This is a genomic window from Paenibacillus sp. 2TAB23, assembly GCF_052115165.1.
Taxonomy (GTDB): domain Bacteria; phylum Bacillota; class Bacilli; order Paenibacillales; family Paenibacillaceae; genus Pristimantibacillus.
In genome coordinates this window covers 1-115343 of sequence record NZ_JBFRGD010000025.1, presented here as the reverse complement: position 1 = coordinate 115343, position 115343 = coordinate 1, and the positions used below count along the sequence as shown (strand labels likewise).

Here is a 115343-nt window from a genome sequence, read left to right as displayed (position 1 = left end):
TACAAAAAAACACAGGCAGCGCTGCCTGTGTTAAAGAAGAGGAGATCAGGATGATCCGCAAGAAAGGAAAGGAATTCCTTGCGCTAATGGATCGGTGGTCCTCCTTGGGCATAGAACGCGAGGCTATCATGAAGGAAGAGGTCTTCCCCCCCCCGTACAATAACCGTTGTCGATTTATTCTATACACGTATGAAGCTTCCGTTCTAAAGGCAAATACGCAAGTGGGCTCATGCTAATCCCGTCGGCGTACTTGTTCCATCTATGGGTTACCTTCAAAATGGCAGACCTATCCTGAGTCCTCTGCACACAGGCAGAGCTTTGGCGCTATTCAATTAGCAGCTGCGCAAAGACCTAACTCGGATAAAGTCTATCACATGTAACCCTCCGTTCATCTAAAGTAGCACCAGTGTAGCACATCATGGAAGCCGCGGCAAGCTACAAGCTCACCGGCTTCTACGTTTGGCTCCAATCCTGTCGCAATGTGAAGAGCTCTTTCAGCGCTTCCGTAGAAAGTTCTGTTATCCATCCCTCAGAGCTTGAGATTACGTTCTCGCTAAGCTGCTGCTTGTTCTCCAGCATCTCATCGATCCTCTCCTCCAGCGTTCCAAGCGATATGAACTTATGAACCTGCACGTCGCGGGTTTGCCCCATCCGATAAGCGCGGTCGGTCGCTTGGTTCTCGACGGCAGGATTCCACCATCTGTCGAAATGGAACACATGGTTCGCCGCTGTCAGATTCAAGCCGACTCCTCCCGCTTTGATGGACAGAATGAATACACTTGGCTGCTCGTCCGGCGGGAGAGATGTCGATTGAAATTTATCGATCATGCGGTCACGAGCGAGCTTCGAGGTGCTGCCGTTCAAATACAGGACAGGCTCTTGCAGCTCCTGCTGCAGCACCGATTGAAGCAGCTGGCCCATACCGATATATTGCGTGAAAATCAGGCAGCGTTCTCCTTCATCACGCAGCTCTCTCACCATTGCGAGCAATCTTTCCAGCTTAGCAGAGCGGCTCACCAGTCCTTCGGTATCCAGTTCTTCGTCTCCAGCATCGGTAAGACCCGGAACGGGCTCCTTCGTCAATAGCACCGGATGATCGCATATTTGCTTAAGCTGCATAATCGCGGATAAGATTGCTCCTTTGCGTTCAATGCCTTCAAGCTTCTGCATACGGTCCATCAGCTGATTAACAGCTTGGTTATACAGCGCCCCTTGCTCGGCTGTTAGATGGATGTAGGTTTTCATTTCGTTTTTGTCCGGCAAATCAAGCTGGATGGACGGGTCTTTCTTCTTGCGGCGGAGCATGAACGGCTTCACGAGCTTCTGAAGGTCAGCCGTGCGCTCCTTGTCATGCTCCTTCTCAATGGGATTGCCGAATCGCTGCTGAAAGCCGTGCGCGGTCCCTAAAAATCCAGGATTCATGAAATCATAAATCGACCAAAGCTCTGACAATCTATTCTCGATCGGCGTTCCGGTCAACGCAATGCGATGCTTCGACGTAAAGCTGCGAACGGCAGCAGACTGTTTGGTTTGCGCATTTTTAATATTCTGGGCCTCATCCAAACAGATTGCTGACCACGTGGGGCGCTGCAGCAGCTCTTGGTCAAGGGTTGCTGTCGCGAATGAGGTCAGGATGACGTCGGCTTGCTGGATCTCCGCAAGGAAGGCCTCATCTGCAAGACGCTTGCTGCCATAGTGAAGCATGACTTTAAGCGTTGGGGCGAAGCGGCTGATCTCCTTCTGCCAGTTGCCAAGGACTGATGTCGGGCAAACAATGAGGGCAGGAGTGCCTGCCTCGGTGCTCGCGCTGCTCTCCTTTAGGCCCAGCAGATAGGCGATAAGCTGGACGGTCTTGCCGAGGCCCATATCATCGGCTAGGCATGCGCCAAGACCGAATCGCCGCAAGAAGGACAACCAAGCGAATCCTTCCTGCTGATAGGTGCGAAGCTCAGCCTTTAGGCCTGCAGGTACGGGAAGCAGCGGCCATTCCGAACGCTGGCTGAGCTGGCTGACGAGCTTCATCAGATGCTCGTTCAGCTCGACCTCCAGCTGGATGCGCTGTTCTTGCGCAGCTTCCTGCTCCATTTGCTCCTCCTCCGCACGGTTGTTTTCACCTAGCAGATGGAGCTGAAGCACGTCCTGGAAGGATAATCCCTGTGAGCGGTCAATGCCTGACATCGCTTTGCGGATTTGTGAGAGCAGGCTTGGGTCCAGTGCAATCCATTGTCCACGGAATCGCACCAACCGCTCATTGCGGTCAACCAGCTCATTGAATTCGGACTCGGATAGGCTTGTCTCGCCGATGGCGATGCGCCAGTCAAAGTCAATCAACGTATCCAGTCCGAACAATGACTCGCCGTTGCTCTCTGAGGGCGTGCTGACCTTGGCACGCAGCTTTGGTTTTTTGCGGCTGGCCGTCTCCCACCATGCGGGGAGCAGCACCTGCCAGCCTGCAGCCAGCAGCCGCGGGCTGTCTATGGCAAGAAATTGCCATGCTGCGTCATTCCCTAAATCTGCATGCAGTACATCCTCGCGCGGTCCGGCAAACCGAGTGGCGGATAAGCAGGCCCGCAGCCGGTCAAGCCAGCCGGCTGAACGTTCACGGACTGCGGCAGTCCAAGTCGATGGCCAAGCACCGGAGGCTTCGCCGGAATCCGAGAGTCGGACAGGTACAAGCACCGCTGGATCCAGCTTGTCCTGCAGCACCAGCTTGAGCTGCCACGAATCTTCGATATGCTGCGGCTCAGCAAGCTGAAGCAGCGGGCGGAAGAGCGCTTGATCGGCTTTCCAGCCGGATGCGATGAGCCAAGTCTGTGCGTCTAGTCCGGCAACTGCGGCATGATCCTTGGCAAAGAGCAGCGGGAATTCTCTCCGTAAATCGGCTGATTCGGATTCGGTGCCGTACCAGGCTTCAAATACAGCTGCAGAGAAGGCGGCCTGCAAGCCGTCAAGAAAATCGGCTTCATCGTCGAAAGGTGCAAGCTCAGCCAGTATTTGCCGCTGCGCCGCAGAGTTATCCCATGTCCACTGCAGCTTGCCTGTGCGAAAGGCTGTGAAGCTTGGTATATAGCGGTGCGCTTTGATTTCTTCTGCCAGCAAAGGAGTGAGCTTGACCAGTGCTTCAGCATGCTCTCCCCAATTCCATGCGATATGGGCAAGTGTATGGTTGTCGGAAAAAAACGGGATGACCTGCTCCGCGGGTAGGAGTACAAGCTCCAGATCCTGTACCTGCTGGACCTGAAGCTCCGTTCCATAGAAGGAGGCGCTGTGCCATGCGAACAGGCGATGCTTCAGGCTAACGCCGCTCAAGAACTCTCCCGTTTCATCGACCCCATAGAGAAGGGCATCGCCATGGCTTGATAAATTAACCTGTACCGACAAGAATTTGATATAGGTGCTCATGTAATCAGCTTTCCTTTCCGAAGCTCCTCTTGCAGGGCGCGAAGCCTGCTGTGCCGAGATGCGAAGGCATCGATAAAGGCTTCCCATCGCTGCTCTTCCTTCAATTTTTTGTACAGCTTGGCCAGTCGCTTCAGCAGCTTGACGGCAGCTTTGTAGCCGCCTCTGTTTTTAAGCAGTACATTGCTTTCTACCGCCTGATGATAGAAGGGCAGCAGCAGCTCTGGCGAATTTTTCTCGATAGGCGCGAAGACGCTCACCCGATATTCGAACGGATCTGTTCCCAGGCTGATCTGGTAATCGATCCACAGCTTCCACTTGCCATGAACGAGCAGTTTTTTCTCGTATAGGGATGGCGAAAGCTGGAAAAGCGGTTCCCACATATGCTGCTCGGCGCTTGAATGCTGAGGGATGAGTTGATCCCAATATTGATAGAAAATGTCCAAGCTATTCATCCGCTTACCCGTCATTAACGGTGTAGATCTCAGAAGCCATTCCGAAAGACGCGGCCATTCCTTCTCTTCGGATATTGCTTCCAGCACTCGGAACAAATCATCCGGACGCAGCTTTAGGCTGCTATTTATTTCGGTGAAAAGCTCTAGCGCTTCCTGGTCGCGATACAGAAAACTGAGCATCCACGCTTGTGCTGTCAGCCAGGGATAGCGGGATAGGTCGAAGCCGAGTTTGTCCTTGGCGGTTTGCAGCAGCTGCAGCTCCTGTGCATACAACGTTGCGCCGTGTTGACCCGGCTGCGTCCAGTTACGCCATAAGCCGAAGTAAATAGCGGAGAAATATGCTTTTTCCCCTGCTTCTTGCAGCATGAGTCCGCGTATGATGGAAACGGACTCCGCGAACAGCTGCGGGCAATACGCCTCCACGGAGGCTGCTCGCTGCTGCCTCAAGCTGCTTGCGATCAGCTCCTGAACCTCGGTAATGGCGGTATGGGTATGAAACCCGATGAATGACCCGTGCCTCGACGCTTGATCGGGAGTGACATTAACGAGCAGCATTAGAATATGAAGATGAGCATGCAGGTCGAATACATGCTCTTCTTGCGGCGTCAGTTCAGGCTTAACCCGCACAATCGCCGATAAGGCGGATTTTACGAAATCTAGGTTCTTGATATGTTCGGAAAAAACGGCCGTGCAGGAGCGGAATACGGTATGCCACTCGGATATATTCATCGTATGGATAGCTTTCATAAGGAGGTCTCCTGTAACCATTTTTTCTTTTTGAGAATCAGCTTATTATATCATTTATTGGGGGCTGCTCAGCAGGTTTCTTCGTTCTTTATAAGGGCTGAATTTCTATTATTTCATGTCCCTTGCGTTCCTTTTTATGTTATATTATGGAGAAAGAGAGTACGGAAGAAAAGAATATTGCTGATAGAGATGAACTAATCGGTGGAGGCCATTAGGATGGGTTATTTAAAGGATCTGTTGTTGAATATTTTCATCATTTGCTCTCCGCTTGTACTCTACCCATATATCTATAAAGTAAGAAATAACACAATGCTGTTTCGGTTGTTTTTGTTCATACTCTTCGCAATTGCCATCATAACGACGATGTCGTTCCCCATTAATTTGAATGGCTTGCTGTACGATTTCCGTTCCATTCCTTTGGCAATCGGCTCTTTGTTTGGAGGCATACAGGTTTCTATTCTTTTATACATAACGCTGCTCTTGTACCGTTATTTTATCGGGAGCCCGAACGACTGGATATATGTATTGTCTCTGGTACCAAGCTTTATTGTGTTCCTCTTTATCTATAAACGATACAGCGCTCTGACGCTAACCGGTAAAATTTCGTTTGCCGTCATATATTGTACTCTCATTAAGCTTATTGCCTTCACCATATACCTTTCTATAGTGGGTCAGCTGGAGCTGCTGCTTAACAATCCGTGGGAAACGCTGGAAACGTATGTCATACAGGGAATTATTGCCGGCATATGCGTCTACGCCATTGAATTTCTGCATACATTTTTTCAGATGCAAGAGGAGATAATAAGAAGTGAGAAGATGAAGATCGTTGGAGACATGGCGGCTTCGGTCGCACATGAAATTAGAAATCCGCTCACTACGATAAAAGGGTTTATTCAGCTGTTCGCAACGGCAGACCTTGATAAAGAAAAGAAGCTGCTCTATCAGAAAATCTGCTTTGAGGAATTGGGGCGTGCAGAAGTCATCATTGCGGATTATCTATCGCTTGCCAAGCCCGATCCCGAGGTTATCGAAGCGATTGATATTCATCATGAAATGCATCATTTGTCTAATGTGCTGATGACATATGCGAACTATAACAATATTCAAATTCAAGTGTCGACCGAGGAGGAGCAAGCTTTTTTCATCCAGGGTGATCGCTATAAGCTGAGGCAGGCATTAATCAATCTCGGCAAAAATGCGATTGAAGCCATGCCGGGCGGAGGCCTGCTGGAGTTGAGGACGGTGATTCGCGATCAGCATGCATGGGTCATATTAAGCGATACTGGCAGCGGTATGTCATCGGAGCAGGTGAAGCGCCTCGGTACCCCATATTATTCGACAAAGGAAAAAGGAACGGGGCTCGGGATCATGGTTTCCTTCGGCATTATCAAAAAAATGAACGGGAAGATATCGATTAAAAGTGAACCGGGCGCAGGAACTGAATTTAATCTTATTTTCCCCAAGGCAAACTAGTATTTGTTATTATTTGATTACATTTCTACAAATTTTGTATCAAGGTAAGATTATGCGGCTGTTCGTGTTATAATTAAGAGGTGCAGTCAATAAAGATCATTGACTATGATAAAGGAGTCGGAAATATGCAGGTAGTATTTGAAGACTGGGATCAAAAGGTGAAGAAAACGTTTAATGCAACGAGCAAGCAGGAGGTATTAACGGTTACCGAGGCTGGCGATCTACTAGGCATGACGAAAGACCAAATGAAGGTTTACGTGCTAAAGCATAACCTGACCAAGGTTGCGATTAACCGCAGCGTCCACAGATATCTATTACTGAAAAGCGAAATAGATGAGATCTTAGGCAAAGCTTAACCTTTACGATGAACCACAGTCTCCTCACGGGGCTGTGGTTTTTTGTTGTCTATTTTCGGTCTTTTTGTCATGTCTGCTTGTTCTTGCTCCTTTCTTTTACATAATTTCAGATAGTTATGCGGAAAATAAATCAGGTAAATAAATGAATGTAGAAACGGAGCTGTTCAAAATGACGACGGTAGGCGTTTTAGCAGCTTTACTTTTAGCATCGTTATTAATTGCTCTCTTGGATATGGGTGTATACAAAGAAAGCTTTGGTGCAGCACTAGGCAAACAAGGCCTCAATTATAATGGTTTTCAAACTTACCTCTTGCTTGCAGCAGCGTTAGGTTTATCCTTATTCCGTGATTGGAGAAGCACTAGACGCGCAAGAAGGCATAAACGGCAGCGCTCAGCAAGGAAAGAAACACGCGGAAATCGGACGAAGCCATGACGAACAAGATGAGCACATTCCAAATGTATAGCTTGATGCTGGCTTTGCTGCTAGGCACTTCTATTATTTTCGGTACGCCGAAGCTGGTACCGGATGTGTGGCTGGTCCCTCTCTTTACCATTCTCCCTGCGGCCCTTTTGTTTCTTTGCTATACCGCCTTGGTTTCCTCTGAATCAAGAAAAGGCTTCTATGCTGTCTTGATTAAGGCATGGGGGAGCGTGATCGGCAAAGTGCTCGTACTCGGTTATGCCGTCTATTTTCTTTATATTGCGGCCCGTAACGTACGGGATATGCTGGAGCTGGTGATGACGACTCTGCTACGCATAACCCCGCTTGAGATCGTTGTCGTGTTGTTTGTGCTTATCGTTGCTTATGCGGCGTATGGCGGAGCTCGGGCATTAGGCAAATTATCGGAGGCTATCATTGGGCTGATTTTCTTGTTTTTTATTTGCATAGCCATCATGCTGCTGATGAGCGGATCACTCGAGCCGCAAAGGATGCTTCCCTTTTTGTCCAAGGGCGCCGCGCCTCTTCTACAGACGAGCTTTTCAAGCTCCTTGTGGGTTCCATATGGAGAATTAATCGTTTTTTTAGTGATGTTTCCGCAGATGGGGAATAAGGCTATGTTTCGAAAAGCTGGAATGGCGGCGATCGTGTCGGCAGGCGTTATTCTCGCTTTCTCCGATTTGCTCCAGATCTGGTCGATGGGCATGGAATATGAGAAATATTCTACCTTTCCCTTATTGGATGCGGCTAGGCTCATTAACATTTCGGATTTCATCAATCGAATGGATGCACTTGTTGCTTTGATCATTATTTTTGGCGTTTTTCTCAAATGCGCCATTTTTTTATACGCGGGAGCGAAAGGAATCTCAGTCATTTTCGGCAAGCCGAGTAAAACCTACATCTATCCCCTTGCATTGATGATTGGAGCGCTTTCGCTGCTAGTCTCACACAATTTTGCTGAACACACGGAAGAAGGACTTCAGCTTGTTATTCGGTACCTGCATATTCCGTTTCAGCTGGTTATCCCCCTTCTGACAGGGATATGGATTTGGATTCTTTCTAAGCGAAAGAGAGGCGGCAGCGAATGAACGAACGAGATCATACTTTGCAAAATGATTCGAATAGCTCGCCGATACAATCACTGGAGCATATTCGCGCCTATTTGAAGCGTGTATTCGGTAATACGGATGATCTTGCGATCGTTGCGGTTCGCGTTGGCGAGCAAAAAGGATTGCTCTGCTACTTAGAAACGATGACGAACGTGACTTTTATGATGGACAATATCGTTCGGCCGCTTTCCCATGTCGGTATGAATCAGCCCTTTAGCTGTGTTGACGCATTGCTGGAGCACATGAACGAGAACTATTATGGCGGTTTATCCGGTACATATATTCATGATTTAAAAAAGTTTACGCAAAAACTGGCTGTTGGCCATGCGGGGCTTGCATTAGAAGGAGCAACCTTCACGCTTATGCTCGATGTGAAGCAGCTGGATACGAGAGCGGTAGCGGAGCCGACTACACAGACGGTTGTAAGAGGCCCCAAGGACGGCTTTACGGAATCGGTGGATACGAATATGAGCTTAATTCGCAGACGTCTGATTAATGAGCAGCTGCGCTTTGAGAAATATACCTTGGGCGAGCAATCACAAACCTCCGTTTACTTAGCCTATATAGAAGGGAGGCTGGATGTAGAGCTGCTGCGAAGGATCAGAGCCAGATTGCAAACGAACCGCGTGTCCAGCGTGCTTGATTCCGGAAGCATAGAAGAGCTTCTTAGGCCGAAAAGGTTTTCTTTGTTCCCAACGGTATATAGCAGTGAGCGGCCGGATGCGGTATGCGCCTCTATTTTGGAGGCGAAGGCTGCCATTATCGTTAACGGCAGTCCGTTTGTCCTCGTCGTTCCCGCTGTTATGAACGATTTTTTCAAATCGCCTGAAGATCACTATCAGTGGTTTGCGTTCGGCACCTTTACTCGGCTGCTGCGCTACCTTGCATTCTTCTTTTCTCTGTTCGTCCCTTGTCTCTACATTGCAGTAACGACCTTTCACGCTGAATTGGTTCCTACGGTGCTGCTCACAAGTATTTTGGCACAACGGGAAGGGGTTCCCTTTCCTGCAGTTATTGAAATTCTCTTAATGGAAATTACATTCGAAATATTACGCGAGGCAGGCACCAGGATGCCTCGGGTTGTAGGTCCCGCAATTTCCATTGTCGGCGCGCTCGTACTCGGAGAAGCAGCCGTACAAGCGGGCATTGTCTCCAATATTAACGTAATCGTAGTCTCGTTAACGGCTATTTCTGGCTTCGTTGCTCCGATATTCACTTTTGGCGCCAACATTCGTCTGTTTCGATTCGGTTTTATTTTTCTGGCAGCGGCGCTTGGTTTTTACGGCGTCATTCTTGGCTCGGCATTTTTGCTCATCCATTTGGTCAGACTGCATTCTTTCGGAGTTTCCTACCTTTCTCCGTTTGTTCCCTTTCGTTTGCGTGAGCAAAAGGATGCGATTCTCGTCTTTCAAACACCTTTGTCGAATGATGAAGGGGGCGGCGGCGGAAGCCATGAATAAAAGGAATAGATTGTTGCTTAGCATATGGATCACCGCACTTTCATTGCTCTTATCCGGTTGTTGGGACAACGTGGAGTTGAACAAAACATCTCTAATTACAGGTGCGGCATTGGAGCCGGGGAGCGATGGCAAGCTTCGTCTAACCATCGAGACGATGATCGCCGACCAACTGGAAGGAAATAAGGATACGGTGCCTGCTGTTATACAATCAATTGAGGGGAATACATTGGCAGAATTGATTACGCGCTTCAATGAAAGCATAGATCGGACGCTGCTCATCTCACATATTGGTGTATTTATCGTTGATGAACGATTGGCTAGACATGGCCTTGCGGATTTATTAGATCCGCTGCAGCGGACAAGGTACATACGAGAGGATGTTCTCGTCTTAATCTCGAAGGATGTTCCTGCTGCTCAGCTTCTAAAGGTGCTTTATCCACGTGGGACGCTGACCTCGTCTAAAATTACCGCACAAGTAAAAAGCTACCGTTTGTCATGGGGAGGAATACCAGAGTCTCGCTTGTTCGATATCTCGGAGGCTCTTCTTACCGAAGGCAGGGAGCTTGCACTCGGCGCAATCTCGCTTAAGGGAACCTTCAAGGAGGCGAATACACTGCAGAGCATCAAGTCGGTTACGCCGAAGGCGTCAATTGTAATTGCCGGAGCGGGCGTTTTCTCAGAAGATAAGCTGCTCGGTTTTCTTTCTTTGGAAGAAAGCAGAATGCTTGCGCTGGCAAGGAATCAGGTTAAAGGGACAATGGTTAGTATTCCTTCATATGACAACACCGCGATTCGACTCTATCATATTAAAACAGCTCTTCAAGCGGAGATGGAGAATGGAGAGTTGGTTCTTCGTTTGAATCTGGAAGGGGACGGTATAGTTGCAAGCGTAGATGAATCCATTCGGTTAACATCGATTGCTGGCTACGAGCAGCTGGAGAAGCTCAGCGCTAAGTATTTGGAGCAGCAAATGGGCGCAACGATTAAAAGCGTGCAGAAAAGGTTTGGGGTAGATGTTTTTGGATTTGGCGAGCAAATGTATCGGAAGCAATATGCACAGTTTATGCCGATCTCAGGGAGCTGGAATGAACGATTTGCGAGAACGCCTGTTACTGTAAAAGCCAAAATTAAACTTTATCGCTCCGAATTGAAAACAAATCATATCCGCAATGAGGGAATCGGACCTTAACTGGATCGGTTTATACCTGCCATGTGGTGATAGGGTCGTTATATGGAGGATATGGAAGGATGTTTCCGAACGGGCAGGGGTGGTCTTCGCTCAGTCGGCCTTAGACGAAATTACTGGAAATAGCGCGGCCTGCTGCTGTTTTTCAACGGGATTAGTATTCGTTATACTTGAATGGACCGATTGGAAAACATAAGCTGGAGGGTGAATTTCATTGACTTATATGGACATGTTAGGACGTCGGAGTATTATTTTGAAGCGCAATATCGGTAACTTAATCGTCAAGGACAACAAGCAAGGGCTAAGCACGCAGGAGAGCAATTTCTATCAGAGCATGCTGAAAGAATGGCATCAGAATGAGAGCGAATTGAATGCTGCGAGGAAACATCCCTAATGAATAGTGGAGAATGTCTCATAGGCAGGCGTTCAGAACAGTCGCAGAACAGACTGTTTTGAACGCCTGTTTTAACGATTAAACCGAAAGAAGCTGTTCTAGCAGGCACAGAGCCTAATTGGGGCGGGTTCCTAGTGTACTACCACTATTGCGGCGCAATCAAACAAAATTTTTATTATCAGGTATAATAGAGGAGTGATTAATGTAGAGCGCAATAAATTAACGGAGGTTCTTTGTTATGCTAGCGGTGGAAAGAGCGGCGTACCTTACGATTGATGAAGGGCCAGCCGAGGATTTTATGCAGAAGGTTGATTATTTAAATGCCAGAGGCGTGCGCGCCATTTGGTTTTGTTTGGGTGAAGCACTGGAACGATTCTCAGAAGCAGCAGTGCATGCGATTCGGTCAGGTCATATTATTGGGAATCGAAGCTATGATCACGCGGATTTCTCCTCTATTAGCTGGGATGACGCTAGAGGTCAGGTGGCGCGCACGGATCAGGTAATCAATGGGCTTTACGCCAAAGCGAAGGCCATCAGGCCTGCAAAAGTTTTTCGGTTTCCTTATTCCGAGGACGAATCGAGGCTTGAGCATTTCGCCGGTATCCAACGGATGCTTGAGCAGATGGGTTACGAGCAGCCATCCTTTGATCATATACAATACGAAGAGCAGGACGAAGCGAGCATGAAGCGGGGATTACATGTGTCATGTACGCTCGATACATTCGATTTAGGGGCAGAATCCCATTCGTTAACTGAAGGAAGGATTGGCAATGAAATCATTCTTATCCATGATTGGATTGCATTCGAGCCATTCAAGTCCCTGCTTGACCGCCTCTTGACGAAGGGCATGATCTTCACGGTACCAAAAGAATGGAGCCAGACCAGCACGGTGGTTTAAACAAATAGTAGTCCCAATTCAATCAGGCACAGCCAATCGCAATGGTTTATCATACCATCGCAATCGGCCGTGCCTGTTGCTATTTATCTTGCCAAGCCAAGAGATCATTGCTAGCCATCCGTTGCCCAAATAATGCTGATCTCAATACACGAAGCTATTGCTCAAGCATTTCATTGAGTATGGTTATGTCGTATGGTTACGTTAAGCACATATGAAGCCGGACTGAGCGTTTACTGAATGTATGCCAGCTGAGGGGGAACGGGCCGCACGGGTACATGTAGCGAGGTTGTTTTTGCTTGGCAATTGATTGTACAATGGGTGGAAGAAGTTGTATCCAAACGCCTCATAACTTTGCGTATACGAAGGGAATAGTGCCCATGAACGAAAGAATGCAGCGGCTGGAGAGCAGACTAGCCAACCAACACCACAAGGATTTGTTTCTTCAAAGCGTACATACACTCAAAGCGATTGACGATCTAGCCGATCATCATCGGAAATTCCAGTCGATACAGGCGATTAGCGGAGTCAAGATCGTTGGCGCGGAAGAGGCGCTATTCTATGACACGCTGGCGCAGGTGAAGGAAGAAATCGTAGCGACACTGGAGAAAACGCTTTATGATCTTGAACACAAAGGCGATAAAAACTATGATAAGAACTTTAAAGACGGCGTAGAGTAGCTTGTGCTGACTCGTGGCCGTGTAGGGAAAGAGCTGAACGGAAGTCAACCTTCCGTTCAGCTCTTTTTGAAAATATAAGAATATATATGTTTCAGTTTCGCGTCATAAAGTATTCTTCTATTTCTATGAGAAACGGATATCCTGCTCTTGCAGAGGACGGCGAAGCCGTTTTTTCTTGAGGCGGGGAATTGCAGTTTATATATTTCATAATCGTTGAGTGTTATAATCACAGAGGAAAATAAGCTAATTGTCGATGGATGTATCTTTTACAAGGATAAAAAAATAATGGAAACTCGAAACCGTTGTTTAATATAGATAGTGAAGAAAACTTGAATGAGGCGGCTTTGGAGCAGATTATAACCAGCCGCTGAAACAAAGTAAGCGCTTTATTCGTTAATGTAAACAAAACAGTTTCGGAGAGGAGTTAATTCGAATGCGCTGGATTCCTGCGGTAAGAAGCGCCGGGTGGTGGCTGCTGGCTGGTGCGTCCTCGTTGCTGCTCAGTATTTTGTTATGGGTTATTCGTTTTCTCGTTTTAGGTCAGCCATTCACGGGCATGCATGCTTTTCGTTTTATGATACTCGCCGTCGTATTGTCTTTTTTATTTAGCTTTACGGGCTGGCTGGGTGCAAAAAAACTATGGCTATTTTCTAATCTAGGCACATTAATCGGGCTCGTATTAATGGCTTTTTATTCGCGCAATACGACAGGCTGGGAGGATTTGGTCAGCTTTCTCGTCTTTTTAGAAGCGGTGGCTGCAGGCTTCATACTAGGCTTGGTGGTCGAAGGTGTCTTTCTCGCGATAAGGCTTTCGAAGAAATAAAGGCAACAATATCTTCATTCTGCTGGCCGAGCCTGAATCAAATCTGGCTAATGGTGGTAAGGTAACAGTAAAAAGTTGCCGCAGGAGGAGATTATGGAATCTAAAGTGGAGCGTTTAGGGTTATTGGCTTTAATCAAGAAAGGCAACAAGTCTTCTGCGATCGCAATGATAGGGAATGCTATAATCGCTGCGATTAAAGCATTTGCAGCAGCATTTAGCGGCAGCGGGGCCATGTTCGCCTCCGCCATGCATTCCTTAGCGGATGCCATTAATCAGGGCTTCGTCTTTGTGGGAAGCATTCTGTCCGAGAAGCGGCCGACGCCACGATTTCCAACGGGCTTTGGCCGCGTTATTAATTTGTTTTGCATGGTTGCCGTAATTGTCGTTACCATAATGGCGTATGAAACCATTCATGAGGGCTGGCATTTATTCAACCATCCAGCCGAGAGTGAAGGCATTTGGCTTAATATCGGCGTATTAATTATTAATTTGATTGTAGACGGGTTCATCCTTATCAAAGCGATGAAGGAGATTTTGCATGAAGCGAAGGTTGAGGCACACGGCTTCCAAATTGCTCCGGCTGCTTTCAAAAATGTAGGCCGTTCAGCACCGGCAACGAGATTGGTCTTTTATGAGGATATCGTTGCCGTTACCGGCGCGCTGCTGGCAATGATTGCTGTTATCGTTGTCTACTTCACAACCTTCGACCGGATGGATGGTCTAGTTACGATACTCATTGGCTTGCTGATGTTTGGGGTAGCCTTCCGCGTAGGTTATGACAATATGATTGGTCTAATCGGAGTGTCGGCACCCAAAGAGGTCGCGGACAAAGTATCGCAGATCATTTTCTCGGAGCCGTTGGTCACCGATATTTATCAAATGCGCATCCTGCAGGAGGGCCGGTACTATCATGTGGAAGCATTAATGGAGCTGAAGGCGGGATTATCGCTTGCAGATGCCGATGATATCAAGTTCAAGGTTCGCGACAAGCTTCTCTTGGATACCGATATTACGGACGCGACGCTTGGTATTATTGAGGATGACGGCGTGAAAAGCTGGTTGCCAATCGATAAACGATAGCGCAGCAGGACGAGGACGCAAGGGCTGTCTCAAAGGGATTAAATCCCGGAGAGACGGCTTTTTTAATTGGTGAAGAGGGGGACGCCTCATGAAGTGAGAGGCTGGTTGGTTAAGTAGTACAGATAGGTCCAGACGCTCAAAGCAAGCCAATGTTGCACGTATGAGGAATTGGAGTGCTCGAGTTGGAATATTAATGACCAATGTGTATGAAACAACATCATATATTTTTTTAGTTGACAGTTAACGTTGACGTTAACTGTCATTGAGCGTATGCTAATGGTATAGGATAACGGAGGTGCGGAGCAGTGCAGCTATTGAAAATCGAAGAAGTGGCAAAACGTACCGGCTTGACCAAGCGAGCGATAAGGTACTATGAGGATTTCGGCTTAATTTCTCCCCCGGAAAGAACGCAAGGCGGCATCCGTCTATACTCCGAGGACGATATTGAGAAGATTAACAAAATTATGCTGGCCAAAGAGGTGCTCGGTTTTTCCCTTGCCGAGCTTCAGCAATACATGACATTTCAAGCGATTATTGAGCAGCAGAAAACTGAGTACCGTACGACAGAGGACATGGAGGCGCGCAGACGCAAGCTTATGGAGATAGCGAGCATTTTGCAAAAAGAAAAGGCCATGATCGATACTAAAATCGCACGGATGGAGCAGTTTAAAGAAGAGCTGATCGAATACGAGAGCCGGGTAGCGAAGGCGCTCAATCCATTAAACGGTTAGGAGCATGAACGTGGATACCTCACAGAAAGCAGTATCGTCATTTTGGACCGTAATGATTGCCGTGTTTTTCGGAAACTTTATGGCCTCTTTGAGTACAACTACGATAAATGTGGCATTGCCTATATTCATGGACGATTTTCAAGCAAGCCTTAATACGGTGCAATGGATGTTGTCAGGCTTTATGATGGCGACGGGCATTATTGCGCCGATTATCGGTTTCATGGGAGACAAATGGAGCTATAAAAGGCTTTATGTGTTTGCACTGGCAGGCTTTACGCTGGCTTCGGTATTATGCACCTTTGCATGGAGCATCGAATCGCTTATCGTGTTTCGGATTCTTCAAGGTTTTTTTAGCGGTATTATTATGCCCACGACGATGACGATCATTTATCAGACGATTGAAAAGTCGAAGCAGGCCGTTGCCGTCAGCTTCTGGAGTGTATCGGCGATGCTGGCGCCTGCGCTGGGACCGACAGTTGGAGGATGGCTTGCGGAGAGCTATGGCTGGAAATCGTTGTTTCTGCTGAATGTGCCGATTGGCATAATAGCGGTTATCGCAGCAGCCAAATACATCCCTCATTATCGATTAAGCAGCGGAATTAAGCTTGATTGGATCGGATTCGGGGCTGTTCTGATCGGCACAAGCGCGCTGCTCGTCGCCTTCAGCGAGGCCCATAGCTGGGGCTGGGCAGGCTGGCAGACGCTGGGGATGATTGCCGCGGGCATCGTTGTCCTTACCTATTTCGTGAAAAGGACGCTGCGAGTCGAGAACCCGTTGCTCAATTTGCGCGTATTGAAAATCCCCCGTTTCACGTATGGCCTTATCGTGAATTGCTGCATAACGATTTCCTTATATGCGGGAACTTTATTGGTACCGATTTTCATGCAAAATATTAAAGGGGAATCCAGCTTTGCAACGGGCCTGGTTATGCTGCCAGGTACGCTCGCGATGGTGCTGGTTTCACTGGCAGTAGGCAGGCTGTATGGGAAAATTGGACCCTCCAGGCTAATCTTTATCGGACTCCTGCTCATGGGCATCGCGACATGGGAGCTTAGTCGTGCCGGCATGGCCACAAGCGCTTTATTCGTTACGATATGGGTGGCGATTCGTTATATGGGCATAGGCTTCAGCAATATGCCGGTCACGAACGCTGCTATGTCCGCAGTGCCAATCGTAAACTCAGGTCATGCGTCAGCAGTCATGAACTGGATTAGGCAGGGCACCTCGGCGCTGTCGATCAGTTTGTTCAGCTCTATTCTGTCGGCGCAGACGATTGTACATCTGGCAGGCGGGAATGTGTCCCCGAAGGCTGCTCTCTCGTTCAGTGTACAGGATGTGTTCCACGTAGGGACCATCATCATTATTGTCTCCTTGCCGCTCACGTTATTGCTGCGCAAGCCAAAGAAACTGGCTGCTGTACAATAAGAAAGAGCGCCTTCAAAAGGCGCTCTTTCTTATTCCTGCAGGTATTAGAAAACATGGGCGCCTTCAAGCGCGACCTTAATCTTCCCATCCAGCTCCAGCACCTTTACCTTCACTTTGCGTCCGGGCTGATACTGCGGAATATTGACCATATAAATAACGGTTTTAATGATGGTACGATGCGGCTCGGCATGTTCTCTCGGAATCGTTAAACCGATAAATACCTCGGGATGACCGTTAATCTCCGTGTTGGTTTGCCGTATGGAGCTTACAGTCGCATCAAAAGCCATACCATTCTTCAAGATATGTTTGATTTCCCGATTTGCTTGGAACGATTGCCGAATGACCATGAAGGCGAGTAAGAGAAGCGGTAATGAAATAAGAATGACGACAACGATGATGATGCTCTCGCCTGTACTCATGATTCACCAACTTTCATGGAACATAATGGGAAGCAAGGAATGCTATGCGTTTACATTTTGTTCATTCTATGGAAAGCATAGCACAGCCGCCTCATTATGAAAATATTTCCAAGGTCTTAGTTGGGAATAGGTACTTTAGCTACTGTTTAAGTCAAATTAAAGGAAAGGCGTTCTTTTGACAAAGCTTTGGGCCAAATGGTCCGCATGCATATCCTTGTCGTTTTTCTTATAGTTTTCAAGCACGTCAATAAGATAATCATCATTCGGATTATTGGATCGGAATATAAACTGCTCATGGTTTTCAATATGTACATCATGGCCGCACTGTTTTAGACAAGCCTCATAATCCTGCGCGGTTGGCTGCGTATTTTCTTCCAGATAGATGAGGCCGGTCAGCAATTTGGTTTCCTTTCCATGCATCACTTTAAAATAGACAGTATGTTCTTTTTTCATACCCGTACCCTCCTACGCTTCCTATTAAAGTCTCGTTATAATTATTATATGCTCCAAAAGTCATGTGGAAACATCCATATTGTGAAAGGTTCATGAATGTCCGTCTTTTTGCCTGACTGAAAAGTCCTTTGACATCATTGTTTATCACGAATTAACTCAAACAAAAAAGCGATAGGAGGGTTATTCCAGATTATTGCACCTTTAATAGAATTCTGCCTCGTCCGTGTCTCGATTCGCTCTTCTCATGAGCCTGAGCAGCCTCGCTTAATGAATAAAAGGTTTTGGTTGGAGGGTTGTTAGAGAAGTACCGATGCTCAAGCCTGATTATGCTAAAAAGCCGCAGCGTCTTTAAACGCTGCGGCTTGAATCTATTTGCGTGGTTTCAAATGAGCTTTAGAAATGCACGGCGTATGGTTTTAAGTCATATGTGGCGGGTACTAAACCTGCGTAACCTTGATCAGGTTGGTTGCGCCAGCTTGGCCGATCGGCACGCCTGCAGACAGGACGATAATATCGCCAGTGTCGATAAGCCCAGTTAGCTTCGCATTGCGCGTTGCGGATTCGAACATTTCGTCCGTCGTTGTAACAGGATCGCCCTTCACGGGAATAACACCGGACAGCAGGCAAATTTTCGGCAGTACATGGTCATGCTGCGTAATCGCGATGATCGGGGCGCTCGGGCGGTATTTGGACACCATACGCGCGGTAAAGCCGCTTTCCGTCGAGGTGAGTATGGCTCTGGCATTCAGCTCAAGCGAGGAACTGACGACGCCTTGACTGATAACCTCTGTAATGTTGGTGCTTTGCTGTGCTCTTCTTTTATCGAACTGCTCTTTGTAATCGATCATGGATTCCGCTTTTTTCGCGATGGAAGCCATTGTACGAACGGAAGGAATCGGATATTTCCCGGCAGCCGTCTCGCCCGAAAGCATGACGACGTCTGCGCCTTGAATGACCGCGTTCGCTACGTCACTGACCTCGGCTCTTGTTGGGCGAGGGTTTACCTGCATGGACTCGAGCATATGGGTAGCAACGATTACGGGCTTGCCGACCAGGTTGCATTTGTTGATCATTTCGCGCTGCATCATCGGCACGTCTTCAATCGGCACTTCCACGCCAAGGTCGCCGCGGGCAACCATAATGCCGTCAGACGCTTCGATGATTGCATCTAGGTTAAGCATGCCCTCTTCGTTCTCGATTTTGGAGATGATTTGGACATGGCTCGCATTAGCTTCTTCGAGAATATTGCGGATCTCCAGAATGTCCTCTGCTTTGCGCACGAAGGAGGCGGCAATGATCTCGACATTATGCTTGATGCCAAAATGGATATGCACGACATCGCGCTCCGTTACGCCTGGCAAAGTCGTTTTGATGCCTGGCAGGTTAACGCCTTTGCGCGGTTTCAGCGTGCCGCCGCTGATAATGCGGCAGCGAATCTCTGTGCCTTCTACGGAAAGCACTGTGAGATCGACAAGTCCGTCGTCAATCAGGATGCGGTCTCCTGGCTTCACGACTAATGGCAGCTCATTATAGTTAACAGGCAGGCGCGTCGCGTCGCCAAGAACATCTTCTGTCGTTAAGGCCAGCTCTTCGCCGATTACAAGCTCGCAGGAAGCTTCCTTCAGCTTGCCGATGCGCACTTCAGGTCCTTTAATATCCATCATAATAGGCACGAAAGTGTTAAGCTCGCGCGCTGCTTGCCGTATATTGTTCATTCGCATGACATGGTCTTCTAATTCGCCGTGAGCCATATTCAGTCTACCAACGGTCATTCCTGCTTGGATCATTTCTTTAATTGTGGAAACGGAATCGCAAGCGGGACCCATTGTACAAATAATTTTTGTTTTTAGCATGTTGTAGGCCTCCTCGTTTTTTTCATTGTAACGCGGAGGCTCGAAAGCATATAAGAACTATAGTACAATGAATGTACAATAGTATTGTGGTGAGGAGCGGTAAGAATGCTGGCAATTTCGGATGTCCATCAGGACAACGGCGCAGATTGGTACGAGGAGGGGGAGGGGCGCAAGCTATCCTTTCACCTGCTGCTGGTCACCTATGGCAAATGTGTATATTGGGTGAACGAGGAGAAGGCCATTCTGGAGAAGGGCGACCTGCTTCTGATTCCTGGTCCTATTTCCTACTATGGCAAAAGCATCCCAACGCTCGTGCACACCAAGTACGTGATCAACTTCCGCAGAACCGCATCGGAATGCGCCTTGCCGATTCTTCAGCTTCAGGAGCCGCTGCGGGTACGGCTGGGCTGCTTTGAGGTTGTGCAAGAACGGCTTCGCACGATATTGACGCAATATAAGGAGAGACCGTCCTATTTTGAATTAATGGCGCAGTCCCTTCTGATGGAGGCTCTGATCTATATTAATCAGGAGCGGGACCGGGGGATAATCCCATCGGAGAAGCATCGCCGAGTAGACAGCATGAAGCAGTACATATCTACTCACTATCGAGAGCGGGTGACAAAGGATGAATTAGGTGATGTGATTAACACAACGCCTAATTACGCCGCAACTTTATTCAAAACGGTCACGAGCCAGACGATTAGTGAATATGTTCATAATCAGCGGATAAAAACTGCGATTTATATGCTGACGGAATCACAGCTGATGATCAGCGAAATCGCCGATTATTTGGGCTATAATGACGTGTCCTATTTCTATCGTATTTTCAAGCGCAGCACGGGCCGTTCACCCTCCGATTTCCTGCATGAGCGCTCTTCAACCGTGTAAAGCGGGGAATCGCCAGGGTTGACATCTTCAGAAGTTAGGATTACAATTTACCCAGAAATAGGCTATGACCAAAGACATGATTACCTTTACGGGCTGTCCAGAGAAAGAGGCGATTGCTGAGAGCCTCTACAGCTGACGAATGCGTAGTTACCCCTTTGCAGCCGTGTTATGGAACCCGTCGCTTGTTCGGGCGGTTGTAAATAACACCGTGTCATCCCCGTTAAAGGATGCTCAATAAGGATCTTGCTTTTGCTGATGAGTGGCACAGCCATGAGAATATAGCGGCAGATCGAATGAGGGTGGAACCACGAGCTGAACGCACTCGTCCCTTTCTGGGAGAGATGTGTTTTTTTGCGTTCCACTCATTCGATCGGAGGCTGCATAATGAATATTGAGATTACATTACCGGATGGAACAGTTAAGGAGTATCAGAGTGGCACGACACTAGCGCAAATCGCGGAATCGATCAGCATGGGGCTCGCTAAAAATGCTGTCGCAGGGAAAGTAGACGGCAAGCTGGTCGATCTGAAACGAGAGGTCATCGAGAATAGCCATGTAGAAATCGTGACACTGGACAGCCCAGAAGGACTAGAAGTATATCGTCATAGCACGGCTCACGTCATGGCGCAGGCGCTCAAACGAATCTACGGGGAGCAGGCTGTGAAGCTGGGCATCGGTCCGGTTATCGAAGATGGCTTCTATTACGACATTGACATTGAGAAGCCGCTATCGAGCGAGGACCTCTCGRCAATTGAAGCCGAAATGGGCCGAATTATACAAGAGAATCTGCCAATCCTGCGCAGCGAAGTCAGCCGTGAGAATGCATCGGCGTTATTCGCCCGGCAGGAGGAGCCGCTTAAGCTCGAGCTGATCCGCGATTTGCCGGAGGATGCGGTCATTACCCTATATGAGCAAGGCGAGTTTGTTGATTTATGTCGCGGCCCGCATTTGCCGTCAACAGGGCGTATCAAGGCGTTCAAGCTGCAAAATGTTGCCGGTGCCTACTGGCGCGGCAATTCGGACAACAAGATGCTGCAGCGTATATACGGCACATCATTTCCGAAGAAAGCACAGCTTGAAGAACATTTGGAGCTGCTGGAGGAAGCGAAGAAGCGCGATCACCGCAAGCTCGGCAAGGAGCTGGAGCTGTTTATGTTCTCCGAGGAAGCACCGGGCATGCCGTTTTACTTGCCGAATGGCATGACCATCCGTACGGAGCTTGAGAACTTGATTCGCGGCCTGCAGCGGCAGCGCGATTATGAGGAAGTGCGTACGCCATTTATGATGAACAGGCGGATGTGGGAGCAGTCCGGTCACTGGGACCACTACAAGGACAACATGTATTTCACGGATGTAGACGACACGCCGTATGCGCTTAAGCCGATGAACTGTCCGGGTCATATGCTTATATTCAAAAACAACCTGCACTCCTACAGGGAGCTGCCGATCCGGATGGCGGAATTCGGCCAGGTGCACCGGCACGAGTATTCGGGAGCCTTGAATGGCATGATGCGCGTCCGCACGTTTTGCCAGGATGATGCGCATATCTTCGTCCGGCCTGACCAAATCGAAGAAGAGATTAACAAGGCGATCGCGCTGATCGACCATGTGTACAATGTGTTTGGTTTTGAATTCAAAATCGAGCTGTCAACAAGGCCAGAGGATTCCATGGGCTCCGAGGAGCTGTGGGATCAGGCCGAGCAATCGCTGCGGAGCGTGCTGGACAACCGAAATATTACGTATCGTGTGAATGAGGGCGACGGGGCGTTCTATGGTCCCAAAATCGATTTCCATATACTCGACGCGCTCAAGCGCAGCTGGCAGTGCGGCACGATTCAGCTCGACTTCCAAATGCCGGAGAAATTTGACCTCTCCTACATTGGCGAGGACAACCAGAAGCACCGTCCGGTCGTTATCCACCGCGCGGTGTACGGTTCGATTGACCGTTTTATTGGAATATTAACCGAGCATTTCTCAGGCGCGTTCCCGCTTTGGCTGGCTCCCGTTCAAGTGAAGCTGCTGCCCGTATCGGAGAAATATATTGACTATGCCCTGCAAGTGAAACAAGTATTGGCCGAAGCCGGCATAAGGACGCAGGTGGATTCGCGCAATGAAAAGCTAGGCTATAAGATCCGCGAGGCGGGGCTCGAGAAGGTTCCTTATATGCTGGTTGTAGGGGAAAATGAGAAAAACACTGGGAAAGCTGCTGTGAGGAAACGGGGCAAGGGTGACGCGGGCATACTGCCTGTTGACGATTTTGTGAAGCAAATGGTACAGGAAATAGCCGCAAAGTCTTGATATTTGACCAAAAGCAAAACCGCCGTAGCAAAATGGCGGTTTTGCAAGTATCACTAAATGAAGAAGTATTGTTATTTGCTGACCTGCCTCGTTTTGTTCATAACGATCGTGGTAACGATATAATTGAAATAAGTTATTAAGGGTATAGCCACGATTAGGAAATATCTATCATGAATATCTACCGTAATTTTGTTTGGAATATCAGTTGAATTATAATTCATATCGGCACATAGTCAGTTGTTTCAAAAAGCCAAAAAGGTCGTGTCCTACACGACTTTTTGGCTTTTTTGATTTAGAAACGTAGGAAGTAAACAGAACTCTAATTAGCAATTGAATTAAATATAGCATAGTCTCGTCTTACCTTAGATTGTCCTGCAAGTTTAAAATCTTTATTCGTAGTGTCATAGCTAGATATTAGTTCTGGGAAAACATAGCTGGTCTTGAGGGTAAAGGAAACATTCGAGGGATAGAAGAGATGGTGCAAGCAACTTTTTCCAGAAATTAACGTTATTATTATTAACGACCAAAGGAGGTATTTAATTGTTTGAAACCCTAGCATGGATTGTATTAGGTTTTATTTGAAAAAATTAGATATAAAAAACATCATCATTCAACTAGCGGGCACAATAGAATAACAACACTTGCTATTCCATTACAAAGGCATTTAACTTCCTCTAAATATACTTACAAACCTGAATTCCATAAAATTGAAACCCCATTTGTTTTGCATTTTTTCGGTTATGCAAAAGTAGGGGTAAAACAGCAGTACACTCCAGGAGACTTTGGCTTTGAAGAACCTGTTTCCCTGATGATAAAATTGAAGAAAGGCGAATGGTATGCAACCAATGTACACATTGAACCTTAATAGAGGGCTACGGACGAGACGAACGCCTATAGAGTGAAGAGCGAAAAAACGTTAAGGAGTGAACAAATGTGAGGATGAATTATAAAGGCCTCAAAATATTGATTAGTGTTGTTTTTATCATGTGTGTAGGAGTGGGAGGTGCAATGGTATTCCAAAGCACAGATGCTAAAAATGCGACTAATCAAAGCTATATAAATTTTCAGATCAATTCTGAAAATGAACATGGACAGACATACGGTTCTGCGGAAGAAGCCATTCCCGATGAACTGCTACCTGACTTGATTCATGTAGGAAGTGTGGATGGCATTGCAGGATATGTGTTGAAAAAAGATTATCTAACAGAACTTGGCCATGATGTCCCGCTATATGATGTCGGTGGGAAAACCATAATTGGTTCTTATCATATTAGCGGCGCTAAGAATATAGATTTCTATCCTAAAAACAAAAACGGACAGGCATACGGTTCTGACGCAGATGCTACTTCTTCAGATACGAGACCTGAATTAATTAGTGCTATGGGTGTGGATGGCATAGAAGGATATGTGCTGAAAAAAGACTTAGATGGTGAGCTACCAAAATCACCCGAGGAAGCCATTGCGATACAGAACAGTAGATCACCAGGTGGTCGTGATATTCCGCTATATGATGTTGATGGTGAAACCATAATTGGCGTGTTTCACATTGGAGAAAAGTAACAAAAAATATGTTCAAGTGTTACACAAACAGGAAACGGTAGTTCAATAAAAGCTTGGAAGCAGCCGACCAACAATGATCGGCTGCTTCATTCCGCAAACGGACAGGACAGAGTACTTGAATAGATTGAATGATTTGGTTAATAAATTTAAAGGTAATAATTTATAATTACTTATATATTGGGGAATGAAATAATGCAAATACGTGAAATTGAAGAAAAGGACAATCAAACAATAGAGCGAATTATTAAACGCTCATTGGAATCATTTAGCCTAAACATTCCGGGAACTGCATATTTTGACCCTCAACTGAGCAGTCTGGCACAATATTACAAGGAACAATCAAATTCAAAGTATTGGGTTGCGGTGAATGAACAAAATGAAGTGGTAGGCGGTGTGGGGATTGCACCATTTGGGCAGGAACAGGGAATTTGCGAGTTGCAAAAGCTATACATTACACCTGAAGCTCAAGGTAGGGGTCTGTCGAAAGATCTTATGAAAGTAGCACTCGACTTCTCCAAGGAACACTATACACACTGCTACTTAGAGACATTGAAGAAACTTCAAACAGCAAATCTTCTTTACATCAAATTAGGTTTCCAACAACTTGAAAGACCACTAGATGGTTCAGAGCATAATGCTACGGATGCTTGGTTTATAAAAGATTTATCGTTGAGCGCAAACAACATTCACGAAACCCAGCCCGAAAAGGATCAAGTATACAATAATGATAATTATGTCGATGAGAACCTTCGCTCTATTCAAAGTATTGAGGGTGGAGGACCGATGAGAAAAATAAATTTAAACACAATGCCGCGTCCACTGAAGGTCTTCGGTTACTTTCTCTACTCAATTTTAGTGTTAATGGGTGCGATAGCAGTCTTAATCAGTTTTATTCGTTAATAGTTGACTAATTTCATCACCGGTGTTAGTGGGTTCGCCACTCAACTAAGGGGGAACGTTAATTCAACGCATCATGGAGCAGTTGCATCGGCAGCTGCTCCATTTTTTCATATGCTAACGGGCAGAGTGGCATAATAACCAAAATATATCATTTAATCAAGGCCCGCAAATTTTTCCTTCTATGCGCCGATTTTGATTTGAATGACAGATATCAGAGTATACGAGGAGTAAAAAAATGCCGGTGACCTTAAGTAGATGACCGGCGTTTCCGTATTAGTGTTTCGGCATTTTGCTCTCGTCCATGTACAGCAGGTTCCAGCGGTGACCGTCTAGATCGGCAAATCCTGCGCCGTACATCCAGCCGTCCGTTTCACTCGGCTTGCCAAAGATGCTTCCTCCGGCAAGCTCTACTTTTTGAATAAAGGCATCTACTTCTTCTCTGCTGTCTGCGCCAATGGAAAATATGACTTCAGCGCTATGGGCAGTATCTGCGATTTTTGAACCTGTGAATTTCTCAAACGACGCATCCGGGAAAAGTAGAATCGTTGTTTGGCCTATGGCAAGTTTGGCTCTCTCATTACCAACGCTCACCGCATGGAATCCAATCTCATTGAAAAAGGCAGTTGACCTCGCAACATCTTTGACCGGCAGGTTAATCCAAATCTCCTGTGACATGGCAGTAGCCTCCTGGAATATATTTTTAACTACTCCTACTATACTCTACTTCTCAGCAGAAGCGAATCATATAACAAAATCCACAAGTTAGGACATTCCTGTCATTTAACCCGCGGTTTCCTTAGTAAGCTCCAGCATCCTCTCGTGTTCCTGAAGATTGAGGGATCAAGATGAGGTAATGCGTTTTTTTTCATTAGACTGGGAACTTCGTCTATGAATCTCGTTAACTGCCTATCACATCTAAGTTGCAATAACATATGATAAGGCATCTGTATCGGGAGGTGTAGTTATTGGTTCTCGAGGCTATTCGTCGCGAAGAAAAATTACAAATTATGAGTTCCAAACCATTTTGTAGCGATTTGGAAATAAAAGTAGCAGCCCCACGGGGGAGACGCGGATTTGCAGGAGCAATTGGGCAGCAGGGACCGCAAGGACCACAAGGGCCACCGGGACTTACGCGACCCGGACTGCTGACTTACTATGATTTTGTTCAAATTCCCAATCCGATGACAGCAGGCGGCCCTTCCATTGTTGTACTTTCATCGCCAGTCGCGCCAGCGACAACAGGGCCTGAGGTACAAGTTAGCAATCGATTTTTGGAGCTTCGTGGTATAGAAGCGAGTAGCAGAATTGCTTTAGCAGCAACCGTTGTATGGAGTTTTTCTTTCATTACGCTCCCCGCACCAGAAGTGGCCATTGGAACGCAAAGAATACAGTTTAGTTTATTTCGCGATGCGCCATTGACGGGTCAGCGCATATGCCAAGTCTTAAATGCAGGGAGCGTCACTCAAATCAACGATGAAGGCGATGCGACAACGCTCGTCACGGGGACATTCACTGCTTCATTCACATGCACAGATTCGGGATTAACGGGCAGCACGGTAAACTATTATCTAACGGCTGCTGCAGGTCCATCTACCGGGTTTAGTTTTGATCTGAATGATGGTGGTCCAACGGCTATCAACGATTTTATGAATATCAATATCAGTGAAATTCATTTTAGCGGGAAGGTTATCGGACCTAACGCTGTCTAATTATTCTGGAGGTGTAGATCGTGCATTGTGCTCCAAGGCATAAGAGAAGAAGGGTGCTAACCAAAAAATGCGGCACACGTAAAGTCAAAGTCAATGTCCGCCGAGGACCAAGAGGACTCACTGGCCCCGTTGGCCCGAGCGGCCCTGCTGGACCGGTAGGTCCCCAAGGTGTTCCAGGTCCAGCAGGGAGCGGACTGCTTACCTCCTACGGCTATATCGAAATTCCGAATCTCATGGTAGCAGGCGGACCGGTTATCATTTCGGTCGGCCTGCCGGTAGCTCCTGCTACCATTGGGCCTGAAGTACAGGTGTCGGGCGAGTTCTTAACAGTGAGCAGGGTTAATGGAGGTAGCCGCATCGCGCTTAACGCGACCATCGGATGGAGTTATATGTTTGAAAGTGGACCTGCTCCCCAATTAGCGGTTGCTAGCCAAGTGATGCGCTTCAGCATTTATCGTGATGCGGCAATTACAGGTACGTTAGTCGGTACAATCGTAGACGGCGGTACCGTAACGGAAATTAATTTGGTGGGTACGGGTACTACCCAGATACAAGGCTTTTTCACATCAACCTTTAACGTCACCGATACGGGAGCGGCAGGGCCGACAGCGAACTACTTCTTGACTGCTGCAGCTGGACCTGCATCAGGCTTTGGGGTTGGCTTTGATGCTCCGCCTGAACCGATTACGAATTTTACTAATCCGGTCATCACCGAGCTACATCTTAGCGGAGAGGTAATTAACCCGAACCCATAACTTAATCAACAAATGTGATAGATAGCAAACTCTTTTCCAATCTCCAGTCCCCCAATTGGACCGATTGGCTGAAGGGAATGAAAGGAGTCACATTAAAGTAACCGGATTGAACTAATGGGTAACGGTAGTTGAATAATACATGGATGAGCAGGCGCTATCGGTGCCTGCTCATTTTGTTAAGCTATACGGGCAGGATCGTTTAAGAGCAAGAGACCTCCTCTATTTTCAAAAAAAGGGAAAGGTAGAATAAAATCAATCGGTTTCGCTTGAAGATGAATGGATTCTTCCTGTGTATTTTCCAAATGGAAATTTGTTTTTTTAAATGCTGGCAAGTGGTGTAGAACAACTTTCCGTCCTTTTATGAGTCTAATATGATAATCCAAATTTACTATAAAAAGGAGTATGTAGGATGATAAAGAAAAAACAAATTCATAGGTTATTACTCTTAATTGTTGTTCTAATGCTAAACCTATTACAAGTAAATACCGTTTTCGGTCAGAAAAATATAGCTGTTAGAGGTATTCCGCTTACCGATATTATTGATATTGATTCCTTTGAGGGACGAAACATGGCATTACAAAATGATGGAACGATTTGGACGTGGTCAGGCAATGAACACGCTAAACGTGGTCCTAAAATTCCAGGAGCTATCTCAGTAGAAGTTGGCAATCTTGCTTTGAAATCGGACGGCACGGTGTGGACTTGGGGTTCCAATACATATGGACTTATTGGAAACGGCAGTGTGGCTGAGAAAACATACGAGCCAACTCAAGTAATTGGCTTGAATAAGGTGACTGCTATAGCAAGCGGAGGTCATTATCACGTAGCACTTACGAAAGAGAGGGTCGCTTGGGTATGGGGAGATGTGTGCATGTCCGCAATGACGCGGTCAGATTTCACTTTCGATGAATCCTATTGCAGCACGATGCCAGATCATTCAGACATGGATCAAGCCTATTCACCTGGTAAAGCCAATGTTTCCGATGTTACTTCAATTGCAGCCTCAACTAACAACGTCTCCTTTGTCAAAGGAGATGGCCGCGTTGAAAGGTGGGGGTATTGGAATCACATTCGAATGGGCAAAGATACAACGACTGCAATAAAGGATGTGATAACCGTTTCAGAAATGAGCAATGATTATAACGGCGCCATGTTTATGCTCAAAAAAGGCGGATTTCTAAACTACGATAACAGAGAAGCTACATCAATAAAAGGTGGATTTATTAAAATATCAGCGGCACGTCACAGCTCTAATTATAATTTGGCCTTACATCCAAATGGTACGGTATGGAACTTTGAAGAAAACGGTTCGCTTAAACAGCTCAAAGGATTAACTGCTATTTTAGATATCGAATCCAGGCTTATGAATAGCGGTATCGCGTTAGACAAGAAAGGAACGGTAAGGTCATGGGGATCAAGTAACATAGAACTTATTCAAACTAAAGAACCGAAACCAATTACAGACATTAAGCCCTCAACTGTAATGAAAGGCTATACGATTCAATTCAATGACTCCAAGCTCCCCCTTAGCTCTGACCCCTTCATTATAAATGGGACGACCTTTGTGCCGCTTCGCGATATATTTGAAGCCATGGGCGCAAAAGTCTCGTATGATGCTGGGAAGATTACGATAAGCAAAGACCAAACCAAGCTTCTATTAGAGGTCTATAAACATGAAGCCGTAATCAATGGCAAGAAGAAGCAGCTGCCAGAACCACCGCGATATGATGGAGGCAGAACTTTTGTACCGCTTCGCTTTATAACAGAAGCACTTGGCGCTAGCGTAAATTGGAATCTTGCAAACGACACGATTATTATAAAAACGCCACCTATCAAAGGATAATTTTTTGAGTTTATTGCAGCTACGACAGCTGCTTACTATCATCGTTCCGATTCACGGGCAGATCCAAAATAAGTCGGAGATAGGTTATTCCTGGTGTATTTTTACGATGCGAACTTTGCTATTATTGGATATCACATCACCCCAATTATCTACCTAATGATCTCGATTTACTTTACCGATGATATGTCTTCGGCAATATTATGATAAGATAATTTCAATTCAATCGTTCATGTGTTTTGACCAAGGAGGGACTCGATGGATCAGGACTTTGGAAATCAATTAACGCATGAATTTAAAGAGAATCAATTAGTGTTAATTGCGATTGGAAATGAAACTCGACAAGCCATTCTCATTACTTTGGCACAGGGGTCTGGAATGCGTGTGGGAGAAATTAGTATGAATACACATTTATCTAGACCTGCACTTTCACATCATTTAAAAATACTAAAAGACGCTGGAATTGTAAGTGTCCATAAAGAGGGAACCAAAAACTTTTATCGTATAGATGCCAAAAACAAATTGCAATCCTTACGAGATCTAGTTGACGGTGTAATAAAACTATGTGAATAAATCGCGATACAACAATTATAGTCCATACCAAAGGGGGGGCGGATCGATGAGCTTATCAGTTGAAGCGATAAATGGAGTGGAAATTCCTCAGCTTGGATTTGGGGTCTATAATGTCAAACAAGGTAAAGATGGAGTTTTTGAGAAGACCATTAGCGAAGCCATTAAAACAGGTTACCGACATTTCGATACGGCACGAATATACGGTAATGAAGAAGCATTGGGGCGAGAAATACAAAACAGTGGCATTGCCCGAGAGGATTTTTTTTTAACGTCAAAAGTATGGACAACCGATCTAGGTTATGCACAAACGCAACGGGCTTTTGAGAAAAGCTGTAAAAAACTAAATACAAATTACCTTGACATGTATCTCATTCATTTCGCTGGTCCCCATTACGTAGAGGCTTGGAAGGCAATGGAGAAACTTTATACTGAGGGGAAAGTCCGAGTCATTGGAGTAGCCAACTTCGAGATTGAGCACCTTGAACATCTTATGAAGCATGCTAAGATTGCTCCGATGGTCAATCAAATTGAGACCCATCCAGAGTTTCAACAACATCGATTGCGAGAGTACATGTTACATCATCAGATTTTGCATGAGGCTTGGGGGCCGTTGGGCCAAGGAAATAAGTCTTTGTTTGAGAATGAGGTACTCAAATCTATTGCTCGCCATCATCAGAAAACGGTTGGACAAGTCATTTTGCGATGGCATTTAAATAGAGATACTATCGTTATACCAAAATCCTCAAATCCCAAAAGGATAAAGGAAAACATCGACATACTCGACTTCCATTTAAGCGATGAAGAAATGGATCGCATTGGGGAGATGGATACGGGGAAACGATATTCTGTAAACCCGAAGGGGTACAATGTAAACCCAATTGTAGTAAGCTTGATGAAACTATTTTTGAAGTAACGTCATAAGAATATGGATAAAGTACGAACGAAGAGAGGAGTATGACCATTACTAGTGAAGAAACCCGAGCAATCATCAATAATTATGTTGAGTCCTAGCGTTTACCAATAAACCCCGACTTTTCAACAGGGAACGATAGCTCAATAACAGAAATTCGAATACCCCCCCACTTTTATGAACATGACTACATACAAATCCTTTTTAGAAACATAGAAAAGGCCCTTCAAACCATTTGCTTTTTTATGATTGAAGTAAAGATCATAAAGGGGAAATGGAAAATTAGGGCTTTTATGTTCGTTTAGTTTCTTCTATAAGTTTATTACTTATGAAATTCTGCCACATCAAATTTCTTTTGCTGCTACTGTAAAAGTCCGGTGTACATATAACGTGTTCACGTTCTGCATTTGTCGTTCTCTGTTGGAAGGTTTCAAATACAGCCTGTAGTCTTATCCCAGAAAAGTCCATATCTCTAGTCGGTCTGATCTAGAAACAAAACCAGGTTCGCCTCCTAATCAGGAGGCGACTTCTTTCAATTAAGCTGTCGAGCATTCACCTAAGAATATAGAACAGCCCGAAAAACGGGGCTGCCTCATGTCACCTATTTATAGATGCGAACCGCCACTAGCGTCGATTACCTGCCCCGTAATCCATCCGCCCTCTGGAGATGCGAGGAATACCGCGATATCCGCAATATCCTTAGGTTCGCCCCACCTTCCGAAAATCGAGAAGTTAGCGCCAAACTGACGGCTACCGGGATCCTGAAGCATACCCGCGTTCATATCCGTAGCCACGAATCCCGGGGCAATCGCATTGATCGTAATTCCACGCGGGCCGAGTTGGTTGGCCAACGAAAGAGTCAGTCCATTGATAGCTGCTTTCGACATACTGTACGCTGGTATTGAAGGTAGGGAAATACGTGTAACTGCCGATGAAATTTGAATGATGCGCCCATCATTACGAAGATGCGGCAGCACTTGCTGAATCATGAAGAACGGCGCCTTCACATTCAGCGATATTAGCGAATCAAAGTCTTCTTCTTTCGTATCTTCGATGGCAGTAGCAAGACTCGTCCCAGCATTGTTGACGAGAATATCGATTCCTGTCGTACCAAAGCGTGTGGTGAGTTCTTGTTCTACAGTGGCATAAAAAGTCTGGATCCCATTAAGCGTACCGAGGTCGGATCCGACGGCAAAGGCAGATCCTCCGCTGCGGTTAATGTCCTCAACTACTTCTTCTGCAGAGCCTCGGCTGGCTAAATAGTGCACAACGACGGTCGCTCCTTCGCGGCCAAGCCTCTGTGCGATACCCCGACCGATGCCTCGGCTGCCCCCAGTCACGATCGCTACTTTGTTGAACAGCTTCCCCATGTTCTCCAACTCCTGACGATTAATTTTTTTCATTTCAGTTATACCACACCCGGACTTTCGCGATGTTGCGCTCTTATTCTCACTCCCGACAGATTGTAAAAGAAAAAGAGTACTAGAATAGAATTGTTGATTTGATACGGTTTCTGGACTAAGAACGATAAAGGAGCAGCCGCAGCTGCTCCTTTTACTTACGCATAAAATGTCCTATTAGCGTTAAGCTAACTGGCAGGTTAGTTGAATAATCAAACGAAAAATATTGATGGTAATTTCCCTGTTTCATTTGCTATAATTCCATAAAATGGTCATTGGAATGGAGTTGGTTTTAATGAATATTATGTTTGTATGTACCGATAATTTTACTCGAAGCGTAATAGCTGAATTTTGTATGAAGGATTTTCTCCGTAGTATTAATAAGACTTCATTTAAGGTTGCTTCGGCTGGGATAAGAGCAAATAGTGATATTAGCAAGTATTCCAATATTCACTTTAATATAATGAATGAATTGAATATAGACACCACTGACTTCAAAAGAACGCTTTTTGATGAAAATCACTTTAAAGAGTACGATATAATTATTGCAATGAGTGAACTTCATAGAGATTATATTAAAGAGCAGTACAATCGTGAAATCCCATTATTCAATGAAGTATATAACGGTCAGAAAACAGCAGTGAATATAGGTGGTCCCGATAGTGAAGATTTTGTAGAACAAATGAAAAAATTGGTTCATTTCTTTTATGAAGCAGCGCCCCGTATCATACATAATCTAGAACAAAAGGCTGCCTTTTAGTGAGTAGTTTCTATTTCATCAAAAATGACATGATTAAGCTGGCCAAGTTAATGAGTACATTACGCTAACTTGGAACTATAGCTCAATAAACACAAGAGGCTGCTGGTCAAACGATCGGCTGCCTTTATTAGTTAGTGGTACAATCGAGACAAGGATGATTTCATAAATGATTGAGGTGTTGAAAATAGACAAGACCAAGGTAATGGCGTATTTCAGTCTCTTAGGAGAGAAATTTCAAGTAAATGAAGTTACTGAATTGCTCAGCATAGAACCAACAGAATCGTATAATAAAGGTGATGTTATTGTTAGACAGAAGAATGACAAAATAATTAATACCACAGTACATTACAGAAAAGAAACAGCCTGGGTACTAAGTTCAGGGTATCAAGAATCCTATGATGTTACTGAACAATTGGCTCATGTTTTGGAACCATTGAAAAATAAAACAGCGATAATAAATCAGTTAAGAAAGACGTATAGATTGGATTGCCTTTTCTCAATCGTAATAATAATGGAAAATGGTCGAACGCCAGCTTTACACCTCGATAATAAACAGATTGAATTCGCAAAAAGCGTAGAAGCGGAGTTTGATATTGATTTATATGCAAACCCATATAAAAGCGATTTTGACATGTAAAAAGCGAAAGACTGTTGAGCTAACTGGAAACTATAGCTTAATGAAAAGGCAACCGTCCGTCTGTCGCTTTAATTGAGAAACGGGGAAATTAAGCATGGACAAGAAAAAACAGGCTCTGGAGAAAGCGGAAATTGTGTATGAAACAAGCGAGGTCATAACGGCGAAAGTTTACAAGGTCAGCTCGGAGCAGAAAGAGGAACTTGATCGTCTGTCTGCTGATAGGATCGAAAAGTTACGCGAGGGGGCAGTACCGAAGATCCGCGAACGGTACGAGCAACTAGTCAAGCTACAGCTGCAACACCCGAAGGCCAACGAAGGTGTGAATCCTCCGGAGGATTAAGCTATCGGGAAACTATAGCTTAATAAACAACTAAGACGCCGATGTGGCACTGATCGGCAGCAGCGTTATGTTAACAGGCGGGATAATTAGAACATAACCAATATCAGAAGGTGATAAATAGGTGAACATAAATATAGAGTTTCTAACCCAAGTAATTAATAATTGGGACCCTGTTGGTCTTTTAGCAGGAGGTGCTCCAGAAAACGAATATAGCGTTGAAGTAATAGAAATCGCTCAGAAATCCTCGTCGTGTAAGTCTGAAACAGATTTAGCGATACTTATTTACGGAGTGTTCAACGATAAATTGGAGGTAAAATTAAATCAACTTGATTGCTTAAAGCAGGCATTTAAAATTATTGAATACGGAAGATAACAGCAACAAGTGATGATTAAACTAACTGGGAACTATAGCTTCATAATCACCAGGACGAGGCTGCCGGCATAAATTGGCAGCCTCGTTGAGCTAACTGGCAGGATAGCGTGGTGCTCTGGTCAAATTGTTTACCATAGATAAGCCATAAAGTTTTCAAATTGTGAGGGATAGCATGAAAAGGAAAACTAAAGAGGCATTTTACAATAACGCGTTAGATTGTACTGATTTATTGTCAATAGGTATGGAGTATTTTGGGTTTAATGACCGCGCTCGAAAAACGATGGATAGCTTTTTTGATTATGAATACCAACAATGTGAAATTGAACAGAGAATCAAGAAGAAACTTGCAAGCGCATATATGGCCTTCTTAGGAAAGACCAATTTCAGAGATAGATCGGATATAAACAACAAAGTTCTATTCGATAAGTTATCAGGAGAATTGGCAGAAATCAAAGAAGAATTGGGATTCAGCTAACTCTACGAGCACGATTGAGTACCAAAATAAATTATTGTACATAAAAACCAAGGAGAAATACTTAATATGAATGATTCTTTTGAACTGGAAATCATACCAGGGATAAGGGTAGGTAAGTATCATTTAAGATGGAATATTGATGAGTTAATCAGTAAAATAGATTTTGAATATGAAATAGTTCAACATAATAAATATGAGATGACTGTTATCGAGAGTAATGATTTTTGGTTTACCTTGAATAAAACGAAGGGTTTGTACAATATTTATGCCAAAGGGAACTATAAAGGAATGTATAATAATCTTGTAGGTATAGGGTCAGTTTTAAATCAAATTAGTGGATTGAAATATGAGATAGATGAGGAGTTCTTATACGATACTATGTGGTGGCGGTTTAAACCAACCAATGTGAAAGGTATTCATTTTGTACCTGATAATGAATGGGATGATAGTTCATCTATACATTCAATTCACGTATTTTTTTGATAATAGCAAACTAACCAATGATCAAGTTATTAAGCTAACTATCATAATCACCAGGACGAGTCTGCCGGCATTGAACGGTAGATTCGTTGAGCTAACTGGCAGGAAAGTTAAAGAATGACTTCTATTATAGATAGGATGATTATTATTGATTACTACAAAAACAAAGTAAAATGGTGTGTAATTTGTGACCAGGGCTGGGTTGAAATTTTAAAAGAAGCTAGCTCAAACAAGCTAATTCTATGTTGTAGTGAATGTGAATCAACTTGGGAACATCCTAATTATGTTCATAATGCTGAAAAAGCATCTTCAAGAGATGAACTACTGATTAAACCTAATAATGACGAAATCAAGCACTGGGAGAAATATATAAACGAACGTTAATGGAACCGATGATCATATAACAGGTAGTTCAACTAACGGGTAGCGATAGCACCATGCACAACTGCCGGACCACCGGCAGCCATTATTGAAATAACTGTCAGGTGACAGCGGTGAGGCCGCTTTATCCGACGCCATATTTGGCGAGATACTGCGGATACGAGTGAAGATGAACGGACTTAGCCTTACGCTGGGCCTCTGCCCGATGCTCTGGTATCTGCTCCGCCTCAACATAATCGGCCAGCACGTCGATGACGTCATCGAGCAGCTTTGCCCGAAAATATAGTTCCAACCGCTCGACGGCCGCAGCCCCTGCTCCTGCCAGAACCTTCTCCCTCCATATCGGCCATGTCGGATCATGCGTTAGTGGCCAAAGCAGTACCGAGTAGTCCATCGCCGCATCGCCCTGGCCGGAAAGATCGTCCCAGTCGATGATCCGGAACCCGTTCCTGCCGCACGTCAGTACGTTGTTGCCATTCAGGTCGTTATGAACAACATCGCCCGCTGGGAGTAGAAATGCAGGTGTCTGCCGGACTGTATCCCTCAGCCTCCTGATCTCTTCCCCGAACCACGAAATCGTCTCGTCCGACACGAAATCCCTGAGCAGCTCTCGCGACCCGCGGATTCCATCGAGATCATCAGTAAACCGGGCAATGTACTCGTCCTCAAATGCATTCGCATAAGTGCGTATCTCCTCCTTAGGCAGCATACTGCGAAGACGATCGTCGCGATGGAGCTTCGCGGCGGTCTCCATGACACCCGTCAGCGCGGCTTCGGGATTCCGCACTTCCGCAAGCGTGGTCGCATCCTCGATATATTCGAAAACAAGGCCGTACGGATACCCCGGCACGATTTCGTGGTCAATTGCATGGACCAGCCTAGGCGCGGCGTAGTGCTCGGCAAGATAATCGCTGACGACCGCCCACTGTCGCAGCCGCGCGGCTTTGCTAGGTGGAGCCAGCTTGACGTGAAGGCGTGTGCGGCCGTCCGTCAAACAGATAGACAAGTTGCCAAAGCCTCCGGGGTTATATATATGACGCTCGGATCTTATTCGGGCCTATGCCAATCACATCGGCGTTTGCGGACGCCCACTCCTCAATCATTCGTTCTGCTTGTCGTACTTCCATATCTACACCCTGCCTTCTCGCCATATTCCGGTCTATACCGGATATATTAGCATGAAACCGATCATTGATGCAGGTAAAGGACGGTTATAAATCGAAATTGGTTATCCAAAGGAGATCTTATGTTAAGAGGATATGTTGTTAGTTGACTAACACATGAACGAGCAGGCGCTGCAAAGGCCTGTTCTTTTTATTATGCTAACGGAGAGATTGAAACATTAATCAATTTTTTTTGATAAAGCAATTGACTAGAGGGGAGAATGGTGATAAATTCAATTCAACTAATAAATCAAAAAAAATTGATTAATAAAAGAAGGTTATGATCCCTATGAACGAGGTTTCGCTCAAAGATTACGAATCAAAATTTAAAGCGCTTGCCGATGAAAAACGGCTTCAAATCATGTATGAGCTTACCCAACGCGGAAATACTTGCGTTTGCGATCTCACTGATATTTTCGAGATGTCTCAATCCAAGCTATCATATCACCTGAAGATTTTGCTTGATGCCGGGTTTATTACGAAGGAGACGCGCGGTACTTGGAGTTATTACGAAATTAATCAAGAACAGGTTAGCCATATCCTTTCTGAGGAGCTGTGCTGCATTTTCAAACCAACTCGAACGGGTAGTGACTGCTGCGGAGCGACAATTGAAAAAGAAACTAATTGCTGAGTTTATAGGAACGTATTTTTTAGTGTTTGCCGGTCCTGGGGCAATGGTGATTGAGGAGATCACTAAAAGTATTACACATGTAGGAATTGCCCTGACATTCGGGCTTGTTGTTACAGTTCTGATCTATACATTCGGTCATATATCAGGTGCCCATTTTAATCCTGCGGTAACGATTGGATTTTGGGTACGGGGAGATATTTCACTTCGAGACAGTTTGTATTACATGTCGATTCAGTTTGTTGCGGCCATCGCTGCTGCATGCACTCTTTTTCTTTTGTTTGGAAATGTCGCGAGTTTAGGCGCAACACTACCTCGTTCATCTGAGAGCCAATCGTTTGTTTTGGAGTTTATTTTGACGTTTTTGTTGATGATCGTCATCTTGGGGTCAGCTGTACACGGTAAAGCGGTTAAAAGCTTTGCTGGCATATCGATTGGAGCTACTGTCGGGCTGATGGCGATGTTCGCAGGTCCGATCAGTGGAGCATCTATGAATCCCGCACGTTCACTAGGACCAGCATTGGTTTCAGGTGATATGCAACACCTGTGGTTGTACTTAGTGGCTACTGTTCTGGGAGCAATTGCTGCTTCAATGGTTTATAAAACATTACATGAATAAGGAGCTGAATGAATTGGAGAAGAAACTAGTTTATTTTCTTTGCACAGGTAATTCCTGCAGAAGCCAAATAGCAGACGGGTTTTTGAGAGCGCTGGGAAGTGAAAGCTACGAAGTCAAAAGCGCCGGTCTTGAAGCACATGGGTTAAATCCTCGGGCAGTCCGAGTCATGGATGAAGCCGGTGTGGACATCTCTGAGCATTCTTCGGACGTGATTGACCCCAAGATCCTAAATCAAGCAGATTACATCATCACACTATGCGGTCACGCAAACGATCATTGCCCGGTCGTTCACAACGATAAAGCTGAAAAATGGCATTGGAGCTTTGAGGACCCTGCGAAAGCGACTGGTACGGAAGAAGAAATCATGGCAGAGTTCCGCGAAGTGCGTGAATCCATTAAAAATCGTATTGAACGATTTGTGAAAGAAGGTAAATGAGCATGATGAAACGGATGCACGTAGCGGTAAACTGCAGCGACCTTCAGAAATCGCTCGACTTTTACAAAGCCTTTTTTGGTGCTGAGCCGACGAAGGTGAAAGAAAATTACGCGAAGTTTGAGCTAGATAATCCGGCACTCCATTTTTCATTAAATGTCCGTCCTTTTGAAAAAAACGGCGTACTCAACCATCTGGGTTTTCAAGTCAATAATACCGAAGATGTTCTGGCTATTGGTGATCGCCTTCAAAAGTCCGGGCTGCTTCTTATCGATGAAATGAACACGACCTGTTGCTACGCGGTGCAAGATAAGGTTTGGGTACATGACCCGGATGGAAATGCATGGGAAATTTTTTCCGCAAAAGAGGATTCAGAATTTGAAAGCGCTGGGGAACCGCGTGACGTTTCGCTCTGCTGCGCTCCTCCCTCCGGCCCGCAAGCTATTGCATTCGGATCATTCAAAAAAGGTGGACTTTAAACTAACAGTCACTATTAATAATCATTTGAGCGAGGCTGCCGTTATGAAATGGCAGCCTCGTTGAGGTAACTGGCAGGAATGTGGAACAATGGACCCTAGTCCTTTATGAGCTGTGCAAGCATTAGGAAATCATTGAGCTTAAGAAGATGAGGAAGTCCGAACGGGAAGCAAGGGAATACTGTTTTGGCTCATGTGCAGCTGGCATAGGAGGTCAGCTGGAATCTTCTAGCATAGAAAAATTGCTTTGTAATAAATAACACTAAGTATTATTTGGTGATACTACGCGATTAAAAGGTTATACTTGTGTTCAAATAGGCTATCGACTGCCTGCATGTAATCGCAAACCCGTTCAATTGGCTCTAACCTTAGATTTCTCGATGCTGCTTCCTATTTTCGGCTTGCGAAGCAGCAAGGCCAGCGGCAGAGCAGACAGAATAATGATGGCGGAGAATAAGAAAGCGTCGTTAATGCTTAGCGTATAAGCCGAGGGATAGACCGCATCGTTTTTCCCAAGCTGCTCTTGATGAACAGCTAGCCTTGCATAAAATAACGACGTAAACAAACCCAGCGCCATCGCGCTGAATATTTGCCGTAGCCAGTTGATGAGCGCTGAGGCGTGGCCGGACAACTCCTTGGGAATGGCCATCATGCCGGCATTGGTCACAGGCGTCAGTGCTAGGCCGGTTCCCGTATTGCGGATCGCGATAATAATCATAATAGCCAGCAGACTGGTGCTGACCTGCATCCTGCTGAACAAGAAGGTGGTAACGATTAGGATGGAGGTGCCGATAATGGCGAGCACTGCCGGTCCGAATTTATGATAATACCGGCCGGAGAAGAAGGTTGCGCAAGTTAAACAAGCGGCTCCCGGCAGAAATAACAGCCCGATATGAAAAGAGCTGAGCCCGTGAATTTCCGACAAATACAGCGGCACAAAATAAATGCCTGAGTAGAGCGCAACAGATAGGATTAGGGAAACAACCAAGCTGATCGTAAACGTACGGTTGCGGAATAAACGAAGCTGCAGCAATGGCGTCTTTGCTCTTAGCTGATGGATAACAAACCAAACCGCGCTGCCAGCCCCGACGGTCAAGCACACCCAAAAAGCAGCGGATTGCCAGCCCCAGGCATATATATTTCCAAAAAGAAGCAGCAGCGACAGGCTGCCCGAGGCTGCAAGCACAAGTCCGAGACGATCCAGCTTGGTTTCCTTGTTAACGGAATTGGTAGGGAGAATTCGGCTGCCGATCACGAGCGCAACTATGCCGACAGGCACCGTTACGAGAAAGATATAATGCCAGTCGTAGCCTTGCAGCCAGCCGCTGACCGATGGGGCAAGCGCTGTTCCGAGTATAGTGGAGAACGACCAGACACTAACCGCAAGGGGCTGCTTGTCGGCTGGAACGGTCCGGTAGATCAACGCCAGCGAGACCGGCTGAATGAGTCCGCAGAATACACCCTGCAAAATGCGAAAGGCGATAAGCGCGTAAATATTCCAAGAGAAAGCGCAGAGCACCGAGGTAACCGTAATGCCCGCTAGGCAAAATAAAAAAACTTGTTTGCCCCCGAAACGATCTCCCGCATAGCCGCTGGCTGGAGCAATGACTCCGCAGGCGAGCGAAAATCCGGTGATAATCCACTGCACCTTTCCTAAATCCGTATCGAAAATGCCGATAAAGCCCGGCAGCGAAACATTCAATGAAACGACATGGTACATGCCAACGAACGATCCGAAGAAGAGTGTCGCTAAGGCAGGCCAGAACGATGGTTTGGCAATAATCGGTTTACTTAGCTTTTCGGTTAGTCCTGCTGACAACCGCTCACCTCCTATTTTTCACATTCGGATGGGTTCTAGAATAAGATATACCTATAAATCCATCATAGCACATCGGAATAATAAATTATTATTGAAATGTTGTATAAAGCGATAGAACGATTTGTGGTTACACTTGACTTGGACACGATAAAAAAGCGGAGTTATCCTTTACTCAGACGGCGGCAGGCGCAAGCACAAAGCAGGACTGCTTCATATAATGCAGGGTATAGACCCATTAAGGAAATGCGTCAAAAAATCGCATATCGTGGGAGGGACTGCAGATGGCTAGGTTTCAACATATCCACGAGCTTATTGGCAATACGCCTCTGGTCGAGCTTCAAGGTTATGCGCTGCCGGATGGAGTGAGGCTGTATGCAAAGCTGGAATATAAAAACCCGGGAGGCAGTATCAAAGACCGACTCGGCGTCGAGCTGCTGAATCATGCGTTTGCCAGCGGGCAGCTGGCGCCTGGCGGTACGGTTATCGAAGCAACGGCAGGCAACACAGGGATAGGGCTTGCTTTGGCGGCAATCGGGCGAGGAGTTTCGATGCTGTTCGTTGTACCGGAGAAATTCAGCATGGAGAAGCAGCAGCTTATGAAGGCGCTTGGAGCGACCATAGTGAATACGCCGTCTGAGCTTGGAATAGTCGGCGCGGTGGAGAAGGCGGAAGAGCTGCTCAAAGCCATTCCAGGCTCTTACTCGCCAAGGCAGTTCTCCAATGCGGCTAATCCAGAAACGTATTATAAAACGCTGGGTCCCGAGCTTTGGAATGAATTGCATGGCGAAATCGATACATTTGTCGCTGGTGCGGGCACCGGAGGCACCTTTATGGGAACGGCGCGTTATTTGAAGGAGCGCAACCCGAATATAAAGACCGTGATTGTCGAGCCGGAAGGCTCCATTCTGGGCGGAGGCCCGCTTGGCCCGCATCGGACCGAAGGTATCGGCGTAGAGAAGCTCGCCCCGTTTATGGACATCTCTTATTTCGATGCTATTTATACGGTAACGGATGAGCATGCTTTTGCAAGGGTGAAGGGGCTGGCACGGCTAGAGGGGATGCTGGTTGGAAGCTCTTCGGGGGCGGCACTGCATGCGGCACTTCTTGAAGCGGCGGCGGCAAAGCCGAACAGCCGAATCGTTACGGTATTCCCAGACGGCAGCGAGCGGTATTTGAGCAAACAGATATATGGCGGGGGTGCTTAGGCTGAAGCGGAAAACAAAGCTTATCCATGGCGGAAGCCCGTTTGATCCTCATACGGGAGCAGTAAGCGTTCCGATTTATCAAGTTAGCACGTATAAACAGGATGATATTGGCGTGCATAAAGGATATGAATATTCACGTACGGGCAATCCAACGCGCCATGCCCTCGAGCAGTATATTGCTGATTTGGAGGAAGGCGCAAGAGGGTTTGCGTTCAGCTCGGGAATGGCTGCGATCCATGCCGTATTTTCCTTGCTGAAAGCAGGAGATCATATCATTCTAACAGACGATGTATATGGGGGAACGTATCGCATCGCGACAAAGGTACTGAATCGGCTAGGGATCGACACTACCTTTGCGGATACGACAAGCTTGGAGGAAGTTGCAAAAGCGCTTCAGCCCAATACGAAAGCTCTATTCGTCGAAACGCCTACAAATCCACTGCTTAAAGTGTCCGATATTGCAGCGCTAGCAGAATGGTGTAAAGCCGAGGAGCTGCTCTTCATTGTCGATAATACGTTCAGCACCCCCTATTGGCAGAATCCGCTGGCGTTAGGAGCGGATATTGTACTGCATTCGGCAACGAAGTACATCGGCGGGCACAGCGATGTAGTCGCAGGGCTGGCTGTCGTGAAGAACGACAAGCTGGGCGAGGAGCTGCATTTTGTGCAAAATGCAACGGGCGGCGTGCTTGGACCGCAGGACGCATGGCTGCTCATGCGAGGCTTGAAGACACTCGGCCTGCGGATGGAGGCCCATGAGGAAAACGCTCATGCTATTGTCGAATATTTGTCGGAACGGGATACGATTGAAAGCATTCATTATCCGGGATTGCGGAGCCATCCGCAGCATGAGCTTGCTAAACGTCAAGCGCGCGGCTTCGGCGGCATTGTCTCCTTTGATGTAGGCAGCGGTGAGAAGGCAGCGGATATGATCCGAAGGCTGAAATACTTTACGCTAGCTGAAAGCTTGGGAGCTGTGGAGAGTCTCATATCCGTGCCGGCAAAAATGACACATGCTTCCATACCCAGGGAGAGGCGGTCATTGCTTGGCATTACCGATGGCTTGGTCCGTATTTCTGTCGGTATTGAAGACCACGAGGATCTGATCGCGGATTTGGAGCAGGCTTTGGCGGAATAATCGGTTTGAGTGGATTTGGTAATATTAAGATAAGTTGAAGCTACCAATCGTATTGCAACTTAAACCATCTTGGGCTCGTTAGGAGTGTACATGCAACAATACTTCTAACAACAAAGGATGGTAGACATATGAAACTCAAGAAGCTATTGAACAAAAATATAATGGTGGCCTCTTTGACGACAGCGGTGCTTCTCAGCGCTGTAGCACCGGGAGCTGTTTCTTACGGGGCAGCAGGAGCTGCAAATACCCCTCTTCAATTCCAAATCGGCAGCAAAAAGGCAACGGACTACCGCGGGGAGTACACGTTGGCTGTAGCTCCTTACATCTTGAATGGCGTAACGATGGTACCAGTACGAGCTTTGGCTGAAGGCCTTCAAGCCTCCATTCATTTGGATTCGGCAACTAAACAAATCACTTTAGCGAAGGATGGCTTAACGGTAACGGTAACGCTGAATAGCGATGCGGTCATTGGCACTTATATTAAAAACGTGAAGCTGCCGGCTAAAGTAACCGCGGTGAAGGGCACAACCTTTGTTCCTGCCAAAAGCGTGGCACAGCTCCTTGGAGCCGCAACCCTTTGGAACGCAAAAGAGAAAAAGATCACGCTGCAGGCGGGAGAGAGCGCGCAATCGTTCCCATTTAACTTTGATCAAGGAGAGGATGGCTGGAAGGGGGATTTCGCAGATCTTCCAGTAGACTACGATCCGGCAATCTACGAGCTGAAATATGCAAGAGAGCTGCTTCCTACCGCTGGGAACAAGACAAACTACGGACTGAAGCTGAACGGTATGAACCGCAGCGATGATTTGTTTATGTATGTGACGAAGAAGTTGGAAGGCTTAAAACCGAATACGACGTATGAGGCCTCATTATCGTTCAAGCTTTATACCGACCAATCAGGCGGCATGATGGGAGTTGGGGGCGCTCCAGGTGAAGCGGTCAGAATCAAAGCCGGTTTTGTAAGCAAGGAGCCTGCCAGATTGCAAGTGGATGAGGGCGGTCATCTGTATTATAAAGTGAATGTCGACAAGGGCAATCAAAGTACAGAAGGCACAGACATGAAAATCGTTGGAAATATGGTACAGCCAAACAGTGATCTGACGGGCTTTCAGCCAGTTGCAATGGAATATTCGGCAGTGCTCAAAACCAATGAAAAAGGCGAGCTATATGTTATAGTAGGAAGCGACTCTGGCTATGAGGGATTAACGACCTTATATCTGGATGACATGAACGTAAAGCTGCTGCCTAAGAAATAAATAGGAGTCGGAGAGCTGCCAGCATAAACGCAGTGAAAGACATCACACATATGAGAGGCTGTTCTTCAAGGTTATCGACCTTGAAGAGCAGTCTTATTTATTTTTTTGATAATATAAGCGATTTTTAATAAAAATGGGAAGGATTGTGATCCTCGCAGCTAGAATAAAGGATAATGTCCAACAATATGGAAACAAGCCATCCCGGAAAGGTTAATTGGTAAAACAACATGATAAAAAACGATATGATAACAGAAGCACATAAACAATGTCGGTTGCGAGGCCTGAATCCGGATGAGCTGCCTATATATACTGAATGGCTTTCAAGCGAGGCGCTGGAAAGCCAGCAAAGCCACTACAAAGAGATTATTGAAGTCATAAGCGTGTTTGTAGACAAATTTCTGTCCTCTGTCGCGGAGGATCCTTTCTTTGCTGCGATTACCGATCATCAAGGACATATTCTTGAGTTCAGGGGCAATCCCGCAATTATAAGCACAGCCCGCCAATTGGGCATAACCGAAGGAGTACGCTTCTGCGAGGAGCTTGGGCCAAATGCGATCGATATGGCTCTGCGCACTAACGGTCCGATTGAGCTTAAGGGACAGGATCATTACCACCATGTTCTGCACCAGCTCGCATGCTATACGGCACCTTTCCATTTGGAAAGTAGTGGGCAGCTGCTGGGGTCGCTCTCGATTATGACAGACACCAGCTCCGCGCACCCGCATTTGTTAGCCTTATTATGCACCATAGTTGATTCTATCGAGCGTGAGCTTCTGCTCCGCAAGCATAATACGCAGCTGCAAATTCTGAATCAAGTGCTGCTGGAAACGAACTACTACGGTGTCATTATTACGGATGCTTTGGGCACCATACTAGAAATAAACGATTACAGTTCCGTCATATTAAGTAAAGTGAGCAATGGCAAGCGTAGATGCATAGGGGAGAAAGCTTTTGATTTGAAAATTATTGGACCTTATTTTGAACGGTTTATCCTGCATGGCGAGACCTGCGTCGGCATCGAGGTATCGGTCAAAATAGAGGATGAGCACCATTACTATATGCTCGATGTTGTACCGATCTATGACAAAGGGAATGAGCTTATACGGGTAGTCGGAAGCTTGCGGGATATTACCGAGATGAAGGTGGCCGAAGAGCTGCTGCGAAACAGCGAGAAGCTTGGGTTTGCAGGCCAGCTTGCCGTAAGCATCGCGCATGAAATTCGCAATCCGATGACAACGGTAAAGGGAATGCTGCAGCTATCGAGCAAAACAACGAATCCCCACTATTACAACGTGATGATGTCCGAGCTGGATCGCATGAATGCGATTGTGGGCGAGTTTTTAATTTTGGGGAGGCCGCAGGCTCTCCAATATAAAGAAGAGCAGTGTGCCGATATTTTGCAGGAGGTTTTATCCGTATTTGAAATGCAATTCGAGATGAATGGCATTATTATTCGGACTGAATATAAAGAAATGGCGATCATTCGCTGCGACCGGGATCAGATCAAGCAGGTGTTTTTGAACATTTTGAAAAACGCCATGGAAGCTTTGCCTTTCGGAGGAGAGGTAAGCATTCAATTGGATATGGTCGATTCTTATCAAAGAGTCTTGTTCAAGGATAACGGCGTAGGCATGACGGATGAGGTCAAGCGTCGCATTGGACAGCCTTTCCATACGACTCGCCGCGACGGGAACGGGCTTGGGATGATGATCGTAGACAAAATTATCTCCTCGCATGATGGTCGGCTGGTCGTTTCCAGCGAGCTTGGGACAGGCACCACCGTTGAGGTTTGGCTGCCCGAAACGAGTGAATGATTCTAATCGAAGAAATAAAAACAATGTCCGAAAAGCTTACCGAGTTCGCGAATAAATGATAACGAAATACACGTAATGTTAAAGAGCCATAAGTTCCAGTCAACCGGTCCTTATGGCTCTTTATCGATCATTTTACTTCTACAACAATGGTATCCAATAATCGCCCGCGTACATAAGGCAGCAATCGCCAAGTCCCCTTCTCCGGCAATTTCATAGATGAAACGGTGTGTCGGTCAGCTCCGTTTAGCTTGCCGCCCAAGGCATTGGATGAGAGCAGCGGATTGGTGGAGAATACGTCGATGATATGATCAGAGCCTTCTTTCACGGCTTTGACGTCGAATGGACCGTTTAACTGCTCGTCGCTTCCCCAGAAATGCCACATGTACTTTTGCTGTTTACCTGCGACAAACCCGGCATCTATGAAGCCGACCTGATCGCTAATGCCACGCATCAAATAGGAGCCGGATCGGAACTCGGGACTAACTTCCCACGAAGGGTCGAGCAAGGAAAGCACCACATTGCCATACTTTTGATCATCTAGCAGTACCTCCAATGTCCACACCCCTCCGAGCGGCAGCGCAAAACGCGCGGTCAGACGCTCAAGGGTCTCATAACCGCTGCTTGGTCCAGCAATCTCACCGAGTGAAATGGTTTCCTGCTGACCCGATCTCATATGCTGCGCTTGAATCGTCATGGTTTTCCCCTTATAGGTATCTATAGACTCTTCGAAGTGAAAGATATAGCCTGCCATTACTCCAGCCCTGACATCAGCTTCTGGATAAACGGTAAACAATAAACGATCCTGTTTATAATAAGCTGTTCGTTCCATACCTGCCACATTCGGCTTGTTGCCAATATAAGGAGTACGGAAAGGCAAAACCCCATTCAGTTGCTGGGACAAACCGATCAGAAGCATTATGAATGCCAAAGGTACAATAATGATTGCGATACGGGGAAATTTGAACGTACGACGGGTGACTTTTGCGCGCTTGAGCACCTGCTGCTTCAGCTCCGCTGAGAAATGGCTGCTGCGGAAAGGCGAGTTCTCCATTTGCTTTGCCCAGGTCGGCCTTTCTTCACTCATAACCTAACGCCTCCTCATCATTACGGGTTAGCAGCTTGCTCATTATTTTCTTTGCCCGATGCGCTCTTGATTTAACGGTACCTTCCGAAATACGGATTAATTGTGCTATTTCTTTCACTTTAAGGCCATAATGGTAGTCAAGCACCAGTACTTCCCTGTATTTGCGAGGCAGCCGCATAACTGTATCCCATAGGTCACGGTTATCTAGACGGTCAAATACGATTTGCTCTGCCGCTGGCGAGACGCCTCTAACCAATCGATCGGTAAGGGTTACTTTGCGGATAAAGGCATTTTGCAAATAATGCAGCGCTTTATTCCGCGTTATGGTTAGCAGCCAGCTTTTTATCGTACACTCGCCGCGAAAGCCATACAACCCGTTGAATGCCGCCAAAAATACTTCTTGCGAGATATCGTCTGCGGCGTCGGATTTATGGGTTAAAAAGTAGGCGAAGCTCCATACGTCATGACCGAACGCTTCCATTAAATCACGCAGCACGGCAGCCCTGTCATAGCCTGGCGCCAAATATTTCAAGTAATCCATTCCGTCCTCCAATGCGTTCACCTCTGTCAATTAGACCGCATCGGAGAAAAAAGGTTCCCGTTTCAGCACATTATTTTTTTAACGATAGAAGTTGGGCATCCACCTTTGCGATGATTACCATCGTTTGCTGCTCATACGAATAGTTTTTTTGCTTTTGTTCATTGATTTGTTTGATAAAGGCTAGCATTCGGGCAAGGGAATTCGACGAACCCGCTGCATCGCCCTTTTTGACGACTTGATTCAGAAGGGATGTCTCGGTGGAAAATTGTTTTTTAACGGTGCTGATGGTGCTCTTTGCCGCTTTTATTTTCACTTTAAGAGGATCGATGCCGCTAAGCTGATTCCGCAGCTTTTTTATCGTATCGGCAGTGTGCGACTTGGCTGATTTAAGCGCGGCCTCCTTGCTGCGGATATCCAGCTTCGCGAGCTGCACGGCCGCCCTGGTCGTCTCAACCTGCGGCTTCAATATGCTTACAGCAAGCTTGTCTTTGAATGACTTCGCAATACTGAGCTGTTGGTTCAATGAATCATAAAGCTGGAACAAAGGTACATATTTCTTCTTTGCCTGCGCCACGGCGGATTCAAGCTTCAGCAGCTTGTCCGCGTCGATTTCCTTAATGCCTTTACGCGTTGCGAGTACGGCTTCCTCGTTCTGGTAATGAAGCTTATCAATGCGGGTATCCCAGTCGATCAGCAGCTTCTGCGTACTTTGCAGCTCCGAGTATTGAGCGGACAGCTTGGCCGCGGTCGACTTATCCGCTGCACCCCTCATTTTGTCGAATGCAGTCTTGGCGGTGACACTGAACTCGAAAGACGCGGCGGAAATGGCGCTTGGGCTTGCGAGCAGGAGCATGACAGCAAGCCAGAATACGGTAAGCCTTGGAACGGTTCTCATGAATAATGAAGCCTCCTTTGATTGTGGCGAACAACGCAAAAAAAGCACCTGCAAGATAGGCGTTATACGCCATCTCTTACGGGTGCTTCCATCGTAAGCCGTTCTTATTGTGATGATTCCATTAATATACAGGAAACCTCCAATCGCAGTCAAGCACCGAATGGCCTATAAGATCAGCGGTATTTCCGATCACGGGTGCTCATTCTTAATCAATGAGACGGTAATGATTTCTTTTCGGAGCCTGATTCTTTATACTATTAGAAAAGGACAGGCGGCAGATGTCTGCAGCAAGGGACAGGAGAGAAATAATAATGGCTTATAAAATTGTGTTTTTTGACATTGACGGCACGTTAATCAACGAACAGAAGGAAATACCGGCAGATACCATTAGGGCGATTGCGGAGCTCAAGGAAAGCGGGGTAGAGCCGATTATTGCGACCGGTCGTGCGCCTTATTTCATTAAACCGCTTGCGGAGCAGCTTGGCATTGAGTCCTTCGTTTGTTTGAATGGCGGCTATGTCGTCTACAAAGGCGTGCCTCTCTACAAACGCGAAATCGAGAAACATCGTTTGGAGGCGCTCGTTAAGGTTGCAGCCGAGCATAATCACGGACTTGTCTTCGAAGGCGAGCATAACTTCTTTGCTGATAAAGAGGATCATCCTTTTATTATCGATTCGGTTAATTCCTTGAAGGTTGATCTTCCAGGCTACAACCCGGAATTCTGGAAAACAGACGGCATTTACCAAGTGTTCCTTCACTGCGAGATTCATGAGGAGCATCTTTATGACGGCTTGCATTCGGAGCTGAAGCTGATTCGTTGGCATCCGCAGGCCATTGACGTGCTTCCGGCTGGAGGATCGAAAGCGCAGGGCATTGAAGCGCTGCTGGACAAGCTCGGTTTAACGGCGGCCGATGCAGTTGCTTTTGGCGACGGTCTTAATGATAAAGAAATGCTCGAGACGGTGGGCTTCGGCGTTGCCATGGGTAATTCTCATCCTGAGCTGCTTCCTTATGCGGATTACGTAACGACGCATGTCGATGAACAGGGCATTCGCAACGGCTTGGTGAAAGCAGGCCTTTTAGAGCGTTAAGCTGTGATTTGGTTTGTGTGTATTTGTGCAAAAACAAAATGTCAAAAGAAGCTGATATCGCATGCTGCGGTATCGGCTTTTTTGAAAACCGGCTGGCTAATGAACGCTCTTTGGTCATGAATAGCTGGAACATTGATGGCGATTGAGTCGTAGAAACATACGGATGATTCGATCACGAGAGGCGGTCAGCAACAGATGGAGAACCGAAATTATGTGCTGCGGGCAGCGATAAAGGAAGCTGGATATGAAGAAGATAAGCCGACAATCCGCCAGATTGTCCTTGAGGTTGCACCGGGAGAGCTGGTTGGGCTCATCGGGCCAAACGGAGCGGGGAAGAGTACAACAATCAAAACGATACTTGGCTTAATGACTTATGTGAATGGAGAGATTATGCTCGGAGGTAAAAACAAACGGTACGCTTATGTGCCGGAGCAGCCGGTCTTTTATGAATACATGACTTTGTGGGAGCATCTGCATTTGGCTGCATCGGCATTCGGAATCGAAGAGCGGCAATTTGCCGCCAAAGCAGAGGAGCTTCTGGAACGTTTTAGATTGACGGAGGAGAAGCATCATTATCCATCGCATTTCTCCAAGGGCATGCAGCAAAAGCTCATGCTGATTATCGCTTTTCTGCTTGAGCCGGATGTATATATCGTGGACGAGCCTTTTGTCGGGCTGGATCCGCGTGCAACGACGGATTTCCTAAAGCTTCTTGAAGGTGAACGGGAGCGAGGAGCGGGTGTTCTCATGTCCACGCACGTTCTGGATACCGCTGAGCGTATCTGTACCGGTTTTGTGCTGATTAACAATGGCTCGGTCGTGGCGCGGGGCTCCTTGGATGATGTGAGAAACGATGCGGGCTGTGCGAAGGAAGCGACGTTGTTCGAGTGCTTTCACGCATTGACATAGAGGGAGGCATGGCATGATAACACCTCGCCAATTATTCTGGATAAGGCTGAAACGCAACCAGAGGGACCAGCTTCGCGCTTGGAATAGTGTACTGGATTGGACGGTATGGCTGTACTTGCTTCTGCCCGGCCTATTTATTGGGGGCGGTCTATATCGAGAAGTATTAATGGACATGCCGGAGTGGGCGATGAAGCTGCCTTGGTCGACGTTGTATCCGATCGTATTGTTAATTGTTCTGTTCATGGGGCAGATCCGCATATTCGTCGAGGAGGCGGACCGATTATTTCTGCTGCAGCGGCCGGAGTGGCTGCAAAGCATCAAGCGCTGCGGAATCGGTTTTACGCTGATTAAAAAATTGATCGTGGTGGCTCTGCCATATTTGCTGCTGCTGCCGTTTCTAAGGCAAGCAGAGTCGATGTCCTGGTTACAGGTGGTGCTTGCCTATGGCTTCACGATCGTAATGGGCATGGTGCTTGCTCTTGGCATTCAACTGGCGAACGGCAAGCTGAAGGGTCGGCGCAAGTGGGCATTTGAAATAGTAGGGTTTCTCTTGTTTGGTGCGCTATATTTGACGCCAATGATGAGATGGGAGCGGAACGAAAGCCTCTTAGGTCTTTCTCTTGCAGCGGCAGCGATTTTGATGCTTGTTCTCTTATGGGCCGGATTGAAAACGCCTATACAGTTCGAAGCAGAGGTGAAAACGGAGAATGCGGCGCGTCTGCGAAGCACGGAGCTGCTCATGAGCCAGGTTATTGAGTCAAAGCCGGTTGTCCGTCTGAAACGGCCTTATCTGTTTCGCGCCTCGCAGCGCTTATTCCGCAAGTCGGACGCATCAACGATGCTGGCAGAGCTGAGGATCAAAGCCTTCCTGCGCGGCATGACGCATATTCGCGTATGGCTTGGCTTTATGTCGGCTGCAACCTACGCCGTATCGCTTGTTCCCGGCCCGGTTGCTTTGTTTCTCGTCGCGGCTTTAACGGCAATCGGCATGTCTTGGCTGCACATGCAATGGAGGCAATGGTTCGCAGAAGCCTTTATTGCCCAATTTCCGTGGTCGAAGACAGACGCTCGCAAGGCCGCCATACTATCCCGGTTTTGGCTGCTGCTGCCGCTGATGCTCGTCTGGTCGGCTATTGCCGGTTATAAGCTTGCGGGAATCATTGGCATTCTTGCTGCCATATTGTTATGCGCAGCCCTATGGTCTACCATAAGCCTATATGACCATAACAAGGCGAAGATGAATTCCGCTGCATAGCTTACCCTGCAAAAGCGTGCACAAATAGTCGGGACCCGCTGCATGCATTCAGCTATCTTTAGGGAGAGAGGAGGTTATACTCGTGGATTTGCTACATCAAATAAACGACGCGCTGAACTACATGGAGGAGCATCTAACGGACGAGATCGATTTCAAGGAAGCGGCTAGGCATGCGCTTTGCTCCGAATACCATTTCAAGCGCATGTTCTCGTTTCTTGCCGGAGTTTCGCCCTCGGAATATGTGCGCCGCAGACGCCTAACGCTTGCGGCCTTTGATCTCATTCAAAGCAAAGAGAAAATTATCGATGTTGCCGTTAAATACGGCTACGGCTCGCCGGATTCCTTTGCACGGGCGTTCCAGGCTATGCATGGCGCAGCGCCATCGGAAGCGAGAAGCGACAGCCATTTATTGAAAGCCTATCCGCGGATAACCTTCCATTTATCCATTAAAGGAGGCATTCCATTGAACTATCGGATTGTAGAGAAAGAGGCATTCCGCATTGTCGGTTTGAAGAAGCGGGTTGCCATTGTTTTTGAAGGCGTGAATCCTGAGATTGCTGCCATGTGGCAAAGCTTAGACGCAGAGACAATCGGTGTGTGGAAGAACCTGTCTAATGTCGAGCCGCAGGGACTCATTAGCGCTTCCATCCATTTCTCTGAGGGACGCATGGAGGAGAAGGGCGAGCTGGATCATTATATCGGTGCCGCAACGACTGCGGCAGCGACGGAGGCGGGGGCGTTTTCGGTACTTGAGGTTCCTGCAACAACCTGGGCCGTATTCGAAGCGGTTGGTCCGTTTCCGGAGACGCTGCAGAACGTATGGGGGCGGATTTATTCGGAATGGTTCCTGAATGCAAGCTATGAGCAAGCGGAAGGACCGGAAATATTGTGGAATGAGAGCAAGGATACATCTTCGCCCGCTTTTAGAAGCGAAATATGGATACCTGTCGCCAAAAAAACGTAATCCGAAGCTTTCCTTGGATTCATACTTTGCTCGTTGGGTAAGAAGGAGTAGACCCGCAGTTTGACCGGAAGAGGGTTCATGACTATTCTCAGGAGGTGCAAGCAGGCATGAGTTCGGATAAGGATATGTATGGAGCGGTAGAAGAGGAAATATGGGCACAAAAACAAGGAAACAGCTATGTATTGACCACGACGAAGGGTACAATCGGTGAAATTACGTTCACGATGGTTGATGTGGACACTTGGGTAATTGATCATACGCATGTGGATGGCGAATACCGCGGCAGAGATCTAGGGAAGCAGCTTCTTGATTTCGTAGTCGAGGAGGCTAGGGAGAAGGGGCGTAAAATAATTCCTTCTTGCTCTTATGCGCTTGCGCAATTCAAGAGACATCCCGCTTACGCAGATGTGTGGGAGAGAACAAATACGGAGTACTCGGATCCGTATAGCTCAAGCGGCGCTGGTACGGCTGGTGGGAATATTCGAAAATAATAGCTTTCAACCAAGGAAAAGAGCTGCGGACGAATCGTTCACGGCTCTTTTCCTTGCTCGAATACCGGATCTATTTCGTTGCAGTCAAGCGGGATTGTTCGTTCAATTTCATCAAATCTGAGAATTTGCCGAAACCTGAACCTTTGTTTTCTTTTTTGATTTGTGGCAGTTGCGGAACCATGGTATAGGCCTCCTTTACTAGTTTCATAGATTTACGATATCATATGGAATAAAGTGGCGTAAATTGTCATTTTTTGATTGGTTTAATAAGCGAAGCAGCTGTGTAAAGTCGGTCGAGAATATATTCTCTAACCCGTAATTTCCTTCAGATTGTCCGATAACGGAAGCGAATTTGCCATAAAGCTTATTCAGGTACGCGTCGCTTTCGAGTGCCCGGAACTCGAATTGTTTCACGTTGGGATTGTCTATTTGAATATAATTCGCCATCAGCCGGAAACCGCGGAAAAATAACCGGCCGCCGCGATAGGAAGCATTCATGATAGCAGAATCTATAAAAACAATTTCGCCCTGAGGGTTTGTCTCGTAATGTCGGTCCACGTATTTGAAGAACATCCAGCCCACGGTATGGCCCTGTCCGTTCTTAATGAGCATAATCCTCGATTGGTGCAAGGATTGCAGAATATGGAGCAGCGTATCGGCGAGCGTGAACTGCCTATTGAATTCATTGCGGTTCTTAATGAAGTAACGAACAAATTCGGCTCGATCGGCATCGTTTTGACAGACATGGAATTGCGCGGACATCTTCTGTGCAACCTCCTTTACTTGCGTTCCTGCAGCGTTTTTCTTACACGGTCGTTAATTTCCGGATGTTTCGACAGCACGTAATGAAGCCCTTTCCGCTGCAGCGTCAGAAACACGCAGGGGGTTAAGGCTGTTATGTCGGCTGTCCGCGGCACGTTGTTAAGCAGGGCGATTTCGCCGAAATGATCGCCGTCCTCCAGGATCGCCAAATGCTGTTTGCCGCCTTCGACATCCGTGTTTTTGCGCGATACCTCGACACGGCCCCGTGCAATCAAGTAAAACTTTTCGCCTTGCTCGCCGGCTTGAATAACCTGCTGCTTTGCAGCAAAGCTCTCCGTATTGAAGAGACTGCGTATTTCCTTCAAAATCTCCGTATCCACGCCGTGAAAGAAAGGCAGCTTCGCAAGTCTTTCCTCATCGATATCAGCTTCCTGCCCATTGCTTGAAACCTGCATGCCGTTCTGCTTGTCCCAAAGTTCCTTATAATAGCCGCCTTCTGCCAGCAAATCCTGATGCGTGCCGCTGCCTACTAGCTCGCCCTTATCGAATACATAAATCTGGTTAGCGTGAGTTATGGAAGCAAGGCGGTGGGTAACTGTAATGACTGTTCGGTTTTGTGAGAGCTCCTTAAAGGTTCGGTTAATGGAAGCCTCGGATATCGGATCCAGCGCGGAAGTGGCTTCGTCCAGCAGCAAGATTTGCGGATTTTTCAATATGGCGCGGGCAATGGCGAGCCTTTGCCGCTGACCTCCGGAGAAATTAGAGCCTTCATCCTGCACCATGGTGTCATAGCCGCCGGAGAGGGTCATAATGTACACGTGAATCTCCGCTTTTTTAGCTGCTTCGATAACCTCTTCCTTAGTAGCGCTCGGCTTGCTGATGCGAATATTGTCTAGAATTGTTCCGCGGAACAGGAAGTTCTCCTGGAATACGGAGCCGATCTGCTCCCGATAGGAACCGAGGTTTATATCATGCATCGGAATTCCGTTAATTTCGATGTGGCCTGCGCTTGGCTGATAGAATCCCAGTACCAATTGAACAAGCGTGCTTTTGCCTGAGCCGCTTGACCCTACGAAAGCGGCAGTCGTGCCTGCGGCGATGCGCAGATCGATCCGTTTGAGCGCCTCCTGCTCCTTGTTATACCGGAATGAAACATCTGAGAACCGAATGCCTCGTTTTGAATCATTGCCAGCTGGTAAAGAAAGACCGCCTGACGCTTCTTTGGGGGCATGAAGAAGGCTGTTCATTCGGTCTATGCTCACGGATGCATCCGTGAATACCGGGATGATAAAGGTTAAGTTGAATACTGAATTGCCCATAGACGTATACATGGTGAAAAAAGCCACCAAGGCACCTAGCGTAATATGACCGCGAAGCGCCAGATAGGAGCCGAAACCGATAATGGATAAATTAACAAGAAGCAGACTAATCATAGGCAGGCGTTCCAATTGCGAGCTGATTACGTTTTTTCGATAATGGATCAAAAACATGGCTTGCAGACGTTGGGCGAACCTGTTCGTCATCGCCTGCTGTAGATTAAACCCTTTAATGACCTTCTGCGCTTTAATGTTTTCTTGAATATCGCCGATCAACAGATCCAGCTGTTCCTTATGGCTAATGTTGATGGCTTGGGCACGGCGGCCTAGCAGGTAAGGGCCCACAAATATAATAGCGGCTCCCATGACGATGACCAGCGCCATGCTCCATTGCAAATAAAATAAAACAATTGTGCTGATAGATACGACCGTAATGGACTGCATGCCAATGGTCATTATGGCGTTCATAGCCCTTTCAATCGAAGGCAAATCAACGGTGAAATAAGAAAGCAGCTCGCTTGAGCGTTTTTTCTCGAAGAATCCCATATTAACCTGCTGCATATGCTCGAATAGACGTTTCCGCAGATCCTGCTGGATATGAGCGCTCAGCCTGGCGAGAATACGGTCGCTGACCACGCCTGCGCTTAAGCAAAGGACGCCGCTGACGGCAAGCGCCGTTAGAATGAGCGTAAAGGCATTCATGTCCTTTGGTAGAATGGCCCGATCAATAAGCAGTTGGAAGCTTAACGGGGCAAGCGATATAAATGCGAGGTCGAGCAGCAGCAGAGTGAAAAACAATGCGGCTAGCGATCGGTAAGCACGCATGCAGCTTGCCATGTATTTCAAAACGGTAAGCATCATGTTAAGGTCTGCTCCTTCTGCGCTTAATAATATAGTTCATGAGGATACTTCATTACAGCGGCATGCCAAAGGGCATAATCCATCCGATATTCCTCGATATCGCCGTACTCTGTCGCGTTTGATTGGCTTTTGACGGCCCATTTGGCACACAGCTTTTGAAGCGCGGACTGGGCTGGAATCCAGAAGCGCAGCTCTGTGACAGGCTCGTTTATCTGTGCCAGGTGTTGGCCTAGAAACTGCATGGATCGAAGGAAAGTTCTTCCGCTGCGGCTGCTTTTTTTGAGAAATAGCACCTGAATCTGTATGATGTTTCGATCCTCGTAGTCATGCTCGCCAGTGCCGTGAATAAAACCGATTGCACCCGCAGGCTCATCCTGAGCATTCCAAATGATGATGCTGTCCTTACCCATCAGAATAGGACTGGTAATATAGCTGAGAGAGGTCTGAAAGGAATAAGGGAGGTTTAAGTGCTCATACTGCTCAAGTAAAAAGCTAATATAGGTTTCCTGATAGTTAACCGTGGAACATACCGAGAAATAGTAGCTCATCATTAGGATTACCTTTCATTGGGGATGTGGACAAATTATAACACGGTCAGACAAACAACAGAAGATGAATCGCGGATTCGACGAAGCATCTCCGTCACGACTCACAAAAAACATTTTTACACGTACAATAACCCAGGTACATGATGAGTGAGAGGGAGGAGCATGAGGATGATACTTATTGCGGGCAATCAAATGTTCTCTATGAATCCGCTGACGTTAACGGAGCTGGAGCGTAAAATATTGCAAGATAAGCGGCAAAGTCAAGTCGTATATCACTACCCTTCAGTAGATGCGCTGGAGTTCGAGCTGAAGACGCGGACGCATATCGTAGAGGCAGCCAAAGCGCTCTATGCCAGTGGCGTGAGCTTCGCAACCTTTGCCGGTTCGAAGTGCAATGAGCAGTACTGGACGCGTACGGAAAACGGAGGCTTTCAATTGAAAGGAGGCGTTCTGCCGTCCGTAGGCATTAACGATATATTCGAAAACGGGCATTTATACGGGTTTGAATGCGCGGGTGCAATCATCATTATTTTGTATAAAGCGGTGCTTGATACGGTTGGCGATGCCGTGTTTAATGCTTACTTTAAAAACCTGTTTCTAAGGGACTGGCAGTATGACCGCGATTTAAGCTTGATAACAGCCTATAACAAAAACGAAGCATATCCCGGCGATGTGCTTTATTTCAAAAACCCGGAGCATGATCCGGAGACGCCTGAGTGGCAGGGGGAAAACGTCGTCATGTTGGACGAAAATCTCTATTTCGGACATGGAATTGGCATTGAAACAGGCCAGGACATTATTCAAGCGCTGAATCGCATGCGAAAAGAAAACAGTACAATCTCTGCTTATTTGCAGGATTTGGTCGTGTACCCCGATTTTGAGTATTTGCGAGGCCTATCTGTTCGGGATGCCTGGTGGGATGAGGACGGTCAACACGAGTATACGGGAATTGCAGGCAGAATCGGACTAGGCACCATTAGATACTAATAACTGCGCCAAGCATGCTAATAGGGTGGAAGCGTCTTTTCCTGATATTGTTAGGGGAAGGCGCTTTTTTGTGGAAAATAACCGAATGTTGTGTAATGTTATTTGACACATAATGAGGTAATATGAGAAAAAGAGAAGAAAACTGTCGAATATTGCGGAATGTATATGTTAGGTTTTAGGCGAGAAAAAGATAAATGACATACTTTTAATCAAAGGAGAGGTTGTTATGACCGTTGTGCGGGGCTCGGATATTCCGAGAGAAAAGCTTGCTTTGGCCAAGCATTATCCGATTCAGGTAGTGGATACGATAGGTGTCACTGCGTATTATCAGAAGCTTCACTGGCATGATGTGCTCGAGATCAATTGGATCAAATCCGGCACGGGCTATTACATCATTAACGGCCAAACGTTCGAATTTCAAGAAGGGGACATTCTCCTCATTAATTCGAATGATCTCCACTGCGCATATGAGACGAAGGATCTTGTCATGCAGGTTATTTCCTTCGATGCCAATTGGTTCATGAATGCACTCCGCTATGACCAAGAAATTTTGTGCCCCTTCAAGGATATGGGTGTCCACTTCACCAATTTGCTCGACCGAAATGAGCCTCATATTGATGAGCTTAGAGGACTGCTTAAGGAGCTGCAAGATGAGCATCTCAAGCGTGAAGCCTCGTACGGAACAATTGTATTCGCCAATATGCTCCGTTTCCTGGCTTGCGTGAATCGTTACTTTCGCAGGGAAGGAGTAGGCAAGGAGAAGGACAGCATAGGTGCAAGGCAGCTGGAGAAAATGCGCAAGGTGATCTACGATATGGAGCAGAATTTCGCCCATCCATGGACGCTGGAGGAGCTGGCGGGACTCGTCTATTTAAGTCCTTCAAGGTTCAGTGATCTCTTCCGACGGGCTGTGGGCACGCCGCCTCTGCTTTATTTGATCCATATCCGTCTAGAGCACGCAGTCACGCTGCTTGAGACAAGCGACATGAAAATTACGGACATTGCCATGGAATGTGGTTTTCGCAGCTTGTCTAACTTCAATCGATTATTCAAAAAGCATATCGGTTCCTCTCCCAAAATCTCAAGAAGCATTACAGGATGAAAACAGTAAGATAGTGCCAGTTATCAATCGTTTAAGAGGAGAATGCGGGCAGTCTGCAGGCTAAAATGAAGATATAGTAAAAACATGACGCGATAAGTTAATGAATCTAACACAAAAAGGAGGGGTACCATGCTTGAGACTGAAATTAGAAAGCCGCAGCATGTGTTCAAGCAGCCAGGGCTCGCGAAACGATTCATTAAGCAATGGGATATTCAACTCATGGTCATACCCGCGCTGCTCTTCATTTTTGTATTCAGCTATATTCCGATGTACGGCGTACTGATGGCCTTTCAAGATTACAGCATTTTCAAAGGCTTCCTGAACAGCCCTTGGGTGGGCTTCAAGCATTTCGAAATGTTCTTCAATGCTCCTGAGTTCTGGACGGTTATGCGGAATACCTTGATCATTAGCCTGCTCAAGCTTGGCATAGGTTTCCCGGCGCCGATCCTGCTCGCGCTTATGCTGAACGAGGTTCATAACCGTACCTTTAAACGCATCGTTCAGACCATCAGCTATTTGCCTCACTTCCTATCCTGGGTTATCGTATCCGGCTTCGTCGTATCGATGCTCTCGACGGACAACGGCAGCTTGAATATTCTGCTGGAGTCTCTGCATCTCATTAAAGAGCCTATTAACTTCCTATCCTTGCCTGAATATTTCTGGGCCATTCTCGTCACAACTGGCGTCTGGAAAGAAATCGGATTTGCTTCCATCGTGTATTTGGCTGCCATAGCCGGCATTAATCCGCATTTGTACGAAGCGGCCTCGATTGACGGAGCAAGCAGGGTGAGGCAGATTTTCTCGATTACAGTTCCGTCCATTCTGCCTGTCGTCGTCGTGTTCTCCATCCTAGCGATCGGCAATCTGCTTAATGCCGGCTTCGAGGACATCTTGCTCCTTGCGGGAAATCCCGTGCTGCGTGACGTGAGCGATGTTATCGATACATATGTGTACCGGGTAGGCATCCAGAATTCCCGATTCTCATATGCGACAGCTGCCGGCTTGTTCAAAGCCGTAATCAGCGTAGGCTTGCTGGCAGGCGCGAACTATATGGCTCGCAGGTCGGGCAACAGCTTGTGGTAAAGAGAGAAAGGGAGGCGCAGCAATGAAATTATCCTTTGGCGATAAAACCTTTGTAACGGTCAACTATTTTTTATTGTTTATACTCGGCTTTACTGCCTTCTATCCCTTCTGGAACGCTGCGGTTATTTCGTTTAACGCGGGAACGGATACGATGCTTGGCGGCATTACCTTCTGGCCGCGGGTGTTCTCCTTGGACAATTACGAGGTGGTTTTTAAGGATAAACGTCTGGTTAATGGTTTCATTATCTCAGTGCTTCGCACGATTATCGGAACGGTTTTGTCCATTGCGGCCACGGCGATCTTCGCATACGGCATGACAAAGAGAAATTTGATCGGCAAAAAGTTCTATATGGTCTTTTGCATATTGACGATGTATTTCAGCGGTGGATTAATCCCGAGCTATTTGCTCATTCGTGAGCTTGATCTGATGAATTCGTTCTGGGTTATGGTTATCCCCGGGATCATCAGCGTGTGGAACATGATTATATTCAGAACCTTCTTTATGGGCATTCCCGGCGGTCTTGAGGAATCGGCTCAGATTGACGGCTCCAGCAATTGGGGCATCCTGTTCCGAATCATTTTTCCGCTATCGGGGCCTGTTATTGCAACRCTTTCCTTATTCACGGCGGTGTACCACTGGAATGACTGGTTCTCGCCGAGCCTGTATATTTCCAACATTGATTTGCTTCCCATTCAGACTAAGCTCCAACAAATATTGAACTCTAATATTATGCTCGAGCAGATGTCTCAGATGGATTCGGCAGCGCAGGGACGAATGAGCTCGATGCGTGCTGTTACGACGAAGTCTCTCTCAATGGCTACGATGATGGTAGCGACTGTCCCTATCCTATGCGTGTATCCTTTTGTGCAAAAGTATTTCGTAAAAGGCGTTCTTATCGGTTCCTTGAAGGAATAACCACGGGTTCAAGGCGTTAGCTTTAACCATAGATAAATAGGCGGAAGGGAGTTTGAGCGATGACTAAATTCAGTAAAGCGTTTCAAGCGGCATTGTCAACCACAGTTGTCTTGGGTCTGGTATTAACGGGGTGCGCAAGCAATAAGGAGGCAAATTCGGAAACAGGGGAGGGAGCAAGCAATGCCCCGGAGTCTACGACAGCCGCATATGTTTTGGGTGAGCAGCCGCTCGAATTCTCTTTTTACGGACATTATGACTGGTACACGATGCCGCCTTGGGGCGAAGATCTTGCAACCAAGTGGATTCAAGACAATAAAAAAGTAAACGTGGTTCCGGTCAGCTCCGGCGGTGCCGCGAAGCAGAAGTTGAACACGATGATCGTCTCGCAGGAGCTGCCGGACGTGATCTGGATGGAGCGCGACGCGGATGTAGAGAAGCTTCGCTCTGAAGGATTGCTTGTTCCGTTTGATGACTACTTGGATAAATACCCGAATTTGAAAAAATGGGCAGGAGAAGCGACACTTGACATGCTGCGCTCACCTGACGGCAAGCTGTACCAATTCCCGAACTGGTACACCACGCAGCCGAACGGCAACGCTGGATACCTGGTAAACAAGAAGATTTACGAGGAGCTTGGCTCTCCTAGCCTCGAAACAACGGATGACCTGTATGCCTATTTGACACAGGTTAAGGAGAAATACCCGGATGTTGTGCCTCTTGAAGTCGGACAAAGCGCATCAGGTATTGATATATTGGTGTCGGCGTTCGGCGAGAACCGTCCTTATACGTATAATGCGATGAAGGCCGTACCAAACGGCGATACGCTGGGTTCGATCTTCACGGATCCCGTTTACCGCGAATCCATTCAATATGCGAGCAAGCTGTACCGCGAGAAGCTAATCTCGCAGGATTCATTCACGCAAAAGCTGGAGCAGGTTGAGCAGAAGGTCGTAACGGGCAAAATTGCGGTGTACGCTGCATCCAGCCCAACGGAGTTCGGTGCGAAGGGGAATGCGCTTCTTAAAGCAGCAGATCCAAGCGCAGGCTACATCATGGTATGGCCGGTTCATAAAGCGGGTCTCGACAAAAACAAAATTTTCCCAGGCGATTACAAGCAGCTTGGTTGGAACGTGAGCGTGATTACGAAAGCGGCCAAAGATCCAGAAGCAATCTTTGCATTCTTGGATTGGTTCACAGGCCCGGAAGGCCAACGTACCATTATGTGGGGTCCTGAAGGTCTATATTGGGACGGAGCGGATGCGGACGAAGCGCCGTTGTTCACTGAGAAATTCACAACGGACATTGAAGAGCGCGAAGCGCTTATGGCAGCTACAGTCAACTTCCAATGGAATGGGAATACCGTTTATGTAGATAATTCCAAAATGAAGTTCGAATCTACGCTTCCTGCGGAGAAGCGCAGCTGGGAAACGTACTGGCAATCGGAAATTACGTGGAAAACGCAGTACAACACGACGGAATTCGTTAACCTGGATCCGGCGGGAGATACCGATGAAGGCATCGTAGCCCAAAGCGTGCATGATATTTACGAGAAAGCGAGAGCCAAAGCCATTATGAACGCAGCCTCGGATGAAGAAGTAGCGAGCATATTGGACAAGGCTGAAGCGGATGCGCAAAAAGCGGGCTATGAGCGCCTTTTGAAATACAAAACCGAGAAGTGGCAAGAGAATGTAAGCAAGCTGAAATAAACAAATGAGCAGTCAGCGCTACGCGCTAAATGCAATCTGCTGCAACGGTTTGGAGGCTGTGCGCTTTGCGGGAACTGCTCCCGCGGAGCGGGCTCCCTGCAAGGGGAGTGTGCGCAGCCATCTAAACCAAGCATTCACATGGGAGCGATTATATTTGACATATTATTTGGGTGTTGATGGCGGAGGAAGCAAGACGATTGCTGTCGTAACGGATCAGTCCGGGCGCGTCATCGGCCTTGGCGAGAGCGGCTGCGGCAATCATCAATTAGGCGTGGAGCTGGCAAAAGGCAATATTGAAGCTGCCGTGATGCAAGCGTTGCGGCAAGCAGCAGTTGTAAAAGCGGATATTGCATATGCGGTATTTGGACTAGCGGGGGCGGATCGCGAGGCGGATTTTATAATTTTACGGCCGATGATTGCCCAGCTGGACTTTGTGCATTATGACATTGTATGCGATACGGTTATCGGTTTGCGGGCTGGAACGAAGCAGCCTGATGGCGTTGTCGTCATTTGCGGAAGCGGTACGAACAGCTACGGCATCAACAAGCATGGCGATCACGTTCAGTGCGGCGGATTTGGTTATGCCTATGGTGATTTTGGCGGGGGCAGCAATCTCGCGGTAGAGGTATTTCGCTCGGTTATTCGGGCATGGGAAGGCCGGGAGCAGGCGACGCTGCTTACGGGTTTAACGCTTCGCATGCTGAATTATGCATCGGTAGAGCTTATGTTCCATGATTTCCTAGATGAAGGCAGACACATCCCTCATATGCTTGCAAAGCTGTTATTCGAAGCGGCTGAGCAAGGCGATTCGGTTGCCGGCGGGATTTTGCAGCGGCAGGGCGAGGAGCTTGGCTTGGCAGCCAGTGCCGTTATTCGAAAGCTAAGCATGCAGGATGACGTATTTGATCTTGTGATGGTCGGAAGTGTGCTCACTCGGGGCGACAGCCGCTATACGGCTCCATTTATTGAGCGTAGCGTAAAGAAGGCAGCTCCGAATTGCCGATTGTCCGTATTGACGATGGAACCTGTAGCGGGTGCGATATTATTAGCAATGGAAAAAACGGCTCTTACAATTGAAGAGTCTGTATACGCAAGCTTGTACAAGTATCTGGCTGTGAAGGAGGCTCCTGTAGAATGGGTGCTGGACTAAAAGTAGTTGTGATTGGCGGCGGGTCATCCTATACGCCGGAATTAATTGAAGGCTTTATTTTGAACTATGAAACCTTTCCGGTTACGGAGATTGTGCTGGTTGATATTGAAGCGGGCCGCAATAAGCTGGCGATTGTTGGGCAGCTGGCCATTCGAATGATCGAAAAATCAGGCTTGCCAATAAAACTGAATCTGACGCTGGATCGGCGATCGGTGCTCGCAGGCGCTGATTTCGTCACGACGCAAATGCGGGTCGGCAGGCTGGAGGCGCGCGGCTGGGACGAGTCGATTCCGCTTAAGTACAAGATGATCGGACAAGAGACGACTGGTGCCGGAGGCATGATGAAGGCATTGCGCACGATTCCCGTCCTGCTTGAGATTTGCAAGGATATGGAGGAGCTTTGCCCGGATGCGTGGCTGCTTAATTTCACGAATCCAGCGGGAATGGTTACGGAAGCGATTCACAAATACTCGAAAATTAAATCCGTTGGTTTATGCAACTCTCCTATCGCGGCCTATAAATGGCTGAAAAATGTGTATCAAGTGCCGATCGAAAATATTTATTGCGAGTTTGCGGGGCTTAACCACCTGCATTGGATCAGTACGATCACGGTGAACGGAGAATCCAAGCTGGAGGAGCTGCTGAACAACGAGGACGGCTATTCGGCCAAAAACGTACCGCAATACGCATGGAATGGCAGCTTGCTTCGTTCGCTGGGAGCGATTCCTTCGTATTACCTCAAATATTTCTACTTAAAGCGCGAAATATTGGCCGAGCAGCAGGCTGCGGCTGCCAAAGGGGAGACGCGCGCGGAGACTGTCCAGCGGCTTGAGGACGAGCTGTTTGACATATACAAGGACCCGAATTTATCGGAAAAGCCAAAGCAGCTTGAACAACGCGGCGGGGCTTATTATTCTGAAGCGGCGGTTAAGCTGATGAACTCGCTGTACAATGACAGCCGCGATATTCAAACGTTGAACGTTCCGAACCAAGGCGTGCTGGATTTCCTACCGGATGACGCATGCATTGAGGTGAATTGCATCGTGACCAAGGAAGGACCGATTCCGCAAAAGGTAGCAATCGTGCCTGCCGCAGCCAAAGGGCTTATCCATGCGGTCAAGGTGTATGAGCAGCTTGCTATTGAGGCAGCTGTTACGGGCAATAGGGACACTGCGCTGCTGGCGCTTGCGCATCATCCGCTTGTGGACTCGACAAATGACGCCCAGCTTATGCTTGATGAGATGCTGGAGCGAAACAAAGCCTATTTACCGCGGTTTTTCGCCGAATAAAAGAATGACACATAATAAGGATGCTCGCTGCCAATCGGCTGCGGCATCCTTTTGCATGCTTATCCGGCAAGTCGCATTTCACTATGAAAACTGCTACTGTAGAGTGAACGAGGATGAGTGAACGACTCGGAGAGAAGCTCTTTGAATAGACGGATGGAGGAATGCGCATGTCTGGTTTCAAAGCGTTAGTGCTCGATCAAATAGATGGCAAAGTTGCTGCTGGTATCAAGCGATTGGAGGTTAAGGACCTGCCGGAAGGCGAGCTGCTTATACAAGTAGCGTATTCAAGCGTGAACTACAAGGATGCGCTGGCGTATATGGCAGGCGGAGGCGTTGTGAAGAGCTATCCCTTCGTACCGGGCATTGACCTTGCGGGCACGATTGTCGCAAGCGAAGACGACGAATTCCGGCCTGGCGAACAGATTATTGTAACGGGTTATGGTCTAGGAGTCAGCCATTATGGCGGGTACAGCGAGTATGCAAGGGTGCCTGCTGAGTGGGCGGTAAAGCTGCCTGGAAATCTGTCCATGAAAGAAGCGATGATACTGGGGACGGCGGGCTTTACGGCAGGCTTGTCGGTATACGAATTGCAGCAGAACGGCATTCGCCCAGAGGATGGCCCTATTCTTGTAACGGGAGCGACGGGCGGAGTTGGAAGCGTCGCTGCCGCCATTGCGGCCAAGCTCGGATACGAGGTAGCGGCGAGTACGGGGAAAGCGGATAAGGGCGGCTATCTGCAGGAGCTAGGCGTGAAGCATATTCTTACGCGCGAGGAGCTTGGAGCAGGCGCGAAGCGGGCGCTGGACAAGCAGCGATGGGCGGGAGCGATTGATTGTGTCGGCGGAGAGACGCTGGCAGTGCTTCTGTCGCAAATGAAATACGGCGGCGTTGTCGCGGCGAGCGGCTTGACCGGAGGCTCCGGGCTGCCTGCAACGGTATTCCCGTTCATTATTAGGGCGGTGAGGTTGATCGGAATTGATTCGGTTATGACGGCCATGGATAAGAGGCGCAAGGTTTGGGAGCTGCTGGCGGGCGAATATAAGCCAAGCGTGCTCGGAGAGCTATTCACGGAAATCGGGCTGGAGCAGGTAAACGCTCATGTCGATGCCCTGCTGGCTGGAAAGTCCAGCGGCAGGGTTATTATTAAGCTGTAGCAAATAGACTTCGAGCGATACGGATCTGTGGCATCCGAGGCTGCGTTCACTTTGCGAAGGACCGTGCGAAGGCACTCGGTGTCCAGGTAGCGTTAGCCTCGTTTCACGCGTCGTGCGCGAAATTGCTTGTACTGGAAGTAAATCGTGCAGCCGATGCAATAGCCGAGAATGGCTGCAAGAGCCGCAGCGCCCATCATCCCGGCAAAAATATAGCCGGCTGCAGACCAGCCGAATGCAAAGCTAAGCAGCGACAAGGTGAGAAAGCCTACGCCGAGTGAGTTGTTGAAGCGCTGCAGCTCGGCTGCTTCTGTCTGCGCTGCAGGTAAGAAGCGAGTGAGGAAAGGACGGGCTGCTAGAATGAATGCATTTGCTTTCGGGCCTGCAAGGAGGCCGATGATTTGGATAATAAACAAGACCGCTATGAGCCAAGGCAGCTGCAGTCCAATTGCTATAAGCAGAAAGATAACAATGCCCGTCTGATTGCTGCGGACGTAAGGAATCGGAATTTCTTTCATCTAAATACCAACTTTCCATATTGGATTTATTTAATTTCATAGTAGTGAATGGCTGAACATTTAGCAACAGGTATTTCAAGATATATGATAAAAATTATTTTTAGATAACTTTCGACAACTATCCCTTATTTTCACTATTCCTATATAATAGACCTATGAAACTAAAGAACTAGTTTAGCTGATGTGAGGTAGATTAATAGGTGAATCTTACAGGCATTGACATGTTTAAAGGATTATCGAATATGGAGCTGGCGAAGCTTCTCGGCATGATGGAGAAACGGGAAATTGCCGCCGGCACGAGGCTGTTCCGCCAAGGCGACCTTGGCGATTGCATGTATATTGTAGAAAGCGGATCGATTGAGCTTTTCTCGCATGCAGACGGGCAGGTGAGGAGATCCCTTGCTTTACTTGGAGCCGGCGAGGTCGTCGGAGAGATGGCCCTGCTTACTGGTGAAGCGAGATCTGCTGAATCTATAACTGCGGAGCAATCTGTGCTTTATGTCATTGACGGCCTCACGTTTGAGCGACTTGTTGCGGAGAATACCGTTTTTTCCGCCTACTTTATTAAACTGCTCTCACGGCGATTAATTTCGACAAACGGCAGGCTGCATGCCGCCAAAAAGACCGAAACCGAACGCGTTCTCCATGAGCTTAGCCAAATGCGCGAACAGACTTCCCGGTTTCTGCTGTGGTGCGCTCACGTTCCGCTTGTTAGCAAAGGGCTTGCCGAGCATACCTTCCATTTTTCAATAGACAACGAACTTTTGCACAATCCCTTCCTAAAGAAATGCTTTCAAGACCATCCAAGAACATCAGAATGGCTTACTCTAACAAACGGACTTAAGCCCGTGTTGAATGATATAAGCAAGGAACGCTACGGTTATGAGGAAATGGCTTCTTGGGTTGATAAAGCTGTGAATTGGTACGTGGCGCAGAATGACTGGGCCGCCTTTATTATTGTGCAGGGAGACAAGGGGAATTGGCCTGCAGCGCTAGATACATATGCGCGAGTAGCTGGCGATGTGACCGACCAGCAACGAACGGATCTCTTTCGTACCATTAACCGCTGCCCGAGGGATTTATTAGCCGTAAATTATCCTGTTCTCCGGCATTTTCTGCCCTATTGCGAAAGTAACGCTCCTGAAACGGGCTTGTCCGTTGTAGAGGCGGCATTAGGTCATGGGCATGCCTTCCAGCCGCAAGAGCTTTTATTTCTGTATGAGCGCGGAACTGAGCTTTGCAGGGCTGCGGGCAGAAATAATCRGGCGCTGGAGTATTTGCAGCTTGCTGACACGCTAGCGGGCACGCTGTCGTCAAAGGGCGGAGCGCTGAACACGGATCGGGCATATGGGCTTGCTAAGCAAAAGCTGGCGAGAAGGCGCAGCGACCTGCTTGTTCAGGGCGCTGGAAGGCTGCTCAAGGGCAATCGTGCCGCAGAGGCGGCAGCCGTAATCCTATCGATTCTATGTATGGTTTTATCTTTTATCCTTGAGCCGTTTGGTGGATTATCCGAAGCGGGTATGCGTTTTATTGGCATTGCATTAGCGGCAGTCGTGATGTGGATCGTGCCGGTCTTGCCTGATTATGTCGTGGCGCTCGGCATGATTATGTTATGGGTGCTGGGCGGGGTAGCCTCTCCTGAGATTGCATTGTCAGGCTTTGGCTCAAGCTCGTGGCTGTTCATGATCTTCATCATGGCAATCAGTGCGGTTATTACAAAGTCGGGCATATCCTACCGCTTCGCGCTGCATGCGCTCAAACGATTTCCGGCTAGCTATCGCGGCCAGCTCTGGGGCATCGTTGCCGGAGGCGTACTGCTGAACCCAATGCTTCCTTCCTCTTCGGCCAAAGCTTCGATCGGCGTACCGATGGCGCAGACGCTTGCGGAATCGCTTGGCTATGGCGAGAAAAGCAAAGGAGCCGCTGGGCTTGGGCTCGTTGCCATGATCTTCTTCGGTTTCACTGCTCCCTTTGTCCTGACAGGCTCTTATACGAATGTAATGGCTTTTGGCCTTGCTTCGACGGATAAAGGGGTATCCTGGCTGCAATGGCTGCTCTATGCTTTGCCTGCCTTTATCGTGTTTGGCGTCTTTATGCTTGTCATCCTTCACTTTATGTTCCGCAAGCTGGAGCCTGCCAAGCTAGTCACGGGCGAGGTGTTGGATGAACAGCTGCGCTTGCTGGGACCTCTTACAAAGGATGAACGGGTGTCCATGTGGACGGTTATAGGCTGTATTGGGCTAATGGTTCTGCAGCCGATTCATGGGATGGACAGCACGTGGATTATGCTGATTGGCTTCGCGGTGCTAGTTACAAGCGGCGTGTTGGATAAGCAAACGATAGCGACAGGCATCGATTGGACGTTCCTGCTCTTCCTCGGCGCGGCATTCAGCTTTGCGGGAGTAGCTGGGCAGCTTGGCGTTGCTGAGCTGCTGTCGGAATTCCTTGGCGCGCATATGTCCGTTTTTACGGCTAGTCCCGCCTTGTTTATTATAGCCGTTATTTTGGTTTCCTTTGCCATAACGTTTGTTATTCGCGACGATCCGGCAGTTATTCTATTGGTAACGGCGCTCGTCCCCTTGGGCGAAATGGTTGGCATCCATCCTTGGGTGCTTGTATTTGTTATTCTGCTCGCAACCGATCCGTTTTTCTTTGCTTATCAATCACCGACGTATCTGACGGCTTATTATAGTACGGAGGGAAAAGCGTTTTCGCACCGGCAAGCGCAGAGGGTTGCTTTATGGTATGGGCTGGCTGTGCTGCTGGCTGCGGCTCTGAGCGTGCCTTACTGGGAGTGGCTTGATCTTATTTCGTAACAGCGAGGGGGGGTATGATGAAAATAAAGCTGATCCATATCATTGCGGTCTTGACCGCTTTATCCATGTTCCTGATGTACCGGGGCTCTCTGGACACCATGGACTATTTCTTTCAAGACCGCTTTATGCAGAAGGAAGGCGATATTGATACGCGCATCGCGATTATCGCAATCGATGACGAGAGCGTAACGGAGTATGGCAGCTGGCCGTGGAACCGGAATGTTCATGCGCAGCTTATTGAAACGCTCGATGCGGGTGACCCTGCGGTTATCGCGTTCGACGTCACGTTCCCGGCGCCTTCGGCAGACGATCCTTCGTCAGATGATGCGTTAATTAGCGCGACTAAAAATGCGGGCAATGTGGTCATGCCTGTGTACGGTACATTTGCATCCTCTGCCAAAGAGGGGGATATCGAGGCGCTTGAAATGTCCGAGCCCTTCCCAGAGCTTAAGACGGCTGCAGCAGCAGTCGGGCATATCAATACGATACCGGATCGAGACCACGTCGTACGCAATTCCTTATATAGCTTCATGGATGAAGGGGAGCGGGTAGAGAGTTTTTCTTGGGTTATCTACCGTATGTTTAAGGAACGGCTCGGAGAAACGGTGAATGCGGATATGCTTCCGCTTGACGCATTTGGCCAATTCCCTATTTCATACACGGGCCGCCCAGGACAATATGAGGCCATTCCTTATTCGGCGGTGCTGAACGGCGATGTTCCTGCTGAATATTTCAAGGATAGAATCGTGTTGATTGGCCCTTATGCCACGGGATTCAAGGATGATTATCTTACACCGCTGCAAGTGAAAAGCCTCATGTACGGGGTGGAAATCCACGCCAATATTATTCAAGCGCTGTTGGATGAGAATCTGAAGCAGAAGCTGGATTGGAAGTGGAACGAGCTCGTTCTACTGCTTGCGGCAGCGCTAGCGTTCTTCCTGTTCCGGAAATGGAATATGGCTATTTCTTTCTCGGCGGTTGCTGTCATCATTGCGGTATTCGTGCTTGGGGGCCGATATTTATATGAAAAAGGACTTATTATTTCGGTCGGTTACGTCGTTCCGCTGCTTGTCATTAGCTGCATAATCGTCGTTGGCTTTCATTATGTGGAAGAGCTGTTCGAGCGACGCCGTGTGACCGATATATTCGGTAGGTATGTTGCGCCGGAGGTTGTGAACCAAATTCTGAAAAACGGCGAGGATGGCCTTAAGCTAGGCGGTACGCGCAGGGAGCTAACCGTGCTGTTTGTTGATATCCGCGGCTTCACCCCGCTCTCGGAGAAGGCGGAGCCGGAGGAAATCGTAGAAATATTAAATGAGTACCTCGATCTTGCGGCTAACTGCATCTTTAAATTCGACGGCACGCTGGATAAGTTTATAGGAGACGCGGCCATGGCTATTTTTAACGCTCCGCTGCTTCTAGAGGATCATCCGATGCGTGCGGTCGAAGCGGCATGGGCGATGAAGGAAGGCTCGGCTGCGCTGGAGCGCAAGCTGATTGAACGCTTCGGCTTTGGCGTGAAGTTTGGTCTTGGTATCCATACCGGACCGGCTGTCTTTGGCAATATCGGCTCGAAGAGCAGGATGGACTATACGGCGATAGGCGACACGGTCAATACGGCGGCGAGGCTGGAGAGCAACGCGAAGCCCGGCCAAATTATTGTGAGCGATGCCGTATACCAAAGGGTGAAGGGACGAATTCATGCGGCCCCGCTTGGCGAGATCAAGGTAAAGGGCAAGGAGCAGGGCATTACAATCTATGAGCTGGAGGGAATACAATGAGGACATTAAAGCTGCTGTTTATTTCGCTGCTGGTGCTGGCTATCGTTATGCCAACGACGGTCATGGCGAAGGATACGGACAAGGCAGGTAAGATTACTGCGACTGCGGGCAAAGCGGAAGTGAAAAAGGGCGGCGGCTCGAAGAAGTTTAATGCGTTCAAAGGCATGGCTTTAACGCAAGGCGATACGATTCTAACGGGCAGTGACGGTAAAGTTACGCTGGATCTGGACAGCGACAAGCAGGTTACGATTGGTTCCGGCACGACGCTTGTGATCAGTGAGCTGGTCAAAAGCGCGAAGGCGCTGGGCGGTAAGACGAGCTTGAGCCTATTGAAGGGCAAAGTGCTTATTACGATCAAGAAAAAGCTGGAAGGGGATTCGCGTTTCGAGATTGAGACGCCTACCGCTATCATGGGCGTAATGGGGACGCAATTTACAGTGCAATATGAAGAAGGCGAAAGCTACGTCGGTGTTTTTGAAGGATCGGTAAAAACGAAGCACGGCGAACAGCTCGAGGAAGAGACGATCGTTAACCCGAACGAACAGCTTGGGCTGGATGTGAATGGCGGCGATAAAGAAAAGCTGAATTATCGCGATCTTCCTTTAGTTGGCCTGGAGCATTACCTTGCCCTGCTGGAGAAGGATGCGAAGGCGGATAAAGCGCTAATTGAACAGGTTAAACAGCTGATTGCGGTTAAAAAGCAAGAGGAAGCGGCTGCTGCCTTGAAGGATAACGGAAGTACGTCGAGCGATACCAAAATCGTTTATGAGGATGGTTCGGGCCAAATTGGCGGGGGAGGCGGCGTAGTGGTGCCGACACAGGCACCGACAGCTGCGCCAACGCCAACGGCGACACCAGTGCCAACGGCGACACCTACAGCAACGCCGGTAGCGACGGAGACGCCTGCTCCTACAGAAGAGCCAGTACCCCCGTTGCTAGATCTGGATGCACTCTATAGAGGGGTTCAATCCTATATTTTTAGTGACAAAACATTCTATTTGCCTTTTACAGCCTCGGTTGCTTACAACGGTCCTAACAGCTCGTTTCCTGAGGACGGATCAAAGATTGTGAAGCTAGAAGTATTTAATGATGAAATGGAGCGTTTCGAAGAAAGAGCAATCGTTGATAAGGTTACTGTTAGCTCGGATTCTTCGAAGCAGCTGCTCGTGCAGCTATCGGAGCCGATTGAATATGGATCGAAAATTAGATTTACAATTCTAGCTGGCCAACTGAAGAATGCGGAAACAAATGATATTCAAGGAGAAGATCTAGTTACGAGCAATATCGAGTCCGGCCAGGATATCGAATTTATATTCAAACAGGAACTTTATGATAGGGAGTATAAGCATGAGGATGCTTCGGATGACGGAGTAGGGGTGGTAGCTGTAGAACTGTATTCGCTCGGATATCAAATTCCGTACGATTCCGAAGTTGGAGCTGATATTCGAATAAATAAAGTGTGCCCGGAGACAGGGGAGTACCCGAGCCCAGGGCGATATTACGAAGAAGGCTGCGGCTCTGAGTTTGAATATGATCTAAAGCAATATGTGTTGAACACTTCTATGGTTGGGCCAAACCGAATGGCCATTGCTCTCCATATAACGAATTTCCAATTGCTTGAGCCGGCATTATATGAGGTGATTATTAATCTTCAAGATGATAGAGGCCAACCGCATTATGTAAGGCAAGCTATAAACATCGTCGCTAAAAAGCCTCCTGTACCGATTGGGGATATGGCCTACACGCCAGATAGCAGCACATTGATTTTACCCTTTACGTCGAACATTGCATCAGCTGATGGGATGCCGATTAACCCATCCGACGTTAGCGTAATTGTAATGCCAGATTTGCCAGGGTTCCTGCCAGCGTTGATTGAGGGAAGCGAAGGTCCAATAGAGAATTCAGCCATTGAGCTTGACATTGAGAGCGTGTTTGTTGACCCGAACGAAGCGAAGCAGCTTATTGTGAAATTTGTGAATGAAATGGAATATGGCACAGTCTTATTGGTAACGATTGCTGCTGACTCTCTAATGAATGCCGAGACACTTGACGTGCAGAAGGAATTTAGGTCGGTTTTAATAACCCATAAAGCAGCATTGTTAACGCGAGAGGTCGAATTCGTCCATGAAGATCCGAATCAGTTGGATAAAGAGGTCTTGATTAATACCTATGGGTTTGAAATAGGGCAGCCGGTACTGAATAGGCTATCCGAAGAAGGCGAATTTGAGCCGCCGTATGAATTGGACGGCGTCTATGCGATATCTGGAGAAGGGGATATAAAAACATTAAAATTATTAGCTGAATATTTTAACGCATCGTATGTTGAACCGGGGTGGTATGAGCTTGCTATACCAATTATGGATAGCGAGTGGGGGCAGACATGGCTAAACTTGAGCATTCATGTAAAGATACCTCTAGTATAACGATTGACTAAAGGAAGGGAGCGACACGATGAAAACGAAATTTCGTATATTAGCAGCAGGGACGGCGCTTGCGACAGCATTGGTCCTGCTTAATGGAAGTGCTTATGCGGCGACCGCTGCGGAGCCGGCCTTAATAACCGAGCGGACGAGTGCTGTGATGATCGTTCAAACCATCGGGAAAATCAGTCAGCCTTGGGGGCTGGCCGAGGCAGAAGGCGGCGGGTTGATCGTCGTGAGTGCAGGAAGCAACCAAGTCAGCATGTGGCAGAATAACAAGCTGACGGCGGTTACGACACAGACGGCAAGCGGCTATTTGGATGGAACAACGGTTAATTCTACTTTCAATCACCCATCGTACTCCGCGGTGAGCAGCAAAGGCGTAATCTATGTGAGTGATACAGATAACCATGTAGTGCGCAGAGTGGTGAAGGAAAGAGTGTATACGGCTGCCGGTAACGGCAAGTCCGGCTATAAGGACGGCAAATTCGGTGATGCGCAGTTCAATGCTCCGGCGGGCATTGCGATAGATGCTAAGGATAATGTTTATGTAGCGGATACGCTTAACAACGTCATTCGTATGATCTCCCCAGAAGGCGTTACGACGACTTTCGCCGGAGTGGCTGGCGAAGCGGGCGGTTACAAGGATGGCGGCGCAGCTGAAGCCAAATTCAACGAGCCGATGGGTCTTGCTTTCGATGAGAAAGGCGGCTTATACGTTGCGGACAGCGGCAATCATTTGATTCGTTATATTCGGGATGGAAAAGTAACGACGGTTGCGGGCAAATCGACGGCGATCGATGCAAGCACTGGTTATATGGCAGGCGGCTACGTGAATGGAACAAGCGCTGATGCGCGTTTCGACCGTCCTAGAGGACTTGCTTATGCGGATGGAGTTCTATACGTCGCGGACAGTCTTAATAACCGCATTCGGGCCGTACAGGCGGGGAAAGTGATTTCTATTGCAGGCCAAAGCGCGCCTGGCGACGTCGTTGGGAGCGCAGACGCAGCGCGGTTCAATCAGCCTTCCTCGCTGCTTTATTCAGCGGGCAAGCTGTACATTGCCGACACGCTGAACGACAGCGTGAAGCAGCTTGAGGTTGACTCGAAGACACTTAAACCCATTATTACTAAACAAGAGCTGGTGGAGGGAGCTGAGCTGCTCCCTGCTGGCAAGGATGTGCAGGTGTGGTTGGAAGGCAAACAGGTCAAGTTTGCGAACGCCCAAAAGCCGTTTAAGAAAGGCGATAAAACATATTTGCCTGTTAGAGCGGTATTCGCGTCTTGGGGCGCGGAGGTTAAATGGAACGCAGCTGCGCAGGAAGTGCAGCTAGCGAAGCAATCATGGAAGCTGACGCTCAAGGTGAATGCCAAACGCACTGTTATTTTGGAAAAGGGCGCATTATATGTCGAGGCAGACTATTTGGCGGATGCTGCTACCTTTCTGCTAGCGCATGATGCGGAATTTAATGCTATCATTATGGCTAGTGGGCAATAAACCGCCTAACTCCCTTTAGCTGGAATGGAGGCAGTGCCATGACTTCAGGAAGCCATTCGCAAAACAATGTAGACCGATTCTCGGGATTCGAAAATGATTATGATCAGCATCGGCCGAAAGCGCCGCAAGCCGTCATTGATATTTTGACGAGCTATCTCGGCCGCAGGCCTAATTTGGTGGCTGATGTCGGCTGCGGAACGGGCCTGTCATCCTACGTGTGGCAAGGCCATGCCGATCGGATTATCGGCTTTGAGCCGAATGACGATATGAGAGGCAAAGCGATTTCGAGGCTGCCTGAGCAAGGCGGCGAAGCGTCCATATCGTTCGTCAAAGGTTATTCGGACAAGCTTGCTTTGGATGCGGAGAGTGTTGATGTGCTGACCTGCTCGCAATCCTTCCACTGGATGGAGCCGGTTAGCACGCTGCGGGAATTCGCCCGTGTGCTTAGGCCGGAAGGGGTATTCGCAGCTTACGATTGCGACTGGCCGCCAACGCTGCACTGGGCAGTCGAAGCGGAATATAAAAAGCTTATTGACCGATCAGAGGAGATTATCAATAAGCATGTGCCGGAGAAGGATCGGGCGAGCAAGCGCGATAAGGAAAAACATTTGACGCATATCCACAACAGCGGCTTGTTCCGCTTCTCGAAGGAAATCGTCTTCCATAACTTAGAGACCTGCGACGCCAAGAGGTATGTTGGTCTAGCCGTTAGCCAAGGCGGCATTCAGACTGTGTTTAAGCTGGGCTCGACGGAGCTGGATGAGCAGCTGCGGCAATTCCGGAGCAGCGTTGAGCATTGTTTTGCAGGAAGAAGCTTGGAAGTTAGGTTTAGCTATAGGATGCGCTTAGGCGTGAAATAACAAGGCGGAATAAAAATGTTGTCCGAATGGGTGGAAAGACCCTTCAGACAGCATTTTTTGTTGCTTGGAAATGACTGCCTATCGTATTTCCATGTATAATGGCAGGATGAACGGAGAGGTACATATTCGCTGGATGAACAGCTTCCTGATATTCCGGATCCCCCGCCCTGTCGTACAGGAGCGCGCGTAATCATAATATTGCGACAATGCAAAGAAGCAAGCTGTTAATGCCATAGGGGCACAAGCGGCTTGCTTTTTGCATTTCTAAAATGGGGGGGAGGGGGACTATGGCTTTGTGAATATTCCGCTTTTCAACATAAACAGTCTATCGTTAGTAGTGTCGTTCATGGCTAACCTCCGGGCTTCAGTGAGTGTTAACATATTCATGCCAGCGCGCTTATTGTTTAATAAACAGATAAACGGCGTAGCCGATCGCCGCCGCTATCAGTCCGACTGCTGCCGTACAAGATAAAAGTCGAAAAAAAACTTCCCACTTATCTTTTTGGATGCCTCGAATGTCCGGTTCCTCGTTCCCCTGCGTCTCTTTTGGCCCAAAATGATCCTGACGGGGCTTAATGATGGATCACCCGCTTTCTTTATTACTTTTCTGCAAGCTGCTTATATACGACTAGAATGGTGCTTCTTTGGTAGGTATTGCCTGATGTAGCGGTTTTGATCATGGAGCCGTAACAAATATTAATGACTTGATCATCGTTTAGCTCCGCTAGAAACTCGTTAGCTCTCTTCTCGGCAAACACCGTATCCGTATCAATAAATTCTTTCACTTGAATCATGTTGACTTCTCCCCTCCTTCGTTTCCAAATAGACAGATAGGCACCCCGCCGAAGTAGCGGAATGCCTGCTCACGTCCACCATAGCATTGGGGAATGAGGGTGTCAACCGGATCGGGGAGATTGCTATGGGGGATGAAATGGACGCTAATTATGTAAGTGGTATTCAGTGATACATATTTGCGTCATGTTCATGTTATATATATCGTTTTGGAATGTACTGGATTTTATATTTTGAAAATAGTTTGCTTATTATTTACTAAAATTACTTTAGAATATAAAAGGCGAGGCTATCTCGTCTCATGGAAAAGAAAAATATGAAATAACAGGGAAATAGAGCTGAATGTATTCACTGATTTGTCGGTGTATTACCAATAATAATACAGTTTTAGCGAGATGGAATGAATGAATTTTTTTACTAAATTCAGGGAGAGAAACTAACAAATGTATCGTCTAATATAGTGAGAAAATCAGTAAAAATAGAGGTAAAATGAAGTTAAAAGCAGATGTATGCGATTTTTTGGACTATTTTAGACTTGTTAGAATACCTAACGTAAAATAGACTAATTAAGTAGAACAGAGAGAAATATATAACATTGGAGGAGAATAACATGACACAAATTGTTAAGAGTGAGTTAGCTAAAAAGGTGCTCGTCCCATTGCTGGTGCTTTCGCTGTTAGCGGCGATGGTAGGCGTGCTGGCCAAAAACAATTTTGTCCGAGCGGAAGAAGCGCCAGGACTACCAACCTTTGATATTCCGGCTCTTTCATCTGAACATCAAGCATCAAGCTTGCCTAATGTTATTGTAGTAGCAACAGGAGGTACGCTTGCTGGTAAAGCGAGAAACGAGGACAAAACCAATTTCCAAAACTATGCTGCGGGCACGTTCAAGATGGCTGACCTGGTTGCCCAGCTTCCGAAACATAAAACGGCAGATGTATCCACCTTCCAGTTCGGCAATAAAGGATCAGGCGGATACACGATCAAAGAGCTTTACGATCTATCGCTAGCGGTAGATGCGGCGCTCGAAATTTACGATAGCGCAGTTGTAACGACAGGTACGGATACTATGGAAGAAATTGCTTACTTCCTAGACCTAACGGTACGCAGCGAGAAGCCAGTCGTTGTGACAGGTGCCATGAGACCTTGGGATGTTATTGGAACAGACGGTCCTGCCAATCTATATCAAGCGATTAAAGTGGCAGGCAGCGACAAAACAAAATGGTTCGGTACCGTTGTAATGCTGAATGATGTCATTTACGCGGCGCGTGAGGTTACAAAAACGAATGCACACCGCAATGATACGTTTGACGCTCCGATGTTCGGCGCGCTTGGTTATGTAGATGATCCGGCGGTTCGCATTTACCGTGCTCCTGCAAGAGCGGCGAAAGCAGGCAAATCAACATGGGCATCACCGTTTGATCTAAGAACGATTTCGAAAGACAGCCTGCCTATCGTAGAGATCGTATACAGCTACCAAGAAGCTGGCGGCGGTGCGATTCGCGGACTTGTAGCAGATGGGGCAAAAGGCATTGTAACAGCAGGTACGGGTGCTGGCGGCATTTCTTCGCAGCTAAGCACAGCGCGTTCAGCGGCAATTAAAGACAGTGGTGTCGTGTTTGTATCGACGACGAGAACGGGTTCGGGTTCCATCTATGACAGCGGCAGCGGCAATGTAATTGGCGGAGACAACCTTAATGCGGCACATGCCCGCATGATGCTGTTGCTTTCACTCGCGTTCACGAATGACGTTAGCACAATCAGAAACTGGTTTACGACATTCGGTACGCAGGATGTGGAAATTTCCGTTGATGAGAATACGGTATTGAGCACTTCCGTGGAAGAGCCGATCGTAACGGAACCTACTCCTGAGGTTGTGCTTCCAACGGCTACTGCTTCTCCGACAACGGAGCCGACAACAGCGCCAACAGCAGATTCGACAATTGAACCAACCACTGAGCCTGCAACAGAGCCGACGACTGAAACAGTACCGGTGACGCCATAAATTAGGGGAGGAGTACGGTTATGAACATAATGAACCAATCGAAAACAACGAAGAAAATTTTCGTTCCTCTCCTCATTGCGGCACTCCTAAGTACGCTGCTGATCGGCTACACAAGTTCAGCTCGTGCGGAGGAAGCGCCGGTGCTCCCGACCTTCGATATTCCGGCATTGTCTGCGGAGCATAAAGCTTCCGCGCTGCCTAATGTCATTGTTGTGGCGACAGGAGGCACGCTTGCCGGTCAGGTGAGGGGTAAAGACCCAACTAATTTCCAAAATTATGCTGCTGGTACTTATAAGATAGCGGATATGGTGGCAGAGCTTCCGAAACATAAAACGGCAGATGTATCCACCTTCCAATTCGGCAACAAAGGATCGGGCGGATACACGATGAAAGAGCTCTATGATCTGTCGCTAGCGGTAGATGCGGCGCTTGAAATTTACGACAGCGCGGTTGTAACAACAGGCACGGATACGATGGAGGAAATCGCTTATTTTCTAGACCTAACCGTACAGAGTGAAAAGCCCGTTGTTGTAACGGGTGCGATGCGGCCTTGGGATGCCATCGGAACGGATGGGCCAGCTAACCTTTATCAAGCCATTAAGGTTGCAGGAAGCAATAAGACGAAATGGTATGGTACGGTAGTTATGCTGAATGATGTCATTCATGCGGCGCGTGAGGTGACCAAAAGCAACGCGCACCGGATGGATACGTTTGAAACGCCGATGTTCGGTGCGCTTGGCTACGTTGACGATCCGGCAGTACGCATTTATCGTATGAATGCTCGGGCGTTAAAAGCTGGCGATGCGGATTGGAAATCACCGTTTAATCTCAAAACGATTTCGAAGGACAGCTTGCCGAAGGTTGAAATTGTTTACAGCTACCAAGAAGCCGGCGGCGGAGCGATTCGCGCATCGGTTGAGGATGGCGCAAAAGGTATCGTGACTGCGGGTACTGGCGCCGCGGGCATTTCGTCCAAGATGAGCACGGCGCGTGCTGCAGCCATTAAAGATCATGGCGTTACGTTCGTTTCGACAACGAGAACGGGCTCTGGTACAATTACTGGCGGCAGCGACGGCATTATTGCCGGGGACAACCTCAATCCGCAGCATGCCCGCATCATGTTGATGCTGTCATTGGCATTCTCGAATGATTTTAAAACCGTTAAAGGTTGGTTCGAGACGGTGGGCACGCAGGATATTGCGGTAGACGTGGCTGAAACGCCAACAACACCTACAACTCCAGGGGAGAATAGCGGTGGATCTGGCGGCGCAGTCAACTCAGGAGAGGTTACGATCGGCGCTGGAAGCTCGGGTACGCTAGGCCTTGATGACAGCGTAACGGTATCTATACCTGCTGGAGCGACGAAGGAACAGATGAAGCTGTCCATCACGAAGCTGACGGGCACAGGCGGAATTGTGGATTCAACGAGTCAGCTGTTATCTCCGCTGTTCGAAATACTGAAATCCGTTCCGGACAATTTCATTGTTCCAGCTACGTTAACCTTTAAATTTGATAAGGTGCTCATTAAGGAAGGCAAGAAGGCTTCCGTGTTCTATTACGATGAGACGAAGAAGCAGTGGATCGAAATGGGCGGAACGGTGAGTGGAAACACCATTACCGTGAAAACCGATCATTTCACGAAGTTTGCCGTATTCGCGGTAGATGAAATAGGAGCGAGCTTCACGGACGTATCCGGACACTGGGCAGAAGCGGCTATTCAAAAGGCTGTTGCTGCTGGTATCGTGAAAGGGTATGTGGATGGAACCTTTAAGCCGAACAATACGGTTACGCGTGCGGAGTTCTCCGTAATGCTAATGGGCGCCTTGAAAGCAGAAGGGGTAGGCGAGACGCTTGCGTTTGCCGATCAAGCAAGCATTGCGGCTTGGGCCAAAGATGCGGTTGCACAAGCGGTTAAGGCGGGAATTATTAGCGGGTATCCGGACGATACATTCCGTCCGAGCGCTAATATATTGCGGATGGAGATGGTGTCGATGATTGCCAAGGGATCGAAGTTAACCTTAGACCCAGATGCAATTACAAGCTTTGCCGACAACAAGGACATTCCTGCTTGGGCAATGAGCGCTGTGAAAGCCGTGAGCGACAAAGGCATTATACAAGGGCGGACGGGCAATGTGTTCGCGCCAAAAGCTACCGCTTCGAGAGCGGATGCGATTACCGTCATTATGAACATGCTCGAAAGCAAATAGCGGAAAAGCGCAGCTAGCGAGAAGACGGCTCCTCAGGTCTGAATAGACCTTGTGGAGCCGTCTTTTTGCGTACAGGAAAGGATAAGGGTTTGCTCATCCTTTCGCTGTACGTTTCGCCGAAACGATAGCGTCTATTGAAAGGGCGTCTTCAGTCCTTTCTTTTTATATTAAACAATAATGGGGCATTACACTCCGGCTTGGCGCAGCAGTTGTGCAGTCTCGGCTGGATGTGAAATGGGAAAATGATGACCACGCTCTAGTCTTTTAACGGGGAGATGGCTATAAGCTTGGGGCAACGTGTAATAGCGATCCAGAAGGCCCCAAGCGATGTGGGTTGGGACGGTATTCCATTTGGCTGGCTGGAGCTTGAAGGTATCGCTCTTGGTCAAAGCAGACAACGTATCAGCTAGCGTTGCCCGTACTCGCGGAGACTTGAGCTCATCTAAGACAAAGTTCGTATAGCTGGCGGGAATTTGCTCATGAGACTCGAAGCAGCCCTGATTAATGAGTGAACGATCCAAAGCATGACGGGACAGCTTGGAGAGCATGAACCGGTTTATGCTGGGCAGGCGATATCGTGCGTAGGTTGGATGGAGCGCGGGCTGCAGCAAATGCATAGACTGAATGCGTTCCGGGATAGCCTCCATCACTTTCGCTGCCAGCAGGGCGCCGTAAGAATGTCCGACTAGCGTAATGGGCTGAGATTGCTCGGTAATCGCTGCTATAATCGATCGGACATGCCCTTCAATGACGCCCTCGGATTGGTGATGATAGGGGCTGCGTCCAAAGCCAGGCAAATCAGCGATCCAAACATGGCGCTCATGAAGCTCTGATGCGAGCGGTATGAAGCAATCTGCTCCGCTGAAGGTGCCGGGCAGCAGCAATATCGGATTGCCGCTTCCCTTTTTCTCCAGCGTAGCGAGAGGTCCTCGCTTTCCGCGCGAAAAACCAGGATGGATAGATTCGCTATGCGATAGGCGATAATCGAGATCGGCAACGACATGTGGGAGTATAGCGCTATTCACCGAAGTGGCCTGCTTGTGCGCGAGTTTCATGCGCTTTGTCGCTTCTGTGGGAAAAGGTGTATTCACAATGAAGCTAAGCGATTGCTGCGGGATGCCGAGCTTGCTTCCCAATGGGCCGCCCAATAGTCTGTTCAATAGGGGCAGGGAGATTGAGCCGATAGGCGCTCGAAGGCGAAGCTCCTTGTTCATTCCTTGAATCAGCTCGGTCATGTTAGGACTGCTGCCTTGCTCGTCTAATAGGTAGTACGTTTCGCTGACGGGCTGCGGCTCATCGACGAGCGCTGTAATGAATGCTGCGGCGTGGTCAACGTGGACGAGCGGGAGCCAGTAGCTGCCGCCTCCGGGAACGGTCCCCATAAGCTTCAGACGAGCGGCGGCGACGAGAATGCCGAGTCCGCCTATTTGCTCGGTATTGCCGGTCGCGGAGTCTCCGATGACGACGCTGGGGTTGACAACGGAGAGAGGATAACCGTGCAGTTTGGCTTGTTCCCGAATATGAAGGTCAGCCCTTATTTTCATGCGTTCATAGGGGGATTCGTGCTCAAGCAGCTTATGGATGGCGGCTGGCTGATCCATATTCTGATCGGTAACGGGACTTTTGAAGCCGACGACATGTATGAAATGCCGCAGCTTTCCGTTTATATGCGCGTCTGAGGCTAGCTTGCTCAATTGGTCGGCAGCATCTAGAAACACCTGCTTGGCTTGCGACTCGCCCAGCATAATATCCATCGGGCCTCCAGCATGAATAATGATGTCAGCTTGGCGTATGGTTTGATGGTCGGCCTCGGATATCCCTAGTCCAGGCTGGGTTAAATCTCCGACTATGGCAGTTACCAAGCGGAAGGCCTCTTCGTCTAACTGATCATGGAGCACGGATAGCCGCTGAGTCGAGCGCATTAAAGCGGCGATCTGATGACCGTTCGCTGCCAGTTGTTTAATGACCTCGGTACCGACAAAGCCGGTTCCTCCGGTGATGAATATATGGGCCATGGCGGCTCAGCTCCTTTGGTTTTTAGTACTAAACAGTACTAATTTGACTAAAAAAATTACTTTAGCATGGAAGCTAAAGTATGAAGTGATTGCTGCATTATTTTTGATTCTGGCTGGGCATGCTGCAGGAAAAGTCCGCCTTCGATCGTAGATAGGATTAAAGCGGCCGTCTCCTGCGGCTGCAGACTATCGTTGAATTCTTTGGTCGCTATGCCTTCTGCAAGCAGCTGCTCCAGAACGGTCAGCTGCTTCGTGAAGAATAAGCTGATCTGGTTGCGGGCGGCTGCTGAATCAAGAGGCGTCTGTGTGTAGAGCGTTAAGAAAGGGCAGCCTCCCAGGCAATCGATGTCCTGCTCGATAAGCACCTGCATCAGCCTCATAAGCCGTTCCATGACAGGCAGCTCCGTCTTGGATGCGATATGGGTGATGAGGGCTTCGTATCGGGACGTTAACCTTTCGATTATAGCGGAGAGCAGCTCCTCTTTGCTTTTGAAATAATAATAGATATTCGTTTTGGAAACTTTGCTCTCCGTGACGATATCATCCATGCTTGTGACGAGATAGCCTTTGCTTAGGAATAGGGTCGTTGCGGCTTGCAGTGCGATTTCGCGGTTAGCGTTTTTTGGTTTGGCGTTCATGATTAGTACTATATAGTACTAATCATGAATGTGTCAATGGGCAGGTTTGATTGGTTAATACAGGTTATGACGCCCTTCCCACCATCCGACCGAAATGACCGCGGGGGCAGGGTGGTTCATCGCGCTCGTTAGCGTGAATAAAATGGCTTTGCCGGGTCCGATAATCCAGTGTCCGGCTTTTTCACTGGATATGCTTGAATAAGAGGGGATTACCCGAGTGGAAACAGGCGTTGCGGCAAGTGCAGTGGTGTCAAGGCCGCTTCCGAATTGGATCTGCCCGAGCGGCAGCGGCGCGGGATGCAAGGCGAGGTTCGCCGATGCAATCTCATGCGATTGCATGCCATGTGAGGGCAGGCTCGAACAGAAGCATATTTGTGAAACGAGCTTGTCATCCGATAAGTTGCTAAGGACATAAAGGTCTAAGTAAAGATGAACATCGGAATGCAGCGGATTGACCAGCGCTCCCCAAGTGCGGTTGGCGTCCGTCGGATTCAATTGATCCGTTTCTCCTACGAAATATTTTCCTTGCAGCGAATGATGGAGTGAGTTTGCAACATGGACTACGCTGGCAGGCCCATAACCGTACATGATTCACCATCCTTTGCGGCGGACTTATACTTCACCATATGACGAAATTTCGGTAACATGCCTCCACCCAGCTCAGGTTATGCGACATGGGCTTGGCCGCGTAAGGTAAGATGTTTTCTAAGGCATGGGCAACAAAAAGAGGATGGCTGAAACGAAACGGGTACCTATAGCTGAGTGCACTTTATCAAGTGTCCTCGGCTATAGGTACCCGTTCGGAGCCGTCCTCTTTTTTATTCCGTTTTCTTCGGTTCCTCGAACGTCATGCCAAGCGTATCAACCGTCACCTTTTTCATGGAAATCGGAGATTCTGGCCTATCGTTTGCTCCGGTCGTTTGATTAACGATCTCATCAACCGCTTCCATGCCCTCCGTTACTTTGCCGAAGGCTGCATACTCGTTGTCGAGCGAAGGCGCGTCTGCGACCATGATGAAAAATTGCGAGCCACCGGTATCCGGATCCTGCGTGCGGGCCATGGACAATATACCGCGCGTATGTTTCAGCTTGTTCTCGAAGCCGTTGCTGTTGAATTCGCCGGGTATGCTGTAACCAGGGCCGCCCATTCCGGTTCCGTCCGGATCGCCGCCCTGAATCATAAAGCCTGGGATAACGCGGTGGAATATAACGCCGTCATAAAAGCTTTTATTAATAAGAGAAATAAAGTTGTTTACAGAGTTCGGAGCAACCTCCGGGTAAAGCTCTAGCTTGATGACCTTGTCATTGCTAAGTTGGATCGTTACGACAGGATGCTTGTCTGATCCAAGAAGTACAGGGCCGTCTTCGGCAGGTGCTTCAGTAGGCGGGTTTGTAGCGGCAGCGGTATTCCCGCCGTCTGATCCCGTTGTCGAACCGTTATTCGTGCTTTTCGTTCCGCCACAGCCTGCCGCTACTAGAACCAATGCGAAAGTAAGGAGCAGCATCATGCCAAAGCGTTTGTTTTTCAACAACATTTCCATATCCTCCTTAAATGTGCGAATGCTGCACAGCTTCGAATCATGCTGATTGCGTACATTCGCCTTTTTTAAAATGCCGCCAAAGGATGGCGATAGCCGTTTGCGCTTGTCCAAATAGTATAATAGCATATTGCTGGAATTAATTGCGAATATGTTGCGGTTTACTCAGGCTAGGCGAATGTGGGGAGGAGGAGAATTGTTCCGAGCAGTGGGAAACAAACATAACAACATAACAAAATAAATAATAATAAAATCATTTAAAGCCTATAAAAGCTAGTTTAAACCATTTTTTTGTGAAGAAACGATCGATATACTAATTATAAAGCGCTTACATCCAATACGTATTGGCAATAACAAAAATAACAAATAAACAGGAGGATTCGGATGAAAAAAGTACGCAAATGGGTTGCGGGAGTTATTGCTCCGATGCTTGTTCTATCGCTTGCCATGCCCGTGTTCGCTCAGACGGAAACAGAAGACACGCAAGGACATTGGTCGCAAGAAGCCATTGAGAGATGGCAGTCCAACGGTGTTATAAAAGGTTATTCCGATGGCTCCTTCGGGCCGAACAGGACAATAAACCGTGCAGAACTGGTGACGATCATTAATGCCTCGCTGGGCTTTCGATTGCAATCGGAGAAGTCGTTTTCGGATGTCGCACCCTCTGCGTGGTATGCAGAAGCGGTTTCTGCCGCACGCGAAGCGGGTTATTTTGAGGGATATCCTTCGAATGTAGCAAAGCCGCTGGATGCGGTAACTAGGCAGGATGCCGTCGTGCTATTGGCTAAGGCTTTCCGTCTGAAAGGAGTTGGCAGCGCTTCCTTTAAGGATAAAGCTGACATTGCCGAATATGCGAAAAAAGCGGTAGATGCTCTATCCTCCGTACTCGAAGGGTATGGGGATGGCTCGTTCAAGCCTCGTAATCCATTAACGAGGGCGGAGCTAATAGCCGTTATCGACAAGCTGGTTGCTGGGTATTATCCCAAAGCAGGCGAGTTTGCAGGAGGATCAATCGCAGGCAATGTCGTTGTGAATCAAGCGGATGTGGTACTCAAGGACATGACGATAAACGGCAATCTGTACGTAACCTCTGCGGTAGCGGACGGAGACGCCAAGCTGGTGAACGTCACGGTGAAAGGTGAAACATTCGTATGGGGCGGGGGAGAAAATACGGTATCGTTTGATCATTCTACGCTCGCGGGTGTAGAGGTAGAACGTAAGGATGGGCCCGTACGCGTTCATTTCAGCCAAGGCTCGACCGCTCAGCGTATGACAGCGAACGGCATGTTTACGCTGGATCTTGAAACAGGCACGAATGTGGGTGAGCTGACATTGCGTGCAGGTGCCAAGGGCAGCGCTATTAAAGGGTTGGGCGACGTGAAAAAAACGGTTATTCAGGCGGATGACGTCAAGCTGAATGGGGTGAGCCTTCCGATAGGAGAAGCTGTCATTAAGGATGGAAAGACAGTGAATGCAACAGGCGACGGAGCCGGTTCTGGCGACAGCGGCGGGGATAACGGAGGAGGCCAGGCAGAGCGGGTGGAGGATTTGGTAGACCCGGATGCTACTGCATTCACAAAGTCGTTGTTTGCCTACTTGGATGATGTGCGCGGTCAACAGGTGCTCTTTGGCCAGCAGCATGTAACGACTGAGGGCATATCCTTTATTAATTCGACCGAGACACAATCGGATGTGAAGAAGGCGGTAGGTGATTTCCCTGCTGTTTTTGGCTGGGACACCGGCAGTCTGGAAGGCAAAGAGAAGCCGGGGGTCGCGGGCGATACGGAGCAGAGCAGAATCAATCTCGCAGCAAAAATGAAGGAAGCGCATGAGCTTGGCGGCATAGTCGCGTTAAGCACCCACTTTCCGAACTTCGTAACGGGTGGCAGCTTTAATGATACGGCGGGCTCTGTCGTGCAGCATATACTGCCGGGAGGCGACAAAAATAGCGAGTTCAATGCTTATTTGGATCTTATCGCCGAGCTGGCTAACAATCTTAAGGACGGTAACGGCCAGTTGATACCGATTCTGTTCCGTCCTTTCCATGAGCAGAATGGAGGCTGGTTCTGGTGGGGGGCCAAGACGACGACAGCTAGCGAATATGTTGAAATATATCGGTATACCGTTGAATATTTGCGGGATAAGAAGAACGTTCACAGCTTGTTGTATGTTTACTCGCCGAACGGTGCTTTTTCGGGAAGTGAAGACACTTATTTAACGACTTATCCCGGCGATGACTACGTGGATATTCTCGGCATGGATCAATATGACAACCAGCAAAATCCGGGAAGCGATACTTTCCTGAGCTTGTTGGTCAATGATCTGGCTATGATCTCGAGGCTGGCGGATGCCAAAGGGAAAATTGCTACGTTCTCTGAATTTGGCTATAGTCCGCAAGGGATGCTGACACAGGGGAATATGGATTTGAATTGGTTTACGAAGGTGCTTGCCGCTATCAAGGCAGATCCGGATGCAAGAAGGATTTCGTACATGCAGACGTGGGCCAATTTTCATCTGAACGGAAATTTGTTTGTGCCTTATCGCGATGCGCCGACGCTTGGCGATCATGAGCTGCTTGACGACTTGGTCGCTTATTATAATGATTCATATACCGCATTCGCGGCAGAAGTCGGCGATGTATACGGCAAGCAGGTTAGAGCGGCGGAGGAAAAGCCTTCCCTGCATATTGTGTCGCCTGTCGATCAAAGCACGGTCAAAGAAGCGGATATGCTAATAAGGGCTAGGGTGCTGCATGCAGCGCCGACCAAGGTCGTGTATGTAGCGGAGGGCTCCGCATCGGAGATACCAATGAGCTTGGATGACGACGGCTATTATTCAGCAAGCTGGTCGCCAGCGGGCGAGCAGAATGGCAAAACGGCGTCGGTTACGGTAAAGGTGTATAAGCAAGGCGGCGTCGTATTGGAGCAGTCGGTTCTCGCCTTCATTAAGGTGGACGAGCTTCCGCTCCGCTCGTATACATTCGATGATTCAATCGACGGTATTCAGAATAACGGGACTTGGCCGGCTGCAATGGGACTTTCGCTAGCGCATGCATTGATAGGTGGGAATGGCGTGCTGCAGCTGAATGTAACGGGAGCTGTGCCAAGCGAGAATTGGCAGGAATTTAAATTGGAGCTGACAGATGCGGCAAGCGCTGTTCCTTTGGCATCTGTAAACCGCGTGAAATGGGATGTGTGGATTCCGGCAGCAGCGGGTGCGGCTAATGCGAATGCAAGTCTGCGTACGGTCGTTATGCTCCCGCCGGATTGGTCGGATGAAGGCAAATATGGCATGCTGACGACGGAAGAAAAGCTTTCGGAACTAGAGACAGTAACAATAGAAGGTGTTGTGTACGCACGTTATTCTGCGGTGGTCAACTTGAATGATGCCGCCAAATCTGCAGAGGCGACGAGCATTGCCTTATCGTTGATCGGCAGTGGCTTACAGCTTGACGGTCCGATTTATGTAGATAATATTCAGCTGATCAGCAGTTATTTTGAAGCGCCGGTCATCCCGTCACTCGTTGATGATTTTGAAGGTTATCAAGGCGTGAACGCTGCACTGCAGGCCAAGTTCGTGAAAGCGGGAGGCGACACGGTTGCGGTAAGCCTTGATCCTTCGCATGAGAGCGGCGGCGAATATGCCATGAAATTCGATTATACGCTTGGCGGATCAGGTTATGCGGGCATCACGAAAGGACTCGGAGGCGTGGATTGGTCGGCCTTTAATAAGCTGAAATTCTGGATCGTTCCGGATGGATCTAATCAGAAGCTGGTTATTCAACTGAAGGTAGACGGCGTTTCATATGAGGCTTACCCATCGCTTGCAGGTGCAAAGGGAGAGTGGGTTTCACTGCACTTTAATGAGTTCGCTGTTGCGCCTTGGGATACGGGCAATGCCGGCAAAAAAATCAATAAAGCAAGCCTCAAAAACGTGCAGGATTTCAATATTTATGTGAACGCGGTATCGGGAGCAATGCTTAGCAGCAGCTTGTATTTCGACGATATCGAGGCGATTAATGATGGAACGGGCGGCGTTCCGAACGGAGGAAGCGGAGCGGGTAGCACGCCATCGCCTGCGGGAGTATTATACGATTTTGAGAGTGATACCTCTGGCTTTAACGTGGAATCCAACGAGGCGAGCGCTATGGCCCCGGCAATTACGACGGATGCTGCGACATCGGGGACGCATTCACTGAGCGCTTCCTTCAGCTTGACGGGAACGGGCTTTGAACTCGCGAAGGCATCGGCACTGGATCTATCGGCGGTAGATGGCGTTAGCGTTAAGGTGAAGCTGTCAGCTGGAACGGCCAATGTGCGGTTGTATATTAAAACGGGAACGGGCTGGAGCTGGTATGACAGCGGAACAGCGGTAAGCGTAGACTCAACCGAGTTCAAGACGCTATACATTCCGTTAAATGGCGTAGCTGACCGTGATGCGGTGAAAGCGATCGGAATCAAGATTGAGCCGACCGGAGGATCGGGCGAGGCTTTTGTTTATGTGGATGAGATTGTACTTAGTGTGAGCTAGACGTATACGAAAGAGAGGGAAATACCCCTGAAGCGATGGCGCGAGCCGACGCTTTAGGGGTATTTCAATTTCTAGTAGTTGTAGCGTTTGAAGGTGGCATCGCTCTTGAGCGTTGCTGCGCTTGCTGCGTTGACGGTAGACAGCTGTAGCACGTAATTATAGTGTCGTATGAAATTGCCGGGCTGGCTGTACGATTCATAGGAGGCCTTGGCGCTATCCGCCCAGCCGGCAACTTGGTTGAAGGTGGCATCGCCTTTGAAGGCGGCGGTTCCGGTGAATGGCTGCAGCGCAATCTGGTTGCTTGCGTTGCGAGCTAGGTAATACCCCGGCAGGTTCATTGACTCAAAGGAAACGCCGGATGCGCTTGCCAGCCCTGGCACGATGCGGAACTGGGAATCCAGTGTGGGAGATACGTTCTCGTCGATGCGGGCCGCATAGTTGTAGTGCCGAACGTAGCGGGTGGAGAAATTATGGGATTCCAGTCTGCTGTAGCCGGTCGCGTCGGCGGTTGCCGGACCGAGGAGGCGGATTTCATGTACCGTAGGCGTGTACCAGTTGTTAGGGTTGTTGAACAGTACGGCATTCACAAGGTTGATGCGCACGTAGCGGGCGGTGAAACGGACGGCATCGGTCGTGAAACCGTATTTTGTATTGCCTGTCCGGTCAATCGCGGAGTAATTGACGCCATCATTGCTGACCTCGATTTTATATTTGTAGTACGCCTCAGAGCCTTTATACATAAACCAGGAAATATCGACCTCTGTAATGGTCTTCGGAGCACCGAAATCAACCTGCCACCATGCTGGCCAAGAGCTGCTTGAAGCTGCCCAGCTGGTCTGGGCATTGCCGTCGTTGGCGTTCGTGGCTGAAGAGCCTGTGCCCGTTGAGCTAGCAGTCGCTGACTTGCCCTGCGCGTGGTTGACTAAAGATGGAAGAGTTACGGAGCCGGTTGCGGCATCGATGCTCCATGAGCTGTACCAATTCAGCGAAGCGGTTGCGCTTGCGTCGTTTAAGGTAAGCGGCAGCCAGATGTAATGATGGTCGCTTAAGTTGAGAGGGTTCCAGCGATCGCCCATATACATATAGGAGGTTGTGCTGCTGCCGGTGATGGTAGCGATGCTGTGGATTTGCGAGCCGTAAGCGGCGGGGTCGCCGAATGGCGATAGTGCCGACCAAGAGCCGGTCATTGATGTAGAGGTGGCGTAGCTGCCTTGATTTGGATACCAGCCCGAGGCTTGCGAGGTGAACAAATAATACGTATTGTTCTTTTTCACAACAGCAGGGGCTTCGCGGTATCCGTTCTCGAATACCCAGCCTACAAAGGATTGGACATTCGTATAGCTGCTATTGAGCTGGAAAATAGCCATCGTATCATTCGTGCCGCCGTTTTTCTTCGACGCGGTAACCAAATAGGCGGTACCGTTCGTGTCGACGAAGACGGTCATGTCCCGAGACTCGTAATCAAGAGGGCGGAAGCTTCCTTGATAAGTGAAATTGCCGTCAGGCGTGCTGCTTGTCGCAACCGCTACGCGGCCGAGCGAATAATCGGTGCCGTTCTCATAATGCATCCAAAGTACGTATTTGTTCGTTGCTGCGTTATAAATTACCTTTGGCCTTTCGATTTTGCTGGAGTTCAGCTCAGGCGCAGAGGTTTTGGTCAATATGCTGTTGCCTAGCGTCCAGTTTTTTAAATCGGTTGAAGTGTACACGTTTACCCGGTCGAACGTCCAGTTCACTGCTTTCTCGCCGTACATGTAGTAAGTAGAGCCCACCTTCAAAATATTGCCGCTGTGAGCATCGATCGGATTGCCGGCCGTATCGAGCCATTCGGTCCCGTTCGTTATGCTGACGCTTGCTGCGTCTGCGTGCTCAAGCTTGATTCCCGCATACGTTAACGCGATAAGTAAACACATGATGAGCATAGAGAGTAACCTTTTTGGGGCTGTACGCATCCTTCATTTCCCTCCTACAAGAGATAGATGATCCACTGCCAGCAGCGACCCGTCGCATATTGCAGCAATTCACTGCGTGCATGGGGATCTCAATATCAAGGTAGTTCATTTTGTAAACGCTTACAAGTGAAGAAAGTAAACATTTGTGAAATAAATGGTCGTGCACAATGTGAACGATTTGTTTGGTACGAAAGAAGGGGCTCAGATAGGCGATAAAGCAGGGGAATAAGCGGGATTATGGTGAATATACTGGAATGGATAAGCTGTGGAGACACGTAGAATGGACGAGTCGGCATGGCCAATTGAGAGAGAAAGGATTCTGGCTATGAAGATCATATTTGGAATAATGGGCTTCCTGATTATTGATTTATATATGAACCTCATCCCGCAATTATTTGATCTCCGGCAGGCGATGCCGTGGCTGCTATATGCAAGCTTGTTTTTTGTGTTGGTTCATTGGGTGGCTAAGCTGACCGGTCTCAGGGGGCTGGGGGAGCTAGGCTTAACGGGTCATTACGGCTGGAAAAGAAATGTGCGAATCGGCTTCCTGCTCGGAGCCTCGGCTTGGGCGGCGATGTTTGGTTTTTTGTCATTGTCGGAGGCTCTTCATATAGAGGGCTTGCGAGGCGCGCCTAGCGCTGCGGCATTCCTGTTAAAAGCATTCGCTGTCGCTTTTCTGGGCTCGCTAATGAATGAGCTGGTGGTCAGGGGCTATGTATTCGCGCATCTTAAAGGCAAATTAGGCAATGGCTATCTCCTGCTTCTTGCAGCTTGTCTTTATGCGCTTGACGATATCTGGCTGTCGGGCTTCCGCGCTTCGCAGGTGCTGGCTTCGATTATGCTCGGCCTCTCCCTTGGCTTTGTGCTGCTGCGAACGAATTCCATCTGGATGAGTGCGGGTATCTATACGGGCGTGAGCTTTGTATCTAGCTTGCTCTACGGCATTCCCGGCCATTCCGATGGCAAAGGGCTTCTGGTCGTGGCAGATGCGGGACCTGGAAACCTGATTGATCATGCGCAAAGCTATACTGCTCTTATGCTGCTGTTTATTATCATGCTGGCTTTTCGCCGATTGCGCATGAATAAGGCGGCCATCGAGCGATTATGAGAATGGAAGAGGGACGCGACTTTGAAAGAAGGTGTTGCGTGATCTAGTGTTATTCGCTATAATCACTTTAATTCAGACGAAGGGGTGAAGCATCATGTACAAATTACAATTCAACCAGCTTCATCATTTCATTAGGCGTTAGCACACCTGATCAACATTCAGGGTGGGCTAGCGCTTCTCGCGTTGGCCTCCCTGCAGCATACGATGCGCGCAGGACCATGGGGTCCTGCGCGTTTTTTTTATTCCATTTACTAAGAGAGGGATGATCGTGATGCGTAATGTAAAGGGGAATTATAGTTATTGGGGCAAGGAGCAGGCCCGCAGAAGGGAAATTCAAGCGACGCTTCGCGAGAAGTTCGAGCTCTATGATTTCGATGAAATTGTATGGAAACCTGGACTAATCATGCCATTCAAACGCTATAAATTAGGGAAAGTGCTTCGTAACGGACTGAATGAGAACGACAGGCAGAGGGAGTTCCTGCAATATGATGTCGAAGTTGTGGGGATAGAAGGTCCGGAAGCGGAGATAGAGCTGATGCAGCTGGCGTGGGGTGTGTTCCGAACGCTTGCGATAAAGATTAAGTTAAAGTGGAACAACCGGCGGTTTTTGACAGAGCTGTTGGAGGCTGCTGCCGTTCCAATCTCAGATGCCAGCGCGGTAATGCTTGCGCTGGATAAGCTGGCGAAAGCTGGGGCAAACGCCGTGAAAGAGGAGCTCCAGATGAGTGGACTGACGGATAAAGTAGTGTCCGCGGTTATGGAGTTGATAGTGAACGAGGAGTCTGGCTTGGAGCAATTAATGGAGACGTATAGCCTCGAAGGCGGCGCGGGAGCGAACGAGGTGCTGGCTGTACGGAATATGCTGCGCGCAATCGGACTGGAAAAGGAGTGCGTGTTTGACCCGTTTCTCTCTCGTGGTCCGTCGGATTATACAGGAACGGTATATGAGGTGTTTGAGGCTTCTGATGATGGCTGTACACTGAGCTTAGGAGGAGGCGGAAGGTATGTCGACGCTTTTGCCTGGCGGTTGATCAATGGAGAAGAGGCTGCATACAGCGCAGCTCGGATGTCCTTTGAGGTGGAGGCTATTATGGATTTGCTTGAGAAACGAGTGGTAGAGCAGGCTCATGCAACAGTCGTACTCATACCGCTGAACGTAACGGCGGCAGCGCTGCTTCAGACGGCAGCGGAGCTGCGCGAAAACGGCATCAGGGTGAGGCTTGATAAGAGTGGACAGCAGTTGGAAAATAGTTTGGCATCGCTGCCGGGTAATGGTATTCGTTACGCGTTGCTGCTTAACGAGCGCAATTGGCAGGCGGGATCGGTGCGGCTGCTGGATTTGGCGGAGCAGACGGAGAGAGAAGTAAGTGTAGACGAGGCAATCTACATCATCGGTGACTGCTATAGCTCGCGATATGAGCAATTGTTCAGCTGCTAGGCGCGGCAGGACATGGGAGGTCAGAGGCTTCGTATACAGTGAAGCAATATGAAGGTATTGACTGCTCACAAAAAGAGAGCACCCAAAAAAGCTGCCGGAGCTTCCGGCAGCTTTTGACTTGTGAAGCGCTTTGAGATTAAGCGTGCGTTGGAGCCTTCAGCAGCTTCTGAATGTGGCTTTCGATTTGCTCTGGTGTATCCTTGGAGCCAAAGCGTTTCAATACTTTCCCGTTCTGATCGACGAGGAACTTCGTGAAGTTCCACTTGATTGACCGTGAGCCGAGGAAACCTCGGGCTTCGCTTGTCAGGCGCTGGAATAACGGGTGTGCCGTGCTGCCGTTTACGTCGATTTTGGCATAAAGCGGGAAGGATACGCCAAAGTTGATCTCACAAGCCTCGGCAACCTTGCTGTCCTCGCTAAGCTCTTGGTTAGCGAATTGCGAGGAGGGAAATCCTAATACGGAGAAGCCTTGCTTATTATACGTATCATGAAGCTTTTGGAGACCCTTGAACTGGTTGACGAAGCCGCATTTGGTAGCCGTATTGACGATGAGCATAACCTTCCCTTTATAAAGGGCGAGAGTTTGTGCCTCTCCTCTGATCGTTTTTACTTCGATATCGTACAAGGACATGATAAAACCTCCAATGACTTTTACTTATATTTTTTATAATTTAATTGTACACAATGTAAAAAAGGGTGTCAATCAAAAAAAAGGAGACCGCCCAGAAAAAATGGGCAGCCTCCGTATTTCGGTTCTATTCAGGATTAATAAATGACGTCAGCAGCGCCGGCTTGAATGAGCAGCGCTTTTGCTTCTTCCTCGTAATCCGTATCGGCAGAAAGCAGGTAGCGTCCTTGCTCAATCGCGTCTCCGGCAGTTTTGGCGAGTTTATCGGGAATGCCGATGCTCTGCAGGACGTCTTCGGTTCGGGTATCGTTGTCGGCATCGAGCGCGCCGGTAACAAAACCGGCGGGACTTCCGCCTGCGACGCCCGTTCCTCCGACAGCATAGCCGCCGGTTGCTAGCGGTGCTGCTCCAAGTGGAGCAACTACTCTCTCGCCGCTGCGTTCCTGAGCTTCCCGAATGTCATAAACTTCGTCAACCGGAATGTCGGTCTGGCCTGCCAGCAAAGGTGCGGCTTCCTTATTTTTCACTATAATTTGAAGATTTTGTTTGTCTGTCCGTGCGGCTTGGAGCAATCTAATCGCTTCTAAGACGTTTTCTTCTTTCTCGAAAATACCGATGGTCACCGTCATGGGTGAGCCCTCCTCTCGCTTCTAAGCAAATATGAGGTTACATCTCCTTATACCCTTCCCTCACTGCTTTGAATCGAGAAGCCGGTGTGATTAGCAATACCGAGCTTCTTATTTGGACGCGGCAAAATGCGAAACCTCGTTTATTTCCGCAATTTCATCTACAGACAGCCGGAAATGCATAGCCTTCACATTTTGCTCGGCGTGATGGATTTTGGAAGCGCCCGGGATGGCGAATACGGTATCGCCATGCGCATGTATGAGCCAGTTGAGAGCGACTTGGGTGGCAGTAGCGTCGTAAGCTATGGCAATTTGCTCGAGCAAATCAATAAGCGGTCTTGAACGGTTCAGGCTTTTGGCTTGAAAAGCTGGGCTCCATTTGCGGGGGCCTTTAATAGCCTTGACCAGTGCCGAATCATGATGGAATTTCCCGCTTAGTATGCCCTGCTCAAGCGGAGAATAGGCAATAATCGCACAGCCAAGCTGCTGAGCGGTTTCTAGAATGCCATTGCGCTCAATGCGTCGGTCGAGCAGGCTGTATTTCACCTGATTGGAGGCAAGCCGCAAGCCGTGCTCGCGCAGCACGCGATCGGCTTCTATCATTTGCTTAGCAGAGAAGTTGCTCACGCCGACGTGCTGGATTTTGCCTGCTGCCGCTAGCTTGGCCATTTCCTTCATCTCACTGCTGACGGAGGAGAGGGAGAAGGGCTGATGAACCTGATGCAGATGAATCGTCCTGCCTTCCAGCAGCCTAATGCGCTCTTCGATCGTCGTGCCGATGCTGCCCGCAGTCCGGAATAGCGGCCACCATTTGGTTGCAATATAAACAGGGTTTTCTGATTGAATCGTTTCTCGCAAGGCGCGTGCGAGCAATTGCTCGGATTGTCCGTTCCCATAGATCTCAGCGGTGTCAAACCAATTGATCCCACCCTCGAAGCTCGTTCTCACGATGTCGTTAATAAGACTGCCCTCTAGAACAGGCCAGAACTTTCCTACAATCCCCTTGCCATTGCTGAACTGCCAGCAGCCTAGTCCAAGTGGAGATAATTGCAGCTTCGTTGGACCGAATGGCCGTAGAACGGTTTGATTCATCGCTATTCCTCCTGTTTCGCTAATCGCTAATGGCGGCTATTATTGCGGCGTTACGTTACTCTTTATTGCTGCTATGCTGTATTTTTTGTAAAAATTGATGCATAATCGCAAGCAACCCAGCTGCTTCCTCAGGTGTGCCATCCAACATGCAAGCCAGCTGATTAGGGAAGTCGATTGCCTGCTCCCGCAGCGCTCTGCCTTGAGCGGTCAGCTCTACCAGCACGCTCCGCTCGTCATTGCGGTCACGTGTGCGCGTCAGATGACCTGCAGCCTCCAGTTTTTTGAGCAGCGGCGTCAATGTGCCGGAGTCCAAGTAAAGCTTGTTGCCTAATGCGGTAACCGTTACATGATCCTCTTCCCACAAGGCGAGCATCGTTACATACTGTGTGTAAGTAAGGTCTATTTTCTCCAGCATGGGCCGGTATAACTTGGTGATCTCCCGGGAACAGGCGTAGAACGCAAAGCAGATTTGATTATCCAGTTTCAATATATCTTGGTTTTCCATGTTGTTATCCTCCGCTCGACGGCAAGCGCCTAGAGTTGCTAGTCATTTATCATAATTCCTAAGTTTAACAAAATTAAATTGTGATAAATATAATAATAAAGTTTGCTTCAGGGGCTGTCAATCAAGGCGATGCAGCGTTATATTGAAGTAAGAGACGAAAGTATGCGATACGTACTGCGTTTATTCAAGTGAAGGAGTGATAGCGATGTCCCATACCGCAGAAGAGGTTGCAGCATGGATGCTGGGCGAGTTGAAGGAAAAAGGGATTTTGCATCAGGGTGAGGCAGTGGCGCATATTAAAAGCCATTTCGGTGAATCGTTTATATATGTGAATGAGCATGGCAACGCATCGATTGATAAAGAGGTTAAAAAGATATTCCGCAAGCTGCATAAAGGGAAAGCGGCGTGGGAGAGAGATGGCTTCTTCTGGGGCTGGAGCTAGCTTTGCCGTAGATGGAGAGGCTCGCGCCTAAATGCAGGAGAGCACTTGACAAAGGTAACTGTAACTATTAAACTTACAGTAAGAAGTTGAGCGGTAAGGCGTCAGTTGAAAGAAATGCGGCGTCTTCCTTTCTAGCCTAAGTGTACGAGAAATAGGTACAGTTACCGGGTGATCTTACTAATGGGGATAGGTGGTGTTGGAAGATGAAATTCAACATAAGCGACTGGGTACAAGGGAAAACGAAAGACGGCGAGCTAATTCACGGATTTGTCGAAACGATTGATATTTTGCAAGGGTTCGTCACTGTAAATGTTGTTAAATCAGATAACGAGGAAGTCATCGGCAAAATCGTTGCTGTTCGGTCATCTTGGCTCAAAAACGTATCTGACATCCCTTTAGACGATGCCCAAGTTTTTCAGAATTCAATCGACTTGGCATTAGATACATGGGATGAAGCTTGGTTTATGGAGCTTACGAATACGAGGAATGCAAGCGAGGGCGCAGGAAAAGCGGGAGACCGCTCGAAGGTCTATCCGTTCCCGGCAAATCGACTGGGGCAATCCGCGTAAATTTTCTTATCGGCTGATTAAGCCTTGGACATAGCGTGAAATAGAAAGGATGATGCAGGCCTTGCGCCAAGCATCATCCTTTTTGTATAGATGTGCTAGTTATTGAAGCTGGATACCAATCCCCCGTGCATTTGCACGTTCTACGAAATAGGCTGCAGTGGCCAAGTCGAATACAGCCATCCCCATCGGGCAAAACAATACAGGCTCCTCGCTTCGCACGTCCTTCAGGGCGTGACGGCAAACGACGTCAGACAACGTTAGTGTCTGCTCTTTGGTCAAGCCGCGTTGGAGATGGAGGAGCTCGATATCCGTATTCTCGCGGCAGACCTCTTCCCAATCGTCCACAACAATCGCATGGACGCTGCTTAAAGCGGCCGTATGGAAATCCCTTAAAGATACATCAAGCAGCAAACAGCCTTTCTTCGGTGATACATTGATATACCGTTCCTTGCTCACTGTGCACGTAATGACGACATCGCATTCGTTGTATAGCTGCTGCCAGCTTGCCGCGACTTGTGTCAGCTCGCGAAGATGGGTGTCCACGCGATCAAGATCAAGGCTGTCCACCCGGCATTCTCTAATATCGAATAAATAAATCTTATCGATTCGTTCCTTATAGATTTGGCAGCACATATCGTAATGCAGCCGGCCTACTGGCCCGAAGCCGATAATGCCAAGCTTTATGCGGCGATCTTCGCCCTGTGCGTTTAAATAATGGCGGAGGAGCAAGCCGCTGACAGCTGCTGTTCGCGCTGCGCTTGGCAGGGGGGTGTTCAGCATGGCGCGCGGAACGCCTGTGGCGGCATCATTGAGCAGCGTGATGCTGTGGGCGCGCGGCAGACCGGCGTCGAGGTTGCCGGGAAAGCTGGCAATCCATTTGATTCCCGCTGTTTGCACGCTTCCGCCAACATAAGCAGGCATCGCGATAATCCGATTCGCGGGGTTGTGATAACGGAGATAGGGCTTGACGGGCTGCTTGTAGTCTCCCGAATCGATGATCCGTACCGCATTTTCCATGCTGTCTACAAGTGCCTCCCAGTTAAGTCCGATCATGCGGATGTGCTCATCGCCGAGATATAACACAAGCATTGTCCTCTCTATCCTGAACTGTCTTTATGGTACGGCGTATATTAAGTGTTGATCTATAAGATATAAGTGATGTTGTCGGAGCATTCATTCGCAAGGCATTGACTCTCCGAATTGCTGCTCCACCCACTCCGGGTTGTATACGGTATCCATGTAGCGCTCGCCGCGATCGTGAATAATAACTACGCATATGGCATTATCGGGCAATTCATGCTCGATTGACTTTAAGGCATGAATAACAGCGCCAGTAGAAGGGCCGGCTAGAATGGATTCCTTCATAACGAGCAGTCTGCAGCCAGCAACCATGTCTTGGTCTGCAACCTTTATGGCGCGATCCATGAAACTTGTTTGGGCAAAAGGCGGAATAATTCCTGCTCCGAGGCCGGGGAATCTGCGGACACTATTCGCGCCGCCTAATATAACGCTCCCCGCAGCATCGACGGCAACCACCTTGGTTGGGAGGTTGTGATCTTGGATATATTGGGCGCATCCCCGCATAGTGCCGCAGGTGCTCACCCCGCCGACTATGTAATCGACATGGCCCAGCTCTTCGATAACCTCTCGCATCGTACCTTCATAATGGGCTAAATAGTTGTTCTTATTCGCATATTGATTAGGCCAAAAGCTGCCGGGATTAGCCGCGAGGAGCTGCTGCACCCGAGATAGCCTTGCCGGCAGAAATTCGCCTGTACCTTGATCGGCTTCCGTAACCAGCTCAATTTCGGCGCCGTAGGTACGCATAATTCGAATGTTCTGCTGCGTTGTCTTAAGATCGATAACGCTGATGAATCGCATGCCGAGATAGGAGCACAGGGCAGCGAGGCTAATGGCCATATTGCCTGAGCTGGACTCAATAATGACAGAGCCGGGGCCAATTAATCCTTCGTTCCACGCCTTGTCGAGTATGCGTGCGGCGGGGCGATCCTTTGCGCTGCCGCTTGGATTCAGCAGTTCAAGCTTGGCAAATACTTGTATGCCGCGATCGCTCGCGAACAGCTTTGAGAGCTGGACGATCGGTGTATTTCCAATGATCGACAACATGCTTTTCTTCATGGAGACAGCCCCCTTTTTAGAAATATAGCTTTTTGGATTTGACTGTCCCTCGTTCAAGCTGCTCGTTTTCTGCCGCGCGGGTGACAGTGATGCCTGCAAGGATTCGGTTCTGAATCATTTGTCCGATTTCACTAATTTTATGCTCGATAGCATGCTGAATGTGAGCGAGCATCTCCTCTTTCAATGAATGGCTTCGTATATGGATGGAGAGCTGGTTGTGCACGAGCTTCACGCGAAGCTCGGCATCGTGAACGAATTGATGCACGACGCTCTCGATATCATAAAGGCTGATTTTTTCACCGTGCTTCAATTCAGGCCCAATCCGTTTTGAAATGCAGCTGAAGGCTTGGCGAGGTTTTCCGTTAATGGTGGCGGTTTGAAAATCACGGACGACATCATAAGTCACGTATCGGATGGCTGGAAACATGGACCGTATATAGGAGGTGAGCACAAGGACGGCTTCATTTCCTTGGAGCGGCTCGAATCGATCGTCAATTTGTTCGGCAGGCAGTGCCTCGGCGCATAGGGTTTCATCGATGATATATAGCCCGAGCTCATGGGAATAAGAAGCGATTGCGCCGATCTCGATAGAGCCGTAAGTATCTAAAATATCAGTAGGCTCGATTCCGAATCGCGCGGCAATATGTGCTTGCCATTCGATGGGGGCGATTTCGCCGACAAGAATGATTTTCTGAATGCCGAACAGCCGAGGGTCGCCTGCTTCAGCCGCGATGGCATCAAGGATGGATGGCATTGTGTAGAGTAGATCAGGCTGGAATTGTTTAAGCTTGGCGATATGCGCTTCGATCGGCAGCTCGAAGGACAGGGATGCTGCCTGCCAGCCGAGTCGGCTGAAGATGGCAAGCGCGGTGCTTGCGGCATGCCCGGTACCCATGTCGGCTAATGCTTTGTGAACGATGGCTGGATTTTTGAGCCACTCGCGGTAAGAGACCATTTTTGCTGTGATATATCCTTCGTCATCCTCTTTGGAATAATAAATCGCTTTTCGAATGCCGGATGAAGTGCCTGAGGTTTTATAGACGGACAGCTCCGGCTCGGGCCTAGCTGCAGAGGTGAAATAATGGTGGTTAAGCACATCGGCGGTCATGAGCGGCAGCTCGGTTAGCTGATTCTCTTGAAGCTGTATTTGAAGCGGATGCCGTGCAAGCAGGCTGCGGTACCAAGGGTGGTAGCGGCAGGTGCTTTCAACTAGCTTTTCCAGCGGATAGATGGGCGGCATGGGGTATTCCTCCTCAGGGACATGCATCTAGGTTGGTCGATTACTAAAGCATATGTCGCATCCGCGTGCAGGTTCGACTTATGACGACAGACGCCTATATCCATTTAGAAGTGGGTTCGTATGTTAATAAGAGTGAATAGATGAACGGAGGGACGAGGTGGAACAAAAGCCTGGAGAGCGTGCGCTCGGAAGGAAGGGAAGCCGCCGTGTGGCGGACAAATGGGCGAAATCGGAGGTGCTGCGCGGAGACGTTGGCCTTGCGCGGCATTTGCCGCAGACGAAAGTGATGACTGAGAAATCTTTGGATGAGATGCTGCGAAAGTGGCGAATGGTGTACGTTAAGCCGATACGGGGATCGCAGGGGAACGGCGTCATGCGGGCTGAGCTGAAGTCGGGAAGTGGGGGAGGCCGTGTTGGACCGAGGTATGTATACCAGCTCGGAGAGACGCGACGGACCTTCAGCACTTATGCTGCATTTTATCGGTCAATTCTGGAAGTGACTAAGCGACAAGGATATCTGGTGCAAAAAGGCATTCGTATGCTTAAGCATGGCGGAAGGCCATTTGATATCAGGCTTGTTATGCAGCGGTCGCCTCGAGGGGTGTGGGAGGCTACGGGGACGCTCGGGCGAGTGGCTCATCCTCGCAAGATCGTTACGAACGGAAGTCAAGGTGGCACGATATATCCGACCGCATATTTGCTAAAGCCCTTTGCCAGCAAGGCTTTGCGGAGCGGGATGCTCGAAGGGATGGATAAACTTGCGATAAGAGTAGCCAAGCGGCTTCATGGGGCATATCCAGGTATTAAAGAGCTGGGGCTCGATCTTGCGATTGATCGCCAGCTGAAGCCGTGGATTTTGGAGGTGAATACGGTACCTGATCCGTGTCCGTTCACGCTGCTGGAGGATCAGTCTATGCTGCGTAAGATCGTTCGCTATGCCAAGGCTTACGGCAAAACCTATCGCCTACAATGCAAGAAAGCAAAGCGTGGAAAGCGATAGGGTGTGTAATGGCGTGAGTAGGCGTGAGTAGGGGAGAACAGGAGTGCTTGCGGCGACCATTCGGCGGCGTGTGATTGAGCTCGAATAGAGGCTGTAAGTGAATTCCGCGTTTGGGTAGGCTCGAAAGGAGGTTGTAAGCGCAAATAGGTTCTTACAGCAGAGGATTAACCTTGGTTAGCGTTCTGTAAGCACACGGGTGCGCTTATAGTGACCATTCGGCGGTTGGCAGGCTTGAAAGGAGGCTGTAAGCGCAAATAGGTTCTTACAGCAGGGGAGTAACCTTGGTTAGTGGTCTGTAAGCACGCAGGTGTGCTTACAGTGATCATTCGGCGGTTGGGCGGGCTCAAAAGGGAGCTGTAAGCGCAAATAGGTTCTTACAGCAGGGAAGTAACCTCGGTTACTGGTCTATAAGCACACAGGTGTACTTACAGCGATCATTCGGCGGTTGGGAGGCTCAAAAGGGAGCTGTAAGCGCAAATAGGTTCTTGCAGCAGGGGAGTAACCTTGATTAGTAGTCTGTAAGCACACGGGTGCGCTTACAGCGATCATTCGGCGTTAGTGTGAGCTCGAAAGGGGGCTGTAAGCGCAAATAGGTTCTTGCAGCAGGGGAGTAACCTTGGTTACTGGTCTATAAGCACACAGGTGTGCTTACAGCGATCATTCGGCGGTTGGGAGGGCTCAAAAGGGAGCTGTAAGCGCAAATAGGTTCTTACAGCAGGGAAGTAACCTCGGTTACTGGTCTATAAGCACACAGGTGTACTTACAGCGATCATTCGGCGGTTGGGAGGACTCAAAACGAGGCTGTAAGCACCGATAGGTTCTTGCAGCAGTGGAATAGCTTTAGTTAGTGTTCTATAAGCACGCAGGTGTGCTTACGGAACGGGAAGTGCATCTTAATAATCTAGAAGGCGTCCATTATCATGCCATTGACCGTACATTTTATTTTCTTTCGTATTTGCAATAAATTTGTTTAATCGACTCTCGAATAACTCGGGCTGATTTTTATAGCTTTGTATCGTGTCGATCCGAATTCTTTTATAAAGAGCTGGAAACGCCAAAAAATTCTCGTATACAAGTCTTTCCTCTTTTAGCCGTTGTTCGATAACACGATCTATTTTAAAAGAATCGAGGTCCATATCAGGAAGCACCTTTCTTCCTTCATCGCTCATTAGACCCAACTTTTCGAGTCGGCGTACACGTTCTTTATTCAATTCTGTCCAAGAACTTCTTTTACTTCGAGGAGACAGTCTTTGTGCGAGCTCGGTTTCGGATACCTTCTTTTTAACGCCGTCGATCCATCCAAAACATAATGATTCTTCCACAGCGTCCAAATAGAGCAGCAAATCCGGGTTTGGTGTCATGCTAACAACGACCCAGCAAAATTTTTCGGTCTTGCCATTCTCCTGCAGCCAACCCCTCAAATCTTCTCTCGCTCTTACTGTAATTAAATTTTCAATTCCCATAGACGAAAAGTGCTCCTTTCAAAGTATGGAGAGTAATTAGATACATTATAGAGCTTGCGAGTCTAGTTTATGTCATGTGATGAGCACAAGGATATAATGATACATACCTTCATGATAGCAAAATCGGCTTATTTCTAGTATAAAATGGCGACAAAACTACCTTGAAAAATGTTCGAACTGTTAAAAAGTTAATATGTATCTGTCATCTTAAAAAGTTGTCTTTGCTGTCTTTATCGTAGAAGTAGATATGTAAGGGGATGCAGAATGGCTAACTTTGCAATGGAGATTAGGCCCAGTTACCTCAAGAGAGCGAGGCTGCTTTTGTTTTTGGGATTGAAATGTAATTACCATAGAATAAGGATCGTTTTTTGAGGAACTTGGAACTCTTCAGCCAGCGTGGAGGCAGACAAATCTTCGTGTTTAAGCAGCCTATAGATCATTGAGATCAAGTGTTCCAGTTTCAAATGTGTCCCTACCCGTCATTTCATTTCATATTTCTGGGCATTATTATATCACAAAATATTGTCCGCTAATGTGGGGATTAACTATCTTCTTTTTTGTGGATGTGGGCTATTTTGCGGATACTGAATACGATTATGCTGTCTGGTTTCATGCTACGTTTGAACGGCTGCGAAAGGAGGGTGTAAGAACAAATGTGCTCTAACAGCAGATGAGTAACCTCGTTTAGTGTGTTGTAAGCACACAGGCGTACTTACAGCGATCATTCGGTGTATGAGGGAGTGCGAAAGGAGGTTGTAAGATCAAATATGCTCTTACAGCTGGAGTAACCTCGGTTAGTTTGCTGTAAGCACCCAGGCGTGCTTACAGCGATCATTCGGTGTATGTGCGAGTGCAAAAGGAGGCTGTAAGTACAAATGTGCTCTAACAGCAGGGGAGTAACCTCGGTTAGATTGTTGTAAGCACCCAGGCGTGCTTACAGTGATCATTCGGTGTATGCGCGAGTGCGAAAGGAGGCTGTGAGCACAAATATGCTCTTACAGCAGCGGAGTAACTGGCTTTTGTGTGCTGTAAGCACCCAGATGTGCTTACGGCGATCATTCGGTGTATGCGCGAGTGCGATAGGAGGCTGTAAGAACAAATACGCTCTAACAGCAGGGGAGTAACCTCGGTTAGTTTGCTGTAAGCACATATGCGTGCATACAGCGATCATTCGGTGTATGCGCGAGTGCGAAAGGAGGCTGTGAGCACAAATATGCTCTTACAGCAGCGAAGTAACCTCGGTTAATCTGCTGTAAGCACGTATGCGTGCTTACAGTGGTCATTCTTACAGCGATGATTGGCGATTAATCTGCCAGGAAAAGCGACTCCATGGAGAAGGCGGTGCGGAAGCGGAGGCTTTCGACGGGATCGCGGAGATCGCGGCCGGTGAGCCTCTCACATTTGTCCAATCGGTATGTGACTGTGTTGCGGTGGACGAACAGCTGCTTCGCAGTCTCTGCAAGCTGGCAATGTGTATTGTAGAAGGTGCTAAGCGTCTTGAGTAAATCACTGCGCTCCTTCCCCTCAATGCTCAGTAGGTCCTTGAACGTTTCCTCGTAATATTCTTTAAGCTCTTCCTTGGGTATTAACCGGAGCAGATTATTGAAATTTTTGGCGTGGTAAGGCTGCACGAATTGTTTCTTCCTAGCGTCGTAGCCCGATTGAAGTGCTTCTATAGCTTCCTTGTAGGACAAGGGGATATGGGGGAGCTGCAAGACGGGATTGCCGATGCCCATGGAAATCGGAATGCCGTGAAGCTCGCTTAGGCTGCTGACCATTTTCTTCAATTGCTCGATAAACTTGTTTTCTTTGCCGGTTGTAACATCTTGGCTCGCATGCAAGGCTACGAGAAAACAGAAATATTCGTTTTTGGTGAAGAGAACGAACCGGAGATCCAGCTTCGAGAATTCGCTTTTCAGCAGATTGTAATGGCGATCGCGCTCCGAGATGAATCGGCCGTCGGTCTCCAGCGCACTAGCTGGACGTACGGGGTCGAACGAAGTATCGCGCTTGGCAACCACGCTTATGTAGACGGGGTGGCCAAGCAGATCGTAGTTTTTGCTGCGGTGAATAAGCTCTTGCTCCGATGTAATTAATCCATCCACAAAGTCGGAGAAAAACTCGTTTTTGTAGCGCCGTGAACGCTCCTTGACGGCTTGCTTCTTCATAAGCTCAAGTCCGATGACGTTGGTGGCCTGCTCCATAGCATGCTTCGTTAAATTGCTGAAATGTTTGCTGATATCGCTGGTTAGCGCAATTAAAAAGCCTTCAAGTTGGAAGGTGGCAATCGGATGCAATTCGGCGCTCGAATAGAGCGTTCCTTTAAAAGTCGGTGTAGGAAGCGCAATTCTGAAGGAGCTGTGCAGCGCAGGGGATGTTAACTCTGCTTGCAGTTCGGCTAACAGCCCATGGTAGAGCTCTTCGGTCATGGAGCTTGAGTGAAACAGCAGTCCACCATGTGAATTCATAAGCATAACGGGTGAGTTGATTAGAAGGGATAGTTCCTCGATCACGTCTTCCGTGCTTTTGCCTTGCATGATCATTTGCGAGAATTGCTTATGTGTCGTTAATGCGTAATGCAGCTCATCGGTACGTTTCTCCAAAATATGACTAAGCGAGTAGTTGGATATATCACCCAATGACTGCTCCAGAGAAAGCTCGATAATCGGGAACTGCAGCCGCTCCGCGCATTGCAGCACATCCTCAGGAACCTCTTGAAGAAAACGTTTGGTTTTAATGGCAAGTCCGGCACAGCCGACCTTGGCCATATTGGTTACGAGTGACAAAAGGGCCTCGGGCTGATCCTTCATCGCATATCCGGTTGTAAGCAGCAGCTCCTGCGGCTTCAAATAATGAATAATATCAGGAGCGTCCATGATGTTGACCGATTGGACGCTGTTTGTCATGCCCTCATGTCCGGCAACCACCTTCGCATTCGCATAAATAGGGAGAGAAATAAGCTCTTTCAGAAGCATGACAGCACCACCTGTAAATTATATGTTAGTTTTTATAACATCAATATATCACCTATGCCGTAGGGTGTAAATGTATGTTTGTTTAGGATATTCAATGGATTCAGGATATTTTTAGCTATGATGCACAATGACAAGAGGAAGATATCCGTTTATGATGTAGCTATACATCACCGATACATGTAATGAAAGCTAACAACAAAATGGATTGGGGTTGGGGAAATGAAATTGGTTGTGAATCAAGTAGGGAAGAGTTTCGGCACAAGAACGATACTGAAAAACGTAGATCTTACGGTGGAATCACACGAGTTTATATGCATACTTGGCCATAGCGGATGCGGCAAATCGACGCTGTTAAATATGATTGCAGGTTACCTTCTTCCGGATAACGGCTCCATAACGGTAGACGGAGAAGAGATTAAAGGGCCATCCAAATCAAGAGGGATGGTGTTTCAGGATCATGCACTTTTCCCGTGGATGACGATCAAGGACAACATCGCTTTCGGACCAGAGGTGCAGAAGATGCCGAAGGTAAAGGCGAAGGAGACGGCAATGGAGTTTCTGAAGCTGGTCGGTCTGGAGCAGTATGCGAACCATTATCCTGGCGAACTGTCCGGCGGGATGAAGCAGCGGGTTGGTATCGCGAGGGCGCTTGCAAGCAAACCCGACATCCTCCTCATGGATGAGCCGTTCGGCGCACTGGACGTGCTGACAAGGGAGTCGATGCGGATGGAGCTTCAGAAAATATGCAGCCAGCTTAAACCGACAATTCTGTTCGTTACGCACAGCATTAGCGAAGCAGTCTACCTCGCTGACCGCGTTGTAGTCATGAAACATGGCGAGATCGCAGAGATCTTCGATGTTGGCATTAAGCATCCACGCTCCTCGCATTCTGCGGGCTTTGGCGAAATGATGAGCCGCATCGAGCGCGTGCTCATGGATGAAGAGCATCTGGAGCTAGCGCAGGCAAAGGTGGGGTCGTAATGAACGGTGCGAAATTATCTGCCGTAAAGGAAGCGGGCGCTGGTGGTGTTTCTTCGATAACGTCAACACCGGTTGTGGGTAAGCAGGCGCGAGGCAAGCAGCCATCTGCCATTAGCCGTTTTTTTCAGAAATACAACATACTCCCGTCCATCCTATTCTTCGTTTTCTGGGAGGTATTCTCGCAGGTTAACGAAACGGCTAAGTTTTTTAATCCAAACTTCCTGCCCGCGCCGTCGCTCTTGGTGTCCGAGGGCTGGGAGCTGGCGAAGACAGGCATTATTACGGACAGCTTGATCTCCAGTACGATCCGGATTGCGCTTGGTTTTGTTATCGGAAGTGCGGCTGCTGTATTGCTTGGCGTCATCATGAGCAAGTTCAAGACGGTCGAGCGTTGGTTTTCCCCGATTTTGAATCTTGTCGGTCCAATCCCGACGCTGGCGCTTTTGCCTTTGTTCATTATCTGGTTCGGGATCGGAGAGTTTCCGAAGGTGCTGCTTATCGCGTGGACGACATTCATTCCGGTATTGGTTTACACGCTGGACGGCTTCAAGTCTGTGCCGTCAACACTCATTCGTTCGGCGCTTAGCCTGGGAGCGTCGGAGCGGCAGATTTTTACGAGAGTCATGCTGCCGTCGGCCATCCCGAATTTTCTCGTAGGTGCGCAAGTTAGTCTGGGCTTGTCTTTCTCGGCCCTTATCGTCTCGGAAATGATGGGTGCCAAATCGGGACTAGGCTATATCATCGTGGATGCCCGGAATTATTTTAAGATATCGAATATGTTCATAGCCATCATTCTGATCGGCTTGGAATATAGCTTGTTCTCCTACCTGTTGAAGCTTGTTGAGAGGAGGGTCATGTCTTGGCGCAAAGGCGGACTTCGAGATGCCATCGAGAAGTAACACTGACTGTGCGAGGCTGGCGGATGACGAGGGAAACGGCATGATGCACTAAACTACAAAGAGAATAGTGGAGGGAATACCTATGAAGAAGTCCGGAAATTGGTTCAAATCTGCAATTGTACTTACGTCGTTAACCTTTGTGCTCGCTGCCTGCGGCGGCAACAACAATGCGCCTGCAGCCGTGAATGAAGGAGCGGCATCGAATGCGCCAGCCTCCACAGAGCTTGAAATGGTCGATCTTACATTGGTTGGCGTTCGTGACGCTCAAATATCTTCGCAGCAGATCATTGCCGACAAGCTGGGCTATTTTAAGGAAGAAGGGCTTAACGTAACGAGCCAGCTCATCGAAAGCGGACCCGACATTGGACCCATGGTTGCTGGAGGCAGCGCGCCGGTAAGCATTCAAACGAACTTTATGGATATTATTCTTAAATCCACGGATATTCCGGTCAAAATCATTGCCCCGCTTGCTCAAATCGCCGGTACACAAGCGGTTGTCGGTTCAAGCAAGCTAGAGCTGAAGAGCGCGAAGGATCTAGAAGGCAAAACGATCGGAATTCCTAGCGGCGCCGACGTTACGATTGCGATCAATAACATGGCCAAAGAGCTTGGTGTAGACGCTAGCAAAATCAAATATGTCAACCTGGCTCCGAGTGACGCGGTAGTTGCTTTGGAAAAAGGCGACATCGACGCATTGGCTGCTTGGGAGCCGTTCATTACGAAAGCGATCCAAGGCGGCGGCAAATTCCTCTTTAGCGGAACAAAAAGCGAATTGCCTGACAAGCAAGGCGACGTGAACTGGATGAGCGTGCATACGACGATCCAGGTCTCCGATGATTTCCTTGCTAAAAACCCGAACACTTTGAAAGCAGTTTTGCGCGCTTTGAAAAAAGCGACGGATTACATTAATGACAACCGTGAGGAAGCAATCAAGACCCTTGCTCCCGAGCTGCATCTGACGGTGGAGGAATTGACGCAAATCATGTCCCGCAACGTGTATGCCATGGAAGTGGGCGACACTTACGTGAACGGAAGCAACGGACCCGCTGTCGGCGAGTACTTGAAGTCGGTAGGCAACATCAAATCGATTCCGGCTCCTGCTTCCTACCATGACTTCAGTTTGCTGAAGGAAGTAGACGCAAGCCTGATCGTGACTGAGTTGAAATAGGAAGTGCAAGTCTGAACGTGATAGAGCCGAGATGGTAAGCGTAAGCCTGAACGTGACTGAACAAGTAGATGTAAGTCTGATCGTGAACTAGACGAAATTGTAAGTGAAGTATGATCGTGACTGCTTTGCTAATGGAAGAAAGTCAGAACGTGATAGAGCTGAGAAAGTAAATCTAAGCCTGATCGTGACTGCTTGCTAATGGAAGAAAGTCTGAACGTGATAGAGCCGAGATAGTAAACGTAAGTCTGATCTTGACCGAGTTGAAATAGGAAGTGCAGGTCTGATCGTGACTGAACTGGTAGATGTAAGTTTGATCGTGACTGAGCTGAAATCGTTAATGTAATCGGTAAGCGGGGCGCAGGCCGTTCGTTAACGGCTTGCGATCTTAGGCTAACAAATCGGGCCGCGGACCTCGTTGTCTGCGGCCTATCTTGTTTGTTTGCTTGAACTGGAAGCTTGACCGTTAAAGTGGCAATAAGCTCATTGCTCGTGAGCGGTGATAACGCTCATGGGTTATGAGGTTGCATTCACTATAAGTGTACAAGGCTGGTTGACAAAAAAAGTAACGGCAGCTTCACTATTTGATGATAGTTGCTCATAAGCTTCAACAGAGGCCGAGCGCGTACTGCATGCAGGAACCATGATTGCACCATGAAAGGCGGAGAGTGGAATGACGGGAAATGAAAAGCTTGACTTGATCATAAAAAACGGCAGCGTTGTGTTGAAGAACGAAGTGAGGATACTAGATATCGGCATCAAAAACGGGAAAATTATTCAGCTTGGAGAAGGGTTGAACGGCGAGCTTGCAGAAGAAACGCTTGATGCCTCGGGCCTCACCGTCATGGCGGGCATGATCGACGTTCATGTTCATTTGAATGAACCCGGCTTAGGCGAATGGGAAGGCTTCGTGACGGGCTCGGCTGCCCTGGCTGCTGGCGGCTGCACGACTTATATCGATATGCCGCTTAACGGCATTCCTCCTACGGTTACGGTAAGCGCCATGCAGCAGAAGCTTGCATCTGCCAAGGACCGATCTTATGTGGATTATGCCATTTGGGGCGGGCTTGTCCCTGGAAAGCTGCAGGAGCTTATTCCGCTGCATGAAGCGGGAGTCGTCGGTTTCAAAGCGTTTATGTCATCGCCAGGCGATCCGAGCGAGGATGCCTTCCGCGAAGTGGATGATTACACGCTGCTTGAGGGCATGAAAATCATTGCAAGCGTGGGCAAAGTGCTTGCACTTCATGCGGAAAGCGAGCCGATTGTGTCGAAGCTTGGCCGGGATATGAGAGAAGCGGGACGATTGTCGCCAAGCGATTATGTCGCTTCAAGGCCAATCGTAGCCGAGCTGGAGGCGATCAACCGTGCGCTTTTCTATGCGGAGCAGACCGGGTGCGCATTGCATTTCGTGCATATCAGCAGTGAGGCAGGCGTTCGTTCCATTTTGCAGGCGCGTGAGAGAGGGTTGGATGTAACGGTGGAAACCTGCCCGCACTATTTGGTTTTGACAACGGCGGATTTAGAAACGAAGGGAGCGGTTGCCAAATGCTCGCCGCCGCTGCGCGATGCTGCTGAGCGGGGGAGACTGTGGGATGCCATCGGAAAAGGCCAGTTTGATATGATTTCGTCAGACCATTCGCCTTGCCCGGTCTCAATGAAGGAGGCTGACAACTTCTTCGATGCTTGGGGAGGCATTGCGGGGGCCCAAAGCTCCGTAGAACTCATAGTTGGAGAGGGATATGTGAAAAKGGGTCTTCCGCTCACGTTGCTAACCGACCTGCTTTCAGGAGGGCCGGCAAGGAGGTTTGGACTTCAGGACACGAAGGGCGAGATCAGAATTGGCTTAGACGCGGACCTTGTCTTGCTTGATTTGAAACAGACATATGTATTGGAAGAGAGTCATTTGTATCAAAAGCATAAACACAGTCCCTACCTGGGCAAAGAGCTGCATTGCCGAGTCAAGGCGACTTACCTGCGGGGGCAAGCGGTATATGGCGAGAATGCTGGATTAAGTGAAATGATGCGTGGACAATGGGTTAATTAGATCCGGCAGGAGAGATAGGGGGAGCAGCTATGGAGCGAAATGTACGTCTCTCACTGCAAGATAAGGAACGGATGCTGTCCTATTTTGAAGCAGAGGTTATGCAGGTGCTGAACTGGTTGGCAGCGTTCAGTCCGGATGAAGAAGGCGGCATTACGCGGCTGCTTTATACAGACGGCTGGCTGGAGACACAGCAGGCATTAGCGGTCAAAATGGCAAGCTACGGCTTGTCGACTTCATTTGATAACGTAGGCAACTTATTCGGAAAATTACAAGGCGAGGATAGGGATGCGCCTTCTATTATAACAGGCTCGCATATCGATACCGTTGTGCAAGGCGGTATGTATGACGGAGCTTACGGTATTGCAGCGGGCCTGATTGCGCTTGATTACTTGCATAAGCACTACGGAAAGCCGAAGAGGACGCTGGAGCTAGTCTCTCTGTGCGAGGAGGAAGGCAGCCGATTTCCCATGGCTTACTGGGGCTCCGGGAGCATAGTTGGCAAACGGAATTTTGAGCAAATTGTTCATCTGCAGGATTCTTATGAAGTGTTTTTCGCGGATGCCATGCAGCGGTGCGGCTTTGGTGAGGGGGCGGCAAGAGACAGTCGCCGCCATGATATYGGTGCCTTTATTGAGGTTCACATCGAGCAAGGGGCAGTGCTTGAGAAGGAAGGCATTGCAATCGGGGTAGTAGATACGATTGCGGGTCAGCGGAGGTTAAAGTTCGAGGTAGTCGGTGAATCCAACCATGCGGGAACGACGCCGATGCATATGCGCAGAGATGCGTTGGAGGGCGTCAGCATGATGATTCAGACGCTGCGCCAAGAGACCATTCGTATAGGCTCCCCGCTCGTGGCGACGGTTGGCAGGCTGCAGGTACAGCCGAATGTGCCGAACGTCGTACCGGGCAAGGTTATATTTACGGTAGACGCACGTCATGCTGACGAGGCGGCGCTTGATCGCTTTTGCCGCTGGGTGCTTGGGGAATTTGCATCTATTGCAGCTGACAGGCAGCTTGAGCTGCATGGCACGGAATGGTTTCGCGAGGAACCGGTGCCGATGAATGAACGGCTGAAGCAGCAATTGGATGCTGTGTGCGGCGAGCTGTCGATTTCCTCGAAGCGGATGATCAGCGGGGCTGGGCATGATGCGCAGATGTTCGAGCATATTTGCCCGACGGCCATGCTGTTCGTGCCGAGCAGACGGGGAATCTCGCATTCGCCGGAGGAATATACGGAGCCGAGCGAGCTCGCGGTCGGCGTGCTCGTCTTGACGGAGCTGCTCTATCGATTAGGCTATGAGGGGGAAGAGCTATGAAGGTGTATAAAGATTTGGCGCCATCGCCGCGTACGATCATGACGCCCGGCCCGGTCGAGGTCGATCCGCGCGTGCTGCGAGCGATGTCCTACCCGATACTCGGACAATTTGATCCGGAGTTTACGGCTTTGATGAATGAGACGATGAGTATGCTGCGGTTGCTCTTCAAGACGGAGAATGAATGGGCTTTCCCGGTAGACGGAACGTCGAGGTCGGGCATCGAGGCTGTGCTTGTCGGACTCATTGAACCCGGTGACAAGGTGCTTGTGCCCATTTACGGGAGGTTCGGGCATTTGCTGACGGAAATCGCCGGGCGCTGCGGTGCCGAAGTCGTAAAGTTGGAAACGGAATGGGGCACCGTGTTCGCTGAGGAAGAAATCGTCAGCGCGATAAGGAAGCATCAGCCGAAGCTCGTGGCTCTTGTCCATGGGGAGACTTCGACTGGACGTATGCAGCCGTTAGCTGGGATAGGGCAGGCATGCAGGGAAACGGATGCGCTGTTTGTTGTTGATGCAGTTGCTACAATAGGCGGCGTTGAAGTGGCTACGGACCAGCTGCTTATTGATGCCGTAATTGGCGGCACGCAAAAATGCTTGTCCGTGCCGGCCGGCATGGCACCCATTACGTACAACAAAAGGGCAGAGGCGAAGCTGCAAAGCCGCAAGCGAATTGAGAGGGGGCTGCTGCTCGCGGATGGCGAGGATGATCCGCTGCTGCGTCCGATCCAGAGTAACTATCTAGACCTGAGCCAGCTTCAGGACTATTGGAGCCCTGCTAGGCTGAACCACCATACGGAAGCGACGTCCATGCTCTATGCGCTGCGCGAGGGATTGCGACTCGTAATGGAAGAAGGCTTGGATGAGCGTTTTGCCCGGCACCGCGAGCATGAAGGCGCGCTGATCGCCGGATTGGAGGCGATGGGGCTTCGGCTTTATGGGGATCCAAACTGCAAAATGACCGTCGTCACCTGTGTTGAGATACCTGCTGGAGTAGATGGAGAGTCGGTCCGTTCTATGCTGCTGGACCATTACGGCATAGAAATCGCCAGCTCCTTTGGTCCGCTGAAAGGCAAGATATGGCGCATTGGCACAATGGGCTACAGCTGCAGCAAGCGCAACGTGCTGCTTACGTTAGGCGCGCTCGAAGCTGTATTGCTGCGTCACGGATATTCGCTGCAAGCGGGCGAAGCGCTGCAAGCGGCGATGGACGTTTACGGGATGTAGCTGAATTGTTTTGCTGTTGTTGTTGTTGTTGTTGTTGTTGTTGTTGGAGCCTGCTCAATCTTTCAGAGATGAGCGGGCTTTGTTTGCTGGTGGGCTGGCTTGCTAGTCAACGGACTGACGATCCACCAACTAACTAACCAACCAACCAACCAACAACCAACAACCAACAACCAACAACCAACAACCAACAACCAACAACCAACAACCAACAACCAACCAACCAACCAACAGTCAACCAATCACAGCATTGTACATTGCACTTAGTGCAATAGAATCACGTAAAAAAGGCAATTTTCCAGACTACGATGCAGAAAGTGCAACAGAAACAGTCATACGAGTGAGATATGGGCTGCAAAAGTGCCTTTCTATTGCAAAAACTGCAACGTAGCAAAAGCGTGGTTAGTTAAACGACGAATAGAGTGTACAAAGTGCAACGTAGCTAGGGTGGTCGGATGGGGGGAGTGTTAGAAACCAGTAACCAACCACCAACCACCAACCACCAACCACCAACCACCAACCACCAACCACCAACCACCAACCACCAACCACCAACCACCAACCACCAACCACCAACCACCAACCACCAACCACCAACCACCAACCACCAACCA

The 115343-nt window shown here is 48.4% G+C and carries 99 protein-coding genes and 2 pseudogenes; 69 read left to right on the top strand and 32 right to left on the bottom strand.

Going from position 1 to position 115343, the window contains the following annotated elements:
- Positions 1 to 453: 453 nt before the first annotated feature.
- Positions 454 to 3402: a DEAD/DEAH box helicase gene (locus tag AB4Z29_RS27095; RefSeq protein ID WP_441946091.1), complete on the bottom strand. Its 2949-nt coding sequence runs from the start codon at positions 3400 to 3402 to the stop codon at positions 454 to 456.
- The gene (locus AB4Z29_RS27090; protein ID WP_441946090.1) at positions 3399 to 4601 is read right to left on the bottom strand and encodes an SWIM zinc finger family protein; all 1203 of its coding nucleotides are present in this window, start codon (positions 4599 to 4601) and stop codon (positions 3399 to 3401) included. The genes AB4Z29_RS27095 and AB4Z29_RS27090 overlap by 4 nt, the downstream gene beginning before the upstream one ends.
- Before the next feature lie 216 nt (positions 4602 to 4817).
- Here AB4Z29_RS27090 and AB4Z29_RS27085 point away from each other — a divergent pair, with 216 nt between their 5' ends.
- The 13 genes from AB4Z29_RS27085 (at position 4818) to AB4Z29_RS27025 (ending at position 16653) form a co-directional block, all read left to right on the top strand.
- Positions 4818 to 6074: an ATP-binding protein gene (locus AB4Z29_RS27085; protein ID WP_441946089.1), complete on the top strand. Its 1257-nt coding sequence runs from the start codon at positions 4818 to 4820 to the stop codon at positions 6072 to 6074.
- 125 nt (positions 6075 to 6199) lie between these two features.
- On the top strand, positions 6200 to 6430 hold the full coding sequence (locus tag AB4Z29_RS27080; protein ID WP_138755052.1) for a DNA-binding protein: 231 nt from the start codon (positions 6200 to 6202) through the stop codon (positions 6428 to 6430).
- Between the two features lie 142 nt (positions 6431 to 6572).
- Positions 6573 to 6863 (top strand): hypothetical protein, encoded by a 291-nt coding sequence (locus tag AB4Z29_RS27075; RefSeq protein ID WP_441946088.1) that lies wholly within the window; start codon positions 6573 to 6575, stop codon positions 6861 to 6863.
- A complete protein-coding gene (locus tag AB4Z29_RS27070; RefSeq protein ID WP_441946087.1) occupies positions 6860 to 7957 on the top strand; it encodes a GerAB/ArcD/ProY family transporter in 1098 nt (365 codons plus the stop codon). Before AB4Z29_RS27075 ends, AB4Z29_RS27070 begins: the two co-directional genes overlap by 4 nt.
- The gene (locus tag AB4Z29_RS27065) at positions 7954 to 9438 is read left to right on the top strand and encodes a spore germination protein (RefSeq protein ID WP_441946086.1); all 1485 of its coding nucleotides are present in this window, start codon (positions 7954 to 7956) and stop codon (positions 9436 to 9438) included. Before AB4Z29_RS27070 ends, AB4Z29_RS27065 begins: the two co-directional genes overlap by 4 nt.
- The gene (locus AB4Z29_RS27060) at positions 9431 to 10627 is read left to right on the top strand and encodes a Ger(x)C family spore germination protein (protein WP_441946085.1); all 1197 of its coding nucleotides are present in this window, start codon (positions 9431 to 9433) and stop codon (positions 10625 to 10627) included. Before AB4Z29_RS27065 ends, AB4Z29_RS27060 begins: the two co-directional genes overlap by 8 nt.
- Before the next feature lie 250 nt (positions 10628 to 10877).
- Positions 10878 to 11018, top strand: a complete 141-nt coding sequence (locus AB4Z29_RS27055; RefSeq protein WP_441946084.1) for a hypothetical protein — start codon at positions 10878 to 10880, stop codon at positions 11016 to 11018.
- Between the two features lie 238 nt (positions 11019 to 11256).
- A complete protein-coding gene (locus AB4Z29_RS27050; protein WP_441946083.1) occupies positions 11257 to 11916 on the top strand; it encodes a polysaccharide deacetylase family protein in 660 nt (219 codons plus the stop codon).
- Between the two features lie 377 nt (positions 11917 to 12293).
- Positions 12294 to 12593 carry a hypothetical protein gene (locus AB4Z29_RS27045; protein ID WP_441946082.1) on the top strand — a complete coding sequence of 100 codons (300 nt, stop codon included), beginning with the start codon at positions 12294 to 12296 and terminating at the stop codon, positions 12591 to 12593.
- 433 nt (positions 12594 to 13026) lie between these two features.
- Positions 13027 to 13416: a hypothetical protein gene (locus AB4Z29_RS27040; protein ID WP_441946081.1), complete on the top strand. Its 390-nt coding sequence runs from the start codon at positions 13027 to 13029 to the stop codon at positions 13414 to 13416.
- Between the two features lie 93 nt (positions 13417 to 13509).
- Positions 13510 to 14496, top strand: a complete 987-nt coding sequence (locus AB4Z29_RS27035; protein ID WP_441946080.1) for a cation diffusion facilitator family transporter — start codon at positions 13510 to 13512, stop codon at positions 14494 to 14496.
- 305 nt (positions 14497 to 14801) lie between these two features.
- Positions 14802 to 15227, top strand: coding sequence for a helix-turn-helix domain-containing protein (locus AB4Z29_RS27030; RefSeq protein WP_441946079.1), 426 nt, complete (start codon positions 14802 to 14804; stop codon positions 15225 to 15227).
- Positions 15228 to 15231: 4 nt separating this feature from the next.
- Entirely contained in the window at positions 15232 to 16653 is a 1422-nt protein-coding gene (locus AB4Z29_RS27025; protein WP_441946078.1) for an MDR family MFS transporter, read from the top strand.
- A 44-nt stretch (positions 16654 to 16697) separates the two neighbouring features.
- Here AB4Z29_RS27025 and AB4Z29_RS27020 read toward each other — a convergent pair whose 3' ends face one another.
- The 3 genes from AB4Z29_RS27020 to pyk all read right to left on the bottom strand — a co-directional run bounded on the left by AB4Z29_RS27020 (position 16698) and on the right by pyk (position 19378).
- Positions 16698 to 17072, bottom strand: a complete 375-nt coding sequence (locus AB4Z29_RS27020) for a hypothetical protein (RefSeq protein WP_441946077.1) — start codon at positions 17070 to 17072, stop codon at positions 16698 to 16700.
- Between the two features lie 156 nt (positions 17073 to 17228).
- Positions 17229 to 17525 carry a hypothetical protein gene (locus tag AB4Z29_RS27015; RefSeq protein ID WP_441946076.1) on the bottom strand — a complete coding sequence of 99 codons (297 nt, stop codon included), beginning with the start codon at positions 17523 to 17525 and terminating at the stop codon, positions 17229 to 17231.
- Positions 17526 to 17962: 437 nt separating this feature from the next.
- Positions 17963 to 19378 (bottom strand): pyruvate kinase, encoded by a 1416-nt coding sequence (gene pyk / locus AB4Z29_RS27010; protein WP_441946075.1) that lies wholly within the window; start codon positions 19376 to 19378, stop codon positions 17963 to 17965.
- Positions 19379 to 19483: 105 nt separating this feature from the next.
- On the opposite strand from pyk, the gene AB4Z29_RS27005 reads away from it, so the two are divergent.
- From AB4Z29_RS27005 to AB4Z29_RS26990, 4 genes and pseudogenes are all read left to right on the top strand, one after another.
- Positions 19484 to 20266: a helix-turn-helix domain-containing protein gene (locus AB4Z29_RS27005; protein ID WP_441946074.1), complete on the top strand. Its 783-nt coding sequence runs from the start codon at positions 19484 to 19486 to the stop codon at positions 20264 to 20266.
- A gap of 384 nt (positions 20267 to 20650) precedes the next feature.
- Positions 20651 to 22564, top strand: a complete 1914-nt coding sequence (gene thrS / locus AB4Z29_RS27000; RefSeq protein ID WP_441946073.1) for a threonine--tRNA ligase — start codon at positions 20651 to 20653, stop codon at positions 22562 to 22564.
- Between the two features lie 933 nt (positions 22565 to 23497).
- Positions 23498 to 24124 carry a hypothetical protein gene (locus tag AB4Z29_RS26995; protein ID WP_441946072.1) on the top strand — a complete coding sequence of 209 codons (627 nt, stop codon included), beginning with the start codon at positions 23498 to 23500 and terminating at the stop codon, positions 24122 to 24124.
- Positions 24125 to 24316: 192 nt separating this feature from the next.
- Positions 24317 to 24790 (top strand): annotated as a pseudogene (locus AB4Z29_RS26990) (GNAT family N-acetyltransferase); the annotation flags it as partial.
- Between the two features lie 507 nt (positions 24791 to 25297).
- Here AB4Z29_RS26990 and AB4Z29_RS26985 read toward each other — a convergent pair.
- On the bottom strand, positions 25298 to 25699 hold the full coding sequence (locus AB4Z29_RS26985) for a VOC family protein (RefSeq protein WP_441946071.1): 402 nt from the start codon (positions 25697 to 25699) through the stop codon (positions 25298 to 25300).
- Positions 25700 to 25989: 290 nt separating this feature from the next.
- Here AB4Z29_RS26985 and AB4Z29_RS26980 point away from each other — a divergent pair, with 290 nt between their 5' ends.
- The 5 genes from AB4Z29_RS26980 to AB4Z29_RS26960 all read left to right on the top strand — a co-directional run bounded on the left by AB4Z29_RS26980 (position 25990) and on the right by AB4Z29_RS26960 (position 30814).
- Positions 25990 to 26733: a hypothetical protein gene (locus AB4Z29_RS26980; protein ID WP_441946070.1), complete on the top strand. Its 744-nt coding sequence runs from the start codon at positions 25990 to 25992 to the stop codon at positions 26731 to 26733.
- Between the two features lie 53 nt (positions 26734 to 26786).
- On the top strand, positions 26787 to 27488 hold the full coding sequence (locus AB4Z29_RS26975) for a hypothetical protein (RefSeq protein ID WP_441946069.1): 702 nt from the start codon (positions 26787 to 26789) through the stop codon (positions 27486 to 27488).
- 409 nt (positions 27489 to 27897) lie between these two features.
- Complete coding sequence (locus AB4Z29_RS26970) at positions 27898 to 29331, top strand: stalk domain-containing protein (RefSeq protein ID WP_441946068.1); 1434 nt, start codon at positions 27898 to 27900, stop codon at positions 29329 to 29331.
- Between the two features lie 255 nt (positions 29332 to 29586).
- Complete coding sequence (locus tag AB4Z29_RS26965; RefSeq protein WP_441946067.1) at positions 29587 to 29901, top strand: ArsR/SmtB family transcription factor; 315 nt, start codon at positions 29587 to 29589, stop codon at positions 29899 to 29901.
- A 46-nt stretch (positions 29902 to 29947) separates the two neighbouring features.
- On the top strand, positions 29948 to 30814 hold the full coding sequence (locus AB4Z29_RS26960; RefSeq protein ID WP_441946066.1) for an aldo/keto reductase: 867 nt from the start codon (positions 29948 to 29950) through the stop codon (positions 30812 to 30814).
- A 602-nt stretch (positions 30815 to 31416) separates the two neighbouring features.
- Here the strand turns inward: AB4Z29_RS26960 and AB4Z29_RS26955 are convergent.
- Positions 31417 to 32181, bottom strand: a complete 765-nt coding sequence (locus AB4Z29_RS26955; RefSeq protein WP_441946100.1) for an SDR family oxidoreductase — start codon at positions 32179 to 32181, stop codon at positions 31417 to 31419.
- A gap of 325 nt (positions 32182 to 32506) precedes the next feature.
- Here AB4Z29_RS26955 and AB4Z29_RS26950 point away from each other — a divergent pair, with 325 nt between their 5' ends.
- The 7 genes from AB4Z29_RS26950 (at position 32507) to AB4Z29_RS26920 (ending at position 35660) form a co-directional block, all read left to right on the top strand.
- Positions 32507 to 32971: an arsenate reductase/protein-tyrosine-phosphatase family protein gene (locus AB4Z29_RS26950; RefSeq protein WP_441946065.1), complete on the top strand. Its 465-nt coding sequence runs from the start codon at positions 32507 to 32509 to the stop codon at positions 32969 to 32971.
- A gap of 184 nt (positions 32972 to 33155) precedes the next feature.
- Positions 33156 to 33608: a DUF4279 domain-containing protein gene (locus AB4Z29_RS26945; RefSeq protein ID WP_441946099.1), complete on the top strand. Its 453-nt coding sequence runs from the start codon at positions 33156 to 33158 to the stop codon at positions 33606 to 33608.
- Positions 33609 to 33702: 94 nt separating this feature from the next.
- Positions 33703 to 33948, top strand: a complete 246-nt coding sequence (locus AB4Z29_RS26940) for a hypothetical protein (protein WP_441946064.1) — start codon at positions 33703 to 33705, stop codon at positions 33946 to 33948.
- Between the two features lie 121 nt (positions 33949 to 34069).
- A complete protein-coding gene (locus AB4Z29_RS26935) occupies positions 34070 to 34321 on the top strand; it encodes a hypothetical protein (protein ID WP_441946063.1) in 252 nt (83 codons plus the stop codon).
- 172 nt (positions 34322 to 34493) lie between these two features.
- Complete coding sequence (locus tag AB4Z29_RS26930; RefSeq protein WP_441946062.1) at positions 34494 to 34796, top strand: hypothetical protein; 303 nt, start codon at positions 34494 to 34496, stop codon at positions 34794 to 34796.
- Positions 34797 to 34862: 66 nt separating this feature from the next.
- Positions 34863 to 35279 carry a hypothetical protein gene (locus tag AB4Z29_RS26925; protein WP_441946061.1) on the top strand — a complete coding sequence of 139 codons (417 nt, stop codon included), beginning with the start codon at positions 34863 to 34865 and terminating at the stop codon, positions 35277 to 35279.
- A gap of 114 nt (positions 35280 to 35393) precedes the next feature.
- Complete coding sequence (locus AB4Z29_RS26920) at positions 35394 to 35660, top strand: hypothetical protein (protein ID WP_441946060.1); 267 nt, start codon at positions 35394 to 35396, stop codon at positions 35658 to 35660.
- A 121-nt stretch (positions 35661 to 35781) separates the two neighbouring features.
- Here the strand turns inward: AB4Z29_RS26920 and AB4Z29_RS26915 are convergent, their stop codons facing one another.
- Complete coding sequence (locus AB4Z29_RS26915) at positions 35782 to 36663, bottom strand: aminoglycoside phosphotransferase family protein (RefSeq protein ID WP_441946059.1); 882 nt, start codon at positions 36661 to 36663, stop codon at positions 35782 to 35784.
- 446 nt (positions 36664 to 37109) lie between these two features.
- Between AB4Z29_RS26915 and AB4Z29_RS26910 the strand changes: the two genes are divergently transcribed.
- The 4 genes from AB4Z29_RS26910 to AB4Z29_RS26895 are packed head-to-tail and all read left to right on the top strand — an operon-like array spanning position 37110 to position 38979.
- On the top strand, positions 37110 to 37451 hold the full coding sequence (locus AB4Z29_RS26910) for an ArsR/SmtB family transcription factor (protein ID WP_441946058.1): 342 nt from the start codon (positions 37110 to 37112) through the stop codon (positions 37449 to 37451).
- Entirely contained in the window at positions 37429 to 38067 is a 639-nt protein-coding gene (locus AB4Z29_RS26905) for an MIP/aquaporin family protein (RefSeq protein ID WP_441946057.1), read from the top strand. Before AB4Z29_RS26910 ends, AB4Z29_RS26905 begins: the two co-directional genes overlap by 23 nt.
- Before the next feature lie 13 nt (positions 38068 to 38080).
- Positions 38081 to 38503 carry an arsenate reductase (thioredoxin) gene (gene arsC / locus AB4Z29_RS26900; protein WP_441946056.1) on the top strand — a complete coding sequence of 141 codons (423 nt, stop codon included), beginning with the start codon at positions 38081 to 38083 and terminating at the stop codon, positions 38501 to 38503.
- Between the two features lie 2 nt (positions 38504 to 38505).
- Positions 38506 to 38979, top strand: coding sequence for an ArsI/CadI family heavy metal resistance metalloenzyme (locus AB4Z29_RS26895; RefSeq protein ID WP_441946055.1), 474 nt, complete (start codon positions 38506 to 38508; stop codon positions 38977 to 38979).
- Positions 38980 to 39328: 349 nt separating this feature from the next.
- Here AB4Z29_RS26895 and AB4Z29_RS26890 read toward each other — a convergent pair whose 3' ends face one another.
- Positions 39329 to 40795, bottom strand: coding sequence for a DHA2 family efflux MFS transporter permease subunit (locus AB4Z29_RS26890; protein WP_441946054.1), 1467 nt, complete (start codon positions 40793 to 40795; stop codon positions 39329 to 39331).
- Positions 40796 to 41076: 281 nt separating this feature from the next.
- On the opposite strand from AB4Z29_RS26890, the gene AB4Z29_RS26885 reads away from it, so the two are divergent.
- The 4 genes from AB4Z29_RS26885 (at position 41077) to AB4Z29_RS26870 (ending at position 46208) form a co-directional block, all read left to right on the top strand.
- Positions 41077 to 42000 carry a PLP-dependent cysteine synthase family protein gene (locus AB4Z29_RS26885; protein ID WP_441946053.1) on the top strand — a complete coding sequence of 308 codons (924 nt, stop codon included), beginning with the start codon at positions 41077 to 41079 and terminating at the stop codon, positions 41998 to 42000.
- 1 nt (position 42001) lies between these two features.
- The gene (locus AB4Z29_RS26880; protein ID WP_441946098.1) at positions 42002 to 43138 is read left to right on the top strand and encodes a bifunctional cystathionine gamma-lyase/homocysteine desulfhydrase; all 1137 of its coding nucleotides are present in this window, start codon (positions 42002 to 42004) and stop codon (positions 43136 to 43138) included.
- Positions 43139 to 43266: 128 nt separating this feature from the next.
- Positions 43267 to 44394 (top strand): stalk domain-containing protein, encoded by a 1128-nt coding sequence (locus tag AB4Z29_RS26875; RefSeq protein ID WP_441946052.1) that lies wholly within the window; start codon positions 43267 to 43269, stop codon positions 44392 to 44394.
- A 242-nt stretch (positions 44395 to 44636) separates the two neighbouring features.
- Positions 44637 to 46208: an ATP-binding protein gene (locus tag AB4Z29_RS26870; RefSeq protein ID WP_441946051.1), complete on the top strand. Its 1572-nt coding sequence runs from the start codon at positions 44637 to 44639 to the stop codon at positions 46206 to 46208.
- 127 nt (positions 46209 to 46335) lie between these two features.
- On the opposite strand, the gene AB4Z29_RS26865 is transcribed toward AB4Z29_RS26870, so the two are convergent.
- The 3 genes from AB4Z29_RS26865 to AB4Z29_RS26855 form a co-directional block, all read right to left on the bottom strand.
- On the bottom strand, positions 46336 to 47292 hold the full coding sequence (locus AB4Z29_RS26865; protein WP_441946050.1) for a DUF4871 domain-containing protein: 957 nt from the start codon (positions 47290 to 47292) through the stop codon (positions 46336 to 46338).
- Positions 47285 to 47833 (bottom strand): RNA polymerase sigma factor, encoded by a 549-nt coding sequence (locus AB4Z29_RS26860; RefSeq protein WP_441946049.1) that lies wholly within the window; start codon positions 47831 to 47833, stop codon positions 47285 to 47287. The genes AB4Z29_RS26865 and AB4Z29_RS26860 overlap by 8 nt, the downstream gene beginning before the upstream one ends.
- Positions 47834 to 47903: 70 nt before the next feature.
- Positions 47904 to 48728 (bottom strand): hypothetical protein, encoded by an 825-nt coding sequence (locus AB4Z29_RS26855; RefSeq protein ID WP_441946048.1) that lies wholly within the window; start codon positions 48726 to 48728, stop codon positions 47904 to 47906.
- Positions 48729 to 49039: 311 nt separating this feature from the next.
- Here AB4Z29_RS26855 and AB4Z29_RS26850 point away from each other — a divergent pair, with 311 nt between their 5' ends.
- From AB4Z29_RS26850 to AB4Z29_RS26830, 5 genes are all read left to right on the top strand, one after another.
- The gene (locus AB4Z29_RS26850; protein ID WP_441946047.1) at positions 49040 to 49819 is read left to right on the top strand and encodes a Cof-type HAD-IIB family hydrolase; all 780 of its coding nucleotides are present in this window, start codon (positions 49040 to 49042) and stop codon (positions 49817 to 49819) included.
- Between the two features lie 195 nt (positions 49820 to 50014).
- Positions 50015 to 50728 carry an ABC transporter ATP-binding protein gene (locus tag AB4Z29_RS26845; protein WP_441946046.1) on the top strand — a complete coding sequence of 238 codons (714 nt, stop codon included), beginning with the start codon at positions 50015 to 50017 and terminating at the stop codon, positions 50726 to 50728.
- A gap of 13 nt (positions 50729 to 50741) precedes the next feature.
- Positions 50742 to 51983 carry an ABC transporter permease gene (locus AB4Z29_RS26840; RefSeq protein ID WP_441946045.1) on the top strand — a complete coding sequence of 414 codons (1242 nt, stop codon included), beginning with the start codon at positions 50742 to 50744 and terminating at the stop codon, positions 51981 to 51983.
- Between the two features lie 82 nt (positions 51984 to 52065).
- The gene (locus AB4Z29_RS26835) at positions 52066 to 52947 is read left to right on the top strand and encodes an AraC family transcriptional regulator (RefSeq protein WP_441946044.1); all 882 of its coding nucleotides are present in this window, start codon (positions 52066 to 52068) and stop codon (positions 52945 to 52947) included.
- A gap of 107 nt (positions 52948 to 53054) precedes the next feature.
- The gene (locus AB4Z29_RS26830; protein ID WP_441946043.1) at positions 53055 to 53438 is read left to right on the top strand and encodes a GNAT family N-acetyltransferase; all 384 of its coding nucleotides are present in this window, start codon (positions 53055 to 53057) and stop codon (positions 53436 to 53438) included.
- A gap of 204 nt (positions 53439 to 53642) precedes the next feature.
- On the opposite strand, the gene AB4Z29_RS26825 is transcribed toward AB4Z29_RS26830, so the two are convergent.
- Genes AB4Z29_RS26825 through AB4Z29_RS26815 form a run of 3 tightly spaced genes read right to left on the bottom strand, consistent with a single transcriptional unit; the run spans position 53643 to position 56928 of the window.
- Positions 53643 to 54200, bottom strand: a complete 558-nt coding sequence (locus AB4Z29_RS26825) for a GNAT family N-acetyltransferase (protein ID WP_441946042.1) — start codon at positions 54198 to 54200, stop codon at positions 53643 to 53645.
- A gap of 17 nt (positions 54201 to 54217) precedes the next feature.
- Entirely contained in the window at positions 54218 to 56377 is a 2160-nt protein-coding gene (locus AB4Z29_RS26820) for an ABC transporter transmembrane domain-containing protein (RefSeq protein ID WP_441946041.1), read from the bottom strand.
- A 23-nt stretch (positions 56378 to 56400) separates the two neighbouring features.
- Positions 56401 to 56928, bottom strand: coding sequence for a hypothetical protein (locus AB4Z29_RS26815; protein ID WP_441946040.1), 528 nt, complete (start codon positions 56926 to 56928; stop codon positions 56401 to 56403).
- 165 nt (positions 56929 to 57093) lie between these two features.
- On the opposite strand from AB4Z29_RS26815, the gene AB4Z29_RS26810 reads away from it, so the two are divergent.
- The 8 genes from AB4Z29_RS26810 (at position 57094) to AB4Z29_RS26775 (ending at position 66312) form a co-directional block, all read left to right on the top strand.
- Positions 57094 to 57912: a protein-glutamine gamma-glutamyltransferase gene (locus AB4Z29_RS26810; protein ID WP_441946039.1), complete on the top strand. Its 819-nt coding sequence runs from the start codon at positions 57094 to 57096 to the stop codon at positions 57910 to 57912.
- A 226-nt stretch (positions 57913 to 58138) separates the two neighbouring features.
- A complete protein-coding gene (locus AB4Z29_RS26805) occupies positions 58139 to 59014 on the top strand; it encodes a helix-turn-helix domain-containing protein (protein ID WP_441946038.1) in 876 nt (291 codons plus the stop codon).
- Positions 59015 to 59143: 129 nt separating this feature from the next.
- On the top strand, positions 59144 to 60097 hold the full coding sequence (locus tag AB4Z29_RS26800) for an ABC transporter permease (protein ID WP_441946037.1): 954 nt from the start codon (positions 59144 to 59146) through the stop codon (positions 60095 to 60097).
- A 22-nt stretch (positions 60098 to 60119) separates the two neighbouring features.
- Positions 60120 to 61013, top strand: a complete 894-nt coding sequence (locus tag AB4Z29_RS26795; protein WP_441946036.1) for a carbohydrate ABC transporter permease — start codon at positions 60120 to 60122, stop codon at positions 61011 to 61013.
- A 59-nt stretch (positions 61014 to 61072) separates the two neighbouring features.
- Complete coding sequence (locus AB4Z29_RS26790) at positions 61073 to 62719, top strand: extracellular solute-binding protein (RefSeq protein ID WP_441946035.1); 1647 nt, start codon at positions 61073 to 61075, stop codon at positions 62717 to 62719.
- Between the two features lie 154 nt (positions 62720 to 62873).
- A complete protein-coding gene (locus tag AB4Z29_RS26785) occupies positions 62874 to 63869 on the top strand; it encodes an N-acetylglucosamine kinase (protein ID WP_441946097.1) in 996 nt (331 codons plus the stop codon).
- Positions 63854 to 65158 (top strand): 6-phospho-beta-glucosidase, encoded by a 1305-nt coding sequence (locus AB4Z29_RS26780; protein WP_441946034.1) that lies wholly within the window; start codon positions 63854 to 63856, stop codon positions 65156 to 65158. The genes AB4Z29_RS26785 and AB4Z29_RS26780 overlap by 16 nt, the downstream gene beginning before the upstream one ends.
- A gap of 167 nt (positions 65159 to 65325) precedes the next feature.
- A complete protein-coding gene (locus AB4Z29_RS26775) occupies positions 65326 to 66312 on the top strand; it encodes an oxidoreductase (RefSeq protein WP_441946033.1) in 987 nt (328 codons plus the stop codon).
- A 92-nt stretch (positions 66313 to 66404) separates the two neighbouring features.
- Here AB4Z29_RS26775 and AB4Z29_RS26770 read toward each other — a convergent pair whose 3' ends face one another.
- Entirely contained in the window at positions 66405 to 66827 is a 423-nt protein-coding gene (locus AB4Z29_RS26770) for a DUF4395 domain-containing protein (protein ID WP_441946032.1), read from the bottom strand.
- A 200-nt stretch (positions 66828 to 67027) separates the two neighbouring features.
- On the opposite strand from AB4Z29_RS26770, the gene AB4Z29_RS26765 reads away from it, so the two are divergent.
- From AB4Z29_RS26765 to AB4Z29_RS26745, 5 genes are read left to right on the top strand one after another with little or no spacing between them, the layout of a single operon-like run.
- Complete coding sequence (locus tag AB4Z29_RS26765; protein ID WP_441946031.1) at positions 67028 to 69643, top strand: SLC13 family permease; 2616 nt, start codon at positions 67028 to 67030, stop codon at positions 69641 to 69643.
- Positions 69644 to 69657: 14 nt separating this feature from the next.
- Positions 69658 to 71424 (top strand): CHASE2 domain-containing protein, encoded by a 1767-nt coding sequence (locus tag AB4Z29_RS26760; RefSeq protein ID WP_441946030.1) that lies wholly within the window; start codon positions 69658 to 69660, stop codon positions 71422 to 71424.
- Positions 71421 to 73847, top strand: a complete 2427-nt coding sequence (locus AB4Z29_RS26755) for a FecR family protein (protein WP_441946029.1) — start codon at positions 71421 to 71423, stop codon at positions 73845 to 73847. Before AB4Z29_RS26760 ends, AB4Z29_RS26755 begins: the two co-directional genes overlap by 4 nt.
- 28 nt (positions 73848 to 73875) lie before the next feature.
- The gene (locus AB4Z29_RS26750) at positions 73876 to 75342 is read left to right on the top strand and encodes a stalk domain-containing protein (protein WP_441946028.1); all 1467 of its coding nucleotides are present in this window, start codon (positions 73876 to 73878) and stop codon (positions 75340 to 75342) included.
- A gap of 38 nt (positions 75343 to 75380) precedes the next feature.
- Positions 75381 to 76202, top strand: coding sequence for a class I SAM-dependent methyltransferase (locus AB4Z29_RS26745; protein WP_441946027.1), 822 nt, complete (start codon positions 75381 to 75383; stop codon positions 76200 to 76202).
- Positions 76203 to 76801: 599 nt separating this feature from the next.
- Here the strand turns inward: AB4Z29_RS26745 and AB4Z29_RS26740 are convergent.
- Positions 76802 to 76996 carry a sporulation protein Cse60 gene (locus AB4Z29_RS26740; protein ID WP_441946026.1) on the bottom strand — a complete coding sequence of 65 codons (195 nt, stop codon included), beginning with the start codon at positions 76994 to 76996 and terminating at the stop codon, positions 76802 to 76804.
- A 608-nt stretch (positions 76997 to 77604) separates the two neighbouring features.
- Between AB4Z29_RS26740 and AB4Z29_RS26735 the strand changes: the two genes are divergently transcribed.
- Entirely contained in the window at positions 77605 to 78999 is a 1395-nt protein-coding gene (locus AB4Z29_RS26735) for an asparaginase (RefSeq protein WP_441946025.1), read from the top strand.
- A 20-nt stretch (positions 79000 to 79019) separates the two neighbouring features.
- A complete protein-coding gene (locus tag AB4Z29_RS26730) occupies positions 79020 to 81206 on the top strand; it encodes an asparaginase domain-containing protein (RefSeq protein ID WP_441946024.1) in 2187 nt (728 codons plus the stop codon).
- A gap of 185 nt (positions 81207 to 81391) precedes the next feature.
- Here the strand turns inward: AB4Z29_RS26730 and AB4Z29_RS26725 are convergent, their stop codons facing one another.
- The 4 genes from AB4Z29_RS26725 to AB4Z29_RS26710 form a co-directional block, all read right to left on the bottom strand.
- Positions 81392 to 83221 carry an alpha/beta fold hydrolase gene (locus tag AB4Z29_RS26725; RefSeq protein WP_441946023.1) on the bottom strand — a complete coding sequence of 610 codons (1830 nt, stop codon included), beginning with the start codon at positions 83219 to 83221 and terminating at the stop codon, positions 81392 to 81394.
- 56 nt (positions 83222 to 83277) lie between these two features.
- Positions 83278 to 83859: a TetR/AcrR family transcriptional regulator gene (locus AB4Z29_RS26720; protein ID WP_441946022.1), complete on the bottom strand. Its 582-nt coding sequence runs from the start codon at positions 83857 to 83859 to the stop codon at positions 83278 to 83280.
- A 54-nt stretch (positions 83860 to 83913) separates the two neighbouring features.
- Positions 83914 to 84447 carry a DUF6143 family protein gene (locus AB4Z29_RS26715; protein WP_441946021.1) on the bottom strand — a complete coding sequence of 178 codons (534 nt, stop codon included), beginning with the start codon at positions 84445 to 84447 and terminating at the stop codon, positions 83914 to 83916.
- 230 nt (positions 84448 to 84677) lie between these two features.
- Positions 84678 to 85394: a peptidylprolyl isomerase gene (locus AB4Z29_RS26710; protein ID WP_441946020.1), complete on the bottom strand. Its 717-nt coding sequence runs from the start codon at positions 85392 to 85394 to the stop codon at positions 84678 to 84680.
- 387 nt (positions 85395 to 85781) lie between these two features.
- On the opposite strand from AB4Z29_RS26710, the gene AB4Z29_RS26705 reads away from it, so the two are divergent.
- Positions 85782 to 89927, top strand: a complete 4146-nt coding sequence (locus AB4Z29_RS26705; protein WP_441946019.1) for a glycosyl hydrolase — start codon at positions 85782 to 85784, stop codon at positions 89925 to 89927.
- Between the two features lie 71 nt (positions 89928 to 89998).
- Here AB4Z29_RS26705 and AB4Z29_RS26700 read toward each other — a convergent pair whose 3' ends face one another.
- Complete coding sequence (locus AB4Z29_RS26700; protein ID WP_441946096.1) at positions 89999 to 91840, bottom strand: AbfB domain-containing protein; 1842 nt, start codon at positions 91838 to 91840, stop codon at positions 89999 to 90001.
- Positions 91841 to 92159: 319 nt separating this feature from the next.
- Between AB4Z29_RS26700 and AB4Z29_RS26695 the strand changes: the two genes are divergently transcribed.
- Positions 92160 to 92987, top strand: a complete 828-nt coding sequence (locus AB4Z29_RS26695) for a CPBP family glutamic-type intramembrane protease (RefSeq protein WP_441946018.1) — start codon at positions 92160 to 92162, stop codon at positions 92985 to 92987.
- Positions 92988 to 93258: 271 nt separating this feature from the next.
- Positions 93259 to 94425, top strand: a complete 1167-nt coding sequence (locus AB4Z29_RS26690) for an ATP phosphoribosyltransferase regulatory subunit (protein ID WP_441946095.1) — start codon at positions 93259 to 93261, stop codon at positions 94423 to 94425.
- A gap of 136 nt (positions 94426 to 94561) precedes the next feature.
- Here the strand turns inward: AB4Z29_RS26690 and AB4Z29_RS26685 are convergent, their stop codons facing one another.
- The 4 genes from AB4Z29_RS26685 to AB4Z29_RS26670 all read right to left on the bottom strand — a co-directional run bounded on the left by AB4Z29_RS26685 (position 94562) and on the right by AB4Z29_RS26670 (position 97276).
- Entirely contained in the window at positions 94562 to 95056 is a 495-nt protein-coding gene (locus tag AB4Z29_RS26685; RefSeq protein ID WP_441946017.1) for a glutathione peroxidase, read from the bottom strand.
- Between the two features lie 134 nt (positions 95057 to 95190).
- Positions 95191 to 95682, bottom strand: coding sequence for a hypothetical protein (locus AB4Z29_RS26680; protein ID WP_441946016.1), 492 nt, complete (start codon positions 95680 to 95682; stop codon positions 95191 to 95193).
- 108 nt (positions 95683 to 95790) lie between these two features.
- Complete coding sequence (locus AB4Z29_RS26675) at positions 95791 to 96771, bottom strand: aldo/keto reductase (RefSeq protein WP_441946015.1); 981 nt, start codon at positions 96769 to 96771, stop codon at positions 95791 to 95793.
- A 55-nt stretch (positions 96772 to 96826) separates the two neighbouring features.
- Complete coding sequence (locus AB4Z29_RS26670; RefSeq protein ID WP_441946014.1) at positions 96827 to 97276, bottom strand: MarR family winged helix-turn-helix transcriptional regulator; 450 nt, start codon at positions 97274 to 97276, stop codon at positions 96827 to 96829.
- 205 nt (positions 97277 to 97481) lie between these two features.
- Here AB4Z29_RS26670 and AB4Z29_RS26665 point away from each other — a divergent pair, with 205 nt between their 5' ends.
- Positions 97482 to 97718, top strand: a complete 237-nt coding sequence (locus AB4Z29_RS26665) for a DUF6953 family protein (RefSeq protein ID WP_441946013.1) — start codon at positions 97482 to 97484, stop codon at positions 97716 to 97718.
- Positions 97719 to 97921: 203 nt separating this feature from the next.
- The gene (locus tag AB4Z29_RS26660) at positions 97922 to 98287 is read left to right on the top strand and encodes a hypothetical protein (protein WP_441946012.1); all 366 of its coding nucleotides are present in this window, start codon (positions 97922 to 97924) and stop codon (positions 98285 to 98287) included.
- A 99-nt stretch (positions 98288 to 98386) separates the two neighbouring features.
- Here the strand turns inward: AB4Z29_RS26660 and AB4Z29_RS26655 are convergent, their stop codons facing one another.
- From AB4Z29_RS26655 to AB4Z29_RS26645, 3 genes are all read right to left on the bottom strand, one after another.
- The gene (locus tag AB4Z29_RS26655) at positions 98387 to 99376 is read right to left on the bottom strand and encodes a 2,3-diaminopropionate biosynthesis protein SbnB (RefSeq protein WP_441946011.1); all 990 of its coding nucleotides are present in this window, start codon (positions 99374 to 99376) and stop codon (positions 98387 to 98389) included.
- A gap of 84 nt (positions 99377 to 99460) precedes the next feature.
- Complete coding sequence (gene sbnA, locus AB4Z29_RS26650; protein ID WP_441946010.1) at positions 99461 to 100426, bottom strand: 2,3-diaminopropionate biosynthesis protein SbnA; 966 nt, start codon at positions 100424 to 100426, stop codon at positions 99461 to 99463.
- 16 nt (positions 100427 to 100442) lie between these two features.
- Positions 100443 to 101666 carry a hypothetical protein gene (locus AB4Z29_RS26645; RefSeq protein WP_441946009.1) on the bottom strand — a complete coding sequence of 408 codons (1224 nt, stop codon included), beginning with the start codon at positions 101664 to 101666 and terminating at the stop codon, positions 100443 to 100445.
- A gap of 157 nt (positions 101667 to 101823) precedes the next feature.
- Between AB4Z29_RS26645 and AB4Z29_RS26640 the strand changes: the two genes are divergently transcribed.
- Positions 101824 to 102666 (top strand): YheC/YheD family protein, encoded by an 843-nt coding sequence (locus AB4Z29_RS26640; RefSeq protein ID WP_441946008.1) that lies wholly within the window; start codon positions 101824 to 101826, stop codon positions 102664 to 102666.
- A gap of 893 nt (positions 102667 to 103559) precedes the next feature.
- Here the strand turns inward: AB4Z29_RS26640 and AB4Z29_RS26635 are convergent.
- The 3 genes and pseudogenes from AB4Z29_RS26635 to AB4Z29_RS26625 all read right to left on the bottom strand — a co-directional run bounded on the left by AB4Z29_RS26635 (position 103560) and on the right by AB4Z29_RS26625 (position 107104).
- Positions 103560 to 104129, bottom strand: coding sequence for a YdeI/OmpD-associated family protein (locus AB4Z29_RS26635; protein WP_441946007.1), 570 nt, complete (start codon positions 104127 to 104129; stop codon positions 103560 to 103562).
- A gap of 359 nt (positions 104130 to 104488) precedes the next feature.
- Positions 104489 to 104593 (bottom strand): annotated as a pseudogene (locus tag AB4Z29_RS26630) (helix-turn-helix transcriptional regulator); the annotation flags it as partial.
- A gap of 840 nt (positions 104594 to 105433) precedes the next feature.
- Positions 105434 to 107104, bottom strand: coding sequence for a PucR family transcriptional regulator (locus tag AB4Z29_RS26625; RefSeq protein WP_441946006.1), 1671 nt, complete (start codon positions 107102 to 107104; stop codon positions 105434 to 105436).
- 219 nt (positions 107105 to 107323) lie between these two features.
- On the opposite strand from AB4Z29_RS26625, the gene AB4Z29_RS26620 reads away from it, so the two are divergent.
- The 6 genes from AB4Z29_RS26620 (at position 107324) to AB4Z29_RS26595 (ending at position 114732) form a co-directional block, all read left to right on the top strand.
- The gene (locus AB4Z29_RS26620; protein ID WP_441946005.1) at positions 107324 to 108085 is read left to right on the top strand and encodes an ABC transporter ATP-binding protein; all 762 of its coding nucleotides are present in this window, start codon (positions 107324 to 107326) and stop codon (positions 108083 to 108085) included.
- The gene (locus tag AB4Z29_RS26615; protein WP_441946004.1) at positions 108085 to 108984 is read left to right on the top strand and encodes an ABC transporter permease; all 900 of its coding nucleotides are present in this window, start codon (positions 108085 to 108087) and stop codon (positions 108982 to 108984) included. The genes AB4Z29_RS26620 and AB4Z29_RS26615 overlap by 1 nt, the downstream gene beginning before the upstream one ends.
- A gap of 82 nt (positions 108985 to 109066) precedes the next feature.
- Positions 109067 to 110152, top strand: a complete 1086-nt coding sequence (locus AB4Z29_RS26610) for an ABC transporter substrate-binding protein (protein WP_441946003.1) — start codon at positions 109067 to 109069, stop codon at positions 110150 to 110152.
- Positions 110153 to 110822: 670 nt separating this feature from the next.
- Positions 110823 to 112193, top strand: coding sequence for an allantoinase AllB (gene allB, locus AB4Z29_RS26605; RefSeq protein WP_441946002.1), 1371 nt, complete (start codon positions 110823 to 110825; stop codon positions 112191 to 112193).
- A gap of 29 nt (positions 112194 to 112222) precedes the next feature.
- The gene (gene allC / locus AB4Z29_RS26600; RefSeq protein ID WP_441946001.1) at positions 112223 to 113509 is read left to right on the top strand and encodes an allantoate deiminase; all 1287 of its coding nucleotides are present in this window, start codon (positions 112223 to 112225) and stop codon (positions 113507 to 113509) included.
- Positions 113506 to 114732, top strand: a complete 1227-nt coding sequence (locus AB4Z29_RS26595) for a pyridoxal-phosphate-dependent aminotransferase family protein (RefSeq protein WP_441946000.1) — start codon at positions 113506 to 113508, stop codon at positions 114730 to 114732. The genes allC and AB4Z29_RS26595 overlap by 4 nt, the downstream gene beginning before the upstream one ends.
- The last annotated feature ends 611 nt before the right edge of the window (positions 114733 to 115343 follow it).

What these genes read in the sequence shown, in the direction of transcription:
- AB4Z29_RS27095 (WP_441946091.1), bottom strand. Translation starts at nt 3,402, where the DNA reads ATGAGCACCTATATCAAATTCTTGTCGGTACAGGTTAATTTATCAAGC.
- AB4Z29_RS27090 (WP_441946090.1), bottom strand. Translation starts at nt 4,601, where the DNA reads ATGAAAGCTATCCATACGATGAATATATCCGAGTGGCATACCGTATTC.
- AB4Z29_RS27085 (WP_441946089.1), top strand. Translation starts at nt 4,818, where the DNA reads ATGGGTTATTTAAAGGATCTGTTGTTGAATATTTTCATCATTTGCTCT.
- AB4Z29_RS27080 (WP_138755052.1), top strand. Translation starts at nt 6,200, where the DNA reads ATGCAGGTAGTATTTGAAGACTGGGATCAAAAGGTGAAGAAAACGTTT.
- AB4Z29_RS27075 (WP_441946088.1), top strand. Translation starts at nt 6,573, where the DNA reads ATGAATGTAGAAACGGAGCTGTTCAAAATGACGACGGTAGGCGTTTTA.
- AB4Z29_RS27070 (WP_441946087.1), top strand. Translation starts at nt 6,860, where the DNA reads ATGACGAACAAGATGAGCACATTCCAAATGTATAGCTTGATGCTGGCT.
- AB4Z29_RS27065 (WP_441946086.1), top strand. Translation starts at nt 7,954, where the DNA reads ATGAACGAACGAGATCATACTTTGCAAAATGATTCGAATAGCTCGCCG.
- AB4Z29_RS27060 (WP_441946085.1), top strand. Translation starts at nt 9,431, where the DNA reads ATGAATAAAAGGAATAGATTGTTGCTTAGCATATGGATCACCGCACTT.
- AB4Z29_RS27050 (WP_441946083.1), top strand. Translation starts at nt 11,257, where the DNA reads ATGCTAGCGGTGGAAAGAGCGGCGTACCTTACGATTGATGAAGGGCCA.
- AB4Z29_RS27045 (WP_441946082.1), top strand. Translation starts at nt 12,294, where the DNA reads ATGAACGAAAGAATGCAGCGGCTGGAGAGCAGACTAGCCAACCAACAC.
- AB4Z29_RS27040 (WP_441946081.1), top strand. Translation starts at nt 13,027, where the DNA reads ATGCGCTGGATTCCTGCGGTAAGAAGCGCCGGGTGGTGGCTGCTGGCT.
- AB4Z29_RS27035 (WP_441946080.1), top strand. Translation starts at nt 13,510, where the DNA reads ATGGAATCTAAAGTGGAGCGTTTAGGGTTATTGGCTTTAATCAAGAAA.
- AB4Z29_RS27025 (WP_441946078.1), top strand. Translation starts at nt 15,232, where the DNA reads ATGAACGTGGATACCTCACAGAAAGCAGTATCGTCATTTTGGACCGTA.
- AB4Z29_RS27020 (WP_441946077.1), bottom strand. Translation starts at nt 17,072, where the DNA reads ATGAGTACAGGCGAGAGCATCATCATCGTTGTCGTCATTCTTATTTCA.
- AB4Z29_RS27015 (WP_441946076.1), bottom strand. Translation starts at nt 17,525, where the DNA reads ATGAAAAAAGAACATACTGTCTATTTTAAAGTGATGCATGGAAAGGAA.
- pyk (WP_441946075.1), bottom strand. Translation starts at nt 19,378, where the DNA reads ATGCTAAAAACAAAAATTATTTGTACAATGGGTCCCGCTTGCGATTCC.
- AB4Z29_RS27005 (WP_441946074.1), top strand. Translation starts at nt 19,484, where the DNA reads ATGCTGGCAATTTCGGATGTCCATCAGGACAACGGCGCAGATTGGTAC.
- AB4Z29_RS26985 (WP_441946071.1), bottom strand. Translation starts at nt 25,699, where the DNA reads ATGTCACAGGAGATTTGGATTAACCTGCCGGTCAAAGATGTTGCGAGG.
- AB4Z29_RS26970 (WP_441946068.1), top strand. Translation starts at nt 27,898, where the DNA reads ATGATAAAGAAAAAACAAATTCATAGGTTATTACTCTTAATTGTTGTT.
- AB4Z29_RS26965 (WP_441946067.1), top strand. Translation starts at nt 29,587, where the DNA reads ATGGATCAGGACTTTGGAAATCAATTAACGCATGAATTTAAAGAGAAT.
- AB4Z29_RS26960 (WP_441946066.1), top strand. Translation starts at nt 29,948, where the DNA reads ATGAGCTTATCAGTTGAAGCGATAAATGGAGTGGAAATTCCTCAGCTT.
- AB4Z29_RS26955 (WP_441946100.1), bottom strand. Translation starts at nt 32,181, where the DNA reads ATGGGGAAGCTGTTCAACAAAGTAGCGATCGTGACTGGGGGCAGCCGA.
- AB4Z29_RS26950 (WP_441946065.1), top strand. Translation starts at nt 32,507, where the DNA reads ATGAATATTATGTTTGTATGTACCGATAATTTTACTCGAAGCGTAATA.
- AB4Z29_RS26940 (WP_441946064.1), top strand. Translation starts at nt 33,703, where the DNA reads ATGGACAAGAAAAAACAGGCTCTGGAGAAAGCGGAAATTGTGTATGAA.
- AB4Z29_RS26930 (WP_441946062.1), top strand. Translation starts at nt 34,494, where the DNA reads ATGAAAAGGAAAACTAAAGAGGCATTTTACAATAACGCGTTAGATTGT.
- AB4Z29_RS26925 (WP_441946061.1), top strand. Translation starts at nt 34,863, where the DNA reads ATGAATGATTCTTTTGAACTGGAAATCATACCAGGGATAAGGGTAGGT.
- AB4Z29_RS26920 (WP_441946060.1), top strand. Translation starts at nt 35,394, where the DNA reads ATGACTTCTATTATAGATAGGATGATTATTATTGATTACTACAAAAAC.
- AB4Z29_RS26910 (WP_441946058.1), top strand. Translation starts at nt 37,110, where the DNA reads ATGAACGAGGTTTCGCTCAAAGATTACGAATCAAAATTTAAAGCGCTT.
- AB4Z29_RS26895 (WP_441946055.1), top strand. Translation starts at nt 38,506, where the DNA reads ATGATGAAACGGATGCACGTAGCGGTAAACTGCAGCGACCTTCAGAAA.
- AB4Z29_RS26885 (WP_441946053.1), top strand. Translation starts at nt 41,077, where the DNA reads ATGGCTAGGTTTCAACATATCCACGAGCTTATTGGCAATACGCCTCTG.
- AB4Z29_RS26875 (WP_441946052.1), top strand. Translation starts at nt 43,267, where the DNA reads ATGAAACTCAAGAAGCTATTGAACAAAAATATAATGGTGGCCTCTTTG.
- AB4Z29_RS26870 (WP_441946051.1), top strand. Translation starts at nt 44,637, where the DNA reads ATGATAACAGAAGCACATAAACAATGTCGGTTGCGAGGCCTGAATCCG.
- AB4Z29_RS26865 (WP_441946050.1), bottom strand. Translation starts at nt 47,292, where the DNA reads ATGAGTGAAGAAAGGCCGACCTGGGCAAAGCAAATGGAGAACTCGCCT.
- AB4Z29_RS26860 (WP_441946049.1), bottom strand. Translation starts at nt 47,833, where the DNA reads ATGGATTACTTGAAATATTTGGCGCCAGGCTATGACAGGGCTGCCGTG.
- AB4Z29_RS26855 (WP_441946048.1), bottom strand. Translation starts at nt 48,728, where the DNA reads ATGAGAACCGTTCCAAGGCTTACCGTATTCTGGCTTGCTGTCATGCTC.
- AB4Z29_RS26850 (WP_441946047.1), top strand. Translation starts at nt 49,040, where the DNA reads ATGGCTTATAAAATTGTGTTTTTTGACATTGACGGCACGTTAATCAAC.
- AB4Z29_RS26845 (WP_441946046.1), top strand. Translation starts at nt 50,015, where the DNA reads ATGGAGAACCGAAATTATGTGCTGCGGGCAGCGATAAAGGAAGCTGGA.
- AB4Z29_RS26840 (WP_441946045.1), top strand. Translation starts at nt 50,742, where the DNA reads ATGATAACACCTCGCCAATTATTCTGGATAAGGCTGAAACGCAACCAG.
- AB4Z29_RS26830 (WP_441946043.1), top strand. Translation starts at nt 53,055, where the DNA reads ATGAGTTCGGATAAGGATATGTATGGAGCGGTAGAAGAGGAAATATGG.
- AB4Z29_RS26825 (WP_441946042.1), bottom strand. Translation starts at nt 54,200, where the DNA reads ATGTCCGCGCAATTCCATGTCTGTCAAAACGATGCCGATCGAGCCGAA.
- AB4Z29_RS26820 (WP_441946041.1), bottom strand. Translation starts at nt 56,377, where the DNA reads ATGATGCTTACCGTTTTGAAATACATGGCAAGCTGCATGCGTGCTTAC.
- AB4Z29_RS26815 (WP_441946040.1), bottom strand. Translation starts at nt 56,928, where the DNA reads ATGATGAGCTACTATTTCTCGGTATGTTCCACGGTTAACTATCAGGAA.
- AB4Z29_RS26810 (WP_441946039.1), top strand. Translation starts at nt 57,094, where the DNA reads ATGATACTTATTGCGGGCAATCAAATGTTCTCTATGAATCCGCTGACG.
- AB4Z29_RS26805 (WP_441946038.1), top strand. Translation starts at nt 58,139, where the DNA reads ATGACCGTTGTGCGGGGCTCGGATATTCCGAGAGAAAAGCTTGCTTTG.
- AB4Z29_RS26800 (WP_441946037.1), top strand. Translation starts at nt 59,144, where the DNA reads ATGCTTGAGACTGAAATTAGAAAGCCGCAGCATGTGTTCAAGCAGCCA.
- AB4Z29_RS26790 (WP_441946035.1), top strand. Translation starts at nt 61,073, where the DNA reads ATGACTAAATTCAGTAAAGCGTTTCAAGCGGCATTGTCAACCACAGTT.
- AB4Z29_RS26780 (WP_441946034.1), top strand. Translation starts at nt 63,854, where the DNA reads ATGGGTGCTGGACTAAAAGTAGTTGTGATTGGCGGCGGGTCATCCTAT.
- AB4Z29_RS26775 (WP_441946033.1), top strand. Translation starts at nt 65,326, where the DNA reads ATGTCTGGTTTCAAAGCGTTAGTGCTCGATCAAATAGATGGCAAAGTT.
- AB4Z29_RS26770 (WP_441946032.1), bottom strand. Translation starts at nt 66,827, where the DNA reads ATGAAAGAAATTCCGATTCCTTACGTCCGCAGCAATCAGACGGGCATT.
- AB4Z29_RS26760 (WP_441946030.1), top strand. Translation starts at nt 69,658, where the DNA reads ATGATGAAAATAAAGCTGATCCATATCATTGCGGTCTTGACCGCTTTA.
- AB4Z29_RS26755 (WP_441946029.1), top strand. Translation starts at nt 71,421, where the DNA reads ATGAGGACATTAAAGCTGCTGTTTATTTCGCTGCTGGTGCTGGCTATC.
- AB4Z29_RS26750 (WP_441946028.1), top strand. Translation starts at nt 73,876, where the DNA reads ATGAAAACGAAATTTCGTATATTAGCAGCAGGGACGGCGCTTGCGACA.
- AB4Z29_RS26745 (WP_441946027.1), top strand. Translation starts at nt 75,381, where the DNA reads ATGACTTCAGGAAGCCATTCGCAAAACAATGTAGACCGATTCTCGGGA.
- AB4Z29_RS26740 (WP_441946026.1), bottom strand. Translation starts at nt 76,996, where the DNA reads ATGATTCAAGTGAAAGAATTTATTGATACGGATACGGTGTTTGCCGAG.
- AB4Z29_RS26735 (WP_441946025.1), top strand. Translation starts at nt 77,605, where the DNA reads ATGACACAAATTGTTAAGAGTGAGTTAGCTAAAAAGGTGCTCGTCCCA.
- AB4Z29_RS26730 (WP_441946024.1), top strand. Translation starts at nt 79,020, where the DNA reads ATGAACATAATGAACCAATCGAAAACAACGAAGAAAATTTTCGTTCCT.
- AB4Z29_RS26725 (WP_441946023.1), bottom strand. Translation starts at nt 83,221, where the DNA reads ATGGCCCATATATTCATCACCGGAGGAACCGGCTTTGTCGGTACCGAG.
- AB4Z29_RS26720 (WP_441946022.1), bottom strand. Translation starts at nt 83,859, where the DNA reads ATGAACGCCAAACCAAAAAACGCTAACCGCGAAATCGCACTGCAAGCC.
- AB4Z29_RS26715 (WP_441946021.1), bottom strand. Translation starts at nt 84,447, where the DNA reads ATGTACGGTTATGGGCCTGCCAGCGTAGTCCATGTTGCAAACTCACTC.
- AB4Z29_RS26710 (WP_441946020.1), bottom strand. Translation starts at nt 85,394, where the DNA reads ATGTTGTTGAAAAACAAACGCTTTGGCATGATGCTGCTCCTTACTTTC.
- AB4Z29_RS26705 (WP_441946019.1), top strand. Translation starts at nt 85,782, where the DNA reads ATGAAAAAAGTACGCAAATGGGTTGCGGGAGTTATTGCTCCGATGCTT.
- AB4Z29_RS26700 (WP_441946096.1), bottom strand. Translation starts at nt 91,840, where the DNA reads ATGTGTTTACTTATCGCGTTAACGTATGCGGGAATCAAGCTTGAGCAC.
- AB4Z29_RS26695 (WP_441946018.1), top strand. Translation starts at nt 92,160, where the DNA reads ATGGACGAGTCGGCATGGCCAATTGAGAGAGAAAGGATTCTGGCTATG.
- AB4Z29_RS26690 (WP_441946095.1), top strand. Translation starts at nt 93,259, where the DNA reads ATGCGTAATGTAAAGGGGAATTATAGTTATTGGGGCAAGGAGCAGGCC.
- AB4Z29_RS26685 (WP_441946017.1), bottom strand. Translation starts at nt 95,056, where the DNA reads ATGTCCTTGTACGATATCGAAGTAAAAACGATCAGAGGAGAGGCACAA.
- AB4Z29_RS26680 (WP_441946016.1), bottom strand. Translation starts at nt 95,682, where the DNA reads ATGACGGTGACCATCGGTATTTTCGAGAAAGAAGAAAACGTCTTAGAA.
- AB4Z29_RS26675 (WP_441946015.1), bottom strand. Translation starts at nt 96,771, where the DNA reads ATGAATCAAACCGTTCTACGGCCATTCGGTCCAACGAAGCTGCAATTA.
- AB4Z29_RS26670 (WP_441946014.1), bottom strand. Translation starts at nt 97,276, where the DNA reads ATGGAAAACCAAGATATATTGAAACTGGATAATCAAATCTGCTTTGCG.
- AB4Z29_RS26665 (WP_441946013.1), top strand. Translation starts at nt 97,482, where the DNA reads ATGTCCCATACCGCAGAAGAGGTTGCAGCATGGATGCTGGGCGAGTTG.
- AB4Z29_RS26660 (WP_441946012.1), top strand. Translation starts at nt 97,922, where the DNA reads ATGAAATTCAACATAAGCGACTGGGTACAAGGGAAAACGAAAGACGGC.
- AB4Z29_RS26655 (WP_441946011.1), bottom strand. Translation starts at nt 99,376, where the DNA reads ATGCTTGTGTTATATCTCGGCGATGAGCACATCCGCATGATCGGACTT.
- sbnA (WP_441946010.1), bottom strand. Translation starts at nt 100,426, where the DNA reads ATGAAGAAAAGCATGTTGTCGATCATTGGAAATACACCGATCGTCCAG.
- AB4Z29_RS26645 (WP_441946009.1), bottom strand. Translation starts at nt 101,666, where the DNA reads ATGCCGCCCATCTATCCGCTGGAAAAGCTAGTTGAAAGCACCTGCCGC.
- AB4Z29_RS26635 (WP_441946007.1), bottom strand. Translation starts at nt 104,129, where the DNA reads ATGGGAATTGAAAATTTAATTACAGTAAGAGCGAGAGAAGATTTGAGG.
- AB4Z29_RS26625 (WP_441946006.1), bottom strand. Translation starts at nt 107,104, where the DNA reads ATGCTTCTGAAAGAGCTTATTTCTCTCCCTATTTATGCGAATGCGAAG.
- AB4Z29_RS26620 (WP_441946005.1), top strand. Translation starts at nt 107,324, where the DNA reads ATGAAATTGGTTGTGAATCAAGTAGGGAAGAGTTTCGGCACAAGAACG.
- AB4Z29_RS26615 (WP_441946004.1), top strand. Translation starts at nt 108,085, where the DNA reads ATGAACGGTGCGAAATTATCTGCCGTAAAGGAAGCGGGCGCTGGTGGT.
- AB4Z29_RS26610 (WP_441946003.1), top strand. Translation starts at nt 109,067, where the DNA reads ATGAAGAAGTCCGGAAATTGGTTCAAATCTGCAATTGTACTTACGTCG.
- AB4Z29_RS26595 (WP_441946000.1), top strand. Translation starts at nt 113,506, where the DNA reads ATGAAGGTGTATAAAGATTTGGCGCCATCGCCGCGTACGATCATGACG.